The organism is Bremerella sp. JC817, from assembly GCF_040718835.1.
GTDB lineage: Bacteria > Planctomycetota > Planctomycetia > Pirellulales > Pirellulaceae > Bremerella.
On record NZ_JBFEFG010000281.1, the window covers coordinates 980,168 to 1,095,510 of the forward strand.

Below are 115,343 nucleotides of genomic sequence, written 5' to 3' on the forward strand. Positions count from 1 at the left end.
GAAAGACATTTTTTGCATGGGTAGAAAAACTCCTAAGGTGAAAGAGTCGATGGGGTTTTGGAGAGGGCTTGTCATTATCCTTGGCCCGGTTGGCTGCTTCAACCAAAGCGAAAGGCAAAAGCGCACAAAATTGCCCCTTTTCGCATCGAAACACGAAAAGGGGCCAGGTTTATCCGCATTCCACGACTGTCAGATCGTGATTATTCGCTACAACAGGCCTCGGCCGCTTCGCAGCAAGGCAAGCCAAGTTCGCAGCATGCCGAGAGACTTTCGTCACAGCAATCGGCACCTTCGATACAACAAGCTTGGGGAGGCGAACAGCAACTCGATGGGGAAGCTGGCGACGAAGCCGTGACCGACATGGCTCCTAAACCGAGACCCAACGTTGCCAACGAACCGAGCAGAATTTTGGTGATCATAAAACGATATCCTTGTTTCGATTGAATTTTGAAATTGCGTACAAGGGTCGGCACCGCGCAGAGCTTCCGCGCATGCTGACCAAAGTTTCCAGAGAATGCCGAGAGAGAGCTCGACTAACAGCGCCAGACGCAATTCAGAATGTGAACCGGAACCGGTCCTATGTACGGCGACCGCTGATGCGGCAAGCGAACGCCGCGATCGATTGCCGAAGAGTTCTGTGGCTCGAACGATGCCATCCAGGAAACGGCCGGCAAATCCCACTGCACCACGGGAGAGTTGTTCGTTTTGGGCGTTACGGAACAGGCACAATGCGTCTGCGAAGGAAGCTGCCCAGGAATCGGGCTTTCTACAGGTTCAGCGAGGCAACAGCTCGGATGATTGTCGCCAATTCGCTCACCAGCCATCGCGCGGCAATGGGCAAAACACCACGTCGGCCCCGCTGCCAAAACGACAGCGATCGCGAGTAAGAGCGGCATTTTCAGATAGCGTGACATGAACGAACCATTTCCCGAAGTAACGACGCCTAATTCTTCGAGTGTCCACCTTCAAAAGCAAGTCGCTGACGAGCGTCGATCAGAACATTCGGAGTTGCGACTTTCCATTTTGTCCTGGGCCACGAAACTGAGTTGTATCGAGCTTCACATTTCGATGCTCCAGGCCGTACTTTTGTCGAAAGATCTCGAAGGTTTTCGCGATCGTCGTGGCGATGCTTCCTTCCCCGCGCATTCGACTTCCCCAGCGAGCATCGGTCAGTTCGCCACCGCGACATGCTTCAATACGGGAACGGACGCGGTGGGCATGCTCTGGCAGATGTTCGTCGAGCCAGCTCACGAAGATATCTTTGACCGAGTGGGGGAGACGAAGCAGCGTGTAGCCGGCACTGATCGCACCATGGTCGGCGACCGCTTCCAGGATCGCCGGAATCTCGGCATCGTTCAGCCCTGGAATGATCGGGGCGACCATCACGTTGACCGGAATGCCTGCCTCGGTCAGTTGTTTCACCGCGGCGAGTCGTGCGGCAGGGCTCGATGTTCGAGGCTCCATCACCCGGGTCAGCTTTTGATCGAGCGAGGTAATGCTGAGATTCACGCATACTAGACGATGTCTGGCCATCGCTTGCAGCAGATCGAGATCCCGCAGCACCATCGCGTTTTTGGTGATCAGGCCGATCGGCTGCCTCGCTTCCAAGGCAACCTCCAGGCAGCCGCGAGTCACCTCGAATTCTCGTTCGCCCGGCTGGTAACAATCGGTGACGCCCGACATGGCAATCACCTCGCACTTCCAAGACGGCTTCCGCAGAAACTCGCGAAAGAGTCGCGGGGCTTCCTGCTTTACCATGATCTTGGTCTCGAAGTCGAGGCCGCTGCTGAAGCCCAGATACTCGTGATACGGCCGGGCATAGCAATAGCTACAGCCATGAGCACAGCCGCGATATGGATTCAGGCTGTACGTGAACGGGATATCAGGACTGTCGTTCTTGGTGATCAGCGACTGCGTGGCATCGGCGAAATAGTCGGTCGCCACCTTTCGATCCGCCAACGCTTCGGTATCGGTCGGATCGAGATGCTCCAGATCGTTGGCAACACTCAGCCGCTCGAATCGATTGGTGGGATTGTCGCTTGTCCCGCGTCCCACTGCCTTACGAAGCGCGTCCATGGCAAACCGTCAGCCGAATAGGAAGAAACTCTCACAGCCAACAGTATACACACGTACACATGCGTGCCAAGCCAAATTTAGCCAGCGAATGGCGTCGTCACTGCCCCGCTGACGCCAGGCTCGCATAGGAAAAGCCCGCCGGCATGGGGATATTTCGCCAACTGATCGGCATCGAGTCCCTTGCGCGGGGTCGTGATGTAGAGCTGATCGAGCTTTTCGCCACCAAAGCAGCACGAAGTGACGTTCGGGCAGGGCATCTCAATCTTACCGATCAATTCGCCAGTGGCCGGGTTCCAGCGGCAAACGGAAGCTCCGCCCCACATTCCGGTCCATAACATCCCCTCGGCATCAATGGTCATGCCATCTGGTTTACCAATCCCCATCGACTCGGGTATATCGACAACAGTTCGACGATTGCAGATTGCCCCGGTTTCGATGTCGTAGTCGAACGCGTCGACTTTCCGCGTTGCCGTATCGATGTAATAGAAAACGGTGTGATCAGGCGACCAGCAAAGGCCGTTGCTGTTCACGACGCCGGGAACGACTGTTTCGTAATGGAACTGGCTGTCGAAGCGGTAGCAATTGGCATCGCCAGGGGTTCGCGTGTCAGAAATCGTCCCGGCAAATAGCCTTCCACGCGGATCGCATTTAGCGTCGTTGAACCGGGTGGTGGCTCCGTTGGTCTCAGGATTTGCAACCTTCACGATCTCACCGGTGGCAGGATTAAGCCGCACGATCCCATCACGAGTACCGACGATAATGTCGCCGCTGGTCGAAGCAATCGCGAAACTGCACTCCTTTTCGACGGTCCACGACTCGTTTTTGCCGGTCGCAGGATCGAAGCGATTCACCTTGCTATTCTCGATATCGACCCACAAGAGGGAGTGGGTGGCGGCATCCCAGGAAGGTCCTTCCCCCAGAGTTGCCTGAATATCAAGTACGCACTTTGCCTGGTAGGTCTGCATTGGGCCAGCTATCCGTCGTTCAAGGGGTGTTGTGAGACTTTAGGAAGACCTTCTAAACTAGTTATTGGCTTGAACTTCAAGCATCACCGCCGATCGTAGGCCTCTTGGCTATGATCTGCAAGGATATCCCCCAGCCCCAGAGCCTTCCCCATGGCCGATAGCCAGTACTCCCAAGAACTTCGGGTCGCCATTCAGGCAGTTGTCGAAGCCAGCAAAATCTGCCGTCACATTCAATCGACGGAAGATTTTGCGGAACTGTCGAAGAATGACCGCAGTCCTGTGACCGTGGCCGACTTTGGCAGCCAAGCCGTGGTTTGTAAGGCAATTCATGAAGCCTTCCCGGAAGATCCGATGATCGCCGAAGAAGATTCGGCGGCGCTGCGTTTGCCCGATCAGATTTCGGTACTAAATAGGGTCGTCAAAGAAGTGGGTAAGGTCGTTCCAGACGCCACCCAAGAGCAGGTCCTTGGCTGGATCGATCAAGGGATCTCTCGCGATCCGGCTCCCCGGACCTGGACGCTCGATCCGATCGACGGCACGAAAGGCTTCCTTCGCAAGGAACAGTACGCGATCGCCCTGGCCCTGCTGGTCGACGGTCAGGTGAAAGTGGCGGCGCTGGCTTGCCCGAACTTGGGGACGATCGAAAGCGATGAGGTGGGCTTCCTCTTCACCGCGATCCGCGGCGAAGGGGCTTACGTTTCTCCACTTTCCGATCCGAACGATCGCACACGCATCTCGACCTCAGGCTGCATCTTTACGCGTGACGCTCGCTTCTGCGAATCGGTCGAGTCAGGCCATAGCGATCACAGCTGGTCGTCCGAAATCGCCCAGTCGCTCGGCATGACGCGAGATTCGGTTCGCCTCGACAGCCAGGCCAAGTATGCCGTAGTAGCACGTGGCGAAGCCGAGATCTATTTGCGTTTGCCCACCAAGCCAGGCTACGTTGAGAAGATCTGGGATCACGCGGCCGGCTGCCTGGTGATTGAAGAAGCAGGCGGCACGGTTACCGACGTGCATGGCTACCCGCTCGACTTCTCGCGGGGTGCGCTGCTTTCCGAGAACCAGGGAATCATCGCGACCAACGGCACGCTGCACGAAGCTGTCGTGACTGCCGTGAAGAAGTGCAACGAAAACAGCTAGATCAGCCGGATCGACTTCGGCTCGAAGCTAAGTTCTACAGAAACCGTGTCCTGCTCGACATGGACATGGTAAGTGCGGGCATTGAAGCGATCGATGTCCGCATCCAGATATTTGCCATCGGTCAGGCGAAATCGCCAGTGATGCACCGGACAGGCAACCGCTCCATCGCAGACGTTGCCCTTGGCAAGATTCGCTCCGGCATGAGGGCACATCGCGTCAATGGCGAAGATTCCCTCGTCAGTTTTAAAGAGGCCAATCCACGCTTCGTCGACGATCACGAGCTTTCCGCCATGTTCTGGCAGGTCGGAAAGCTTCGCCAAGGAAACGAATCGCGACACGGCTTCCGATGCCTTAAGCCGTGACGAGCGACTTCAAACGCTCGTGGGCTTCCAAAAGAAGCTGCTCGGTTTCTTCCCAACCGATACAAGCATCGGTAATTGAAACGCCGTATTCCAACTGACTGATGTCGTCGGTCAGCTTTTGATTGCCTGGTTTGATATTGCTTTCCAGCATCATGCCAGCAATGGCACGGCAACCTTCCGCACGCTGTTCCAGCACATCTCGCCACGCAGCTGCCTGACGCGTGTGGTCCTTCAGCGAGTTCCCATGGCTGCAGTCGACCAGCAAGCGAGGCTGCTGATTTCGCTTTTCCAACTGAGCAATCGCGTCGGCGATCTTCTCACGCGAGTAGTTCGGGCCTGAGCGGCCGCCACGAAGAATCAGGTGGCCCCAAGGATTCCCCTTCGAGTGGATCACGCAGGTGGCGCCTTCGCCGTCGATGCCCAGGAAACTGTGCGGAGCGTTCGAGGACGTCATCGCGTCCAAGGCAATCTGCAGATCGCCATCGGTACCATTCTTGAAACCGATCGGCATCGACAGGCCACTGGCCATCTGGCGATGGGTCGGCGACTCGGTCGTTCGAGCACCAATCGAAGCGAGCGAGATCAGGTCGGCGATGTATTGTGGCGTAACAGGTTCCAGAGCTTCGGTTGCCGCAGGGACGCCGGCTTCCGCCAGATGCACCAACAGCTTGCGAGCCAGACGATAGCCTTCCGCGATGTCGAAGGTATCGTCGAGGTGAGGATCGTTGATCAACCCCTTCCAGCCGACGGTCGTGCGAGGCTTCTCGAAGTAGACACGCATCACGACCAGCATCGTTTCCGATACCTGATCGGAAAGCTTCTTCAGTCGCGTCGCGTATTCGATTGCCATATCGACGTTGTGGATCGAACATGGGCCGACCACCGCGATCAAGCGATCTTCTTCGCCAGCGAGAATCTTTTGGATGTGCTGACGTGTCTCGAAGACGAAGTCCTGGGCAGCTTCCGAACTAGGAAACTCTTGCTTGATCTCGCTGGGTGGGGCCAGCTTTTCGATCCGATGAACGTTGATATTGTCGGTCTGGTGCATGATCCTGCCTACAATGGCCGCCTTATCGCTCGGGGGAAACCTCTATCATGTCTAAAGGCCTGCAATTCTCCTAGGCGGCTGCCCACACAGAGGGGCAAATTTGTGGGCTCGAGGTAGGATTTTGTCGATTTCAACCGAACTTCTATGGCTCCGATGGCACTTCAGGCTTGCTCGGGCGAGCTGGGGCTTTCTGTAAATCCTCCAGAAGCTTGTCCGACTTTACCTCGAACACACCGCGAGAATTGTTCGGCAACTTGGCATAAACACCGACCTCGGTCAGGATATGGTCATCCGGGCTAAACGGAATCCCACCCTTACGGGCGAAGTTTCGTAGGGCCACGGTCAGTTCTTTGCCCGGCTCCAATGCCGTTTTGTTGTAGAAGTGGAACGCATCGTTGAGCGAAATGCCGATATTTCGCAGCGGCTCGTCCGATTCGTTCGTCAAAATGAGGGCCGGCTGGTCGTCCGCGACGTTTTTAATCAGCAGAGAAACCTGCAATCCATTCTCTGCTTTGGCAGGTAGCGAAACCCACAAAAAGATCAGCATGGCGATCGGCAAGAGGACGATGACGGCCAGAAATATTGTCAGACCGAATCGCGAAAGGTGTAAAACGTTAGGATCTTGAGCGTTTTCGTCCATCAATTAACCTGTCCTGAGGCAGTGTCGATCGCTTGCACTGCCATATTCTTTGCCTTCAGCCTAGGGAATGGCTACCTGCTTTATGCCGCAATCCTCCCATTTTGATAACGGGCCCCATCTGCTGGAAGGGCGGAAGGCTCGATTAACGATCAATACCGCGTGGCTGATCAAGCTTCGCTGGGTTGCCGCGTTCGGGCAATGGATCACGATCGCATTCGTGATGTTCCTGCTGGGATTCGAGATTCGCTGGCAGCCACTGGCCACGATTATCTTTCTGACCGCCAGCAGCAATCTGGTGCTCAGCTATTTGTTTGAGTCGCTTCGTTCGCGAGAACTTAAGAGCCTGACCGCCTGGGAAACGCTCCTTTTTGGCGTGATGCTGATGGATATTGGCTTCCTCACGGCAATGCTCTACTTCACTGGTGGCATCTCGAATCCATTTGCCGTGTTCTACCTCGTGAACCTTGCCCTGGCCGCGATCGTACTGACGCCCCCCAACACGGGTATTTTGGCCATTGTCACCGTTGGCTGCATTGGGCTGTTGCTGCTGGCCGGCTATCCGCTCCGCTTTTTAGGTGGGTGGCAGATCGAAAACCTCGTGACCAGTGGCATTCCGGTCCACATCCTGCTGGCCGGTTCTTCGATGGCCCTGGTGACCTGTGCGATGGTGGTCGTTTACTTCACGACGAAGCTGAACGTCGAACTCCAACGCAAAGAGGCAAGCCTTCGTTTAAACGAGATAAAACAAGCCCGAAGCGAGAAACTAGAGGCCTTAGGCACCCTGGCTGCCGGCGCGGCCCATGAGCTCTCGACCCCGCTGGCCACAATCGCCGTTGTCGCCAAGGAAGTTCAGCGCGAGCTGGAACAAGGAGACGTATCGGCGGAAATCAAAGAAGACATCTCCCTCATCCGCAGTGAACTCGATCGCTGCCGTACGATTCTGGATCAGATGTCGACTGATGCTGGCCAGGCTACCGGCGAGCCCATTGTGCTTCTGTCGACTCAAACGCTGCTGGATGAAGTGGTGCAGCGTCTCGAGATCCAACATCAGCATCGCGTGAAGATCGTCGGAGAAATCCCAGCGGTAGAGATCCACGCTCCTCTTCATCTTCTGGCCCAAGCGATCCGCGGTCTGATTAAGAACGGGCTCGATGCGACGCCCCTATCGGAATCGGTCGACCTGCTATTAAGAACGACCTCGCACGACCTGGTGCTGACCATTCGTGACCATGGCACCGGCATGCCGCCGCACGTTCTTGCTCGCATTGGCGAGCCTTTTTTCACGACGAAGGAACCCGGATCTGGCACCGGCTTAGGCGTGTTCCTGGCGAAGAATGTGGTGGAGAAACTGAATGGGGAAGTCCGCATCCAATCGACCGCGGATATAGGGACAACCGTCGAAGTGCTGATCCCGCGCGCTGCCTCGAAAAATAAGACAAATTCTCCGAAGAACTCTCGCAGTGACACGTAGGCATCGTTTACGGTATTCCCTATAGTTAACCATCAGTCTGACCGCGTCATGACTTAGTCAGGTCTCTACCCAGCTACGCAATCCGGATTCGGCGGAACAATGTCCCGACCTACAATCCTCCTCGTCGATGATGACGACATCTTGCGAAACCGCCTGACCCGGGCGTTCACGTCCCGCGGTTACGATGTCTACTCGGCGAAGACGAAACAAGATGCCGTAGCTCAAGCGGAAGAGGCCCAGCCAGAACGGGCCGTCCTTGATCTCAAGTTGCCAGAGACTTCTGGCATCGAAATCCTGAAAGATCTTCTCAAGGTTTCCCCCCTTACGCAGACCGTAATTTTGACCGGATACGGCAGTATTACCAACGCGGTAGAAGCGGTACGCCTGGGGGCAATTAATTACTTGACCAAACCGGCCGATGCGGACGAGATTTTGGCGGCCTTTGAAAATAAAGGGCCTGCAGACCCCCAAACAGAGACCAAGGCTTACTGCCCGCAATCGCTCGCCGAAGCGGAGTGGGAGCATATCCATCGCGTCCTAAATGATTGTGGTGGAAACCTTTCCGAAGCAGCACGCTTGCTGGATATCCCTCGCCGGACCCTGCAACGCAAGCTGAAGAAACTTGCACCTTAAGGTGGACATTCACGACACCCCCCATCCTAGTGCGACCTATTGTCACGTCGTGTTCACCCACCGATTATTTTACGATTCACACGCTGATAGCTACGAGGGAGATGCCTTTGCAAGGCAATCACTTATCGCTGGCGAAATTGCACTTAACGACCACACGCTCCCTTCGGAGCTTTGTCGAAGCCCACGCTTCGAGCTGCTTCAAGACGAGCCCTTTTCCGTCGAAGCGTCTCCCCGCTGAGGCCATTAACGACTGAGAAAGTCATGGACCGCTTTCTATTTCCCAAATGGGTAAATAAGTTCGTTCCACTCGCAATTGGTGTTGCCCTTGTGGGCGCCGCCTATGGTGGAACGGTTCTATTCGTGACCTCCTCGCCCGAGATTCTCAATCGCGGCTACCGTCCCGAACAACCAGTTCCATTCAGCCACAAGCTGCATGCTGGTCGTCTGAAGATGGACTGCCGTTATTGTCATAACACGGTCGAGAAATCGAGCCATGCGGCTGTTCCTCCGACGGCAACTTGTGGTAACTGCCACAGTGGTGCCGACGCCTCGGGAGCCACGCCATACGCATCGGTTCGTGCTACTAGTGTCGCGTTGGCTCCAGTTCGCGAAAGCCTCGCCACCGGCGAGTCGATCGACTGGACTCGAGTCCATAATCTGCCGGACTTCGTTTTCTTCAACCATAGTGCTCACGTCACGCGTGGCGTCTCTTGCGTCGAATGCCATGGCCGCGTCGATAAGATGGACGTTGTCCAGGTCGTCGAGCCAATTTCGATGTCGTGGTGTCTTGAATGTCACCGCAACCCGGACTCGAGCATTCGTCCCGTTGACGAGGTCACCAACCTCGAATGGGGAACCGATATGAGCGAGGAAGAAAAGCGAGTTCTCGGTAAGCAATTACGCGACGAGTTGAACATCCATCCATCGACCAACTGCTCGACATGTCATCGATAAAGCCACAAAACGATAAACCGAAATACTGGCGTAGCCTCGATCAGCTCGAGGGAACCCCTGAGTTCGAGCAGTTCCTGAAGCGCGAATTTCCGGAAGCTGTCGAAGAAGCTCCAACGGGTCTTCCTCGCCGCCGCTGGATGCAGCTGATGGGTGCCTCGCTCGCACTGGCAACCGGTGCCGCTGGCTGCCGTTACCCAGAAGAAGAAGTGATCGGCTTCCGTTACCCGGAAGAAGAGATCGCTCCCTTCTCGCGACGCCCAGAAGGCCGTATTCCAGGCAAGCCTGAAAAGTTCGCCACCACGCTGACCGTTGCCGGCCAGGTTTGTCCGGTGGTCGCTACCAGCTACGATGGTCGCCCGATCAAGATCGACGGCAACCAGATGCATCCGCTGGTCTTCGGTGCCGATACCTACGCCCAGGCAATGCTGCTGCCGCTTTACGATCCCGATCGTAGCCAGCACCCTGTCTTCCGCGATGGCCAAGACCTTTCCCGCAACTGGGAAGAGTTCACCGCTTGGTGGAAGGAAGAATCGAAGAAGCTCGAAGGTGGCAACTCCTCGAAGCTGGCGATTCTGCACGAAACCAACAGCTCGCCAAGCGTCCTCGCTCAGATGAACGAAGTCGCTCGCAAGTTCCCACAAGCCAAGTGGTACAGCTACGATTCGATCTCCGGCAACACGACGCTTGGCACCGAAATGGCTTTCGGTAAGAAGCTGCGTCCGCTGTTGAACCTGGAATCGGCGGACATCATCGTCGACATCAGCTCCGATTTGCTCGGTAGCCATGCGACGCAAGGCAAGAACAGCAACGATTTCGCCAAGCGACGCACGCCTGAAAATGGCCCGATGAATCGCTTGTACGTCGTTGAAAGCCGCTTCTCGCCAACCGGCACCTCGGCCGACCATCGCCTGGCAGTTGCGGCTTCGCAAATGGCCAGCTTCGTCGCTGAACTGGAAGCCAAGATCGACGCTGCCCTGGAAGCAGGCGAAACCAAGGAAGCTCCGACCGAAAAGGCCGACATCCTGGTGACCGCCATGGTCAACGACCTGATCACGCACAAAGGCAAGAGCGTGGTGGTCGGTGGCGAAACGCTGGATGTTGAAACCCAGGTCCGTATCTGGCGAATCAACAGCAAGCTCGAAAACCTCGGCAAGACTGTCACGTTCGTCGAAGAGCCCCAACTGGCCCGCGACAACACTGGCAGCATTCAAGATCTGGTTGCAGAACTGAACACCGGCAACGCGCACACGTTGATCGTGATGGGCGGCAACCCAATCTACGATGCTCCGGTTGATATCGACTTCGCCGCCGCGTTCGACAAGACGCGTGCCCAGATCTTCTTCGGCGAATACGAAAACGAAACCTCCAAGCTGTCGACGTGGCACCTGCCAGCTTCGCACGGCCTGGAACAGTGGGGCGACGCCATCGCTTACGATGGTTCCTACTGCCTGACTCAGCCTTTGCTGGACCCGATCTTCAAGTCGAAAGACCCGATCCAGTTCCTCAGCATCCTGGCTGGCACTCCGATCACAGAAACCCTGGAAGCGGTCAAGCAAACCGTCGCCACGACGTTCACCAGCTCTGCCTCGGAAGCAGGCTGGATTAAGGTTCTGCATGACGGGTTCATTGCGGACTCGGCTGCCGACGCTGTCTCGGTTTCTATCTCCGATAGCCTCAACCTGGGCGACGTTTCGACGACCGCTTGGCGTGGTGGTCTCGAGAACGCCTTCGAGCTGATCTTCCACCCAGGCAGTGCCACCTACGATGGTCGCTATGCGAACAACGGCTGGTTGCAGGAACTGCCAGAACCGATCACCAAGGTGACCTGGGACAACGTCGTTACCCTCAGCCCGAAGACTGCCAAGGAAATTGGCGTCGGTCAGGGCGAGTTCCTGGCGATCACCGCCAACGGCAAGACGATCGAAATTCCTGCTTACATTCAGCCAGGTCAGGCACACGGCACATTGGCCGTCGGTCTTGGCTATGGTCGCAAGATGGCTGGCCACGTCGGTGGTTTTGAAGAGAACGGTGTCGACCCAGTCGGTGTTGACGTCGGTCCTCTACGAACCTCGCAGACCATGCTGCTGGCCACCGAAGTCGAAGCCAAGGGAACCGGTAAGCAGTTCACGCTGGCCACCACCCAAGATCACTTCGCCATCGACCTGTTGGGCATGCGTGAAATCGGTCGCCGAGTTGGCGAACTGGTTCGCGAAGGCACGCTGGAAGAATACGAAACGCACCCTGACTTCGCGAAGCACGTCGTTCATCACCCACCACTGACCAGCCTCTGGGAAGATCAGGAATGGATGAAGGAATCGTACGACGGCTACGCCTGGGGTATGTCGATCGACTTGAGCAAGTGCACCGGCTGTAATGCGTGCACCATCGCCTGCCAATCGGAAAACAACGTTCCGATCGTCGGTAAGGAAGCGGTCTCGGTTGGTCGTGAAATGCATTGGATTCGTGTCGACCGCTACTTCAGCGGCGACATGGAAGATCCCAAGGCCGTGACCCAACCGGTTACCTGCCAACAGTGTGAAACAGCTCCATGTGAAAGCGTTTGCCCCGTTGCTGCCACCGTGCATACCAACGAAGGCTTGAACGACATGGTTTACAACCGTTGTATCGGTACGCGTTACTGTGGTAACAACTGCCCTTACAAGGTTCGTCGCTTCAACTACCTGGACTGGCGTGCCAGCGACGATCGCTTCGATGCCGCGAACAAAGAGCTGGCCAAGCTGATCTTCAATCCAGAAGTCACCGTTCGTAACCGCGGCGTGATGGAAAAGTGCACCTACTGTGTGCAGCGAATCCAGAACACCAAGATCGAAGCTCGTGCCGAGCGTCGTGCGATTGGTGCAAACGAAATCAAGGTTGCCTGCCAGGAAGCTTGCTCTTCGCAAGCGATCGAGTTCGGCGACTTGAACAACCCAGAAAGCAACGTCGCCAAGGCCCACGCCAACCAGCGTGCCTATGCGATGCTGGCCGAACTGAACACCAAGCCACGTACCCGTTACCTGGCTCGTATCACTAACCCGCATCCGTGGCTTGCCCCGGAAGTGCCGGATCATGGGCATCATGGCCCCGGCGAAGAAGGTCATGGCGAACATGGCGATGACCACTCGCACGACCATGCCGAAGGCGAACACGCCGAGCACAAAGAAGAAGCGAAAGAAGAGAAGGACTAAGCCTTCCCCTCTGCGTTAATCCTCCCAGCAAGCAAACAGCCTAAGTTCATATTCAAGAGTACGAATGGCCACCGTAAACGAAGTCATAGACACCACGATCGACGATCCGGGCAACCGGACTCCCCTCGTGATTGGCGGGCACGACTACGGCTCGATTACCAAGTTGGTTTGCCGGATCAACGAAGACAAGACTCCGTTTGCGTGGTACGTCGCATTCGCGGCTTCGCTGACCGTGCTCGGCTTCTTCTTTTCGCTGATCGGTTACCTGATTTTCACCGGTGTGGGCGTCTGGGGTAACAATAATCCCGTGTACTGGGGTTTCCCGATCGTGAACTTTGTGTTCTGGGTCGGTATCGGTCACGCGGGAACCCTGATTTCCGCCATTCTGTTTATCTTCCGCCAAAACTGGCGAACGAGTATCAACCGTTTCGCGGAAGCCATGACGATCTTCGCCGTGTGCTGTGCTGGTATCTTCCCAGGTATCCACATCGGCCGCGTCTGGGTTTTCTATTGGTTGTTCCCGCTGCCTAGCTTGCAGCTTTCGATGTGGCCAAACTTCCGTAGCCCACTGCTGTGGGACGTGTTCGCCGTTTCGACGTACGCCACCGTGTCGTTGATCTTCTGGTACACCGGTATGATTCCGGACCTGGCAACGCTGCGAGATCGCACCACCAACCCAATCCTGCGAATCGTCTACTCGATTCTCTCGCTCGGTTGGACCGGTTCGGCTCGAAGCTGGTCGCGTTACGAAAAGGCTTACACGCTGTTTGCCGCTTTGGCTGCTCCGCTCGTGCTCTCAGTGCATACGATCGTGAGTTTCGACTTCGCGGTTTCGCAGTTGCCTGGTTGGCATACCACGATCTTCCCACCTTACTTCGTCGCTGGTGCTGTGTTCAGCGGTTTCGGTATGGTGCTGACGCTGATGGTTCCGGCTCGCCAGTTGTTCGGACTGAAAGACGTCGTGACGCTGCGTCACCTCGAGAACGTCTGTAAGATCTTGCTCGCGACTGGTTCGATGGTGGGTTATGCCTACGCCATGGAATTCTTCATCGCCTGGTACGGCGGTAACATGTACGAACAATTCGCGTTCATTAACCGTGCCTTCGGACCATACTGGTGGGCCTACTGGATCATGGTGTCCTGCAACGTGATCAGCCCGCAGTTGTTCTGGTTCCGAAAGTGCCGCACGACTCCTTGGTTGATGTTCGTGATCAGTATCTTCGTCAACATCGGTATGTGGTTCGAGCGATTCGTGATTACGGTCACGTCGTTGGCTCGCGACTTCCTGCCGTCCTCGTGGGGCATGTTCAATCCGACCTGGGTTGACTATGGCATGCTGTTCGGCAGCTTCGGCTTGTTCTTCACACTGTTTTTGATCTTCATTCGGTTTGGCCCAATCGTGGCCATGGCAGAAGTCAAATCGGTGATGCCACATCCGCACTCGCCGGTTCATGACGATCACCACGCAGCCGTTGAACACTCCTAATTAACCTTTCCCACTGGATCACCAGCAGGGCCTAAGATAGATGGCACAAGACCCGAACAATCCGGACCAAAAGCTGATTGGGCTGATGGCACAATTCGACGACCCCGACTCGTTGTTGGCGGCGTGTGAAAAAGTGCGGAAGGCAGGTTACACCAATACCGACGCCTACACCCCATTCCCGCTCCATGGAATCGACGATGCCCTGGGCATCAAGCCAACCATCCTCCCATGGATTGTGCTTGCTCTCGGTTTGATGGGTGGTAGTGCTGGTCTGGCACTGCAGTACATCACGAACGTGGAGTTCTACCCGTTCATCATTTCGGCGAAGCCGCTGTTCAGCTTGCCAGCGAACATTCCGGTGATCTTCGAACTGACGATTCTGCACGCAGCCATCGCCGTGTTCCTGGGCATGCTGCTGCTCAACCGGATGCCAACCTTCTCGAACCCACTGTTCCGGGTTCCTGAATTTGCCCGAGCCACCGACGACAAGTTCTTCTTGACCGTGGGTGTCGCCGACGAAAAGTTCAAGCCAAAGAAGACCCGCGAGCTGTTCGACAGCTTCATCGGTCAGACGGCCGTGATCGAAATCTTCGAAGATCCATCGAGCAACGAGATCCCTAAGGTCTTCAAGTTTGTGGGGATCGGCGTCTCGGTCCTGGCTCTGATTCCACCACTGTTGCTGTGGCGAGCCTACAACGACACCGCGACCGTTCCGCGTATCAACCCGATTCGCGACATGGACGTTCAGCTTCGTGGTGACACACAAACCGTCAGCCATGTCTTCGCCGATGGTCGTACCATGCGTCCTCGGATCGCAGGCACCGTTGCTCGTGGCGAATATGTCGATCCGATCTTGCTGACCGGTATCGTTCCAGAAACGGACCAGCAAAACGTTGCCTTCCTGCAGGAAGAAGAACCTCCGAAGGAAGAAGGCGAGAAGCCAGCAGAAGAAGCCAACGCCGAGGAAGACAAACCTGCCGAAGAGCCTGCGGCTGAAGAAAAGCCAATGGAAGAGCAGCCTGCTGAGGACAAGCCAGCTGAAGAAGCAGCTGCCCCAGCTCAGCCTGAAGAACCAGAACCCAACTGGGTGAAGATCGCACCGATCGAAGTCAATATGGCAACGCTCGAACGTGGTCGCAATCGCTACAACATCTACTGCTCGGTCTGCCACGGCCTGGCAGGCGACGGCGACGGCTTGGTTTCTCAGCGTGCTCTGCAGTTGCAGCAGCCAACCTGGGTTCCACCAACCAACTTGCACACCGACTACCTGCTGACGCAGCCTGACGGAAAGATCTACAACACCATCACGAACGGTATCCGCAAGATGAAGGGATACGCCGATCAGATTCCAACGGAAGATCGTTGGGCGATCGTGACGTACGTCCGAGCTCTGCAGAAGACGCGGACCGGGACACCAGCCGAGATTCCGGCTGTCGAGATGAAAGAATTGGAAATTAAGGGTCAGTAAGCAACATGGGCGGTCATCACAAACCCACAATCACGGTGACGGACGACGAATCGATCCGCATCAGCCCGGCTTGGCAGTCGTTGCGTGTCCTCGGACTGTTCGGCGGTGCCGGACTGCTGATCGTGGCGTGGTTGATCGGGAAGTTCTCCGACAGTTCGTCGTACTTCTACTTCTCGTACCTCACCAGCTTCGTTTACTTCCTCAGCATTTCGCTGGGTGCCTTGTTCTTCGTGCCGATCCATCACCTGACTCGCGCAGGCTGGAGTGTGGTCGTCCGTCGAATTTGCGAACTAATCACGCAAAACCTCATTCCAATGGCTGCGTTGTTCCTCATCATCCTGCTGCCTGTCGTGTTCGGCAGTCACTCGCTGTTTGAGTGGAACAACCCAGAACTGTGGAACAAGGATTCCTCGCACTACGATCAATTGATTGCCCACAAGTCGCCTTACTTGAACCCAACGTTCTTCGCGATTCGTGCGATCATCTACTTCAGTGCCTGGATCTGCATTGCCCGCTATTTCTTCTTGAACTCGCTGGCTCAAGATTCCAACGGCGACAAGCAGATCACGCTGAAGATGCAGAAGTGGAGTTCGTTGGCGGTTGTCACGTTCGCCCTGACGGTCACGTTCGCCTCGTTCGACTGGTTGATGTCGCTCGATCCTCACTGGTTCAGCACGATTTTCGGCGTCTACTTCTTTGCCGGTTGTGCCCTGAGCTTCTTCGCTTTCCTGACGCTGACGGTATTCCTGCTGCAGCAGAGTGGCAAGCTGGAAGGGATCATCACCAAAGAACATTACCACGACTTGGGTAAGTACACCTTCGGGTTCACCCTCTTCTGGGCCTACATCGCTTTCAGTCAGTTCCTGCTGATCTGGTACGCGAACATTCCAGAAGAAACCGGTTGGTACCTCCGTCGTCAGGAAAATGGCTGGGCCTACGTCGCCATCGCCCTGATCTTCGGTCACTTCTTCATCCCATTTTTCGGGGTCATGTCCCGCCACATCCGCCGCAACAAGTATGCGTTGGTGTGCTGGGCCTTGTTGATCCTGGTCATGCACTACGTCGACCTCTACTACGTCGTGATGCCGCAGGTTGCCCACGGCACCGCCGCTCCGAGTTTTGGTCTGATCGATGTGTGCTGCATCGTCGGTATTGGCGGTGTTTATATTAGCTTCCTGATTTGGTTTGCCACCGATAAGCCGCTGGTTCCGCTGAAGGATCCACGCCTGCAAGAATCGTTGGCCCTTCAGAATCATTAATTAGGGTGATTTGATGTCGGAAGTCACTGAAGACTCGCACGAACAAGAACCGGTTGATAACACCGCAGAAGTCTCGGTTGAAGAGATGGGCGCGGAACAATCCGGTCCCCAGTACGACGACCTGAACACCCCGATGATTGCTCTGGTCGGTTTCGTCAGTGCCGCTGTTACGCTGATCTGCATCCTCGGATTGCAGGCTGCTTACTTGCAGTACGAACAGATGGAATTCAAAACCAAGGTGGTCGACGTTCGTTTGAACGAGGTAGATAGCGTCCTGAGTGCCCAGAAAGAGCAGCTTAACAGCGGTTATGCCTGGGTTAACAAGAAGGACCAGGTGATCAGTATGCCGATTGAGCAGGCCATGAAAGTGGTCGCTGAGCAATACGAATCGAAATAACCGTTCGCGGTAACCAAGGATAGAATGCGAGGTTGTGCGACAATCCGGCCGATTTGGACAGTAGTTTTCTGCCTGTCGATCTGTACGTCCGCCTTCGCCCAGTTGAACGAAACCCCGAAGGAAGTTGACGGGCTTGGTGTTGAAGAACACCTCAACGAGCAGCTTCCTCTCGATACCAAGTTCACGGACGATCGAGGGCAAGTAATCCGCCTCGGCGATTACTTTGACGGGAAGAGACCGGTCATCTTGTCGCTCAACTACTCGAATTGCCCGATGCTGTGCCAACAGCAGCTCAACGGGTTAGTGATGACGTTGAGCGGCATGGAAGAAAGCGTTGGCAAAGACTTCCAGGTCGTTTCGATCAGCATCGATCCTCGAGAACCGCATCAACGAGCCGCCCAGACACGGCTCCGTTACTACCAGGATTACGACCGCCCCGGCACCGCCGATGGCTGGCACTTCCTGGTCGGAACCGACAAATCGATCCTGAAGGTCGCCAAGGCAACCGGGTTTCAGTTTCGATACGTGCCTGAGCGAAAAGAGTATGCCCACAACGCCGTGTTGATGCTTTGCACACCGGATGGGCGGATCTCTCGATACATTTACGGCGTTCAATTCGACGAGCCCACCTTACGGTTGTCATTGGTCGAAGCGAGCGAAGGCAAAATTGGCACGACGATGGATCAAATCATCCTCACGTGCTTCATGTACGATGAAACGGCTGGTCGTTATGGACCACAAGCCGTGAAGATAATGCAGTTGGGCGCGTTTACCACGATCGTCTGCCTGGCTGTGGGACTGTTTCCGTTTTGGGTGCTACGTCGCCGAACCAGCAGTCCTCGTAGTGACAATTCCAACCAGGCCGGTCGGCATGCTCCGACGCAGGCAACCTAGCAAGTAGGTAAGACAGTACGAGATGGTCCAAGTACTAGGCTCAACCATGCAATCCATCTTGGCGGATACCATGTTCTTCCCGCCCGAGCGATCCTCGGTGGCGGGCAGCGTGGATGGTCTGTTCGACTTCATCTACTACCTTTCGGCGATCTTCTTCGTCGGCATCGTGTTCGCGATGGTGTACTTCGTGCTGAGGTACTACCAGCGTCCTGGTCACAAGGAAGAACCGTCGCCGTCGCATCATGAAGTGCTGGAAATCACCTGGAGCGTGATTCCTTCGCTGCTGGTCGGGGTGATCTTCTTCTATGGCTTCACCGGCTATCTCAATATGCGAGAAGCTCCGGAAAATGCCTATGAAATTAACGTCAGAGCATCGAAATGGAACTGGCTTTTCGTCTACCCAAATGGGGCTGAATCGGACGAACTGCACATCCCGGTCGATCGTCCGGTGAAGTTCCTCCTTCAGTCGGGCGACGTGTTGCACAGCTTCTACATCCCAGCGTTCCGGATCAAAATGGATTGCGTTCCGGGTCGTTATACTTCGACCTGGGTCATCGCCACCGACACCACCGAAGCTCCTGATCCCAATGACGAAAACGCCAAAGACGGTCATCTGCCGATGAACCTGTTCTGCGCGGAATATTGCGGTGAAAAGCACTCCGCGATGCGTGCGAAGGTTTTCGTTCACGAGCCAGGCGAGTTTGATGTCTGGGTTGAAAAAGCCGCCAATATCCTGGAAGGACGCTCGCCAGCGGAAGCTGGTGAGATTCTCTTCAAGCGAAAGGGCTGTGCTCAGTGCCACTCGATTGAAGGTGACATGTCCGCCAAGTACGCTGGTCCGCCACTCAATGGTCAGTGGGGAACGGAACGCAAAGTCACTGCTCGCGGCACGACCGAAACTGTTGTCATGGACGAAAACTACGTTCGTGAATCGATCCGACAACCCAATGCCAAGATCGTTGAAGGCCGCAAGCCTGGCATGACGGTCTTCACCCCTCAGTTGCTCAAAGACGACGAGATCACAGCGATCATCGCTTACCTCAAGTCGCTTAAGTAAGAATTTTCCATAGGGCAGCCAAGCCATGTCCACGATTACTCCAGACACTAAACTCGACATCGGCCATAACGACGATCCGAGCTCGAACTACCTGACCTGTTCGAGCGGGTTCCTCTCGTGGGCCTTCACGCTCGATCACAAACGAATCGGCGTGATGTACCTGGTCGGCATCTTCACCTCGTTCTTCCTGGGCGGGTTGTTTGCCCTGCTGTTGCGTATCCACTTGTTGATGCCAAACGGCTTGTTCCCCGAAACCTGGGTGAACATGAACACCTACAACCAGCTGTTCACGCTGCACGGGGCGGTGATGACCTTTTTGTTCATCATCCCGAGCGTGCCAGCCGCCCTTGGCAACTTTGTGTTGCCATTGATGGTGGGTGCCAAGGACGTGGCTTTTCCCCGCATGAACCTCGCCAGTTTCCACCTGTGGGTGATTGGTGCGATCTTCTTCCTGATCGCGCTGTTCACGACCGGTCTGGATACTGGCTGGACGTTCTACACGCCCTACAGTATTGAAACGCAGACCAACGTGATCGCCGCCACCATTGGTGCGTTCATCCTTGGTTTCAGTTCGATCTTCACCGGTCTGAACTTTATTGTGACCGTGAACACCATGCGTCCTCCAGGCATGTCCTGGTTCAAGATGCCTTTGTTCATGTGGGCCATCTACGCCACGGCGATCATCCAGATTCTGGCCACGCCAGTTCTCGGTATCACGCTGCTGCTGCTGATGGCTGAACGCCTGCTCGGAATCGGCGTGTTCGATCCTTCGATGGGTGGCGACCCGGTTTTGTACCAGCACTTCTTCTGGTTCTACTCGCATCCAGCCGTGTACATCATGATTCTGCCCGCGATGGGTATCATGAGCGAACTGATGTCGGTTTACAGCCGTAAGCCAATCTTCGGTTACACGTTCATCGCTTACAGCTCGATCGCGATCGCATTGCTCGGCTTCCTGGTCTGGGGTCACCACATGTTTGTGAGTGGTCAAAGCCCAATGGCTGCGGTGATCTTCAGCGGTTTGACCTTCAGCGTGTCGATTCCGTCGGCCATTAAGGTCTTCAACTGGCTGGCCACGATGTACAAGGGGAATATCAACCTGGCGACGCCGATGTGCTACGCTTTGTCGTTCATCTTCCTGTTCGCCATCGGCGGTCTTACCGGTCTGTTCCTGGGTGCCCTGGCAACCGACATTCACCTGCACGATACCTACTTCGTCGTGGCTCACTTTCACTATGTGATGATGGGCGGTACCGTCATCGCCTTCGTCGGTGGCTTGTACCACTGGTGGCCGAAGATGTTCGGCGTGATGTACAACGAAGCTTGGGGACGGTTCTTCTGCCTGGTAGTCTTCATCGGGTTTAACCTGACCTTCTTCCCGCAGTTCATCATGGGCTCGCGTGGTATGCCTCGTCGCTATGCGACTTACGATCCTGAATACCAGATCTTCCACCAGCTTTCGACGCTCGGGGCAATTGTCCTGGGGCTGGGCATGGTGGGTGCCGTTGCCGTGTTGGTTTGGTCGCTGTTCAACGGCCGTAAGGCTCCTGCAAACCCTTGGGGTGCCGCGACGTTGGAATGGACCTGCACTAGCCCACCACCTTTCTACAACTTCGAGCACGCTCCGCACGTGGGTTCGCCCTACGATTACAGCCAATTGAAGTACGATCCTCAGGTGGGTGGCTACGTTAAAGATCCGAACGCCAAACCGGCTTCCGACCACCACTAGAGATCGCAGCAGACACTTCCCTCATTCCGTATTGAGACGACGTTTAGAAACGAAATAGCCCTATGAGCGCCGCCGTCGACCACCAAGACCAAGCCCATCATGCGGGAGATGACCATCACGGTCATAGCCCGTTTCAGGCTCACCACTTCGAGACGATGCAGCAGCAATTCGACTCGGGGAAACTTGGCATCTGGCTTTTCCTGTTCACGGAAATCCTGATGTTCAGCGGGTTGTTTTGTGCCTACATCATCTACCGCTACAACCATCCAGAGATCTTCCTCTACGCTCACAAGCAGCTCAACACGACGCTGGGTGCGACCAATACGGTCGTGCTGATCGTCAGTAGCTTGACGATGGCCTGGGCTGTCCGTGCTGCCCAGTTGAACCAGAAGAAGTTACTGGTCTGGTTGCTGAGTGCCACGCTCGCCCTGGCAGGCGTGTTCCTCGTAATCAAATACTTCGAGTACACCCACAAGTTCGACCTCGGTTTGTATACCGGTCGCGAAAACGTGATGTACCAGCTGCAGCATCCTGCCGACTTCCAGGAACTGCACGAGGAAGTGGAAGAAAACCTCGCCAAGCAGGCCGAGGAAAAGAAAGAGGCAGAAGCCCACGCGGTTTCGGAAGCGGAAGCAATCGACGCTCATCCTTCGGAAGAGCACGGTGACGAGCACGCTGCCGCCCACGACTCGCACGGTCACGATGGCCACGGCGGTCCCGAGCAGTTCCTCGATGCCCCTCGCAATACGCAGATATTCTTCGGCATCTATTACATGATGACCGGATTGCATGGTTTCCATATCGTCGCTGGTATGATCGCCATTGGTTGGTTGCTGTGTCGCTCGATTCGTGGCGACTTCAGCTCCGAGTACTTCGGTCCGGTTGACTATGTCGGTTTGTACTGGCACTTGGTCGACTTGATCTGGATTTACTTGTTCCCGCTTCTGTACCTGATCCGTTCCTAAGCCACTGGTAAGCCTGCAATGTCTGACCATACCACCCATCATTCCGACGATCACGATCACGGCCTGGCTCACGTCATGCCGATTCCGATCATGATTGGAACGTTTCTGGCCCTGCTGTTTTTCACAGGCCTAACCGTCTTCATCGCAGATCAAGATCTCGGCGAAATCGATATCTTCATCGCGTTGGCGATCGCCACCCTGAAGGCAGGCCTGGTCGCGACTTATTTCATGCACCTTCGCTGGGATAAGCCGTTCAATATCCTGATGTTCCTGTTCTGTTTTGGCTTCGTGGCGCTGTTTATCGGCATCGCGTTGCTGGACTCGAACGAGTACCAACCAGCGATCGAAGCGTACTACAACGCCACGACCGAGATCGTTGAAACTCCTTAATCACCTGATCAAGGCCGATGGGCGTCATCGTTTCCATCGGCCTCGACTCTGGTCCCTGCGATGCTCAGGAATTCTTTCTCCCCGATTGTCATGCGCCGCGATGAATATCAGGCTAAATTCGGGTTCTACCTGTTCACGGCATCGCTAACAGCATTCTTTCTGTCAGGCATGGTGGCCTACGGAATCATCCGGATCGCCTCGAAGGCTCCGGCGATTCCGCTGAAGTCGTTCCCCCCTAGCCTCCTGCTAAGCACGCTTTGCATGTTCCTGGTCAGCTTTGCGATGCATAAGGCAGTCGTGAATGTTCGACGCGAACGCCAGGGTCCCTTCCGCCGCTGGCTGTATTCCGCTGCGGCATTATCGCTGGTGTTCCTCGGCTTCCAGACGGTTGGCCTACATGCCCTGCTCGAGCTGCACATGGAAGCGTTAGAAGATGGAACGACCAAGCAGTTCGCTTTGATGTTCTTTCTGGTGCTGGTGCATGCCTTGCACGTGGTAGGCGGCATGTCGTTCTTGAGTGGCGTCGTCATGCGAGCGCGCCGCCACTACTACGATCACGAGAAGCACTGGGGCGTCGACATCTGTGCCATGTATTGGCACTTCCTGGATGTCGTATGGATCGTGATGCTCGGCATCTTTCTGCTGAGCCGTTAGCTGCCTTCCTGAATGGTGGCAAGCTCTTCCCAGCGTTCCAGTGCCATCAGAAGTTCGTCGCCAATCGATTCGAGCCGCTGGGTGACTTGCTTGATCTCGTCCTGGGGCTTTTGATAGAAGCCAGGGTCAGCCATCTTGGCCTGAATTTTTTCCTGCTCCGCTTCCAGCGATTCGATTTTCTCTGGCAAGCTGTCGAGTTCACGTTGCTCTTTGTAGCTCAGTTTGCGGCCCCGCGGCTTATCGGCCGGTTTCTTCTCGGGAGCAGGCTTCTCGGCAACCACGACCGCTGGCTTGGCTTCGGTCTTCGGCGGCTCGAACGGTGGCGTGCTATCCTTCTTGTGCTGAATCAGATAGTCGTCGTAGCCACCGGCGTATTCCAGCACGATACCATTCCCCTCGAACGAGATCGTACTGGTCACCACGTTGTTCAAGAACTCGCGATCGTGGCTCACCACCAGCATCGTACCTGGGTAATTGACCACCAGATCTTCCAGCAGTTCCATTGTGTCGGAATCAAGATCGTTCGTAGGTTCGTCGAGGACCAACACGTTAGATGGCTTGGCAAACAATTGCGCCAGCAGAAGCCGGTTGCGTTCGCCACCGCTTAAGAACTTGATTGCCCGATTGGCTTGTTCAGGCGTAAACAGAAACTCCTGAAGGTAGCCCACGACGTGTTTCGACTTGCCGTTTACCTGGACAAATTCGTTTCCTTCGCCGATGTTCTCGCGAAGCGTTTGGTCCGGGTCGAGTCGGGCTTGAAGCTGATCGAAGTAAGCGATCTGCACATTGGTGCCGACCTTAACTTCGCCTCCGTCTGGCTTCAATTGCCCCAGCAAGATCCGCAGCAGCGTCGACTTGCCAATCCCGTTGCGGCCAATCACGCCGACTTTGTCTCCCCGCATGATCGCAGTCGAGAAGTCGTTCACGATTCGCAAATCGCCAAACCGATGGGACAGACTGTCGGCCTTGAAAACGAGTTGCCCGGAACGATCCCCAACGTGGGCTTCCATCTTGACGCTGCCGACGTGCTTTCGGCGATCGCGGTACTCTTCGCGCATCGCTTTTAACGCGCGGACGCGACCTTCGTTGCGGGTTCGCCTAGCTTTAATTCCCTGACGAATCCAGGTTTCCTCGATTGCCAGTTTCTTGTCGAACAGGGCCTGTTCTTTTTCTTCGGCATCGAGTGCCGCCGCTTTGCGTTTCAAGTATTCGTCGTAACCACAAGCCCAACTGGTAACGCGACCTCGATCGACATCAACGACACGAGTTGCCAGCTTCCGCGCGAACGCCCGGTCGTGCGTTACGAAGATGATCGACGATGAAATTCCCATCAGCAGCTTTTCGAGCCAGATGATCGAGTCGATGTCTAAATGGTTCGTCGGTTCGTCGAGCAGCAACAAGTCTGGTTCATTGACCAGCGCCCGCGCCAGAAGAACGCGACGTTTCATCCCGGCCGACAGCTTTTGAAAAATCAAATCACCGTCGAGCCCGGTCCGAGTCAAGGTTTGCTCGATCTGGTTTTGCAGATTCCAGCCATCCTGGGTATCGATCTCGTGCTGCAGTTCATCGATTCGGCGAGCCACGTCATCGCTGGCGTTCTCGGCTAGTTGATGGGTCAGGGCATGGTATTCGCGCAGGATCGCTGCCATTTCCCCGACGCCGTCAGCCACCACGTCAAAGACGGTTCCTCGATCGTCGGTTGGCACGGTCTGGGCCATCTGAGCCCGCGTCAGACCGGTGGCCAAGGCAACTTCACCCTCGTCCGGTGTGACTTCGCCCGCCAGAATCTTCAGCAGGGTCGACTTCCCGGCACCGTTTCGCCCCATCAAACAGACACGCTGACCTGGTTCCAGCACCAGGTTCACATCGGTGAAGAGAGGACGATCGTGGTACGAATGACGTACGTTTTTCAGCGTAATCAGCGGCATTGCAGTGGATGGCCTGAATCAGGCAGCCTGGCACGAGGAGGAACGAATTCGACGGGAAACGAAAGTGATTCCCAGGTATTCCCCCTATCGTCGCGAATCTTGTCGATTCGCAAAAGGCCTAGCAAGGCTCTCTTCACGGCAATTTCCCCCGCATAACAAGATTCTCGAGCTGTTCATCTCGGCTCACGGCACCTCGCATCCCAAGGATTTCCAGATCGAATTTTCCGCCCAAGGTGAACCACGCTGGTGGGGAGGTGTCCACTCTTTCTACGCGATTCCGAAACCTCGGGGTGCAAGTCACCTTCCTTTGGATGGTGACCAGTCAGGTTCGACTCCTGTGGAATCGCCTTAATAAGGTTCGACCGAGTTCACGTCCGGCGGTCCTGGTGCCCATGCAAACACAGGTTGGCAACCAGGATTCCGTGTTACGGTTTCTGAATCGTGAACTCGTTTGATGGTAGCTCAACGGTAAGAGCATCAGTTTAGAAAACTGATTGTTGCAGGTTCGACTCCTGTCCATCCAACCAGCTAGCTGGTTTGAAGCCACCAGCTTCCACCGGGGGCGAAAGCCTCCACCATTGATCGCCAGCGGTAAGCGGGCGGTCGCCAGGTCCGCTTCGGCGAACCGGTGTTGGCGGAAGTTCGATCGATTTCGTTTCGGCGACGTCGATCAGACCGATGCTGCCCGTGTTGTCCGAAGCACCAGCATCGTAGCGCCTTGCAGCGTTTCGATGAACCGTCACCAGACCTGGTGCCGAACGACGGCGAATTTCGTCAGGCAAGGCAGGCATCGCAGATGTCTGCCTCCCGACGATTGCAACCCAAGTTCGCCCAGGACGATGGCCGTTCATGACTCGCTCCGCGTGATTTGTTGGGACCTAAGCGAACGTCCGTTTGCCAAAGGTGTCATTTTTAAAACTCAACATTGTGCGCGTGGCATCACCCACGCCTTATTTCAATCCGATATTTTTCGTTCGGTTGTACCGCGAGGAGGTGCAACATGTTGTTCTTCAAGCAAATTAAGATTCACCGCCACGAACTGGGACTGCTATTCCGCGACGGAGACTTCGCGCAGATCCTTGATCCAGGCAAGCACTTCTTAATGGATCCCCTGGGCAAGATTCGCCTCGATGTCTGTTCGCAGCGTGATCCCTACATCACCCATAACCAGTTGGACCTCATCGTTCAGTCGGGTGCATTGCAAGACCGCGCGATTGTCGTTGACTTGAAGCAACACGAACGTGCCATTGTATGGATCGACGGTCGTTTCAGCCGCGTGCTCGGCCCAGGCCTGTACGCGCTGTGGACGAAGATTCGCAACGTGAATGTCGAAACGTTCGATGCCCGCGACGTTCGTTTCGTGCATGCCGACTTGAAGACGATCGCTCGCGATGCGACGGCTCGTGTTCAATTGGATATCTGTGACGTCGAGCGTGAATGCGTCGGCGTCCTGTTCCTCAACGGTCGCTTTGTGGAAACGCTGAGCCCAGGCACCTACGCGTTCTGGCGTGGTCCAGCAGATGCTCGGATCGTCGAAGTCGACCTGCGGGAAACCATGGTCGACATCGTTGGCCAGGACATCATGACGTTCGACAAGGTTTCGCTGCGTATGAACGCGGTCGTGACGTACAAGGTGGTCGATGCCGTGAAGGCGGTAACGACGACCAGTGACGTCCGACAATCGCTATACCGCGATGCCCAGCTGGCGCTGCGAAGCGTGGTTGGCGCACGCGAACTCGATAACTTTCTGACCGACAAGGATGCGGTCGCGGAAGAACTCGAAGCTGCCGTGCGACGTCACGCCGGAGAACTCGGCCTGGAGATCCTCAGCGTAGGTATCCGCGACGTGATTCTGCCAGGCGAGATGAAGAACCTGATGAACAAGGTAACGGAAGCCAAGAAGGCGGCCGAAGCCAACCTGATCGCGCGTCGTGAGGAGACGGCGGCGATCCGGAGTCAGGCCAACACTGCCAAGCTGCTGGCTGATAGCCCAACGCTGATGCGTCTGCGAGAACTGGAGGTTCTCGAAAAGATCGCTGTGGCGGGCAAGATGAACATTGTGCTCGGCGAAAAGGGCCTGGCCGACCGAGTCATCAACCTGTTGTAGTTTTAAGCCTGCTGTTTCGCTGGAAGCAGCAGGCTTCTTTCAGGCGCGGAGAGAACTGGCGACCGGGCCCCCAACGGTGGTAGCATGAAACGGTTCTTCCCCATGCTTACCCCAAACGTCGCAATCTACCATGCTCTCTCGTTATACGATCTATCGACGTCGCCCCGCTGATGCTGGTCCGCTTCCGGAAGGTGTGCGGCAAGACACTCGCTATCGTACGCGGCATATTTTGCGGCCGACGCAGGAAATGGTCGAGGCGTATCTCGGTCAGACTGGTGACGATCACTTCGCGCGGTTTCGTCGTGACTATCTCGTTCTGCTAGATCAACGATTCACGGACGATCGGGCAGGCTTCGATCAACTTGCCGAGCTGGCCCTGCAGGAAGACGTTTATCTGGGGTGTAGTTGCCCGACGCAAAAGAACCCTGATGTGCGGCACTGCCATACCTGGCTAGCACTCCAGTTCATGCAGACCCATTACCCGGAACTGGAAGTCTGGTTTCCTGAGAAATAAATCTTACGGACAAGCCTACGCAATCTTCCTTTTCCGCGTAGTATCTCTAAGCAACTGAGCACCGATTGCTCAGGGGTTTCTTATCCATTCGTTATGACTTCTCGTCGAATAGAACGCGACTTTTGCGATATTCGGTCTTACATCCCTAGAGTGAGTAGGCCGTTGAGCGCAAAGCTCGCGAGGCTGCTGCCTCCTTCAGCAGCGGCGCCGCGCAGCGCTTTAGCAATGGCGACAACTAAGTTATTTGGCAAAGAGTAGTTTTTTCGCAGCGGGGTATTCTCTTCCACTATTATCTACTGCGACGCCGTTTCTCCGCATTCTGTTGAATTGGCCAGAAATGAATCTTCCCTTAACAGAACTTGGCACGGACCTTGCCAACGCTTCATGTGGAACTGAATTGAGTTTTATCGATTGCTGCCTTCCCTCGGGAGCGGACAGCAACATCGAGACGTTTACCTTCGAGAGGCAAGAGATGAGCAAGGGATTTTTGATCGACATGGATGGCGTCATGTATCGCGGCAGCCAGCTGATCCCTGGGGCGGACCAGTTTATCCGTCAACTCCGCGACGACGACACTCCGTTTCTGTTTTTGACCAACAACAGTCAGCGCACGCGACGCGATGTGGTGACCAAATTGTCTCGGATGGGCATCGATGTGGAAGAACGCCACGTCTTTACCTGTGCGATGGCAACGGCTCGATTCCTGGCCAGCCAGAAACCTAACGGTACCGCTTACGTCTTGGGCGAAGGTGGTCTGCTGAACGCACTGCATCAAAACGGCTTCTCGGTGGTCGACCACGATCCCGATTTCGTCGTCGTGGGTGAAGGGCGAACGCTGAACTGGGACATGGTCGAAACGGCTACCCAGATGATCCTCGACGGTGCCAAGCTGATCGCCACCAACGATGATCCCAACTGCCCGACTTCGCGGGGCACCCGTCCTGGTGCAGGGGCAACGATTGCTTTCCTCGAGAAGGCAACCGGACGCAAAGCTTTAAGCATCGGCAAGCCAAGCCCATTGATGATGCGAATGGCTCGCAAAGAGATCGGCTTGGAAACTTCCGAGACCGTGATGATTGGCGACACCATGGAGACCGACATCCTGGGTGGCGTTCAGATGGGTTACCAGACCATTCTGGTTCTCTCCGGCGGGACGAAGCTGGAAGATATTCCCAAGCATCCTTACCAGCCTGACCTGATTATTGAATCGGTCGCCGAGTTGGTGCGAAAGCCTGAGGATGAGGCGGTCTCGCTGCGAACTCCGGTCATGGTGCCGGATGATGCAGCCCACGAATTCGTCGCTTCGCTGCGACGATAGAAGAATCGTTCGTCGCTTCGTTTCAAACCAACGGCGATGCCATCCTGGTGATCGCCCTGATTGCCTTCCCCGGCGTGATCGATCTGCGGCAAATCGACACGCTTCGACGGTCTTTCGAGATTCCCACGAGGGTCCGTTCCGCCAGTCCACCTTTTCTGCCGCATCGCCCAACACATTACGGGCGTCATGTCTTTGTCTTGGAAGGCGTGACGCTCGTTACTCTTCTCTCAGCTTGGGATGGCTGAGGAGTTGGCGAAGGTCTTCAATGCCCACAGGCTTCACCATGTGGAGATCGAAACCTGCGGCCTCCGAATGCAACCGGTCTTCGTCTTGACCATAGCCTGTCACGGCAACCAGCAAGATGGTTCGCTCTGGGTCGCTCTCGCGAATACGGCGAGCCACTTCGTACCCATCCATCATGGGCAGTCCGATATCGAGCATGACAATCCGCGGTTGAAACGCGGGGACGCTTTCTAACGCTTCCATGCCACTGCCTGCCGTTTCGATTTCATGGTTCCCCAAAGCGGCGACCAGACGCGACAACAGGTGACGGGCACTCTTGTTGTCGTCGACAATTAAGATTTTGTGGCTTCCATGCAGTTCCAATTTCGGCATCTCGATAATTTCCCCGGGGCCTTCCGGCAATATGGGTAGCGATACAGTGAATTCGCTTCCCTTGTGCTGACCATCACTGGTCACGGCGACAGAACCATGATGCAACTCAATCAAGCTCTTCACGATCGTCAACCCAATCCCAAGCCCGCCCGGAGCCCGGTCCGACGATCGAGACGACTGTGCGAACAACTCGAAAACGCGTGGCATCAGGTCTTCGTCGATACCGATGCCGTTATCACGGAACGAGATCGATACGGATTCTTCTTCCCGAGTGACGGTGACTTCGATCGAGCCACCTTCCTGCGTGTACTTCACGCCGTTGATCACCAGGTTTTCAAAAACCTGGGCCAGTCGTACTGGATCGGCTTCCAACCAGACGGGGTCTTCCGCCATTCTTACCGATATCGAAATATTCTTTTGTTCAGCCATCGGCTGAATCGTTCCGATCGCCATCTTCAAAATCTGTTGCAGTGGAACAACTTCCAAACGCAAATCAACCTTGCCACGCGTGATTCGCGAAACATCCAGCAGGTCGTCGACCAGGCGAACGAGATGACGGACTTGCTCTTCCATCACGTTCAACGGTTCTTGAGGTACCTGGGAGTCCATCAACAGAAGATCGATACCGCTTCGGATCGGTGCCAAAGGATTACGAAGCTCGTGAGCCAGCATGGCGAGGAACTCGTCTTTGCGACGGTCGGCGTCTTTGAGTGCCTGTTCCAGTTCCATCTGTTCGGTGATGTCGGTGTTGGTACCAAACCAGCGAACAACTTTCTCATCTTTATCTCGAATCGGGACTGCTCGCGACAGGAACCACCGATAAACACCATCGTGGCGTCGCAGCGGGAACGTATCTTCCCAAACGGTTTCATTGCGGGCTGCTTCCGCGAGCTTCGCGAAGACCCGTTCGATATGGTCTGGATGATGTGATTCGGCCCAACCGGTGTCTTGGGCACTCTCGAAATCGGCACCAGTGAATTCATACCAGCGGCGGTTATACCACGTCACATTGGGCAGCTCGTCACAGGTCCAAGCCAATTGCACGATATTGTCGGCCAGATCACGGAAACGTGTCTCACTAATCTGCAACGCTCTCTCGGCTTGATAGCGTTCCGAAATATCTTGGATCAGGGCGTAGTAACCAATAACGGTCGACTCGCTATCGAGGTGAGGAATATATTCGACATGAACGAATCGTGCGGGACCATGCCGAAAAGGTAGTTCTCCCTCCCACGAAACCCGTTCGCCACTCATCACCATTTCGATCTTCTCGCGGGCTACCTCATACGCTTGCTGACCAACGACGTCCCAAACTGGTTTGCCAAGGACATCGTCGATCGAGATGCCAAACCACCTTTCATAGCTGGCATTGGCAAACTGATAACGCAAATCTTTGTCGATATAAGCAATCAACACCGGCATCGCGTCCGCAACCAGCGAGAGTTGCTCGCGCTGTAGCGACAGTTGATCCTGGATATCCTTGAGTTGGGTAATGTCCTGGAACGTCGCCACGACCCCCTCGATCCGGTTGTCGTGCGTTCGATACGGCAGCAACCGTCGCAGGAACCGGCGATTTCCCTCAGCGATCACTTCGCGTTCGACCGGAGCAAGCAGCTTTAAGACTTCGCGGGCATCGTTTAAGAACGAACCATCGGAGAACTTATGAACCAAGTCACTGATCGGGCGACCAATGTCGGTGCGAATCAAACTGAAAAGCTCGATCGCTTCCGGAGTGAAGTTTCGCACGCGGAATTCGGTATCGAGAAACACCACGGCGATGCGCGTGCTCGAAATCAGGTTATCGAGATCGTTGTTAGTCGACTCTAACTCCGATAGTTTGTCTTCCAGCTGAACGTTGAGCGTCGTCAACTCTTCGTTAAGCGACTGCAGCTCTTCTCGTGAGGCCTCCAGTTCTTCGGTGCCTGACTGTAGTTCCTCGTTAACGCTCATCGCTTCTTCGTGCGATGCGCGAAGTTCTTCGTTGGCTTGTTCGAGTTGTTCGATCGTATGGCTAAGCTCTTCTCGTGTCTCAAGCAACTCACGCTCAAGATTAGTAACCAATTCCTCTTGAGAATCGCCGTTGACCAACCCCGAACTTTCACCTCGCTCAGCCGGCAATTGACTCGTCTCGAAGTCGCGCGGCACGCGATCTTCTTCCAGGTGAATGTACATCAGCCGTTGATGACTCTCGGGGTCGGCCATCGTCCGTACGACACCCCGGACATCAATTAACGATCCGTCCGACTGGGTCACCTTCGCTCGATCGAAACGTGCCTCGCTGGCGTTATCGAGGCGTCCGATCGCGGCCCTCAGTTTCAAATGCAGCCCTGGTCGAACCAGTTCATAGACCGTGTACCGCTGCTCGCCTTCAGGAATCTTCAGGAACCGTTCGCCACTTCCGCCAACGTAAATTGGCTGAAGCTTGTCGTTCAGAACCAGTACGACCGACTGGGTCGTCTTCCAGAACATCTCCGCCGCAATCTCTCGCAAACTGGGAGGTGCCGGACGGGGAAATCGCTGCCGAGAAAACGAAACACGCTGCGGCTTAGGCGTGGTGTGCACAACGGGACTGACAACGCCGGCCTCGTTGACGCGGCGATAGATTCGTACCCGCGAGTCGACCGGATCAAACCCTTCTTCAAATCGCCCGGCGGTCTCGGAGTTACCCAGCATCAGGTACGCGCTCGGATTCAGTGCGAAGTGAAACTTTCGCAAAATCTGAGTCTGGGCTTCTGGCTCGAGGTAGATCAACAGGTTTCGACAACTAATTAGATCGAGTCGGAAGAAAGAAGGGTCTCCCTTCAAATCGTGCGACGCGAAGACGACCATTTCCCGAATCGCCTTGGTAACGCGGTAACCGTCGGCATCGATCGTGAAATACTTGCGTCCCCATTCCGGCTTGATATCGGCAGCGATGGTCTCGGGGTACCAACCAGCGCGGGCCGTCTTTAACGCATGGTTGCTGATATCCGTTGCGAAAATCTGCGTGCGAATATCGCGTCGGTCGCCGATCGCATCGCACAGAAGCATCGCCATCGTGTAGGCTTCTTCACCCGTCGCGCAGCCTGGGATCCAGATGCGAATCGGGTTTTCCGGACGCCGATCGTTAATCAACTTCGGCAGGACTTCTTCGGCCAGAACATCCCATACTTCCTGGTTCCGCAAGAACTGCGTGACGCAGATCAACAGGTCCTGGGCGAGCGCTTCGATTTCGTGCGGACGGTCTTTGAGCCGATGAACATATTCTTTCAAGTTCGCAACGCCAGCCAAACCCATGCGTCGTTGTACACGACGTAGCAAGGTGGTGTGTTTGTAGTTGCGAAAGTCGTACTCGGCATGGAATTGAAGGAGGTACTGGATCTCAGAGAGTTCTTCGTGGAACCGAAGTGGATCGACGGAGGAATCGTCGAAGAGCGAATTGTGATCGACGTAACTTTCCAGCGATTTGACGAGCTCTTGAACCGGCTGAACATAGTCTGCCTGACCGGTCTCCATCGCGTTGAGTGGCATCGAGTCATGGCCCGCTTCGTGCGGATGCTGAACCATGACCATGCCGCCACATTCTTTGATCTCGCGAATACCGAGCGTGCCGTCGCTTCCATTCCCCGATAACACAACCGCAACGGCGTTTTGTCGCTGGTCGCGAGCCAGGCTCCGAAAGAAGTAGTCGATTGGATGACGCCATCCACGCGACTCGGACGACGGAGTGACGAACAACACCCCATCACGCAAAGAAACATCCTGGCCAGGCGGCGCCACGTAGACGGTATCTGCCTCAACCAGCATACCGTTAGTCACCGTGGTAACGGGCAATTCGGTATGTTTGGTTAAAATCTCGGGCAGCAAACTATCGTGATCGGGCATCAGATGCTGAACGATCACAAAGGCCATCCCTCGATGGTCAGTTACCGCAGCGAAGAACTTCTTCAGAGCTTCCAGCCCACCAGAAGATGCACCGATCCCCACAACAGAAAGTGGATGTTTCGGGTTGTTATGTCCTCGACCGCCAGGATTGTTTTCGGTCGATTCAGCTTGTCCCATAGGTGTTCAGTCGTTTCCGGATGGGTAAAAGACTTACGCGGAAAATCCCCACGGACGCCCTGCAGGGGTAAGCAGATTTGCATCGAACCGCAATAAAATGCCGCCGTCTACAACAAAGCCGAACCTAATCCCCCGATTAAAGATGCTCGGGCTTTAGGTGCTTCATTGTCGCAGACCCCCGCGAGCACTGCAAGTTGCCTCCTATTCCTTTGTGATTACAAGACTTAGGATCATTTCTGCACCCACCAACCTTATTCGAGGCGGCAGGAATCGCAAAGTCTCTCAATCCGACCAATATTCCGCAAATTTTCTCGAGGAAAGATCTCTCAAATTCCTGGGCAACTAGACCGCGCGATTGGCTATTGAATTGGCTCGCCTATACTCAAATTGAGTCCATCCTTTCCCCATCTAATCTTGCCCCTCTCGGAGAGCCGCCCATGCTACGCTTCTGGTCGCTTTTATTCCTGCTGACGTTGATCACGATTCCCTCGTTGGCGATCGCCGGTCCCTTTCGCCTCGTGATTCAAGGAAATAACAAGCTGGCGATTGTCGACACCGACGGCAAGATCGAGTGGGAGATGCCATGGGGAGGCATCCACGATATCCATGTGCTCGACAACGGTCACATCATGGTGCAGCAAGGTGGCGCCAAAATCGCCGAGATCGATCCGGAAACTAAGAAGGTGGTCTGGTCGTACGACTCGGCGAAGATGAATGGCAACGAAGGAAAACGGATCGAAGTCCACGCCTTCCAACCGCTGGAAAATGGCAACGTGATGATTGCCGAGTCAGGTGCAGGCCGGCTCATCGAGATCACTCGCGGCGGCAAGATTGTTAAAGAGATGCCATTGAAGCTGAACAATCCGCACCCTCACTCCGATACCCGTCTGGTTCGGAAGCTTGAAAACGGTAACTACCTGGTCGCTCACGAGAACGACGGCTTCATTCGTGAATACGACGGCAAAAGCGGCAAGGTGGTGTGGGAATACGAAGTGCCGATGTTCGATCAGGAAGCTCGCAACGGACACGGTCCTGAAGCCTTCGGCAACAAGGCCTTCGCGGCGATTCGCTTGAAGAATGGCAACACGCTGATTGCAACCGGCAACGGGCACAGTGTGATCGAAGTGACGCCAGAGAAGGAAATGGTCTGGAAGATCGCCCAGAACGATCTGCCCGGTATCACGCTCGCTTGGGTAACCACCTTGGAAGTGTTGCCAAATGGTCACTACGTGATTGGCAACTGCCATGCTGGTCCCGGCAACCCTCTGCTGGTCGAAGTCGATCCGAAGACCAAGAAGGTTGTCTGGCAGTTCGACCAATACGACGTGTTCGGCAACTCGGCACCAAACTCGCAACTGCTGAGCGTCGAAGGAGACGTTCTTCGCTAACGGCGATCACGGATCGCATCGATCAACTGCGGCTTGGACATCTTGCTCCGGCCGCGGATACTCATCTTCTGGGCAATGTTATAAAGCTCGTCCTTCGTACGACTTTCGAGCGAAGAATGGGGATTGCCGGTTCCTTGCGTCCGCTTGTTCGGCGTTTCCCCTTTTTCGCGTCGCTGCTTGTTGACCGTTCTCGCGGCAACTTCTTTCGCACGCTCTTTCTTCATTCCACGTTCAAGATTGCTGTCGCGGATCGCTTCGTATTGCCGATCGTCTTTGTCGGTCCAGCCTGGCATGGGATTGCTCCTTGGAATGGGGCTTGCAATGTCTAAATCTTTCTACAGCGAATCGCGTGCCTATCATCCCCCCGGCCGCTTACTTGCCCAATTTCACGGTGCGTTTGAATTGGCAACGGCCAGGTTGCCTTCTGCGGCGACAATTCGCGAATACTGCTCGTGGAATCCCCTTTTTGCGCAAGCTTGCCACGGGCTCATCAAAATTTAAAGCTTCGTGGGAAGCAGTGTTTCCGCGGGAAGTGTAGGATGAAGCGACGTTTCTTGGCATCCGGCAATTCTTCCAGCACGTTCCGATCGCGATGGATACCTCGGTCAGTTTTCTCGATTCGCTTCAATGCACCTCGGACGAGGAAGCATGGGGGCGACTCGTCGGCATGTATTCGCCGCTGATCCGTGGCTGGCTGAAACGTCATGGAGCCATGGTCGAAGACCTGGACGATGTGACTCAAGAAGTGCTGGCGGTAGTCTTTCGCCGCTTCCCCGATTTCCGGCGAGAGCCGCGCGCGGGTGCCTTTCGAGCCTGGCTGCGAACAATCACCGCGAACTGTTTGCGTGACCATTGGCGGAAAAAGAATCGGCAGCCAACCGGCGTCGGCGGAAGTGACTTTGGCGCCGTGATTGCCGAACTGGAAGATCCCAACAGCGGTCTCAGCGCCCAATGGAATCGAGACCACGACCGGCACGTGATACAATATTTGCTCGACGAAGTCCGTCCCGCATTCACCGATAAGACATGGCAGGCGTTCCAACGATTCGCCCTGGATGGCTTGACTGCGGACGTCGTGAGCCAAGAGCTCGGCATTTCCGTCAACGCCGTCTTCGTTGCCAAGTCGCGCGTGCTGAGTCGGCTCCGCCAGCGCGGCCTTGGCTTGATCGAGTAAGTGGTCATATCGATTCTTTGGTAGCACACGATTGATGAACCAACGCAGTTCCACGCACCCGACGAAAGAAGAACTGGAATCGTTCTTTCATGGAACGTTGGAAGAAACGCGTCGTCAATTGGTCGAAGACCATATCTCGAAATGTGATCAGTGCTGCGATGAGCTGAGAACGATTCCTCACGACGGCTTGATCGAACGGATCCATGCCGCCACCAGCAGCATCGACGATGGCCAAACGCCATGGGCCACCGCCTCGACAATCGCGGAATCGGAACCGGCCGATTCGATTCCGGCGGCATTGCTCGATCATCCGCGCTATCGAATCATTCGCCGACTTGGCCAAGGGGGCATGGGGGTCGTCTACCAGGCCGAACATCGATTGATGGAACGGCCGGTCGCGTTGAAGGTGATCAACCCACGTCTGGTGAGCAACGAGCTCGCGGTTGATCGTTTCCATCAGGAAGTCAAAGCGGCAGCCAAGCTTTCGCACCGCAACATTGTCGCCGCTTACGATGCCGAACAAGCAGGCGACCTGCACTTTCTGGTGATGGAATTTATCGACGGGATTAGCCTCGATCAACTCGTCGCCCGCCGCAAACCTCTACCGGTGTTGCATGCGTGCAATTACGTTCTTCAGGCCGCCCAGGGGCTGCAGCACGCCCATGCCCGAGGCACCGTTCATCGCGACATCAAACCGCATAACCTCATGCGGACAGATCGAGGAACGGTGAAGATCCTCGACTTCGGCCTGGCTCGTTTTGCGACCCAAACGGATCACGCTGCCGACGATCCAGGGCTGACAGCTGACTTCACGGCGCTTGGCACGCCCGACTATCTGGCCCCAGAGCAAGCCCGAGATTCGAAGCGGGCCGACATCAGAGCCGACCTCTACAGTCTCGGTTGCACCCTCTATTTCCTGCTGGCTGGACATGCTCCTTTTCCCAATGAGTCCGCATTCGAAAAAGTCTTGGCCCACTGCGAACGGCAACCGACCTCGCTGGGTGAACTTCGTGACGATGTTCCGAGCGAAGTCATTGCGATCGTCGAACAATTGATGGCGAAGAACCCTGACGACCGCTTCCAGACCCCTGCGGAATTGATCGAAGCATTGAAACCGTTCGGTCGACCTGACTCGGTGGCGGCAAATGACCAGCCCACTAGCGACAGCGGAAAGACGCTCGTCGCGATGCCGATGCCGCAGCTTCACGTGAGCACCGAAAGCACCGCAACGCGTACTCGGACCAAGGTCAGTAATCAAGCAACCAGCACTTGGGTTCGACGGAATCGTTGGCCATTGTTCGCGGTCAGTGGCGTCCTTGGTGTCGCCCTCGGTTGGTATGTGCTCGCGGATCGTGGCGAGCAGCCCCCTGCTCTGCCGGAAGACAATTCGTTCGTGGGGCGGCCTTCCGAAACCATTCCCCCTTCCACCTCGGACGCGGAATGGATCGACTTGATCGCTCGCGTCGATTTGTCGTCGGATGTCGTCGCAGGAAACTGGACGGTCACGCCAACGGGCGAGTTACGCGTCGATCATACGCCGTCTGCCCGGGTCATGCTTCCCTTCACTCCGCCGCGAGAATACGACTTCGAGGTCGAATTTACGCGCGTCGAAGGAGATCAATCGATCGCCTTGCACTTCGTCGATGGCGATGGAATTGCGAGCTTTGATATCGACGGCTGGAGCGAGAACCTCGGCGGAATTCAAAACATCGATCAGATCGACATCCGGCGAAATCCGACACGGATCGATAACATTCAACTGATCAACGGACGCCGATACCAAGCGGCCGTGCATGTGCGTCGAGATCATGTCGACGCCTTTTTCGATGGCGAAAAACGAACTACTTACCACGGCGATGGTTCCGATCTATCGCTGCTGCCGCTCTGGTCGCTTCCGGAAAATACGTTGGGCCTGGGTGCCTACGACAGCGACACCGTTTTTCATAGCGTGCGAATCCGCCCCATTTCCAACTGATATCCGCCGCTTAACGGGGACCGGAGAAAAACTCTCCAAAAATCTGCTTCCGCGTGAAAGGTTTTCTGCTCCGCGTCCATTTATTCAGTACGCCAGCAGAAACAGGTCCACTTTTCGGAACAGTCTTGGAGAAACTTACATGTCTCGCTTCCCTCTCTTCTCGTCGCGTAAGCGTCCATCCAAACCCAATCGCCAGCGTCGCGTCGGACGTTCGATGCAGAACCTGGAAGATCGCTGCCTGATGGCTGGCGACCTGGCCATTGCCTCGATGCCGATCGAATCGGAATATGTGGAGACCTCGTCCTTCACTGCGAACACCACCAGTGACTGGGACTTCGAACCGGTCGGAGATCTGGAAATCGAAAGTGGTGAAGCCTTTGAAACGCGGCTGACGATCAGCGGTGACTTGGATCCTAGTGCCGTGATCTTCACCGCGACGATCGTCCCGACGCTGGAACAGGAACTCGATGCTCGGTACGACCTGGTCGAGTCAGACGACTATCACACGAACTGCCTCGGGCAGAACGCACGTTGGATGCGATCCGCCAACGGTGGCTGGTTCTACATCATGCCGGAAGGAGACTTCTTCCAATGGCGTGGCTCATTCGAGAACAGTCGTCTGCTCGGTTCGTTCGACTCCGATCATTACGACAACCCTGACCTGCTGACGGAACCGGAAGCGGTTCCGGCCGACGTCGCCATTGAAGGGGATACGCTGATCGTCCGAACCGATGCCGACTACACCGGCAGTTTCCAGATTGAGGTCGGTGCCACGGATGGATCGCGTTCGATTTATCAAACGATTAACTCGTTCGTATTGAAGACAACGCCTGACGATCCCGGTCCTGACGACGACAATCCAGGGGATGATCCAACGACGCCGCAGGAACCGATGCCGGTGCTGATGGTGATCGCCAACCAGGACTTCTATTTCCAGGAATACGCCGACACGCGAGCCTCGCTCGAAGCGCAAGGCCTGGAAGTTGTGGTGGCTGCCGCCACGACCGAAACCGCTACGCCACATGCCAACTCCGGCCAAGGCAATAGTAGCGGCCAGGTCGTGCCTGACTTGACGCTATTTGAAGTCGACGCGGACGACTATTCGGCGATCGTGTTTGTCGGTGGCTGGGGCTCGTCTCAGTACCAATACGCCTTTGAGGGAACCTATAACAATGGTTCGTACAACGGCGAAGAAGTCTTGAAGCAGACCGTGAACGACCTGATCAACGACTTCGTCGAACAGGATAAATATGTCACCGCCATCTGCCACGGGGTGTCCGTTTTGGCCTGGGCTCGAGTCGATGGCGCGAGTCTCTTGGAAGGCCGCACGGTGTCGTCCTATTCCGGCAACGCTCCGAATTCCAATCAATCGTTCTACACGACGCGGGATCAGATTGAATATAACGGCGCGACGATGGTTGCCTCAGGTTCCCTCGGCGATCCAACCACAGCGACGGACGATGTCTATGTTGATGGGCGAATCATCACGGCAGAGAACTGGGACTCGGCCACCATGTTTGGGGAAGTGATCGCGGACCTGGTGAGCGATCCTGACTACATCGATCAGGTCTTTGCTGACTGGGATTAATCTCCAAGGGCTAGAGGCAGTCGGTTCCATTCAGGCCGCTCGATCCTTCGTGATCGCAGCGGCCTGAACGACTGCGCAGTTCGGTGTTATTTGGTTTCGCCATGGGAGTGAGCATGCTTCAGGTGCTCTGGCATTTCATAGCCACCTGCTTCGAGGTAAGCATGCAGGTCGTAAATTTCGTCCTTCGTCAGAATGTTGAGCAAGCCGGTCGGCATCGGCGACATTTTGGAAGGTGCCATCTGCTCGACGTCGTCTTTCAGAATCTTCGTCAGGCTGTTTGGGGTCAGCAGGTTCGTGGCGACCTGGTACGAGGTTTTATCTTCTCCGACGACGACACCGGTGATGACTCGGCCGCCGATCGTCAGAAACTGCACGTTCTGAAACTTCTCGTTGATCTGGCTCGAAGGATCCACCATCTGCTGAAGCAGTTCTTTGCCACGCAGTTTCTCAACAGACTTGGTCAGATCAGGGCCCAGGTTCGTGCCATGTCCGGCGACGACATGGCACTGATTGCAGCGAGCCTTCACGAAGGCCGTCATTCCACGAGCCAACGTCGCGTCGTCTTTCGCACGATTCGCAGGCTGAAAGTCCGCGAAGTCAGCCATCTTCCACTGCTGAATGACCTGCGGAACACTCGAGTCCATCAGGGCCTGGGCGCTGGCATCATCTTTCGCGACCACCATTACGCCATTCATCACCACCCAGTGACCTGGGAAAGTGCACACATACGGGTACAAGCCTTCCTGTTGCGGCGCCTCGAAACGCAAGACAGCGATTTGGGAGGCCCGATTGGGACCGATCATCGGCGTATTTTGGAGGATCAATTCACCCTTTTCACGCGGGATGAAATCGGAGTCGGCGTTCGTGGGATCTTTTGCCATTTCGTTAGCGGCCATCCCCACTTCCGAAAGAGAATCCGGCTTCACGATTACAAAATTGTGGTCGGTGGCATCGGGGTTGGTGAACACAATCTTCAGCGGTTGCCCTGGCTTCACCATGAAGTGCTTCACGTCGAAGAGCATCCGCTCCGGCAAACAGGTCACCTTTACGGTCTGAAGGTCAGCCCTGGCGTCGAAGCGGGCCTGAGCGACGGTTGGCTTCGGCTCTTTAATTTCGGCGTCCTTAGCCGACTGCTTCAAGATGCGGGCAATATCGTAGCGAGGGTTTCCTTCCCAATGGGCACGCAGCGGCTTCGACATCAACGCACACGTGACGGCATACGCCAAATGGCCATCGCGAGGATGTTTCAGCACGTCGAGCATCGCCTGGAAAGCAGGCTTCGTGCCGATATAGGTCGCGGCGATCGCAGCCTGCATTCGCACGATCCCATGTTCGTCGTTGGCCGAAGCTTGCAGATACTGCGGCCAGTTCTCCAAATGCGGATACCAGTAACGTAGTTGCTTGGTCGCCGCGGCTCGGGCCATCGGTTCTTCGCACGCGAGTAGTTGCTTGAGCGTATTCACCGCGACGCTCAGCTCTTGATCGGATGTCGTTGCCGAGCTAGGAACCATGTCGACACAATCAATCCAGCGATACGTCCAGATCGCCTCGACCTGGTGATGTCGGAATCGAGGATCGGTCGTATCGAGCTTTTGAACCCATGCATCGAGCAGTGGCTTGATCTCGGTCGAATCGCGTTCGCCAAGTTCTCGTTTGGCGAGAAAGCGGATCGAATACTCCGGGCGTTTCAACAGGTCTAGCAGTTCTTCGTTCGAGGCATCCGCGATCTTCGGCAGGTCTTGGAGCGGTTTGCCCTTGGCCGTAATTCGCCAGATTCGGCCAGAATGGCGATCGCGGCGTTCATCCCGCAGCGAGTACTGGGCGTGGCCTTTGATCGGGTTGTACCAGTCGCAAACATACAAATCGCCGCGCGGTCCCCACTGTAGATCGACAGGAATAAAACTGAGGTTTCGCGAGAACAACAGGTCGCCGACGTACTCTTCGGTGAAGCCATACGGACCCTGTTTCCACTTTAAGATCTCGACCCGGTTGGTCGGCTTGTAGCGAACCTTGATGAACGTTCCTTCCAGTTCTTCAGGGAAAGTCGCGAAGTCGACGATTTGGTGGCCGCAAACACCGGAGTAAGCCTGCAGTCCGCGCGGGGCCGCATTTTGCAGCGGGTAAGGCGGATCGACCGCATGGTGGGCTTCGGCATAGACCGGATGGCTGGCCATGTGCTGGCCCCACTCATCGAAACTAACGCCCCAGGGATTGGTACTTGGGTAGGAACCGAAGCTGATCAATCGCTGCGTATTGGGATCAAAGCGAAACCAGCCACTGTTTTGCTGACGAACCGGACCGTAAGGCGTTTCGACCTGGGAGTGATGAAAGATTGATTCACGAAAGATTAAATCCCCGTCAGGCGTCCACGTAAAATCGTGCAGCGAGTGATGCGAGTCTTCCGTTCCGAAACCACGTAGAACCGTCGTCTTCGTGTCAGCTCGATCGTCGCCATCGGTATCTTTAAGGAACGACAGACAGGGCTGTTCGGAAACGTAAACCCCGCCGTCACCGAACTCGAACGAGAGAGGAATGTGCAAGTTATCGGCGAAGACGGTCGACTTATCCGCCTTACCATCGCCATCGGTGTCTTCCAGGATCACCAGTTTGTCGTTTGGCTGATTGCCGGGATAAACGTGCGGGTAGGTCGTCGAGCAACTCACCCACAAACGTCCCTTGCCATCCCAACGCATCTGAATCGGATTCACGATATCGGGAAATTCCTCTTCACCAGCGAAGAGATTCACCTCGAACCGAGGATCCATGTCGAATGCCTTTTGCTCATCCGCAGCCGACATCCATTGATTCGCGCCGCGACTTTGCTTGGTCATTGGCAGGGGCTGGACGTTCGAGTCGTCGACCTGGGCCGAGACTTCTTTCCCTTGAGCCAGATCCCAGATCCGTTGATCGCGATTGGCAACCATAAGGTCGAAGTTCCGCATCGCAGGCAGGAAGTCGAGATAGCCATACTCTTTGCTGCGGCCGCCGGTGTAATAGAACGTATTGAGGGGCCGAAAACGGCGAAAGAACTGCTGGTTCTTGTCGACGATCGTGGCGAGCATCTGCGGCTGGATCTCAGGCGGCTTCACTTGAAACAGTTGCTCGAACAATGCCGCCGAGAAAAGCTTGTCGCCTGCCTGATTCAAATGCACGCCGTTGATCGTCAGATCGGTACCGGGACTTTCCATCGCCGACTTCGTCGCGTTGAAGACATCCGCAAAGGCAACCTGCTGCTCGGCGGCCACGTCCCGCATCACGTCGAGGTAAAGCTGAATGTTGGCATTGTTGAGGTCAGCGGCCGGGATATTCTCGATGTTTTCACTCGCGATCGGCGAAACGAGAACGATCCGGGCCGATGCCTCACCGTTGAATGCCTTCGTCTTCAGATCCGCTAAGTAATCCGTCAGTTGCTGCCGAAAGTCGGCCAGGCCAGCGGGACCGGCAAACGATTCGTTGAAACCGAATGCCGCCAGAATGATGTCTGCTTTTTCATGCACAAGGTGCTGCTGCGTGTCGGCGAAGTTATCGGGACGCGGCTGAATACCGATCGCGTCCGCCGACCACGCCAGGTGCCGCACGACCAGGTTATGCTGCGGCAAATGCTGCTGAAGCATCGCTTCGAAATGACCGAAATCCTGCGAACGCTCCAGAAGTGTGTTCCCGATCAAAGCGATCCGGTCCCCCGGCTCGACCTTCAGGGGAAGCGACGTCGGCGTCGCCTTGGCCGTCTTCGCCCGAGGTGCCGTCTTCTCGTAAATGGCGAAGCCTGAGAAGTCCTCATCCGTTGTCTTCGGTGGATTCTTGGCCGTCGTGTTCCGGGCATCTTTTTCATTTTGAAGACGTGGGTCTCGCCCCTCGTCACGACGTGGCGCTTTCATTTGCGACGTCTGTTTTCCATCTTGGCTGTGATCAGGCAGGATGGGCGATTGCCAGCCTTGCAGCTCGCTCGGTTTGACACCTTTGTGATGTCCGCCAAAGCTGAACGTGACCGGCTGATATGGTCCGACAAAGTCGACGTCCAGGCCTGGCGTGATCTTGCTTTCCATCCCTGCTGCCCACAGACAACCGTTGATCATCATCCGGCGGAAGTCTTCGTTGAGCAGGTCTTCTGAAGCACCGTAAGTCGTGGTGAAGACGCGTCCCTTCTGGCCACTGGGGGAAGTGTATTCGCGAGTCCAGACGCCTGGGCAGGGTTTCTTTTCCTTGGCGACGGGCGAATCAATCTTCATGCCGTCGAGCGGCTGAGCCATCGCCAGCACCGTGCTGTCTTCCATCGGCTCGGTCCAATAGCCGCCTGCTTGAACCCACGGAGCTTTCACGCCGCGGAGTGCCGGATGATCTTTCTGCGCGGTAACCAGATCGAGACGGGTACTCATCGCATGATTCTTGCCGTAGTGCCCTGCCCAGGTTTCGCCAAGGATCTGTCGACCAAATCCGAGCTTGAAGTCCTCTCCTGCGTAGCGATAGTCGAAGCGAGCGAAGGGTGAATCTTTCGGAATCTTGAAAGCATGGGTCGACGTTCGCATGCCAACCACGGGGCCGCCGCGCTGTAAATAATCAGCGATCGGCTGCATCTGCTCTTTCGGAAAATCTTGGAAGCGCAGGAAGATGACCATCAAATTGGCATCGTTCAGGGCCTCGGTCCCCGGCATATGGCTCGAGCCTGGCAAGATCTCGCCGTCCTTCGGATCGAGCGAGAACAGAACGGTGCACTTGAAGCCATGTCGTTTCGCCAGAATGCGAGCCATCGCCGGAAGCGATTCTTCCGATCGATACTCGTGGTCACCGGCGAGAAAGACGATGTGCTTCCCTTTCCCGATGCCAGAATCCCCTTCGTAAACGAGCGGATTGGCATGACAGAGGGGCGGCAGGCAAAGTAAGAGCGCAGCGGCAGACAGAAAGAGTCGAATCATGGTTTTGAGGTGGGCAGCAAAAGGGAGGATTCGTTGAACAACGGAAGAGGAGTCGCGTTCCAATGGTTGGAACGCAACTACAGTCTACTACACCCCAATACCGCGCGTCGAACGAATCACCTGCCGTAAATTCCGGGAACTTTGCCAAAACTTCCGATTCGACGGAATTCGATTCGTTTTCTCCGTTAAACCATCTGAAGTCCGGTCAGGGTGCCTGTGGCCGAAGAGAACTCGTCCGTCTCAAGGCCCAGGTGCTGCAGATAGTTCACCAGCAGATTGCACAGCGGCGGTGCTTTGCCATCCTCGAACGCCAGATGTTGTCCATGACGGAAATGTCCACCCGCCGACAGGATCGGCAGGTTCGTGTTGTTGTGACTCGAGGCGTTGCCGAGGTTCGATCCGAACAAGATCGCCGTTTGATCGAGCAGCGAATGATCGCCTTCCTGGGCATTGTCCAGCTTCTGGAGAAGCTCGGCCAGCAAACGCATCTCTTCCAGTTCGATGATCGAAAGCATCTCGATCTTGCCAGGGTCGCGGCCGTGATGGCTCAGGTTATGCCAACCATCTTCGACACCATCGAGCGAGACCACTTCGTTGCCGCCAGGACCAATTAAGGTGATCAGCCGCGTCGAGTCGGTTTGAATCGCCAGGAAGATCATCTCGTACATCAAGCGCAGGCGTTCGGTCAAATTCCCGCGATCGGTGATATCTTCCGGCTGCTTCCGATCGACTTCTGGCTTGGGATGCTTCGCCCAGGCCTCAGCTTGTACCAAGCGTTGCTCCAGTTCACGCACGCTGGTGAAGTACTGATCGAGCGTCTGGTTGTCTTCGCGACCGACCTGTCTGGTGACCTTCTTCGTTTGGTCTTGAACCAGGTCCATGATGCTCTGGCCATCTTCGATCCGCCGCATCTGCTCCGCTTTCTCTTGCGGCGTTCCTTCGAGGAATAAGCGAGCGAACAACTTGGAAGGACGGTTCTCGGCTGGGATCTGAACACCACTGCGCGTGTACGAAAGGCTGTTGTTGTCGACTGCCAACGTCAACGAACCGAAGCGGGTCTTGTAGCCGATCTGCTCGGCGGCTAACTGATCGACCGAAATTGTGTTCTGAAAACTAGGCTGCCCAGGATGCGCGGCCCCTGTCAGAAAGCTTTTCTCCGCCGCGTGTCCGCCGTCGACGTTGGGATGCATGATCCCCGAGACGACCGTAATCTTGTCACGCACTGGCTGCATTGGCTTCAAGTACGGACTCAGCTCGAAGTCGCGGCCTGACTTCTCAGGAAAGAGATTCGGCGTGTGGATTCCCAGCGGGGCACAGATCGCCAGCATGCGGCGGACATCGCCTGACTCGTCGGCGTTATCCTTCGCCAACAGACGAGTCGTGCCCATGCTTCCCAACAGCGGCAATCCCATCGCAATCCCGGAAGCCCGGAGAAACATTCGGCGGTTCCATCGTGAACGCATGATAATTCCTTAGGTATGGAGCAAGGCGAAGGGATTACGGGGTCAAGAACAATTCGCTTTCAACCACGGCATGAATCATCGATTTCAGGCCATGGTCGTTGGCATCGGTCGTGGCGACGATCTGGTCGACCGCCTCTCGCTGCGCCAAACCGATGCGGCGACCGGTCGCATAGACCAAAAGCTTTTCGGCGATCGCTCGCGCCACCAGCGGTTCATCTTCCAGCAACCGCTGACGAAACTCGATGAAACCAGCGAAATCGCGACCATCTGGCATCTCGGAAGCGGAATCGACATCGGGACCTTTGCGGAACGACTTGTTGCCTGGGATCTTCTCCCCTTCGCCAATCGAGCGATAAAAATCACGATGGCCACCAATGGCGTCGAATTCTTCCAGGGCGAACCCTGGCGGATCGATTCGCTTGTGGCAACTGGCGCACGCCGCAATGCTTCGATGCTTATCGAGCTGTTCACGGATGGTCGTCGCTCCACGGATGTCTGGTTCGACGGCGGGGACGCCAGGTGGCGGCGGAGGCGAAGGCCGACCGAGCAAGTTATCGAGCACCCACACGCCACGAATAACCGGAGAGGTTGTCGTTCCGTTGGCCGTTACTTTCAGGACGCTCGCCTGGGTCAGCACGCCACCTCGAATCGAATCGGCAGGGAGTTGGACGCGCTGAAAGCTCTCGTGCCCTTCGACCGGTGGCAGCCCGTAGTGATCGGCCAGCCGCTGATTCAGATAGGTCCAATCGGAATCGACGAAGGTCATCACGCTCTTGTCTTCGCGCAAGACATGCTCGAAGAAATGACGCGTTTCACCCAACATCGCTTCCAGCAGCAGCGGATCGTACTCTGGGTAAAGCTTCATGTCGGGCGTGTTGAACTCAATATTACGCAGGTCGAGCCACTGTCCGGTGAAGTCGTTCACGAAGTTCTCGATCTTCGGGTCGGCGATCATCCGTTCGACTTGGGCACTGCGAACCGCTGGATCGCGAAGCTTGCCGGCGGCTGCCAGGTCGAGAAGTACCTGATCGGGCATCGTCGACCACAAAAAGTACGACATCCGGGAAGCGATCGCGTAGTCATCCACCGCAGGCTCGCGGTTGATCAGCAGAAACTGCGGGGCACAAAGGATCGCCGTGATTCCGGTTCGTACGGCCTGTTCGAAGGTGCGCCCGCTTTCCAGACGATTAACCGCCAGATCGATAAACGGCTGCATCTCGGCTTCCGAGGCTGGTCGACGGAACGCGCGTGGAATGAATTCACGAAGAACTCGCTCCAGGTCCTCTTTGGGCTGAGTCGATTCAACGACGTGATTCTTCACATTCTTTCGGTGCCGCATCCATACCGGCCATTCTTCTTTCATGAAGATCGACTCAGCATCGCCGAACAGGCGAACGGTCGATTCAGAAGGAAAATCCTGATCGATCGGTCCGTAGGTCTCGACCCAAGCAATCCCAACGCCGGGACGCTGTTCGTGCTTGTCGCGCCAGATGACATGTTCTGGCCAAATTCGCGGGACAATATGGATTGTGTCGCCTGCCTTCATCCGGCGAGTGAACTCGACGACGCGTGGCTTCTCAGGGGTGCCTGCGGCATCAAACACGCCGACAAAGTCTTGCGTGTCAGGGCCAAACAATGCACCGACATAGAGTGCAACCGAGATCGTGCGGGCATTAGGTTCATGCGGCCAGATTGCTACGCGGCAGCGATAGATACCATCTTCGATCGGATGGGCCGAGTCGATTCGAGCCGGCGGCCAGCCAGGGGTAAACTTCACCAGCGAGCCATCGACTTCGATGACGCCCCCTTTCTTTTTGTCGACCGAATCGATGTTCTCTTTGATCTGCATCAGCTCGGCCCGACGCGTTTCCGGTGGCAATGGTTTAATGCGTCGAATAGCCGAATCGAAGGCAACGTTAGCGGCTTTCAGATATTCTTCCATCAGGACCGAAGAGAAGCTGAGGCCATCGGCCCCTTTGTCGAACCCTTGAACGCTACCATCTTCTGGCAGAAGATCGACCAGCGGTTCGTCGATTCCTAGCAGATCATGGATTGTGTTTTCGTATTCCTGCCGATTCATTCGCCGCAGCGAGATCGGTCTTTGTACCGAACTCGAAACGGTCTGCACGATCTGACCGATGATCTGCTTCTTTTCCTCTGCCGAGGGCTGGTCCTGATAGTCGGGTGGCATTTCGCCCCGTTCAATTGCATTGACGACCCGTGACCACACATGGGCGTTATCGAGTTGCGGCGAAGGGAACGCCAGATTGTCGAGACGGATGCCTGCTTCCTGGGTATCGGCTCCGTGGCATTCGATGCAATGCGTACGGAACATGGCCCGAACTTCGGCATTTTCCGCCGCGATTGCCGAAGTATCACAGAAGGCAAGGGTGAGGTAACCGACCAGACAAGATGAGAGAAGAAAGACTGTTTTCATACCGCAAGTATAGCAAAGAAACGGAAAATTCTCGCAAGATTTGAACAACAGATACGGATGCGTCCCAAGCATATGAGCGCATCGGCCAGTTGGTTACATCAGAATCAAGGGAGATTTCACGTTTTAAGAACGTGCGGTTTTCAAATGATATCGCGAGGATTGCCTAGCATTCGCTGATATTAACCGCCAAACCGCCGCGAGAAGTTTCTTTGTATCGCGACGACATATCAGCTCCGGTCCGCTTCATGACACGAATGACACGGTCGAGCGAGACAAAGTGGCTTCCGTCTCCGCGAAGCGCCAAACGGCAGGCATTGATCGCCTTGACCGCCCCCATCGCGTTGCGTTCGATGCAGGGAACCTGAACCAGGCCTTTGATCGGATCGCAGGTCAGGCCCAAGTTGTGTTCCATACCGATCTCGGCCGCTTCTTCGACCTGGCGAGGCGATCCGCCGCGAACTTCAGTCAACGCTCCGGCAGCCATGCTGCAGGCCACGCCCACTTCTCCCTGGCAGCCAACTTCAGCTCCTGAGATCGACGCGTTCTTCTTATACAGGGCACCGATCGCCGATGCCGTCAGCAGAAACTGCTGGATCTTCTCTGGTGAAGACTCGGGGCAGAAACGATCGAAGTAGCAAAGCACCGCCGGAATGATCCCGGCGGCACCGTTGGTCGGCGCCGTCACGACCCGGCCGCCAGCCGCGTTCTCTTCGTTAACGGCAATGGCGTAAAGGTCGACCCAATCCAAAATGTTGAGCGGATCGCGCATGTTGGCTTCCGGGCGACCGGTCAGCGTTTGATAGAGCGAAGGGGCTCGACGGCGTACATTCAGCCCGCCCGGCAAGATCCCTTCGTTGCGGCAGCCACGTTCGACGCAGCTCTGCATCGTCTCCCAGATTTTCATCAGGCCGTCGCGAATCTCGTCTTCGCTACGGAACGCCTTTTCGTTCTCCAAAGCGATATGACTGATCCCGCAGGCATGTGTTTCAGCCAGTTTCAACAGCTCGGCAGCCGAGTTAAACGGATAGGGCACCGCCGACATCGGATGCTTGATCCCCTCTCCTTCGGCTCCTTCACGAATAACAAAGCCGCCACCTATCGAGAAATACGTTTCGCTCGCCAGCGGCTCGTTGCTCTCGCGCGAAGCGAATGCTCGGAAGCGGAGTGCGTTGGGATGTCCTTCCAGGAATGTCTTGCGGTGGAAGAGGAGGTCTTCTTTCTCGACGTAGGAAATCGTACGCTCGCCAGCGAGCAACAATTGATTTTGCCCGCGGATGACTTCCAGTTTGGCAGCGACTGTCTCGGGATCGATCTGATCGGGAACTTCCCCTTGCAGCCCCATCAAGATGGCAATATCGGTCGCGTGTCCGATACCGGTCAGGGCCAACGAACCGTAAAGGTCGACTTCAACCCGCTGCACGGCATCTAGCGTGCCAGCAGCACGGAGCGTCGCCAGAAACATCTCGGCGGCCCGCATTGGACCGACGCTATGCGAACTGGACGGACCGATACCGATCTTGAAGAGGTCGAAAACCCCAACAAAGGCTTGCTCGGCAAGGGGGGCCGAAGTTGGTTCGGGGCTGACGACTTTTGAAGACACGGCTGAATCCCTGGAGAATGCAAAACGACACGCCTCCATGGAATTGTGGTCAAACGCGCAGAGTTCGTGAAGGGGAAACGTTCGCCGATTTGCCTGACTTTCTCAGAGAATGCCAGGAAATCGCACGCTTATCCCTTTACTGGATGTCACCAGACACCAAGGCGTTAAGAAAGAATGTCTTGCACGACGTGCCCATGTACGTCGGTCAGCCGGAAATATCGTCCCTGGAATCGATAGGTCAGCCGTTCGTGATCGATGCCCAGCAGGTGTAGCATTGTGGCATGCAAATCGTGAACATGAACCGGGTTCTCGACCACGTTGTAGCAAACGTCGTCCGTCTTGCCGTACGTTACGCCACGTTTGATACCAGCCCCGGTCATCCATAACGAGAAACATCGCGGATGATGGTCGCGACCGTAGGTATCTGCGTTGAGCGTTCCTTGACAGTACGAAGTTCGCCCGAACTCGCCTCCCCAGACGACCAACGTATCTTCCAACAGGCCGCGTTGCTTCAGGTCGTTCACTAATGCTGCCGTTGGCTGATCGGTGTCCTGGCACTGACCGGGCAACTGACGCTGCAGCGTGAAGTGCTGGTCCCAGCCCATATGGAAGAGCTGCACGAAGCGGACGTCACGTTCCGCCAATCGTCGGGCCAGCAGGCAGTTGTACGCGTAAGTCCCTCGCTTCATCACGTTCGGGCCATAGGCATCCAGCACATGCTGCGGTTCGTCCGAAAAGTCGGTCAACTCTGGGACCGACGTCTGCATACGATAGGCCAGCTCGTATTGCTGGATCCGGGTATGAATCTCAGGATCGCCAAACTCGTCCAGCTTCTTTTGATTCAATCGCGCCAGATCGTCCAGCATCCGGCGACGAGCCTTCGGATCGAGACCGTCCGGGTTGCTGAGGTACAACACCGGATCGCCGACACTCATCAGCTTGACGCCTGCATAGGTCGATGGCAGAAAGCCACTTCCCCACAGGCGATCGTACAGCGGCTGACAGTTGGGACGGCCAGTTCCCCGAGAGACCATGGTGATGAACGTCGGCAGGTTCTGGTTGATCGTCCCTAGGCCATAGTGCAACCACGATCCGAAGCTAGGCCGACCGGGCAGTTGATGGCCAGACTGAAAGAACGTCATGGCCGGATCATGATTGATCGCTTCGGTTTGCATCGAACGGATCAGGCACATATCGTCGGCCAGCGTCGAAATGTGAGGGAGCAGTTCGCTCCCGAGTTCCATTCCGGACTGACCACAACGCGTGAACTTGAAACGTGAGCCTGCCAGTGGAAACGACTTCTGCCCGGCCGTCATTCCGGTCACACGCTGATTCATCTCGACGTAGTCGGCCAGCTCTTTCCCTTCGTTCTCTTGAAGCAGCGGCTTGTGATCGAACAGCTCTTGCTGGGAAGGGGCTCCACTTTGAAAGAGGTAGATCACCCGCTTTGCTTTGGGTGGCGTGTGATACGCCTTCAGCACACCGGTCGGCTCACTGGGCCCAAGGTCGCCAGTTTCTGCCTTGGCTTCACTTCCTATCAGCGAGGCCAACGCCGCCATCCCAACGCCGGACGCCGTTCGCCCGAAAAAGTGACGACGGGTCAACATCATGCGGTTTTCGTTGGCTTGATCCAAAGGCTTCATGGTAGGTGCCCTCTTTGACAGTCGATTCAATCGGGGAAACAGGAAACGCGGACACTACTCGACGGTGATGAACTCATCGAGGTTCAAGACCAGGTGAGCCACCGCGGTCCATGCCGCATGCTCGCCAGGTTCGATCGACGCATCGCGCGGCGAAGAGCCAACCGCCACCAACTGCTGGGCAGCATCGGGGTTTTCCTGATAGTGTTGCCGATAGTAGTTCAAGCTTTCGGTCAACACGTTCATCGTTTCATCATCCGGAACATGGGCGAGTGCTTGCTGATACAAACTGAAGAGCCTGGCCCGGTCTTCTTGCACGTCCAACTTCAGCGACCGCTGCGCCAAGGTTCGAGCCGCTTCGATAAACGTCTTGTCGTTCATCAAGACCAACGCCTGAAGGGGCGTGTTCGTGCGGCGAGCCCCAACGGTACACACTTCCCGTCCACCGGCATCGAAGATCGTTTGCCGCGGCGGATTCACGGCCCGCTTCCAATAGGTGTACATGCTCTTGCGATAGAGGTTGTTGCCTTGGTCTTCCCGGTAACGGGTCCCAGCGTTTGCCGCAACCGACTCCCACAGCCCTGGCGGCTGATATGGTTTGACCGAAGGGCCACCGATCTGCAGGTGCAACAATCCACTGGCCTGCAATGCGATGTCTCGGATCGAGTAACCATCGAGGCGGAAGCGAGGGCCGTGCAACAACAAACGGTTCTCGGGATCTTTTTCCCGTTGGGCGATCGTCTGCACGGACGACTGCTGGTAGGCCGCACTGGTCACCATCAATCGATGCAAGGCTTGCAGGTCCCAGCCTGATTCGATGAACTCGACCGCCAGCCAGTCGAGCAGTTCAGGATGGCTCGGCACTTCCCCTTGCAGACCGAAGTCTTCCGAGGTCTTGACCAGGCCCACGCCGAAATGATCTTGCCAGATCCGATTCACAATAACTCGGGCCGTCAGCGGGTTTTCACGCGAGACCAGCCATTTGGCGAGGTCCAATCGGCTGCCAGGCTGCGGAGCCTCTTTGTCGGCCAGCAGTGCTACCGGAATGCCACGCGACAGTGGTTCGTCTTTACGAGGTTCGTTGTACTGACCACGATCGAGAAGATAGATCGGCGTCGCCGGCCCTTCTTTTTCCCGCATGACCATCACTTTGACTTCGGGACCGACTTCGGCTCGCCGCTTCTGATCGGCTTGTTTGAATTCGAGCTCGGCTTTGGCCAAGACAGGGTCGATCGTCACGTAGTGATCGCGTATCGCTTTCCAATCTTGATCGGATCGCTTTGCTTCGTCGATCGCCAACGCGCTGCGGGCCGCTTCTGGCAAACCACCTTCGTTCGCCTTGCCAGCGTCGGGGTGGGCAGAGCCTTGCACACGAAGCTTGCCAATCGCGTGGTTCGCATACTGGCTCTCGAACCGCATTTGGAGCGTTAGGCTTTCCCCGTCGCTCACTTCCAGGGGCGTCTGGAACTTCAATGTCGCAGAAACAGGTTCGGCTTTTACATTCGGCCCGAAAACGGCCCAGCCAGTGGCAGGATTGTTGTCAAGAATGTTTTTGACGGGGTAACTATCCTGCTCATAAGAAGCCAGGGCCAGTTCGACCGGAATCGACTTCCCTTGGTAGAGCACCGCCAGACGCGTCATCACGAAGTTGCCGTTGACGCTGGGGGCAAGTTGCCGCGGCTTGTTGAATGCGTCGTCAGGCAACGCTTCCAACCTCAAGGCGGTCACAGTGTTGCCTTGCGGATCTACCCTCACGTCGTAAACGATATCGGTCGCATTACTGCCGCCTGAATACCTGACGGCATTCTCTTCGGCGATCTCAAGCGAACCTTCGCCGGTCAACTTCACTTGATCCACGCGGCAGACCAGCCATTCGACGGGCGGCTTTGTGGCTGGGCCTTCGCTGCTGACCAGCCATTGCCGCATTCGCTCGTCGATGCCTTGCTTCGCGACTTCGACGTTCTTCTGGGCAGCTTCCCACTGGGCGATTGTTTCCGGTTGGACTTTGGCCAGGGGCGAACCAGCTTTGAGCATCGGATTGGCGTCGCGGCCTGCCCCGATGCCACGTTCGCCGATGTTATTGAAGTAGCCGAAGAACTGGTAGAACTCGCGTTGGCTCAGTGGATCGTACTTATGATCGTGGCACCGGGCACATCCCATCGTCAGTCCCAGCCAGACGGTCGACGTAGTCTCGACGCGATCAATCACGTTCTCGACAAAGAACTCTTCCGCCAACGCACCACCTTCCGCATTCTGGCGGTGGTTTCGATTGAAGGCGGTTGCCAGTCGCTGGGCAGGCGTCGGATTGGGAAGCATGTCGCCAGCCAACTGTTCGATCGTGAACTGATCGAACGGCATGTTGTTGTGCATCGATTGGATCACCCAATCTCGCCAAGGCCAGTTGGTGCGTTCGAAGTCGTTCTGGTAACCATCGGTATCGGCATAGCGTGCCGCATCGAGCCAGCGCAGCGTCTGGCGTTCGGCGTAGTTCATCGAACCCAGTAACTGATCGACAGCCTGGCGATATGCCTCGTCGGTTGGGTTCGCCAGAAATTGTTTCTGCAGCGACTCCGGCGGAAGCTGACCGGTCAACGTTAGCGCCGCGCGTCGAAGACGCCACGCAGGCTCGGCCATGGGAGATGGCTGCCAACCTTCTTGCATCAGGCGTTTTCCGATGAAGACGTCAATCGGATTCTTCGACCAACGCTGCTTGAGATCTTCCGGCCAGCCTGACTGCGCGATCACTTCGGTCGGAACCTCAGGTCGCTGAGGAACCTCGAAGGCCCAATGCTTCTGGTACTCGGCCCCTTGTTGAATCCATAGATCGAGGATCCGCTTTTCTTCCGCCGAGAGACTTCGATTGCTGTCGGGCGGGGGCATGGCCGACGACTCGTCTTCGCTATGGATCCGAACGTGGAGCTCGCTTTTCTCGAGGTTCCCAGGCACGACCCCGGCATATCCTCCCAAATCGGCCAGCAGGTTCTCTTGGCTATCGAGCCGGAAGCTGGAGTCCTGGTTCTGGGAATCGGGACCATGGCAATGGAAGCAGCGATCGGCCAAAATCGGCTGTACCTGCCGCCGAAAGTCGATTTTCTCCTGAGCGGCACCCGTCGATGCCATACCAGCCATTGGCACTGCCAAGAGAAGAATTAAGGCTTTTTGCCCAAAATGGAGTACACTCAAGGTGGGGTTCCCATTCGAGAATTCTGAGCGAATTGAGGTGAGCTCTGCCATTCTACTCCCGATCTGCCAAGAACCTGCCAACTTATTTTTCAGATCAAAAATGTTCCGATTTCGCGGCAGGTTCCGGGACCGCTGGGAGTATGCTCCTGGATAGCTACGTAATTTAGGTACGACTGTCGTGGACAAAGATCGATTCCTCACCCTATTCCTGAAGCATGAACGCGAGCTGGCTGGCATCGCCCGGGCAGCGTTGCCGGATTGGAACGCCGTGGACGACGTGATTCAGGAAGCCAGCCTCGTGATGTGGCGGAAGATCGATCAGCTTCAGGCAGACGACGAATTCATTCCCTGGGCCCGCATGATCCTTCGATTCGAGGTGCTGAAGTACCGCCGCAGTTGTAGCCGTGATCGGTTGCTGTTGGACGACGACCTGGTGTCGTTGATCGCGGTGGAATCGAAAGATGATCCGGCCGAGTTCGTGCATCAACAGCGCTCGGCCGTGCGAGAGTGCCTGAAACGCTTTTCCCCAGACCACCAGCGATTGTTGCTGGCCCCCTACACTCGGGACGACGCCGTGAAGGAAATTGCGGAAGCCGCTGGCAAAACAGCCAACAGCCTTTACAAACGCCTGGGCCGCTTGCGGTCGAAGCTGCATGACTGCGTCCGCCTTCAGGTAGGAGCCGCCACGTGAGCGAGAACCAGCCTGACCCGATCTCGGAATTGATCGAGCGTTATTTCCTCGATCCCAATTCGCTATCCGATACCGAACAAGCCACCCTGATCGACGCCTTGAAGGCCGATCCTGCGGTTCGTCGTCGTTTCCGTATGGCTGCCCATATTGAAACAGAGCTTCGTTACGAAGCGAGCGGCGAAGAACCGGTCGCGACGACTCCTTCCCCATCCACCGGCACCAGTTGGCCGAAACTGGTTTTCGCCATCGCAGCGACCCTGTTAATTGGAATCGCAATTGGCTATTCGATCTGGCCCGGCGATAGCAACGCTCCGCCTGAGATCGCCGTGGAAACGCCCCATCCACCAGAACCGGTTCAGCCCGAAGCGGTGGAACCGGAAGTCATCACCCCACCGAATGTGATCGCCCGCTTGGCTGTCGGTCATGCCTACCGATTTGAAGAAGGCTTCGCACCGAAGGAAGGGGAGTTCCTGCCAGGCGACTATCATCTGGCCGAAGGAGAAATCACGCTCGGCTTCGATAATGGCGTGGCGGTTTCCGTGGAAAGCCCTGCCCGCTTCAAGGTAGTCGATCCTCTGCATATGCATCTGGAACATGGCCGGGCCCGAGCGATCGTGCCGGAAACGGGTCATGGGTTCGTTATCCAAACATCGAAACTTGTCGTCGAAGATCTTGGCACCGAGTTTGGAGTTGTGGTCGACGACCAACAAAACCAGGAACTGCACGTCTTCGCCGGTGAAGTCCGCCTGCATGAACAAGACCTGCCGCCGGAACTGTTGACGGAAAACTCGGCCTTGGCCTGGAATGCCCAGGACCAGCGTCGCACGATCGCTGCTGATGACCACGCGTTCGCGACCAGCATGTCGATCGGCTATAAGCGTTGGCTCGACTATAGCGAACGTCTGCGAGATGATCCGGCCGCTCTGTTTTACTTCGACTTTGAAACCGACTCGCGCGAAAGCAATAACGTCACCAATCGCGCCGAACATAGCGTAGTTCAAGACGGCCATTTGAACAGCGGCATCTGGGCGACCGGGCGTTGGCCTGAAAAGGGGGCAATGCTCTTCGAGAACCCTGGCGACCGGATCGAGCTCGACATTCCTGGCGAGTACGACCAGATCACAATGATGGCCTGGGTGCAGATGAACCGCTACGACCTGGCCCTGCAAACGGTGTTCAACACGATCGGCTTCGAGCGTGGCGAACATCACTGGAACTTGCTTCGAAGTGGTTCGCTGCGGATGGGCCTGGGTGGCATGTACGACTTCACTTCCCGCGCCGCCTTGCCCCGTAATCGCTGGACGCACGTCGCGGCCCAGCTCGATTCGATCGCGAAAGAGTCCATTTACTACATCGACGGAAAAGAGGTCGGCCGGGTGGCTTGGGACTCGACGATTCCGCTGCGTTATGGCCCATGCTCGATCGGGGCGTGGGGCTTTGTGAATAACCAAGGCGAAGTCGTTTATGGCCGCGAGCTACGAGGCCGCATCGACGAGATCGCCCTGTTCAGCCGAATCCTTTCGGCGGACGAGATTGCCGAGGCCTATGAAGCTGGAAGCAACTTCCAGTAACCAATTCCCTCCAACCCATCATGTGCTCTGCCGGCGATTCGAATCACTGGCACCGGGCAACTGCCCCGTTCAATTCCATTCCCCACAACCTTCCCCCCAGTTCCCCTTCTAGAACCTTAGGATCCCATGCGTAAAACGATTTTGTCGCTCTCGGTCTGCCTAAGCCTTGCTTGGGTCGCCCTGGCGAACGCTCAGGCCCTCAAGCTCGAAAAAGACGACCACATTTCCATCATCGGCAATACGACCGCCGATCGTATGCAACATCATGGCTGGTTGGAAACCTACATCCAGGCGATGCATCCGGAACTGAATCTGACGTTCCGCAATCTGGCCTTCTCGGGCGACGAACTGAAACTTCGCCCTCGTGAAGATAACTTCGGTAGCCCTGATCAATGGCTGACGAAAAATGAAACCGATGTTGTGTTCGCCTTCTTCGGTTACAACGAAGCCTTCAAAGGTCCGCAAGGTGTTGCCGGCTTTAAGAAGGACCTGGCCGAAGTCATCTCAGGCATGAAGGGACAGAAGTACAACGGAGAGTCAGCGCCGAAGATCGTGATGTTCTCGCCGATCGCTCACGAGAATCTCTACAGTCGCCACCTGCCAGATGGTTCCCAAAACAATCCGAACCTGAAGCTTTACACTGAAGCGATGAAGGAAGTATGCGACGAACAAGGAGTTCTGTTCGTCGACTTATTCTCCCCTTCGCAGAAGCTTTATGCCGACGCGGAAAAACCGCTCACCATGAACGGCATCCACCTGCTGGATCACGGCAACAAGGCGATCGCGGAAGTCATCGTGCCGCAACTCTTTGGCCAGGCAGCCCCGGCCAGTGACACGCCTGAAGTCGCCAAGCTGCGCGACGCCGTGCTGGAAAAGAACTATTACTGGTTCAGCCGCTACCGCGTGGTCGACGGCTACAACGTTTACGGTGGACGCTCGAAGCTGGCCTGGTTCGGTCAGTCGAACGCCGACGTGATGCTGCGTGAAATGGAAATCTTCGACGTCATGACTGCCAACCGCGATGCTCGCGTGTGGGCGATTGCCCAAGGGGGTGATCTCGAAGTCAAAGACGACAACATTCCTGAAGAGTTGGTCGTCAAGTCGAACCGCGAAGGGGACATGGCCGACGGTAGTTTTTCGTACCGCACTGCCGAAGAAGGCTTGAAGAAACTGGAACTGTACAAAGGGCTCGAAGCCAACGTCTTCGCTTCCGAAGAGATGTTCCCGGAACTGATCAACCCAGTTCAATTGGCCGTCGATCCGAATGGCCACATGTACGCCTCGGTCTGGCCGAGCTATCCACACTGGAATCCAACCGAACCACGCACCGACCGTATCGTCTGCTTGCCCGACGATAACGGCGACGGTGTCGCCGATCGCTGCGTTATCTTTGCCGATGGCTTGAACAGCGTTACTGGGTTCGAGTTCTGGGGTGGTGGCATGCTGGTCGCAGCCCTGCCGGAATTATGGTTCCTGAAAGATACCGACGGCGACCTGAAAGCCGACGTTAAGATTCGCGTTCTGCAAGGTCTCTCGAGCGCGGACTCGCATCACTCGGCCAACGCCATGGTGCTGGGTCCCGACGGTTGGATCTATTGGTCGCGTGGCGTGTTCAACGTGGCGACCATGGAAACGCCAACGCAAACCTATCGTTCGACGCAGACGGGCGTGCACCGTTTCAATCCGCGCACGTTTGAAATGGAATTCCACTATCCCATCGGCCCGAATCCACACGGCGACGTGTTCGATCGTTGGGGTTATCAGTTCGCAAACGACGGCACCACCGGAACCGGTTCGTACGTGAACATTGGCAAAGGCATCGGCAACAAGCAGTGGTTCGACAAACGCGTGCGTCCTGTCGCCGCCACCGGTCTGCTGGCCAGTAGCCACTTCCCCGAAGAGATCCAGGACAACTTCCTGATCTGTAACTGCATCGGTTTCCTCGGCGTGCTGAATCACGACATCGAATACAACGGTGCCGATATTCGTGCGAAGGAAGTCGATCCGATCCTCGTGTCGTCCGACCCGAACTTCCGTCCCAGTGACGTCGAAATCGGTGCCGATGGTGCCTTGTACGTTGCCGACTGGGCGAATGCTTTGATCGGGCACATGCAGCACAACATGCGTGACCCGAACCGAGATCATCAGCATGGACGCATCTTCCGCGTGACGGCCAAAGATCGTCCGCTGATCACGCCAGTCCGGCTGAAGGACAAGCCGCTGTCGGAAGTTCTCGCAGCGTTCTACGCCAAAGAAAACGCGACCCGTTACCGTGCTCGTATCGAGCTCAGCGGTCGTGATTCGGAAGAAGTGCAAGCGGCCGTTGAAGCCTTCGTCGCCTCTAAGGACATCCACAATCCTGAAGACGCTCAAGCAATGCTCGAGTGCCTTTGGGTCTTGGAAGAACATCGCCTGCCGAACATGAACCTGGTGAAGCTGGTCGCCCAGGCCGACGAACCTCGCGTCCGTGCCGCGGCGATTCGTACGCTCGGTCACTGGGCCGGTTCGGTCGATGGGTGGGAAGCCACCATGCAGGCTGCCGCCAGCGACAAGTCGCCACTGGTTCGTGCCGAAGCGATCAAGTCCGCAGTCGAGTTCCCAGGTGCCACCTCGGCCGAAGTCATCTTCGAAGCCGCCACGCACGAGATGGATCCGGAACTAACCTCGGTCTTGAAGTACGCTCAAAGCCGAATCGATGTCGACAGGATGATTGCCGAGGCGATCAAGTCTGGCCGCAAGCTTTCGCCTGCCGCGACGAGCTACGCCTTGGAAAAGGCCAGCTCCGACTTGCTGTTGAAGCTTGATCGTACGGACGAGGTTTACGCTGCGATCCTCAGCCGAGCTGGCATTCCAGCTCAATACCGCCAGGAAGCTCTGGCCACGCTGGCTCCGAAGAACAATCGCTCGCAGATCGACGAGCTGGTGGCCTGGATTTCGACTGCCGAAAGCCAGAACCTGCCAAGCTTGAACGAACTGGCTCGCATGCTTCCCGCCAGCAAAAAGGAAGACCTGACCAAATCGCAGCAGTTGCTGGCTAAGCTCGCCTCGACAACCGCCTCGCCTGTCGTTCGTCGAGCTGTCTATCGAAGCTGGATCGCCAGCGGCGGTGCCGAAGCGGCCTGGGATCATGCGTTGCAGTCCCCTGCCCTGATGGCCGATCTGCTACAGGTTGCTGCCAACGTCGGCACTACGGCCGAGGCTGCTCCGCTGTATGCGAAGATTCGTCCGTTGATGTTCGAGCTGCCAAGCGGTCTGCGTCCTGAAAACGCGGGCTCGATGGGAAGTGGCCCAGCGGTTGCGTTCGACTACTATCAGCCGAACCCAGCTCAGAACGTGGCGATCGAAACCTTGAACGCGGTCAAGCCAACGTTCTCGGGTCACATGGATAACTTTAATAAGTACGTGCCAAAGGGCCGCAAAGATCAGTTTGCCACCAAGCAAACGGCAGCGATCATTGCCCCGGTACCAGGTGAGTACAAGTTCTATATCGTCTCGGACGACGGTTCGCGTCTCTATCTGAACGGTTCATTGTTGGTCAACAACGACGGTCTGCATGGCATGGTCGAAAAGGGTGGCACGGTCACCCTGACGCCAGGTCCGCACGAACTGGTTGTCACCTACTTCGACAACGGTGGCGACGATGGCCTGCGAGTGTCGTGGGAAGGTCCCGGTTTCAAGAAACAGGTCATTCCAACTTCGTCGCTGCAAGCCGCTGGTCAGCCAGACCTGCAAGTTGCCGCCATCCGCGCGATTACCGCATGGCCAGGTCACCAAGACGAAAAGATCGCCGACTTCGCCAAGTTGGCCACGTCCGATGGTCCACAGGCCGTCGGTCTGGAAGCGTTGGCAACGCTGCCTGCGGGTGAAGTCGCGAAGCAACTTGATCCAAGTGCCCAAGCAGCCGTGCTTTCGGCCCTGCTAACCACCGCCAGCGAAGCTTCGCCGGTCGAAAAGCAGGCCCCACAGTATGCTCAGCTTTTGACTTTGGGTGAAGCATTGCTGGTCAGCAACATGGCCACCGATCGTGGTTCGATAAAAAAGCAGTTGGTGAACCTGCGGAACAGCATTCCTGTGAAAGCCGATCCGGAAGTGATGGCCATGGGTAAGGAGATCTTCCTTCGCGAAAGCCACTGTGCGACTTGCCATCAGCCGCATGGCCAGGGGATGCCCAACCTTTACCCACCGATCGATGGCAGCCTGTGGGCGACCGGTTCGGAAGATCGTTTGATTGCTCTCGTTCTGGACGGGATGCATGGCACGATCGAGGTGAAGGGGAAGGTTTACAGCTCGCCGCCACTGCCGCCGATGACCGGTTTCCGTCAGCTTCTGAACGATGAAGAAGTTGCCGCGGTGCTGACCTACGTGCGGAACTCGTGGTCGAACCGGGCCAAGCCAGTCGAAGCTGCCCAGGTCAAAAAGATCCGCGCGATCGATCGTGGCGACGCCACTTTCTGGGCGGTCAACGACCTGATGGCGAAGTACCCACTGGAAGATGGTCGCAAACCATTGGAATCGACCGGGGATGGTTGGGTGCCGAAGTTCGTTAAAGAATGGAAAGCTGCCGATCTCGATCCAAAGAAGGTGGCTGCTGCTCCGCGTAACTTCGCGGTCGGTCAGGTCTACTTCAATCGACTTGGTTGTGCCCAGTGTCACCAGATCGGTGAAAGTGGTGGTAACTTCGGACCGAACCTGGCCGAACTTCCTTCCAAGAAGAAGACCGCCGAACATGTGATCGAATCGATCGTTGACCCTGCCAGGGTGATCGATCAGAAGTATCGCATGCAGACGATCCTGACGATCGATGGCAAGGTGATCTCTGGGATGATTGTTGCCAATCGCCCTGACGAGATCCACCTGATCACCGATCCACAGAATCCGAAGAAGCCAACCATCATCAAGAAGGATGATATCGAAGAGCAATCGGACACGGCGACCACGATCATGCCGGGTGGTATGATGAACTGGCTGACCGAAGAAGAGATCTACGATCTGGCGGCCTTCGTCCTGGCAGGCGGCGATGAAAAGGACAAACTGTTCGAGAAGAACTAGTCCTTGCCCATCCTTTCGTTTGAAAACCAAAGTCCCTGTCAGATTCCTTCTGGCAGGGACTTTTTTTATCCGACCACCAAGTGAGCCTGGCGTTTCGAGACGCTGAACGTCGCGATGTTGCCGCTGTTGAACTCCAAATAATCGCTCTCGACCCCATCCGAAAAGATCACCCCTTCGGTCGGCATCTGCGACGCGATCACCAGTTCCTCTTCGCGGGAAAGAATTCCCATCACATGGTCGGCCCTTGAATGACGGCTGATGAAAGGCTCGCGAACCGCCCACATCAATTGCGGATCGCAGCGATCGAACTTGCTCGGCCGGAGTTCTCCCTGGTTCAGGTAGCAACTTACGCCGGACGCCATATTGAAAACGGACGACATCCACCCGGTCAGCCCTGCCCCGGTCGAAACCAACACACCGCTGGAAGATTGCGGCTCGCGTTGATGATCGACATCGAGCGTATACCGAGCCGACGTATGCGAACGGCAACCAATATAGAAATCGTTGAAGGCCAGCATTTTCTGACCAGTTACTGTGTTAACCTCGGCCAGCGTGACCTTGTCGACCCGATGTCGTTTGGTCAGCACGCGCTGCACGATTGACCGAGCCTGACCGACTTGAAACGGAAGCAAGACGCCATCGTAGATCGACGGATCCGGGTTCACGCCGATCACCGGCAAATCGCCAACATACTTGGCCGTGTTTGCCACCAGGCCATCTTGCCCGACCACCACAACCAACACGCAGCGCCCGAAATCGAAGTTGGCCAGGTACGAACGATCGATTTCCCGAACCGGAAAACCGAGATCACGCAGTTGATGCATCAGTTCCCGCACGGCTGCTTGATACTGGGTATCTTCCCGCTGATAAGCGGTGTTATCCGCCAAAGCGGCGACGTCCCCTGCCATCAGGTCGAACTCTTCCTGCTTGACCGAACCGCCCTTCGTCTTGCGTTTCCGATAGCGTCGTTCCACTTCGTGTTCGACGGCGGCCTCCATCAGGAAGTCGGCCTGGCGTGAAGTTCCCCACCGCTGCTTCAAGCCTTCCATCCGCGTTTCTCGCGTGACGACTACGATCCACTGGGCACCAATTCCCATGGCATGCTCCCTACTTCGAGCGTCGTGGAGATTGCTGCTGTTCCAGCAGCGTGCTGAGCAGGTCTGGCGAGATGTTCAAGTTGCCAACCTTCTCGGCGTTGTCGGCCAGGTCACGGAAGGCCATTGCAATCATCTGATTGGCATCGAGTCCGCCAGGCGATGCTGCCAATAGCGTTCGCCAGTCGATATCCTTCAGCGGTTCGAGAATCGCCTTCAATGCGTCAGCCTTGGCCTGCGATTCTTTCCGTTCGTTGTCGATCTTGCGGTCGACGAGTGTCGTACGTTCCTGTTCGATGGCGATGTCGGCCGCCAGCTTCGTTTCGCGAACCTGACGTTGCTTTTGCTGGACGGCAATCTCGGTGTTCAGCTCGTTTTCTTTGATCTGACGTTCGAGCTCGACGGCCGTATTACGGCGGGCATAAATCGCTTCGTCCGCTTCCAGCAGCAGCTTTTCGCGAGCCTCGGCTTGCAGGGCCTTCGCCATCTCCGGGGTTGCCTTGATCGACAAGACCGATAGCGACAAGACCTCGGCACCCAACATCGCAACCGCCGAAGATTCCGCCAACTCTGCGAATACCTGGGCGACCAACTCGTCGCTGCTGACCAGCAGCTGGCGTAGGGTCTTCTTCAATGTGAAAGCCCGGGCAAGAGTCTGGGCAGTGTGGATCAAGCGATCGTTCAGCTTCGACGGATCGTCCGATCGATAACGTCCCCAGGCATCGGTGCTGAAGTCGAGCAGCCCTGCCAGCTTGCTGGGGTTGTTGATTCTGAAGGTCATCTCGCCCTGGATGGTGGCGTCTTGAAAATCAGACGTCACCTCGTTGAACACGAACGGCACATCGATACTGGCGATCGGTACCTGAACCAGGGTGGAATTAGGCGAGAAATAGAAGAACGAGAGCCCTGCCCCTTCGCATACCACCTTGCCACCACGGAAGAGCATGACATGCGTGGATGGCGGCGCCTTGATGAAGCTAATCCCCAACATAACCTGGTTCCTTCGACGGTGTGATGTTGCGGCATTTCTTTCTGCCGCCACCCTTAGTGTAGAACTCACACCATCGAAAGCAAGCAAATTGTCACGATTTTTGACTCTGTGAATTTCCGCACAAAATCAGGCCCTGGGCCTGGCCGATTTATTTCCAGGCTGAGCCAAGCTGATGCACTTCCAACTTGGAAATCGCAGTCTTTTCAGAACCGCCTAGGTGTACCGACAGATTCTGCGGATCGATCTCGGCGTTGAACGTTGCGACAAACTCGCCGCTGTTCACAAACAGTTCCACCGAAGCGCGATCGACCAGCACGCGTACTTGCACTTGGCCGTCGATCACTGGGGCTGGCATCGTCGCGTTCTGGTAGTGCAGCATGCCGTTGCGATACGTGATCGTCTGCCCGCGAACATCGAGCGTCAACGTCGTATCAGCCTTCGCCTCGAACGCGATCGAGATATCCAGCAGATCGGCCGAGAAATCCTTCAGTGCCTCGTTGGCCTGAGCGACGGTTGTGTTGTCAAGCGTGACTTGTTTCTGGTAAAGCTCTTTGATTTCTTCAATCGGCCAGCGAAACAGTTTCACGCCGTCGGCCGTTGTCTTCAGCTGCATCGTCTGCGGAAAACTCATCTGCTGGTGGAACGGCATTCGCTCGCGGCGGAAAGGAACGTTCTCGCCCCGCATCCACCCCACGATGACCGTTCGATCGTCCGGGCTATCGTTGAACGTCTGGGCGGCATAGAAGTTCGGTCCATAGTCGCCCCGCAAGACCTTTTCATCCGTCAGGAAACACTTTCCATCGAACTTGCCAATCTCGTATTCAAAACTGGCGTCGTACAACACCCAGCGTTTGTCGTTGGGATTGCCATCGACCGGCAACTCCACCAGGTCCATGCACTCGAACACCCAGTCGCGATCGAACTGGCTGACTTCCTTCCACGACTTCAAATCGTCCGATTGAAAGAAGAGCACGCGTCCCGGTTTCCCCTGTTGCACCCACAGCACCATCACCCATTTCTGACTCGGCTCGTGCCAGAAGATCTTGGGATCACGTTCTCCAGCGTCGTAGCCTTGGTTTTCCACGACTGCTTTCCCTTCGTTCCAAAGCTGAAACGTCCGGCCACGATCGGTACTGTAAGCAATCGCTTGATAGAACGGACTGCGGGCAAACGTGAATGCCGCGACCAGCGTCTTGGTATCGCCTTGTTGAACGCCCAGGCTGTTGTTGTGATCGACCACCGCCGTGCCAGAGAAGATCGTGCCTTCGTCGTACGGCAAGATCGCATGGGGAAGCTGCTTCCAGTGGACCATGTCAGGGCTCACCGCGTGCCCCCAGGTCATGTTGCCCCAAACGGTGTCGTGCGGATTGTGCTGGAAGAACAAATGGTACTCGCCATCGAAGTAAACCATGCCGTTCGGATCGTTCAGCCAGTTCTTCTGCGAAGTGAAATGAAACTGCGGCCGATAGGTTTGGTCGTAGCCAACGTCGCCATACGAGGGAAACGTCTGCATGTTCGGCTGCTGGTAGATCTCGTCGGATGGAATCCCGCGACTTGTTTCGCTCTGCCAAATGTCGTCGACATTGATATGCCCCCAGCCACCAGTTCGGTTGTCGACTATCTGTAGCGTGGCCTGTTTGCCTTGCAACGATTCAACATTCCAGTGCACCGGCTGCAGACGCTCCGTCCCGCCAGGTCGCCGATTGGGACCGGTCGCGGTTCGGACAGCCTTGCCATCGACGATTAAGTTCATGCAGGTCTCGTCTTGGTAGCCGCCACCCCCAATCAAGAAGTTGAGAAACGGTCGTTCGATCGTGAAGCTTGGCGACGTCAACGTGCCGGTGGTCTTGTCGCCACCACGGAACGAATTGACGAGCCCCTTTCCTGCGAAACCGCTCACGTCCATTTGCGCTGGCAGCGTGCCAGCAGCAGGCTCGGTTCCGAAGGCATCGCCAGTGATTTGCCAATCGCCGTAAGTGGTGCCTTCGAAGTCCGCGATCAGCGTTTCGTTCTTCTCTGGTGCGGCGGCCTGCAAACCTGGCAGTCCCAAAGTCAAAGCGACAGAGGTCACAGCAAACCAACGGACTAGCGAACGTTTCATCAGAGATCTCAATCGATAGGGTCTATTAAAACAACAGACGCCGAAGGAGTGCTTCGGCGCCTGCCTGTTGGTTTGCATTGTAAGTCGATCGCGATCGGTTTACACCTTGGCAATTTCGGGGATCTCAAATCCCTTGCGATTCTTATCCTTCAGCAACGAATTGGCCGCTTCGGAGTGGTCTCCGACGTGCTTTTCCGTTTCAGGATCGAAGGTCAACGTCGGGCCGACGGTGTAGTTTTCGTTGTCCTTCACCCCGACACCCTTGTCCATGATCTCGTGCAGACGGCCGAAGTGCTCGGCCGCCTCGGCATTGTCGCCGAACTTGCCTGCCTTGGCGTTGAACGGAACTTGTTCCCCCAGGCGATACGAGTTGTTCATCAAGTGACCCAACACACACGCGTAGTGGGCATCGTTCACGTTGCCATTGGCCATGCTTGGATCGTTTGCCCGCACAGCCGAGATGAAGCTCCCCCAGTTGCCGCCCGGCGTGACGTTGCCTCGGGCGACTTTGACCTTTTCCCCTTTGTCGCTTCCCTTCGGATAATAGACGCCACGAATGATACGCCCGCCGTCCTCGAAATAGTACTCGTTCTCGACCTGGTGTTCGTAACCTTTGTAGTTAACGTTACGAACGTTGAAGAAGACGTACTGACCGTTCGGGTACTCGGCCATGGCAAACATGGTGTTCGGGGTTTCACCCTGATCGTCCCACTGGAAGCGACCACCGATCGCCATCGCGCGAACCGGATGCGTCTGGTCGGTATCGATCGCCCAGCGAGCGACATCAAGTTGATGCGTTCCCTGGTTGTTCAAGTCGCCGTTGCCAGTCTGCCAGAACCAATGCCAATTGTATGGATGGTAGTTGCCGTGATACTCGGCGACTTCCGCTGGTCCACGCCACAAGTTCCAGTCGAGTTGTTCCGGCGACTGCGAAACCGACTTGTTGCCGATGCCGCCACGTGGCTTGCAGCAGTAACCATACGAAATCTTAAGGCGACCAAACTTACCGGCCTGGATCGCTTCGTGCAGGCCCGCGATTCCAGCGTCGCTACGACGCTGCGTACCATGCTGGATCACGACGCCATATTTCTTTTGAGCTTCAACTGCAACGCGACCTTCTTGCACGTCGTGGCTCATTGGCTTTTCGACATAGACATGCTTACCGGCCTGGGCGGCCCAGATGGTCATCAGCGAATGCCAGTGGTTTGGCGTGGCGATCGAGATGGCATCGAGATTCGGATCGTCGAGGGCTTCGCGAACATCGCGAACGCCCTTCACCTTGAACTTGCCATCGACTTTGTCTTGAACCGCTTTCACCGTTCGCGCGAGCACCTTCTCGTCGGGATCGATCAGGTAAGCGATTTCGACATTGTCTTGGCCGAGCCAGCCATCGATGTGGTTCTTACCGCGACCATTCAGACCTGCGACCGCAATGCGAACGCGATCGTTGGCACCTTGCACCGCACCTGAGGCGGCCGTGCCGGTGAGAATCAGGCCCGCACCAGCGGCCGAGGTTTGCAAAAAGTGACGACGATTCAATGGCGACATGACAAGCTCCGTGGTTTTGGGATTGGGAGGAGGGACTGCTGTGGTAAGCGATTTCAATGCAGGTGAGATGCATTCTGACGAGTGAGTAACCCCGCGTCAAACTTTGTGTTGCGCCAAATCACACCCAGACAGAAAGATTTATGGGGACAATTATGTTTTTCAATTGACCCACCCAAAGGATTGGGTCTAAGATGAGGCAGCCTACCCCGAGGAAGAAATTGTCCTATCCCGCCCCCTTCCTTCCCACCTTTCAGCCGCTGCCCAATATGATGAGTCGACCACTCTCGCGCGTCATGCTTTCGGTTGCCATTTTGGGAACCATTGCGTGTTCTCAATCGCAAGCCGCCGATCAGGCCGTACCATTCCAGGATGTTGTTGGAACGTTCATGCAGTCGCACTGTGTTCGGTGCCATGGCCCTGAATCGCAGGAAGGTGATTTCCGCGTTGATACCCTGTCAAAAGATGTCGGTGGCGGCACCACGGTCAATCGCTGGTTGGAAGTGATCGAGAAGATCAACAGTGGCGAGATGCCCCCGGAAGACGAACCGGAGCGGCCCACCGCGGAACAAGGTGCCAAGGTGGTCGAATGGCTGGCGGCACGTATTGAAGAAGGTCGCTCGGCCCGACTCGCTGAACGACAGCCAGTTTCGTTTCATCGCCTTTCGCGATCGGAATATGCCAACACGGTCGAAGATCTTCTCGGCGTGCGTTACGGCGTCGCCGACCCTGGCGGATTGAATGAAGATTCCGAGTACCACGGTTTCGAACGCATCGGCACGGTCCTTTCATTGTCGGCCTCGCACATCGAGAAGTACTACAACGCGGCTGAACAGATTCTGGACGAGGCATATCCAGAAAAGCCGATCGAAAGCACCATTGTTCGTAAGCGAGCCCTCGATCTGCGAGGCGGCCCTTCGCGCGAGCAGATCGAAGAGTTGGAAGCCCAAGGCCTGGCCGACAAAGTTCGTGTCGACATGTGGCCAGGGCACCATATCCAAGGGGGAAGACCTGGCCCAGGCAACGATATGCTGAAGAATGGGGGCTTCTTCAAAGTCCGCATTCAAGTCAGCGGCATGAAACCGCCCGGCGGACGTGCACCTCACCTTACCTTCTATGCCGACAAGATCGATCGCCTGCTGTTCGAGCAAGATATTCTCGCTCCCGAAGACAAGCCTGAGATCGTCGAATTCACTTGTCACCTGCCACCCGGTGCGAACTCGTTTGAATTGACCAACGACGTTCCAGGCCCCTCGAACTTGCCTCGCTCTGGCCGGTCGGGCAATCGTCCCTTCTTCAGCCTGAAAGAAGGCCGCATTCCGTGGCAAATCAAGCTGACCGATGAAGAAGGCGTGCCACTCTATCCGTTCCTGATCGTCGACTGGGTGGAATGGGAAGGCCCTATTATCACCGACGAAGTCGCGGCGAAGCGGGCACGCTACATGCCAGCCGATGGCGCCAAGCCGGACGAGATTCGCGAATGCCTGACACGCTTTTGCGAAGATGCCTTCCGACGTCCGGTTACCGCGGCTGAAGTCGACCGCTACATGACAATCGTCAACGAAGAACTGGCCGCCGGAGCGAAGACGCAGCCCGCCATGAAAACGGCAATGCTGGGCGTCCTTTGCTCGAAAGACTTCCTGTTTCTGGTCGAAGGCAATCTGGCGCAGCCAACCGACACGCTCGACGATTTCGAGATCGCCAATCGGCTGGCCTACATGCTGTGGAGCACGATGCCCGACGAAGAGCTGCTGAAGCTCGCTCATGAAGGCAAACTGCACGACAAGCAGATCTTGAAAGAACAGTTCGACCGCATGCTGGCCGATCCACGGGCCGCCCGATTCAGTCAAGACTTCCCACGGCAATGGCTGCAACTGCACAAGCTCGGGATGTTCCCGCCGAACAAAGAACTGTACCCCAACTACGATCCGCACCTGGAACGAAGCATGCGTGGCGAAACGTCCGCCTTCTTTCAGGAAGTGCTCGACCAGAATTTGAGTCTCCGCGAGTTCCTTGATTCCGACTGGACGATGGTGAACCCTCGTCTGGCGATGCACTACGAAATGCCGGGAATCGAAGCGGATCGCTTCCAGCGAGTCCCCCTTTCAGACGAAGCCCATCGTGGTGGTCTGTTGACCCAGGCCGCGATCTTGTCGCTCACTTCCGATGGCACCCGACATCGCCCGGTACATCGTGGTGTGTGGGTAATGGAATCGATCTTTGGCAAGTCGCCACCACCACCTCCGGCGAATGTCGACCCGATCGAACCGAACCCGGTCGATTCGCCCAAGGCAACCATCCGCATGAAGCTGGAAGCCCACAAGCATGACGCTAACTGCGCGGCATGCCATCGCAAGATCGATCCACTTGGCTTGGCGTTCGACAACTTCGATGCCATCGGTCGCTGGCGAACCGAAGAAGTAGTACCTAACGGCACCGGTGCGAATCCGAAAGTCGACGCCAGTGGCGTGCTGCCGGATGGTCGCGAGTTCGCCGGTCCGGCCGAGTTCCGCCAGTTGCTTTTGGCGAATGTCGATGACTTCAACGACACCTTCCTGAAGAAGCTGGCAACCTATTCCCTTCGTCGAACCATGACGGTTGACGATCGCCAGTCCCTCGAGGCAATCGCGGCGCAAAGCCGAGATACCGATTACCGCGTGCGTGATCTGGTCGAAGCCTTTGTCCTTTCCGACTTGTTCCAGAAACGGTGAACCATGAGCTATTTCAATTCACGACGATGGAAAGTTAGCCGCCGACACGTGCTGCGAGGCATGGGGGCAAGTCTTGCTCTTCCATTGCTCCATTGCATGGATCCCGCTTCACTGCTGGCGGAAGAGAAGGCCGAGGCTGACAAGGGCAAAGCCAAGCCGAAACGGGCCGTCTTCATCTACGTGCCTAATGGGGTGAACACCCTGACCTGGCAAATCCAACAAGCGGGTGCCGACTATGAACTGAGCGGCCCGATGAAGTCGCTCGAGGCGCATCGTCAACAAATCACGCCGATCAGTGGTCTGTACCATCCCAACGGCATCGGTCAGGCACATGAGTGCGACAAAATCTGGCTCACCGCCGCCAAGATCAGTCAGGAAGGGGGCGCCTTCCGTAACTCGGTTTCTGCCGACCAGATGATGGCTCAGGTCACCTCGCAGCACACTCGCTTTCCGTCGCTCGAACTGGCGATCACCGGCGGTACGCTCGCCTGGTCTCCCGACGGTATTCCTCTGCCAGCCGAACGTCGCCCACGAGCGATCTTCGACCGCTTGTTCGGTGTCGAAAAGGGTGGCGTCGAAGGTGCCAAACGAAACCTCAATCGCCGTGGCAGCGTGCTCGACGCGATCCTGGAAGATGCCAACTCTTTCCGAGGTCAGATCGGCACTGAAGACCGCAACAAGCTCGACGAGTACCTGCATGCGGTCCGCGACGTCGAAATCCGGACGCAGCGTTCGTATGACTGGCTCGACATCCCGAAGCCAGAGGTCGCCGAGGCAACCAAGGCCAAGCTGACCCGCGACATTCCGAACACCGATGCTGGCGATTTGTATCGGACGATCTACGATCTGATGGTGTTGGCCCTGCGAACCGACATGACACGGGTCATTACCTGCATGAGCGGGAGCGAAAGCAATGGCCTGGCGATTCCGGAAATTGGTGTCGCTCAAACACGCCACGAACTATCGCACCACAACGGCGATCCAGAACAACTTCGCCGCTTGACCGAAACCGATACGTTCCTTGTTCAGCAGTTCTCGTACTTCCTCGAACGATTGAAGTCGTACCAGGAAGAAGAAAACGAAACGCTGCTCGACCGGACGATGGTCTTGTTTGGCAGTGGTATGGCGTATGGTCATAGTCACGGCAACGCCAACTTGCCAATGATCCTGGCAGGTGGTTCCGGCTTGGGCTTGAAGCATGGTAACCATGTCGACTTCAACCTGCCATCGCTGGGCAACTACACCATGGACGACTCGCAGAAGCACTATCGTGTTTGCTCGCGGCCGATCGACAGCGATGCGCACCTAAGCAATCTTCTGTTGACGATGATGCAGAAAATGGATGTCCCAGCCGAACAGTTTGGCGACAGTAATCGAGTCATGTCGGAAATTTTGGGGTAGTCCTCTCGTGCGATTGAATCTTGCCTACCTGATGTTGTTTGTTGTCGGTTTCGCCTCACCGCTTGCGGCCCAGGAAGCGTACCGCACCGACGCCAATCCGGACGAAAAGCTTCCCTGGTACCAGACGGTGCCGGGGCAATTTCCACCGGAAGGATCGGCGCACTACTTCTCTGGCGAGTTGGTAGGTGTCGATCACATTCGCCGCACCGGCGTGCTTCGTGTTTCGCGAACCGACGCTCAGCGGCGAAGTCACTGGGACTTGCCGATCGACTTCCGCATGCTCCCATATGGATCGGTCGCCCATCACGGTGCTCCGGCGGCACTCAAAGACATCCCGCTCGGGACGCATCTGCATGGTTGGTTCTACTACAAGGATAAAGACGAAGAGACCCATTCGATCTTCCTGAACCGGAAGAGTATCGAAGATGGCTTCAACAAGGCGTTCCGCCTGGAAGATGACTTCACCTACTACCAGAATAAGAAACAGTTGTGGCTGGTCGATTCGGTCGACCTGAAAGAGATGCAAATCTATCTGGTCAGTCAGGCTGCAGGGGTAAAAGAACCGACGAAGATCAAGCTCGACCTGACTTCGGCCACAAGGGTCTACCAGGGAGAGAAGATCGGCACGCTCGAGGACATCGAGCCAGGGCAGACGGTGTTGTTCAACTTGACTTGGGCCACGCTCTATGGAATCGGACGCTGTACCGATCTATGGCTGGATGAACAGTCGCGAGCGATCGCTACGGCTCAGCAGCTTGAGCAGCATCGTCTCTACCAGAAAGATCGTGGGCTGGCCGGCATCATCGAAGCAGTCGACAACCCAAACCGCGTGTTGACGGTCACGCTGTTTGGCGGCGTTGATCCCCAGTTGATCGAAGACTTTAAGGTCTCTGGTCCGGTGCACGTAGTCGTGGCAGAACCGACGCTGCAAATCTACGATCAGGTGAACGATCGCAAAGCCGGACCGATCCTGGAGAAGACGGAGATCGACAAGCAGCCCGGCAGCAGCGGTATTCAAATCCGCGTCCAGCCCCAGATGCTTCTGGAAGGCTACCGACCAGGACGGATCGTTCGAATCTTCCCAATGAACTGGCCGGTTGTCACGTTGCCCACCGAAGAAACGCTGTGGCCGGAACGAAACTAGTTCTGCGTTCAAAGAATTTGAGGCAGGGCAAACAACAAAGCCTCGTTCCAGGAACGAGGCTTCTCTTTTGAGTGAATCGTGAAGATCAAGCTTAGTTGCTCAGCTTCTCGATCAGGTACTCGGTTGCGTTGCGGTACTGTGGCTTTTCGACGCCTGGGTGAACAAGCACGACATCGACGCCAGCTTCTTCGAGACGTTCCTTCAGCTTCAGCCCCATCACGCCGGAGTGCGTAGGATCTTTGGGGGACGAACCAAGGACTGGCTTCTCGCCACCGTAGAACATCGCGATCGGCGGATCGTCTTTGGTGACATGTTCGATCGGTGAGTATTCCTTGACCCAAGGCATCACCGACTCACGCTTTTCCATCACGACGTCCAAATTCGGCAGACCGAAAGCATGGGCACCGTAGCGATAGTTGGGCATCCATTCGCGCAACTCTTTCGGATCGAGTGAAACCTGGGCACCATTCACGGCAGCACAGTAGAGACGAGTCGATTCGCGAGCGATCGGATCTTCGCTATTGGGATCGGCCATGTCGTCATGGAACGAAAGCCACAGCGACGAGCAGCCACCAGCGGAGCCGCCGGTGGCACCGATCTTTTCTTTATCGAGATTCCATTCGCCAGCCTTCGACCGCACGAACTGCAGTGCCCGGGCCGCGTCTTCCAGCGGAGCTTTCACCGGTGGAGTCACGCCTTCTTCGACGGCGTTCTTTACGTAGCGATAATTGATCGCTACGACCGAGATACCCTTGTCGAGATAGGCCTTCGGATTGGTCTTTTTATCGCCACCTTGCCAGCCACCACCATGGATGTAAAACACCACCGGCGTCGGCTTGTCCGATTCGGCCTGATAGAAGTCGAGAACCTGCCGTGGATGATCTCCGTACGGTACGTCTTTCATTTCCTTGGTATCCGCAGCGAACGCTTGCTGCGTGAAGCCCAGCAGGGCGAGAAACAGAAACAGTTTCTTCATAAGGCGGGTTCCTTCGAGAGTGCAAAATGGGACAGGAAGCCCTTATTCTCGCAAATCCGCGACAGGCACGCCAACGAAATTAGCGGCCTCAATTCGATTCTGCTGGCTTAGCGGAAGATTCAATAACCTTCGCACCGATCGTATTCAAGGTCGTATCGGTGAAGCGACAATCATCGATCACCAGCTCCCCTCCGTTGACGCGAACCAACGCAGGCGTGCTTTTTTCTTTGGTACTGACCTCGACTCGCGTCAGTTTCAACTCGAAACCCTCGACATCGGCTCGCGGACCAGCCACCAAAGCCGAAGCGGTCGTCGTGTTGATGATCTGGCAATCGATCAGTTCATGCCGCTGCCCGATCAAATAGACATCGTTATTCACATTGCCGAAGAACTGGCAATTTCGATAAACCGTCTCGGCCTGATTCACGTCAGCGATTCCGTTCTCATTGCCGAAAAACTTCCCACCGTCGATCACGCATTCGCACGTTTCGTGAGCCGAGAACCCTTCATCGAAGCAGTCGTACCCCTCGATATTCTCGAAACGCATCTCGCGGCCATCCCCATGAGCATTGAAGCCGTCATTCAGGAAGTTACGGGTCTTCAAGTTTCGCACGACAATTCGGCGACAAGTTCCACTGGTTGCCAGGCCATTGACTCGGGTAGCCCACTGCAGATTGGCCGTGCTGCCTCGGACGTAGAGCCAACCCTTCTTCTCGTCGATGTTCTCGAAGCGGAACTGCCCTGGTTTCAGTTCTTCCAGCGGTGGGAACGGTGGCGAGTTCGAACTTTGCGTACGATTCATCCGCTCCATCTTGCCATCAACAATCAGCAAATGGCGGTTGTAGGCGGTCACCGGCAGTTGCTTCCGAAACAGATCAGCCTCGACCTTTTCCCAACCTTCATTCGGCAGCGGATCAGCGCCGTCGAGCGTCACGCCGTTGCCCTCAATGGTAATGCCAGAACGAGCTCGCAAACTGGCCGATTGGCGATAGATCGCCCCGGCCGGATGCAATTGAATCACATCACCGTCTTGGGCAGCGTTGATCGCTTTCTGCAGCGTGGCGAAAGGCTTCTCGGCCGAACCGACGTGGGAATCGCGACCGCTTTGATTATTGACGTGCCACTCGGCACCATAGCACCAATTTGTCATCACGGCACAAAGCAGCAAACCAATCAGGCGAGTCGTTGTCGAGGGCATGGCAAGATTGCAGAGGAAGGTAGGGTCGAGGTGGGAATCGCCCCATTGTAATCGCTCGGCCGCAGCGTCACAAAAAAAGCCTTCCGAACAGGAAGGCTTTTGGCGAATACCGGTCGTTGCGATCGGTACGACTTAGTTCTTCATCTCGACATCAAACGCATTCTCGCCCGCCTCGACCTGGCAAGTCAGCGGCGTCGTCTTGGGGGCCCGGTACTGCTTGGGGATGTTGTCCATGGTCTTCAGCACAAGCCCTGGCTCTGAAGTCCCCGACGGGTTCGGATCTGGAATCTCTGGTGGGAAGACGATGACTTTGTACTCGGTCAGCGGCAAGCCACCTTTGTGGGTCGTTGCCGTGTATGTTCCATCAGGCTGGATCTCGGCATCCACGCGAACGCCTTGATCGTAGTTGATGAACGAAACGATCCCGTCGTCGAGCGGTGTTCCTTCGTAGCTAACCGTACCAGTCACACTACCCACCGGCTCGATTGGCTTCAGAAAGCAACCAATGGTCAGCAGCAATGCCAAGATACCTGCCAGTCCCCAGCCGTGGCGAATCGATATGCTCATTTCCCAATTCCTTGTTTGGTTTTCGATGGTTCGTTAAGGGATCGTCACGACATTGCCGTCATCACGATTGGCCAGGTTTTTCAGCAAAGCCAACTGCGTGGTCTCTGGCAGGAAGTGAACGCTTCCATCGAGGAACAAAAACTGAGCGCCACCAGGATGCTCGGAATTGAGAGGCGCATTGCAGCGATCGTTGCCTTGGGTGGTTCCGTTGTAGGTGTTGTGACCAATCGGATAGACAACGGTCGTGAAGTTGTAGCAGCGTCGGCTATGGATGTGGCTGATGTACCAGCTATCAGGCCCCTTGGGGATCGTGTTGTAGTTCTTCCCCATTTGAAACCCACTGTTCCGACTGTTTCGTGGATCGACGATCGCTCCGCTGCTGTTGAAACTGCGGCCTGAACTTTCCCCAACCACCATCGTATTGGAAGTCCCGTCGGTGGCATCGCGGAAACCATGCACGATGTTCGGCACCAGCATCCCACCACCACAGACCAAGCCCATGTCCTGATTATTCGGATCGCACGTCTGATGCCCTTCAGCGCCGGCGATCGCAATGTAGTCAGCGATGGCGACTTCAGTTCCCTGCTGATTGGTCGTATCTGGTAAGGAACTCGACGGGCAGTTCAACCAAACAGGATTGAAGTTGGCGAACGCCGCACGGGTCGCCGCCGAACTCGACGAAGTGCTTCCCAACCAGAACCACTGCATCGCGGGGATCTTGTCGTATACGTTGCCCGCCTCCAGATGGGGAAGAATGTGAACCCAGAACGAGTTGCCGTGCCCCGTCAGCCGCAACGAACCTGGTGGCAACGTTCGCACCACGTCGTGATAGTTGTGCAGAGCAATGCCGACCTGTTTCAGGTTGTTCGAACATTGCATCCGACGGGCTGCTTCCCGTGCTTGTTGAACAGCAGGAAGCAACAAAGCAATCAATACTCCGATGATGGCGATTACGACGAGCAGCTCTACGAGCGTAAAACCGCTGCCGCGACATCGACGCTTAGAAAAAGACATGGACCGCGCTCCAAGAGAAGAATCAGACAGATTAGATCATGATTTCTGAATTTTTATCTTACACTTCGACGGGAATCCACTCAACCTTAATGCACAACCCTGAGGTGCTTTCTTGCCCTTTCTTTGTTTCTCGCCAACCTTCCTAGTAACCCTAAACCAACAATCAACAACGATCGCTTTACTGGTACGATCACCGTTGCTGTAACGACTTCGCTTTCCGACCATCTAATTCCTTGGGTCCACTGGCTTTATGAGTATTCACGCTTCGGCCCTCGCCAATTGTCACCTCCCATATGAACGCTTTGCTGAAACTACTTTCGATCCAGCTTCCCATTCTCCAGGCTCCGATGGCGGGCGTGTCGACACCGGAGTTGGTGGCTGCGGTCTCTTCGGCTGGTGGGCTGGGCTCGATAGGTATTGGCAACTTAGATGTCGACGCATCGCGAATGATGATCCGTTCCGTTCGCAAACTGACCGACCGACCGTTCAACGTGAATTTGTTTTGCCATCGTCCCGCCACTGAAGATCCGGTCCGCCAAGCAGCCTGGGTCGAACGGCTCCGTCCCCATTTCGCCAACTTCGATTGCGAACCACCACAAACACTTCGCGAGATCTACACCAGCTTCGTGCAGAACGAACCGATGCTGGAGATGCTGCTGGAAGAACGCCCGCCGATCGTGAGCTTTCACTTTGGCCTGCCGTCCCCTTCCGCGATCGCAGAATTGAAACAAGCAGGAACGACGCTTCTGGCCACGGCGACCAACATTGAAGAGGCTCAGGCGATTGCCGCCGCTGGGATCGATGCCGTTGTGGCGCAAGGCTACGAAGCAGGCGGGCATCGCGGGATGTTCGATACGTCGGTCCTCGATTCGCGACTTGGCACTTTGCCCCTGACCCGCCAACTTGCCTCGCAGCTTTCGATACCGGTGATCGCGGCAGGTGGCATTATGGACGGAAACGACATTGCCGAGGCGATGCAAGCTGGAGCTTCCGCAGCACAACTCGGAACTGCCTTCCTGCTATGCCCGGAAGCCGCGACCGATGCGGGCTATCGTCAGCGTTTGCAGTCGAACGCCGCCCACGAAACGGTGATGACTAACACGATTTCTGGTCGGCCTGCTCGAAGTTTGCCGAATGTTCTGGCCAACCTCTGCCACGAGGTCGAAGCGAGCCAGGTCCCAGACTATCCCATCGCCTACGATGCCGGAAAAGCGTTGCATGCCGCGGCGAAGCCGCAGGGCAACTTCGACTACGGTGCCCACTGGGCCGGGCAAGGGGCACCACGACTGCGAAGCTTGTCTGCGGCTGAGTTAGTGCGGCAACTTCATCAAGAGATGACCAGCGGCAGTTAGACTTGCGAATGTTCGCCGAGGTTTAGAACGCTTTCTGCACTACGCTTCGCGTGGTTTCACTTTCAGCAGCACGAACGCGATCAACACCATCGCATTCGGGGCGGCGCCGCTCATCAGCGAAGCAAGCGTTACGCACCCACGAAAGATCCGTTGGCGAAAGTTGAAAATCGTGACCTATCTTAGGCAGGCCAGCGATGACGATCATCAAGCTAAAGTGTTCAGGGCAATAGCCAAAATCCACATTCTATTGGCTGGAGACAATTCTTCCTTGGCTGGCTCAGACGTGCGGATGGACGTTTGCGAAGTTGCGGTCACTCGACTTGTTCATAGGGGATCGTTCTGCTGGCAAACGGCTCTCGCCCCGGACTTTCATTTCCGGACGAGAGCCATGGTGGGAATGCGGAAGCTGATCATCGATTAATCAACTTCTGCCCCGCTTCCGAGTAGCGATCGCCGACCACCTTCAGTTTCGATAAGGCGGCATCGATGTCTGCCAGTTCTACTCGGGAAAGCTCAATCGAAGCGGCTGCCAGGTTTTCTTCCAGGCGATGCAGCTTGGTTGTGCCAGGAATCGGCACGATCCAAGGCTTTTGGGCTAGCAACCAGGCCAAGGCGATCTGGGCTGGCGTGACCTGCTTCGATTCCGCAACCTCTTGAACCAGATTTACGAAGTCTTGGTTCGCTTTACGATTTTCAGCCGAGAAGCGAGGGACCGCGCTGCGGAAGTCGCTGCTATCGAATTGGGTCGTCTCGTTTAATGTTCCCGTCAGAAATCCTCTCCCGAGCGGACTGAACGGAACAAACCCGATCCCGAGTTCTTCTAGCGTCGGCAGCACTTCCTCCTCGGGCTCGCGCCACCACATCGAGTACTCGCTTTGCAAAGCGGTGACTGGCTGCACGGCGTGGGCGCGTCGAATCACATCGACGCCTGCTTCCGATAGACCGAAGTGCCCCACCTTGCCTGCCTCGATCAATTCCTTAACCGTGCCGGCGACCTCTTCGATCGGGACGTTCGGGTCGACGCGATGCTGATAAAGAAGATCGATGTGATCGGTCTGCAAACGAACGAGGCTTGCCTCCACCACTTCCTTGATATGTTCTGGCCGACTATCGAGCCCCGCCTGTTTGCCATTCTCGTCAATGGCGAAACCAAACTTCGTGGCGATCTTCACCTGGTCCCGTTTCGTAACCAAGGCCTTACCGACCAGCACTTCATTGGTGTAAGCACCGTAGACCTCGGCCGTGTCAAAAAAGGTCACGCCCATATCGATGGCAGCGTGAATTAAATTGATTCCGACCGATTCTTCCACCGGTTGGCCATAGGCAAAGCTCATTCCCATGCAGCCTAGACCAAGGGCCGAGACTTCCAACTTCTTCGAGCCCAACGTTCGCGTTTTCATCCTTTGGCTCCCGACGATGTGTTGTTGAGGTTCTCGAGCAGAAACACCTGGGAAAGATGCCGCGATCCTCGTAAGCGATTTTGCCACCAACCAAGTGTCCTGCGTCTTCAAGGGGGTGTGGTTTCCAGCAACGGTGGACCTTCTTGGAATGAACTTCCGACAGTCTTATCGGTCGAAGGACGACCAGGAAAACCGATCGCATCTTAGATAAAACTCCGCGACATTCGTGATCGCAAACCACGGCTCCCCCTTTCGATGTCGAATTCTAGGGGACCCGGTGCCGGACAGATATGACGATCCTACAGGGTGATTGTCTGATTCTCTAAACGCCCTGTTTTTTTGTTCTGCCACTGCGACTGATTGATAGAATCGACTCTGCGCACACTAGCTTTAAAGAGAAAGCATGAAAATGAGTACCGAGCAGTTTCATCGCGATCACCAAGAATTGGCACACCGCATCGGCAAGGCGATGCCGAACGACGGTCGGCTTGAAGTGCAGCCAGGCATCTTCCTCAATCGGGCTTCCCATCCTGGAGATCTGCTACACGCGGTCGCAGAGCCTTGCTTGTGCATCATCTCGCAAGGGAGCAAAGAGGTTCTGCTAGGTGAACAACGATTCCGTTACGACCTGGCCCATTACTTGATTACCACGATGGCGTTGCCCGTGAGTGGTCAGGTTGTGGAGGCGACGACCAAAGAACCGTACCTCAGTTTGCGGTTGAATCTCGACACACCAGACGTGACTTCGATCCTTTCTGAATCCGGCTTCGCTGCTCTGAACGTCGGTGAACAAAACCCCGTCGGGATCAACGTCAGCACGCTAAGCGAACCGCTCCTCAACGCAGTGCTGCGATTGATTCGCATGCTGGACGATCCGCTCGAGTATCAAGTTCTCGCCCCGATGGCCAAGCGTGAGATCATCTTTCGTTTACTAGTTGGCGATCAAGGAGCCCGACTCCGGCACCTGGCAAAGTTCGGCGGCAAATCGCATCGAATGGTTCGCGCCGTGAACTCGATTCGCAGCAATTTCGATCAACCAATGCGAATCGAGGATCTGGCGAGCGATGTGAACATGAGCGTCTCCAGCTTTCACGCCCACTTTAAAGCGGCGACCGCGATGAGCCCACTCCAATTCCAAAAGAAGCTGCGTTTGCAGGAAGCACGGCGTTTGATGCTGGACGAAAACAGCGATGCCGCCGAAGCCGCCTTCAAAGTCGGTTACGAAGATGCCGCTCAGTTTAATCGCGAATACAAACGCCAGTTCGGCCTACCACCCAAACGCGATATCGAACGCATCCGTGAGGCAACGTTTGCCTAATCTTCCGCCTTCGTTTTTCTGGATTGCTCGGAGGATTGATCAAGAATTCGCGAGCATCATTTGACTGACCCGATTGGTTACGCTTCCAGCATCAGTGAATTCGCGTGCACATCCCAACGAACGCGTTTCGCCAATCTCTAATTCGATAGTCACGTCGATTATCTTGCTCGAACCGCGAGGCCTACGACCGACTGCTGGAGTCAGACTTGAAATACGGCTTCTGCAGTGACATGGTTTCGCAAGAGGAACTGACGGCCAGCGACTGGCACCGATTCGATCAACATCGGTGCTTCTCGACCAACGACGAGAAGCACGGTTTGTTTTCTTGACGAGCGAAGTTACTACTTGTCGCGCGGACGAAGATTTTCGGGCAAAGCAACTTCCACCTCGACCAGTTTGTTCGCCTTGCCTGGCTGTTTGTGCAGCTCGAATGCGTCGTACAACTGTCCGATCGCCGTGCGTGATTCGTACCGCAGTTGATCGCCATCGATATGGATGATCTGGTAAAGCTGCGTGTCTTCGCCCAGACGTTTCATGAAAGGCCAGCGGGTGTTGTCGTACATCTTCGGACCACTGACCGAAACGACGTAGACCGTACCGTTTTCGCGATCGATATTTTGCACGCCGGTCGGTACGTTCGTCATGCCAACCTTCACGTTGCGATTGTCTTCGTCGGCTTGAAAATCGGCGAATTCGTCGTCGGAAGCATTGGCCGCCGGCACACTGAAACCTGTTCGGCCGTACGTGTGATCGTGCCCTTGCAGCACGAGGTCAACGCGATACTTGTCGAAGACTGGCTTCCACAGCTCACGAAGTTCTGGGTTATCGCGACCTTTGCCCGTCGAGTAAATCGGATGATGGAAGGTGCAAACGACCCATTCCGATTGGTTCTCCGCCAGCACTTGTTCAAGCCACACCGTTTGCTCTTTCTGCAGTTCATTGCTATTCAAGGCGATGATCCGCAGGTTCTGATAAACAAGTGTGTAGCAAGTCTCTTCCAGGCCGCGTGGTCCATTCTCTGGGAAGGTGAACGAAGCTTTCCAGTGGTCGGTCAGGCGGCGATCGCCTTGTTCGTTCTTCACGTGTTCGTGATTCCCTGGCACCGCAACGCTTGGCGTCATTGCGTTTAACCAGGCACCAGCTCCAAACCATTCGCCCCACTCGGCATCCGAACCGCCACGATTCACCAGGTCGCCGGCATGCAGCAGAAAGGCTGCCTTCGGAGCATCTCGATACGCCTCGCGAATCACCCGCGACCACATCGAACGCAGGTTGTTCTGCGCGTCGCCAAAGTAAACGAACGAGAACGGTCCGTCCTCTTTCGCTGGCGTCGAGAACTGAAACCATTCGCTCCAGTTCACGCCATCACCGACGCGGTACGCATAGCGTGTTCCTGGCTCTAGTTCGCGGAACGTGACGCTATGAAAGTGAGCAGTGCTGATGTCGGTCTTCAGTGCTTCCGACTTCGCTTCGATTCGCGTGGCTTTCTCAGGAAAACCAGGACCTGCCTCGGCGATCGCAATCTCGGCATACGCCTTCGGCACATCGACGGAAGTCCGCCAGGTGACCGCTTGGGTGGTCTGCGGATCATCGCTCCAAGTCAACACAATCCGATCCGGCATCGCGGTAGGCGCGTACATTTCGGCCGGCTGTACGGGGATCAGTTCATGCACATGGTCGTGTTCATGATCATGCTCTCCGTCATGCGCCAGAGCACCGTTGGCCGCAGCCAAACAAAGAAGCAATCCGCTAAGCGGCAATCGACAATTCATCGTAAACCTTGTTTCTGTAAACGTGAAACGTTAGAGATCTCTCTCGGAACGTGGCAAATCGCCCGTTCGGGTAACTAGTCTTCAATTGGGTAATCAGCCGTGAAATTGACTTCGGGGACGGCTTGGGTTAGCTCGCGATAGGCATCTCGGCTGATCTTCGTGTAGCGAATATCGACCAGGGCCAGCTCCGGTAATTCCTTCAAACGTTTGAGGGAAGCCACCGAAGCGTCGGTCAACGGAACGTCTGGAAGTGCTATGCCGCGAACTTTCGAGTTATGGCGAATAAGCGTATCGACCAGCGAGGCAATCAAGTCGTCGCCTAGGGCACTCTGCCCGAGGTAAAGCCGGTCTAGCTCCGGAAAGCTGGCCAGTGTGTCGATCGTGTCTTGATTGACCGGAATGCCTGATAAGTCGATCAGGGTAAGTCGGGTCAGCGGCTTCAGCGTGGCGATCCCCTGCCCCGTCAGCGTTGTTTGCTTCAGGTAAAGGGCTTCTAATCCAGCCAGCGAAGCCAGTCCCGGCAATGCTTGGTCGGTGATCTTCGTCTTGCTCAGGTCCAACAACCGTAGTGTCACCAGTTGGCCAATTGCCGCGGCAGTCCCGTCAGTGACGGGGCATCCGATCAGAGTCAACTCCTGCAGATCTTCACACGCGGAGAGTTGCGAAAGCCCTTCACCGGTCACTGCGGTTTCATCGAGGAACAGCGACTTCAAATAGCGAAGCGTCGCAATATGTTTCAACGCGTTGTCCGTAACACCTGATTGACGAAGATTCAAACGTCGTAATTCTGTTAGTCCAGCCAGGTGCTCAGCCGCTTGATCGTTCATTTGGGTTGAGTTGAACTGGAGGCCGATCACATTCTCCTGCTCATCCAGGTCGACCTGAGCCGGCCCGAGTGATTCCAAAGCCTGGACGGCCCTGCCCTGCTCTCCTGAAGGCCCTTCGGCACAGCCGATCGCTGTTGCCAGCATGGCAACCAGGCCAAACAACACTACGCGCGAAGACATACGCATAACACGATTCCTATCACGACTTGTTTATAACGCACGATGAATACAAAGGATCGTAAGAGTGGCAATCCACGGCATGCTGCGAACGGCGATTGATCGACCGCTCGCAGCATGGATCTCCTCAGCGATCACCCGCTGGGATACCAGTACAGGACCGACCCCAACGAGCCCCGCTCCCCCATTCCATGAGGGGGAATCAATTGCCACTAGTACCAGCATTCTCGCAAATACAGCCGCAGAAGAACCCTTTGAGCCGACTGAATCTTCAAATCTTACGTCAGTCTTCATCCGTGATTAACAACTCCGGAGCGTGTACTCGATAGACTAGGATCCCAGTGAGACAACCACTTTTCCTGTCTCGCCGACAAGCTTTTCAGCAGAGGTCACGTTGTGACCACTCTCAGTAGTATCTACCTATTGTACCTATAGACCTTACCTTCGGGGGAATGTAATGCTGTGTAGCAGTATGCGCACGTTGCGACGTGGATTTACGCTGGTCGAATTGTTGGTGGTGATCGCCATCATTGGTGTTCTGGTTTCTCTCTTGTTGCCAGCCGTACAGCAGGCTCGAGAATCGGCTCGCCGGATCCAATGTGCCAACAATCTCAAGCAGATCGGCCTGGCACTGCACAACTATCACGACACCGTCCGTATGTTTCCGCCAGGAAGCTTGTTTGGTGACGACGAATACGGCTGGGCCTGCATGATCCTGCCGCAGATGGAACAGAAGAATCTGTACGATCAAATCGACTTCACCAATCAGGCCGAAGACCGATCGATCGAACTGCAAGTCGGTGTGACCGACCAGATCGTCAACGGTTATCTCTGTCCAAGTAACTCGATGACGTTGACGCACGCTCCAATTCGCGCTGGCGGACACGATGGCGTGAACCTGGGTGGTCATGCTCGCAACGACTACAGCGGCAGCCTCGGCTCCGGTGGTGGTTCGATCACCGGCATGTTCGGCAAAGTTGGCACCCTCTATCGTCCAACGAAGATTCGCGACGTGCTGGACGGTACCAGCAACACGATCGCCATCGGCGAAGCTTACACCGCGGATATGCGAGCGATCGACGGCCCAACCCACGGCAATGTGGGCGACTTTAAAGTTTGGATCGGCACCAACAATCAACACCAGAACGTGGTGGCTGAAGGTGCGTTGGAGCACGTTCCCAATGGTACTCGCGACGACTCCTTTGCCAGCCAACACCCAGGCGGCGTGCAGTTTAACTTCGCGGATGGGTCGATCTCGTTTATCTCGGAAAACATCGACATGGTTACCTTTGGCAAACTGGTCGACAAAGCAGACGGCGGCGTGGTCGAACGTCCGTAGTCTGGCTTGAATCAGGGGTCGCGATCGACGCCTGATTGTTTCTGGCAGAGTCCCACACGATGCAAAAACGCGGCCGGCATCGTGTGGTGGAAGACCAAATCTGGATGGTCCGCGATCTGTTGGGAATCTCTGAGCAAAGGTTGAGCAGTGAAGCTGAATTGGATGTATCTGGCGATTCTGTCACTGGTTTTCGTACCAGTCGCCAGCGGATGTGGTCGGGCAAGCTACATGAAAGACGTTGCCCCGGTCACCGGTTATGTCGAACTGGATGGCAAACCAGTCACCGAAGGCTATGTCACCTTCACCCCGAAAGTGACGAGCAATGCCGATCCACTCTCTTCTGGCAAAGCAGCCAGCGGAACGATCGGAAGCGACGGCAAGTTTATGCTGTCGACCTATGGCAACAACGACGGTGCGATCATTGGCGAGCACACAGTCACGTTCTTTCGGCCCGATCCGGAAGATGACGAGCAATTGGTGATGCGAAATCGATTTATCCCTGGCGGAAAGCAAGTCGATGTCGAAATCCTGCCGGACGACAACGATCTGCAGATCCACCTTCATCGCAAAGGTCCGGCCGAAGTTACACGCGGTTCGTAACCACAGCGATGAAACGGAACTTTTGCCTTGGCTTGCCTGAAATAGTTTGGGCGGCCAAGGCAATTTGCGATTCTGACCGGCGACCATTTCGCACTTGATAGAGCAATCTTTTCGCATGCTTAGTCCCGCGACCTCTTCGACAGAATCCTCACACGACACGCGTCCCTTGTTGTCGCGATACCAACAGTTGGAACAGTTTTTGTTCCAACCGCTGTCGATTGCACCTCTCGTGTTCTTTCGCGTCTTTTTCGGCGTGATGATGCTGTATCACTTGTACAGCATGACGGTCGACCACTGGATTCATTTCTTCTACGTACTGCCTGACTTTCATTTCACCTATCCAGGCTTTGGTTGGGTGAAGCCTTGGCCAGGCGAAGGTATGTACTTCCATGTGGCGTTGATGTGCGTTGCCGCGACGGGAATTACGCTTGGGTGTTGCTTTCGTTTGTTGTCGCTGTTGTTTTTCCTGGGATACACGCATCTGTTTCTGATCGAGAAGGCCCTTTATCAGAACCATTGCTACCTGATCTGCTTGCTCAGCGGCATCTTGTTTTTGCTGCCAGCGAATCGAGCTTGTTCCGTCGATGCCTATTTTCGCTGGGTGAAACCAAGTACTCAGGTCCCAGCGTGGACGCTTTGGCTTCTGCGGCTTCAACTCGGGATACCCTATTTCTACGGGGGCCTGGCGAAACTGAACTACGACTGGCTCAACTCGCAGCCGCTGAAGTTATGGCTGGCACGCCGTGAAAACATTCCGTTCATTGGCGAGCTACTTTCGTCTGAGTGGTCCCCATTCGCCTTCGCTTACCTGGGAACGCTGTTCGATCTGTTGATTGTTCCGGCACTCATGTGGCGGCGGACTCGTTGGATCGCCTATGCGCTTGCGTTGAGCTTTCATCTGACGAACTCGATCCTGTGGGAGATCGGCATCTTTCCGTGGTTCATGATCGGGGCGACGCTATTGTTCTTTCCTTCGGACCTGTTTCGCCGTTGGATGCGTTTTCCGGAAGTCACCGCAGACGAAGCGATCGCTATACCGCAAGCCGCTGTTTGGAGGAAGCTTCAAGTTGCGTGCCTACTGGCGTTTTGTGCCTGGCAACTGATCCTACCTTTCCGACACTTCCTGTATCCTGGCGATGTCAGTTGGACTGAAGAAGGACATCACTTTGCCTGGCACATGATGCTGCGTGAGAAAGATGTCGGCATTCGTTTTTATGTTGTCGACCCGGCGACCGGCACGCGCGGGCTGGTGAAGGTCAGCGACTTTCTCAACGAGCGCCAGATCAGCCGCATGGGCAAAGATCCGGACATGGTGATCGAGTTCGTCCATCATGTCCGCGATCACTATCGAAAGCACCTGGGCAAAGATCTGCAGATCTATGTTCTCAATATCGCGGCGCTCAATGGCCGCAAGCCGCAACTGCTGATGGATCCGACCGTCGACTACTGCGCGGTGCAGCGAAGTTGGCTTCCGCAACCTTGGATCGTCCCGCTTGAAGAGCCTTTGCGGGCCGAAGGGTGGTCGGCACCACTCGATCAGTGGGAACACATTCTTGACCTCGATGTTCCCCCGATGATGCGACCAGCCCAGCTCAGCACGGCGTCACCCTAGCAGCTCTCTGCGGGTACGCGCAGCTTGCGCGGGCCAAATCAGCACCTCTGAGGGGAAGCCAAGTCATGGGACTTTCTTGATGAGAGAATTTGCTAAAGATCTTGGACCTTTACCCTCTCGACCCGAGAGAACAAGTGTCTAAGATTAGTCCAATGACTCGAATTGGTAGACATATCAATAATTCGCGTCCCTAACTCACCCCCCAACAATCTGCCCCCACCTTCGACGTAGCAGTGTGCTTGTTGCGTCAGCTTTGCAGTCGATGTTTTGGTCGTTGCGAAGTCCGGAAAAAGCCAGCATTCTATCCGAACAGTTCTTTACAAAAACATCTGACACTATGCCTTTGCTTCGAGCTCTTACGCTGCCGAACTCGGTAATTTCGTGTAGCGTTCTTCTGATCGGGCTACTGGGATGCAACCAGTCAGCTCGCGAAATGCCCAAGCCTCCTGCGCCCACCATGACCGTAGCGCAGCCTGTTCGAGAAGAAATCGTCGAATGGGATGCCTACACCGGCCGCATGGAACCCATCGAGTTTGTTGAAGTCCGATCCCGCGTAAGTGGGTATCTACAGTCCATTCATTTCGACGAAGGTCAGATGGTGAAGCAAGGCGACCTCTTGTTCATCATCGACCCGCGTCCCTTTGAAGCCGCGCTCAACGGGGCGAAGGCTCAGCTGGCCCAGGCCAAATCCCAACTGTCCCAGGCCCATGCCCAGATGGAAGAGGCAAAAGCTCAGCAAAAACAGGCTGACGCTCAAGTCCAGTTGGCCGATGCCCGCGTGAAGCGTACACGTACCCTTCGTGTGAGTAGTGCGGTCGCCCAGGACGAACTGGATCAGCGAGAAGCCGAATTTACCCAAGCCCAGGCCAATGTTGCGTCTGCGTTGGCAAGCATCAGTTCGGCCGAAGCGGCCCAGGGAACGGCTGCCGCGGCAATCGAAGCGGCACAAGCGGCCATCGAGTCGGCTCAGCTCGATTTGAATTACACCCGGATCTACGCTCCGGTTACTGGTCGGATCAGTCGCGAATACATCACCGAGGGCAACCTGGTCAGTGGCGGGACGGCGACTTCCAGCTTGTTGACGACGATCGCTTCGGTGCAGCCGATCTATTGCACTTTCGACGTCAACGAACACCAGGCTCTCAAATACATTCGTCTTGCGATCCAGGGGAAACGGAAGAGTTCGCGAGAAGCGAAGAACCCGGTCTACCTGGGGCTGTCTGACGAAGATCAGTTCCCGCACAAGGGGCATATGGAATTCGTCGACAACCGCTTCGATACCGATACCGCGAGCATGCGAGTCCGCTGCATATTCCGGAATGAAGATGAGGTGCTTGTCCCTGGCATGTTCGGCAAAGTTCGCTTGCCAGGCAGTGCCGCTTACGAAGCGATCCTGATCCCCGATTCTTCCATCGGAACCGATCAGTCTTCGCAATACGTTTACGTGGTCGAGGACAACAAGATCGAACGCCGTCAGGTCACGCTGGGCCCGATCGTCGATGGCTTGCGTGTCGTGCGTGAAGGTTTGACCGGCGACGAGCAACTGGTCATCCAAGGCCTTCTGCTGGGGCGTCCTGGGATGGAAGTCAAAACGGAAGCAGGTGAAATCAACGTGATTGAAGATGGCCTGCCGAATACCTATGAACCGCTTCCGGCGGAAGAATGGATCTCGCCAGGCCTGACGTCGATCATCACACCGACCGAAACCGTCCAGGCGACACCGAAGAAAGCAGAGGTCGTTCAATGAAGTTTTCCCACTTCTTTATCGAACGTCCGATCTTTGCCGCGGTGCTCTCTTTCATCGTGGTCTTGGTGGGCGGCATCACCTACTTTGCCCTGCCTGTTTCGCAGTACCCCGACGTCGTTCCTCCGACGATCGTGGTGCGTGCCAGTTACCCTGGTGCCACGCCACAAGTGATCGCCGATACGGTGGCGACGCCGATCGAGCAGGAAATGAACGGCGTGGACGACATGCTGTACATGGAATCGTCGTCGAGTGCCGACGGTACCATGCAGTTGACCGTGACCTTCAAATTGGGGACCGACCTCGACGATGCCCAGGTGCTGGTGCAAAACCGCGTGGCGATCGCCGAACCTCGCCTGCCTGAATCGGTCCGGCAGATCGGTGTGACCACGAGTAAGCAGATTCCCGACATGCTGATGGTGGTTCACTTGAATTCGCCAGACAGTACTCGCGATCAGCTCTATATCAGTAACTACGCGTTCCTTCGCGTTCGCGACGCGCTCATGCGTTTGGACGGCGTCGGCGACGTGCGTATCGCCGGTGGTAACGAGTACGCCATGCGAGTCTGGCTCGATATCGAGCGGATGACTCACTTGGGTCTGATGCCTGGTGACGTCATCTCGGCAATTCGAGGGCAAAACGTTCAAGTCGCCGCCGGTGTGATCGGCCAGCCACCGACGAGCGACGTCGGTGCATTCCAGTTGAACGTGACCACCCAAGGTCGTTTGAAAGATACCGAAGAGTTCGGCCAAATTATCATCAAGCGTGGTGAAGATGGTCGGGTGACTCGCCTGAGCGATGTGGCCCGCGTCGAACTGGGTGCCCAGGACTATTCGCGACTCAGCTACCTCGATGGCAAGCCAGCCGTCGCGGTGCTCGTCTATCAGCGGCCTGGTACGAATGCCGTGGACACGGCGGACCAGGTCAAGCAGGTCATGGGCGACTTGAGCCGCGACTTCCCCGTCGGTATCGGTTACGAAATCGCTTACAACCCGACCGACTTCGTCAAAGAGTCGATCGACGAAGTGTTCGATACGCTTTACATCACGACGGCATTCGTGATTTTCACCGTGTTCATCTTCCTGCATGGCTGGCGGCCGACCATTATTCCGGTCATTGCCATTCCGATCTCGCTGATCGGAACGTTTGCCCTGATGCAGGTCATGGGTGTGTCGCTGAATACCTTATCGCTGTTCGGTCTCGTGCTGGCGATCGGGATCGTGGTGGACGACGCGATTGTGGTCGTCGAGAACGTCGAACGGTTAATTGCCGAGGGGATGAATCCACGGGCCGCCACGCACAAGGCCATGGACGAAGTTGGTTCCGCCCTGATTGCTACCACGCTGGTGCTGATCGCGGTGTTTGTTCCGACCGTCTTCATCCCGAGCATCAGTGGTAAGTTCTATCAACAGTTCGCCATCACGATCGCCATCTCGACGGCATTCTCGACCTTTGTCTCGCTGACACTCAGCCCGGCCATGTGTGCGATCTTGCTTCGTCCGAAGAACGAAGAAAAGAAGGGCCTCGCGAAGCTGGGGGACAAACTGTTTGGTTGGTTCTTCCGCTTGTTCAACAAGACGTTCGATATTACGAGCGACGCGTACGCCTGGATCATTTCGCGAATCGTGCGAGTCTCGGCATTCGTGCTGCTGCTGTATGTCGCAATGCTGGTTTGTACGTGGAAGAGTTTCGACCTGGTTCCGACCGGATTCGTTCCGGCCATGGACCAAGGTTACTTGATCGTCGCGATTCGATTGCCTGATGGTTCGGCTTTGTCGCGAACCGACATCGTCACCCAGAAGGTGGCCGAAATCGGCGGCAAGATCGATGGCGTAGCTCACTCGGTTGGTATCGCTGGTCTGTCCGGTTCGACCTTCACGATCAGTCCGAACGCGGCGGTTTCGTTCCTTCCGCTGGAAGACTCGAAAGAACGTGGTGCTCGCGGGCGAACCGCCAACGCGATTGTTGCCGACCTGCGTCAGGCCGTTTCTTCGATCAACGAGGCCGAGATCTTCGTTATTCCACCTCCGCCGGTCCGTGGTATCGGTCGTGGTGGCGGTTACAAGATGTACCTCCAAGATCAGAGTGGTGCCGGGATCGATGCGTTGGACCTGGTGACGCAGCGTATGGTTGCCGAAGCCAATCAGCAGCCTGGCCTGGTTCAGGTTTACTCGAACTATCGCTTGAGTGTTCCGCAGATCTACGCCGACGTCGATCGTACCAAGGCAGAAATGCTGGACGTGCCGGTCGCGAATGTCTTCGAGGCATTACAGGTTTACCTTGGTTCGCTCTATGTGAACGACTTCAACTTCCTGGGACGAACCTATCGCGTGACCGCTCAGGCCGAGCCAGAGTTCCGTGATGAAGCGAGCGACATCATGCAGCTTCGCACGCGGAGTGCTCGTGGTGCGAGTGTTTCGCTCGGTTCGCTGGTGAACGTGAAGACCGTTACCGGCCCAGACCGCCTGGTGCGATTCAACCTCTTCCCTGCCGCCGACCTCAATGGCGACACGGTCGCAGGCTTCAGTACCGGTCAGTCGCTGGACACCATGGAGCAGTTGGCTCAGGCGAACCTGCCCCCAGGTTTTGGTTATGCCTGGACCGATATCGCTTACCAGGAACGTCAGGCAGGCAACACGATTGTCTACTTGTTCCCACTGGCGGTGTTGTTCGTGTTCCTGACGCTGGCTGCCCAGTACGAAAGCTGGTTGCTGCCGCTGGCGATCATCTTGATCGTTCCGCTGTGTTTGCTGTTCGCCTTGATTGGGATTTGGTTCCGAGGGATGGACAACAACATTCTGACGCAGATCGGTTTTATCGTGCTCGTGGGTTTGGCTTGTAAGAATGCGATTCTGATCGTTGAGTTCGCAAAAGCGGAAGAAGATGCTGGCAAGAATCGCTTCGATGCCGCCGTCGAAGCATGCCGTCTGCGTCTGCGTCCGATTCTGATGACCGCGTTCTCGTTTATCCTCGGTGTGATTCCGCTGCTGATTGCTACGGGTGCCGGGTTCGAGATGCGTCGCGTGCTCGGAACCGCCGTGTTCGCAGGCATGTTAGGCGTGACCTTGTTCGGTCTGTTCCTGACGCCGGTGTTCTACGTGGTGCTTCGCCGCTTCGCCAAGAAGAAGACTCCGGAAACCGAAACAGCAGCTACCCCAGCACCGGCAGTTGCCGAAGCGAAGTAGCGCATTCGCTCAGACCATCGTCTAACGGATGCATTAACAATTAGAGGAGGTCCCAAGATCGCTTGGGGCCTCCCTTTTTTGTTTGGAAAACGCGTGAACCTAGCGTGCGTCTTCCAGCGTTTGTTCGAGATCGGTTTTCAGCGAACGCATGTAGGCTCGCCACTGACCGTCGAGGGCCTGTTTGTCTTTACCGAATACCTTGTCGAAGACCTTCTGCAGCTCTTCCGGTGTGGTGTGCGTCGCTTTCGGCATCTTGCCCAATTCCCGGTAGTATTCGATCAGCTTGTCGAAGTGCTTATCCATCAGGAAGTGGGTCAACGCCCAGGCCTGACCATAACCATGCAGTGTCGAGAAGTTGTTCGCCGCACGCGTGAAGATCTGATCCGAGGCAATGAAATCAATGTTCGAGATATTGCGTATCGGTGCCAGTTCGCGATACCATCCCAATCGCTCCGCATTGACCGCACCAATACCGCTCCACGCGGCTTGCTTGGGTGACTCAAAGTACGTCGCCAGGCCTTCGGCGGCCCAAACCGGCACCGGGGCATTGCCTGGCATCAGTCCCGTATTGGCAGCAAGCTGGTGCGTCGCCTCGTGGCTGACCACTTCGATGTCCAGGTTCTCGCGTTTCACTTCAATCAGCAAACTAAGCGTATCGGCAAAGCGAATCACGTCGGCCAGGCCGCCGATTTTTCGACGCACGATCTCGTCGCGTTGGCTCTGAATTCGCTTATTCAGCATGTTCAGCACCTCGAACGATTGATCCGTGCCTTGATCATAGAAGACAGCGACATTATCAATGCGATGGAAGAAGCCCGCCGCCGAAGCGAGGTCTGGCCCCAGCAAATTGACGAATTGGAGATACTCGCTATGCTCGGCGAACAGCACCACCATCAGCAGTTTGTCTGGCACGTCCAGTTCGACCCCTTCCAGGCAGAACTTCATCATGAAGCTCTCGTAGACGGTCTCGAGCAGTTCGAGGCGTTCCTCGGCTCGGGTCTTACCAGTGCGGCGATCTTTTTTGTCGCCGGTGTCGTGCAGCAGCAGGAAGTGCTTGCTTCTTAGAAAGCTCATATCAGCGCGGTTCTTGGTGAAGTCGCGCATGATCTTTTCCTGAGCCGGATCAATTGGAACCGGCTTGGTGATCTTCATCTTCAGATCGACCAGTTTCTTCACACGGTCATCATTCGGATCGATCTCCCACGCTGCTTTGCACGCCTGATAGAAAATGTCGAGCTTACCCACACGCAACGCATGACGGGCCGCATCCAGACAACCAGAAAGATCGCCGGCCGCCTTGGCCGAGTTCAATTGGTTGACCGCTTGCGATTGCACCGACGGGACTTTGAAGATCTTCACGTCCGATGCGTTCATGTACAAGTTGCCGAATGTCGAATGACGGAACGTCACCGTCGCGCCTGGATTCACCGACGCACGGCCTTGCAGAATGAAGACCAGATCGGTGCCAGGAACGTTGTACAGAACCAGGTCAGCAAAGGCAGAAGAGACGCATACCAGCCCCAGAATCAGGCTGAAGATCGAGCGAGCAATCATAAAAACTCTGCCGGGGAAAAGTGAGTCCGGGTGAGTAGATACCACCCGGATTATGCCCGTTGAACGGAGGGTTCGCAAAACAAAGTTCGCGACTTTCATTTGATTGCGCCAGGATCGCTCGCCGAACGTTCCGATTCTTTCGATCACACCGATCACCGTCAATGGGCGAGAAAATACAACTTTTTAATCTCCCGGACTTTCACTTGAATCATTCGACTTTCGTCGAGCGAAATCAATCGTGCAACAAGAAATGACGCCGGGCAGCGTCGCATAGTGCCAACGCTGCCCGGCTTGATTCCCTCAATCAACGCGATGTGCAAACGCGTTATGCGCTGTACTTCGGATTGTAGACCATCGATTCGATCCAGGCCCGGATATCTTCGGGGCGTTCGACGGTGGCATCCCCTTGGTCGAAGATAAACTCAGCAACGCGAGCCGCCGTGGTGATTTCGGTCTCGAGGATCGAATCTTGGCGTGGAAACAGCATGCCATGTTTGCGATCGGACTGGCTGACCTGATCGGCACTTCCGTGGGCTGCGGCGATAAAGGTCGCGTCGGTGATCCGCTTGGGCCGGGTCGCGTAAACCGCCATACCGACCGCTGGGAAGATATAGAAGTTGTTGGCCTGACCTGGGTGGAACTTCTTGGCATTCATCATCACATCGTCAAACTGCACACCAGCGGCGACCAAGGCCGCTCCATTGGTCCACTTATAGATCTGCTCGGCGGTCGCTTCGGCATGATCGGTCGGATTGCTGAGCGGGAAGATGATTGGACGATCGCACTTGGCGTACATCGCCTTCACGACCCCTTCAGTAAACAGTCCGCCAACCGTGCTGACACCAATCAAGATGGTTGGTTTGACGTGCTTCACCGCGTCTTCCAGGCGACGCATCGGCTTATCTTGACGGGCGTAAACCTTTTGCGATTCGCTCAGGTCTTTTCGGCTCGTGATTAACAGGCCATTCTCGTCGAACATGGTGATCTTGGTGCGAGCTTCCGCTTCCCCCAGACCTTGCTGAACCATCGCTTCGACCATCATGTTGGCGATCCCGATCCCGGCCGAGCCGGCACCCGCGAACAAGATACGCTGGTCGCTCAGTGCTTCCTTCTTGATCTGCAGAGCCGTAATCAGCCCGGCCAGGGCGACGCTGGCGGTGCCCTGAATGTCGTCGTTATAGACGAGATACTTGTCTTGATAGCGATGCAGCAGGCGGATCGCGTCGGAACCTTTCCAGTCCTCGAAGTGAACGCACACGCCAGGGAAGACTTCGTTAGCCGCTTCCATGAAGGCATCGACGATCGAGTCAACTTCATCTGGCGTCGGTGGTGCTTCGCGGAGTCCCAAGTACAGCGGATCGGCTCGCAAGGCGGCGTTCGAGGTACCGATGTCGAGGTGAATTGGCAGTAAAACCTCTGGAGGAACGCCAGCACAGGCGGTGTAAAGCTGCAGTTTGCCAATTGGAATCGGGGCACCGTTCACCCCGATATCGCCCAAACCCAGAATTCGCCCGCCACTGGTCACGCAAATGAAGCGGACCTCTTTGTTCGGCCAGTTCTTCAGCACGGTGGCGAAGTGATTTTTCATTCGCTTGTTCAAGTACATCCCTTGCGGGCGACGGAACAAATGGCCATAGCCCAGACAGGCATCCGCGATCGTCGGATCATAGACAATCGGAATGAAGCGGGCCGGATCGCTCATCAGCGTGGCATAGAACAACGTCTGATTCCGCTCGACCAGGTCTTGCAGATAGACATAGCGTTCCAGGTCGTTCGGCTTGGCTTCCAGTTGACCCAGTACGCGTTCGATTTGCCGCTCGAGCGTGTCGACACCCGATGGCAATAACCCTTCCAGTCCAAACGAGTAACGTTGTTCTTCAGTAAAGGCGGTCCCCTGATTGCTGAGAGGATCGTTCAAAACGGCAAACTGGCTGGCGCTGTCCATGATCGGTTCCGGATGATTAGCGAAGACATTAGTCAACGCGCAAGACTAGCCCAGGCAATCGGGCAGGCAAGTTTCCTCACGGACATCTCGACTTGGGTTAGGGTTATAGCGGTTGCAGGCCTGGACGAGCTCGCCGGTAGTGAGCCCTCCTTTTTGGGCCAACCACCCCCGCTGGGCAGCCGCTTTGGGGCAAATTCTTGTGCTGAATCCAGTGGGCAACTGGCCTATCGGAGTGGGCATCGCCCAAAATCGAGCCTGCCCGAATCGCAAATTTATATTGGCGGGCCGATTCGATTGCTTTAGACTGGACGGTACCTGCCCCAAAGCCCCCCTTCGGTTCGTCTGCTCTTCCCTGCAGATACCTCGTGAACCTGCCTGCCTTTCGTGGTCTGTTGCCATATGTCGATCTACTCGAAGACAACTTGCCCAATCCTTTGCATGGTCTTGCTGTGCGCTGGCCTCAATGTCGCGTCCGCGGCGGAAGTGGAGCCAGCCGCCCCCGCCGAGCTTCCGAGCCTCGAACAGTTGAAGCAAACAGGCCTGACGCGGTCCAGATTTCACGCCACCGCGAATGGCCCGAAGGCCTTGCCGAGCGATGGCAAGCCTCCGGGAGCCGACCTGAAAACCTTTCAGGACAAAATTAAACCGCTGCTGACCCAATACTGCTACGACTGTCACAGCGCCGAAGTCATGGAAGGCAACTTCCAGGTTTCAAGCCTCGACCCCAACATCTTGAAGGGCAAAGACACTGAGTGGTGGGCCGAAGTCTTCTCGGTGGTGACCAAAGGGGAGATGCCTCCGCCAGACGATATGGACATGGACGAAGCCGACCGACGCGTGGTGGTCCACTGGCTGTCGCGGGAGCTCGAAGCGGCCTCGATCGTTCGTCGGCAATCAGGTTCCCACTCGGCGTTTCGGCGACTAACGCGATACGAATACAACTACGCCCTGCAAGACTTGCTGGGGCTGCCGTGGGACTTCGCCAAAGACCTGCCGCCGGAACCTCATTCCGAAGAAGGTTTCGAGAACAGTTCGGTTCTGCTGCATGTCTCGGTCTCGCAGTTTGAAACCTATCATCGCCTGGCCCGCGAAGCGCTCGACAAAGCGACCGTCTCGGGTCCACGCCCTGAGCCGATTTATTGGGGCATCTCGATGAAGCAAGCGGCTGAACGCGAGTTCAAGCAGCAAGATCAGCAAGTTGCCAAGGCCAAGAAAGAACACAAAGACAATCCGGAGAAGCTAGCGGAAGAGCTCGCGAAGCTGGAAAAGAACGCCAAGCAAACCTTCCGCACGCCTTACTATCAGCAGTTGTCGACGGGACGCACCGCCGAGGCCGAATGGGCTTATTACGGTGCCAGGTACGCGTTCGCTCCGATCAAAACGAAAGCAGAGTTCCCGGAAGACTACGACCATGTCGCGATCTTGCCTGGAGGCCAACGCCGCAACATCGTGGTCGAACTAGGCAATCAGATTCCGGACGAAGGGACGATGCGTGTCACCGTGAGAGCGTCGCGTGCCGGGAAAGACGACAAAAACTTCCCCAGCCTGCAACTATTGTTCGGCTGGCAGGCAAGCAACGAAGGCCGTGCCCTGCAAAGGGTCAGCGAAGCCGACGTTCCAATCACTGCTACGCCCGACACACCACAGATCGTGCAGTGGGAGTTCCCCCTCAGCGAGATCTATCCGCGAAACTCGGTTCGTAAGACTTCGCCGATGGGGCACACGCCGAGTCCATCTGAGTACATTCGCATCGCCAACAGTGCGGCGTCGGCCAGTGATATTCAAATCGACTATGTTTGCGTCGAAGCCCCCGTCTACGAGCAGTGGCCACCCAAATCGCATCAGCAGATCTTTTTCGAGAGCGAGAACTCTGGTGACGAAACGGCTTATGCCCGCGAGATCATCACGCGATTCATGACTCGGGCATGGCGTCGTCCTCCGAGCCCGGCGGAAGTCGATCGGAAGCTCAAGCTGTTTGCCGTGATGCGACCACAGTGCGAACGCTTCGAGGACGCAGTTCTGGAAGTGCTGGCGACCGTTTTGTCTTCGCCCCAGTTCCTGTATGTTGCTCAGGCCAGTCAGCACGAGGCTGCCCCAATCGATGAAGCCACTGCGCAGCAAAACGCCAGTCTGGCAACTCGGCTGGCCCTGTTTTTGTGGTGCAGTTTGCCCGACGATGAACTGATAGAAGTCGCCTCGACTGGCAAGCTGACCGACCCGGACATTCTTACCGCTCAGGTCGATCGCATGTTGGCCGACCCTCGCAGCAAGCGATTTTCGGAGCACTTCGTCAATCAATGGCTCAATTTGGAACTGCTCGGGTTCGTCAATTTCAAAGGGCTCGATCCGCTGCTGAAAGAAGCGATGCAGCACGAACCGGTCGCGTTGTTTGAGGAAGTGATGGCCAACGACGCGAGCATTCTCGACTTCTTGCATGCTGACTATGCGGTCGTCAACGAAAGACTCGCCCGGCACTACGGCTTGAAGAATGTCTACGGAAACGAATTTCGCCGAGTCGATCTCGAAGCGAGTGTTCCCCGTGGCGGTCTGCTCACCCAGTCAGGCGTGCTGGCGATGAACTCCGACTTCCCCGATTCGCATCCGCTGAAACGCGCGATCTGGTTGTTGGAATGTATCCTGGCCGATCCCCCTCCCCCGCCTCCACCCGCGGTTCCGCAGATCGACCTGGCAAATCCGGAGATCGCGAAGATGACGCTGCGGGAACGAATGGAAGATCACCGCAGTCAGGCCGCTTGCAAATCGTGCCATGTGAAGATCGATCCTTGGGGACTCGCCTTCGAGAACTTCGATGCCCTTGGCAAATGGCGAGACAACATCCGTGGCAAACCAGTCGATGCATCGAGCGAACTGTTCAACGGCGAGACGCTGGAGGGCATGGAAGGACTGAAACGCTTTCTGCTGGACAATCGCCAAGATCAGTTCGTCGAAGCAACCGTCCGCAAAATGGCGACGTTTGGTCTCGGGCGTCCACTTGGTTTCGAGGATCGGGCCGAGATCGATACCATCACTGCCCAGGTACGCCAGCAAGGTGATGGCCTGCGGACCGTTGTCCAGACGATCGTTCACAGCGACCTGTTTTTGTCGGAATAACTTATCCCCGAAGCATGCACTAGCGTGCAGCCATCGCGAAGCAAGAGAAGCAAATCATGGGATTGAATTTGAACAAGCTTGATCGACGACGTTTCCTGCGGGGTAGTGGTTTCGCCTTGGCTTTGCCGCTGTTTGGCTCGCTGCTTCCACAGAACCTGCTGGCCGATCCGGCGGTTAATAATCCGAAACGCCTGGGATGCTTCTACTTTCCCGATGGCGTTCCAATGCCGTTGCCGGAAGATCCTTCCTACCAAGAGTGGGCTTGGTTTCCGCATGGTGGCGGTACTGAATTCACGTTCACCAACTGCATGACGCCGCTCGAATCGCTGAAGAGGGACCTGACCATCTTCTCAGGCTTTTCGCACCCGCAGTCGAGAACCGTGCATGGGCACAACAATGCGGACCAGTTCCTGACGGGCGCTTACATTGGTGGTGGCGACAAGGAATACAAAAACACGATCTCGCTCGATCAGGAATACGTTAAGTATGTCGGCGATAAGACCCGTGTCGCTTCGCTGGTGATGTCGACCGACGGCGGGACCGGCACGGCCCGTGGTACACACACGATTTCCTTCGATCGCAACGGTCGCCCGATTCCGGCAGAGCATCGCCCGAAGCAAATCTTCGACATGCTTTTCGTGAAGAAGAACAACGACTCGGCTCGGCGGCTTGCCTTGAGCGACAGTGCCCTCGACGAAATGCTGGCCGATGCCCAGTCGCTGCGAAAGACACTCAGCAAAGAAGACCAGCACAGCCTCGACGAGTACCTCGACTCAGTCCGTCAGGCCGAACTGAAAGTCGACAAGGCGAAGCAGTGGCTGAGTGTTCCACTGCCAACGGTCGATCGCGATCAACTCAATCTGGAACTTACGACGGAGCATCCACGGGAATACCTGCAAACGATGTTCGAGCTGATTTACCTCGCTTATAAGACTGACACCACGCGCGTGGCAACCTATCAAATCGGTCGCGAAAATGGCGTCGGTCGCAGCGATCATCTGGCCCGGGCCATCGGTTTCAATCTGGCCCATCAGCTTTCGCACGAAACGAAGAACCCCGATGGCTGGAAGAACTTCGGCCTTTATTGCCAGTTCCTCAATGAAGAGTTCGGGCGATTCGTCGGCAAGTTGAAAGAGACCCCAGAGCCAGCCGGCACCGGCTGCATGCTCGACAACACGCTGCTGCTGATGGGGTCGGCTTCGAGTGCCTTCCACTTGTCGCGGAACTATCCGATCATCCTGGCCGGCGGTAAGCAGATGGGCCTGAAGCATGGTCAGTACATCAACAACGCCGGCATGAACTTCCAGGGTGGTCCTTGGCTGGGCAAACGCGAGCCATGGCAAGATCAAGCGAAGGGGAATGACCTGCCGCTGTCGAACTTGTATGTCACCATGCTCCAGCGATTGGGCGTCTCGGCCGAGTCGTTCGCCGACAGCACCGGCGTGATCGAAGGCATCTAACTTCCGCCTTCGTTTTGCTATCGTTGATGGCACTAGCAACCAGGGTCGCATGGCACGCAGCTAGCGACCTTATCTACCGATAGGCTTGCCCAAAATAAGCCTTGAAAACGTTGCCGGAGGCTGGCAAGATCGCCTCCTCGAAATCGGCTTAATGCTGACAATCCGCAATGTCGATAGTCATTCGGGGGCAACAGACAACACAGATTAGCGGCACGCAAGGGTTGCGGAGTTGGCTATCTGCGGTGGAGACCAGAATGCAGCGTCGTCTATTTCTTTCTTACCTGACCGGATCGCTTTGCATCGGCCCGGCAGCGTGCCTTTTAAGTGGATGCGGAACGCTGATTCATACCGAGCGTGTCGGTCAACCTCACACGCACCAGATCGATTGGAAGATCGTGGCCCTCGATGGTTTGGGCATGCTGCTCTTCTTCGTTCCCGGCGTGATCGCATTCGCGGTCGACTTCTATACCGGGGCGATCTACATTCCTTACGAAGAATACCACGGGCCCTATCCGGCACCTGGCTCGGCCAGCACTCCGCAGCCGACCTGGGGGCCACCTCCGAGCGTGCCCGTCACGACGCAGCAGACCACTGCCGCACCGACTCCGGCCTCCGTCGCTCCGGCTAACGGCCCATCGCTGCAATCGGCTGGGAATTCGGTTTCGACCACTTGGAGCCCGGAACTTGGCCTCCGCCGAATGGAAGTCCCTCGTGATCAGCTCGATCCGCAGTCGCTGGAACAGGTCGTCTCGATGCAGATCGGTCGCCCCGTTTCACTGCAAGATCCGAGCGTGCGAATGAGCGATCTGGCTCAGATCGAATCGTTCCAGGATCAGCGTCGCACGCACGAAGAAGATCGTTCGTTCGGCTCGAACATCCGGCGTTTCTTCGATCGCTTCCAGCAGGCGTAACGCTTCGATTGGCCAGCACCTCGGGGGCACACTTCCCTGCAAAAGTTGCCCCGATTCATGGCGGCGTCCTAGAACTTTCTTCGCATACCCCCAAATCTGACGTAAATTTGGTCGCTGGGAGTCGGGCGCGACGGGCGTTTGACCGAGCATCGGTACTTACCGGAACGCACAAGCTTTTGGCCTCCGTTCTGGCAACCTTTCGTGGTGGAAAGCTCGCTCATGAATCGCCTGACAACGTACCTGCTTTGCTCGCTCGCCTTGCTAGTAGTGGGTGGAATCGGCCTCGCTTGGGCGCATGAAGATGGCGTCTTGAAGGTGACCGTCGTTGCAAAGTCGATTGACTCATGGGACGGCAAGCCGCTGCCTCCGTACCCGGAAGGTCAGCCAGAGATCACGATCCTGCGGATCGTTATTCCAGCCGGTGAACGAACGCCACTGCACACCCATAGCGTGATCAACGCCGGCGTCATGCTTCGCGGCGAACTGGTGGTCCATATGGAAGGTGGCGGCACCAAGACGCTGAAGGAAGGGGACTCGCTGATCGAACTGGTCAACAAACCACACTGGGGTCAGAACGACACCAAAACCGACGCCGAGATCCTGGTCTTCTACGCCGGCATCCAAGGCAAGTCGAACACGCACACCGTGGAAGAGCACGCCCATCCATAGCGGGAACGGCCCGTGACTGTCACCGACCGCCTTGCGTTCTTCGTCCTCGAAAGACACATTACCCAGGTTAGTGCCTTTACGGGTGATGTTTTCGCCTGGCGGTGGCTCCGCTTGTGGATCTTTGCCTTCCCATACGGTCTCTCCAAGTCGGAAAGAACGCGTGATCAAAGCTCGGTGGCCCCAAGTACTGCGACAATCTGTGGAGACGTCACAGCCGGTAACAACCTCGCCCGTGGTGGTTCGTGTGAGTCGTATCAGTTGTAGCGAGCGTCAGCTACCTGAAAGCCCCAATTACCGAACCAAAGTCACGGGTCCATGCAATTTGGCGGCTTTCCGCTGCGCGGCCTCAAACCATGTGCCAGACTTCAGCCAGTAAACAGGCCGATTTTCAATCAGCCTGCGTGCATCGAATTCCGAAGGCTGACTTGAAGTTTGGGGATTGCTGGTGACTTGTTCGTGCCGAACTGAAGAACGTCGTTTCTGCTTGCGATTTAATCCGAGTGTGAACTGGGGGACTCACCTGGTGCAGTTTGCGGAACTACGCGACTGGGAACTCGGTAGCGAGGCCACCGACTTTGTCGTGCTGGTCGGAGGCCGCTCGCGTTATTTGATTGTGAACGACGTGGTCAACTTCCTGCGCGCGATTCTCGAGCCGTCGCAGCTGGCTGCCATCGAAGCCCGCTGGGAAGCCGCTTCGCCGGAACCAGGCTGCTGCATGCGTCAATCCGCCATGACAACCCACGTGGCCGACGCCTTTATGAAGCTTGAACAATTTGCCCCACTCAACGCGACGCCGCTGGTCGAACTGCTACGAAGTGGCCGCATCACTAGCCACTTCCAACCGGTCTTTCGCGCCGATGGTCAAACCGTGTGGGGCTACGAATGCTTAATGCGGGGCGTGACGGACGAAGGCAAGATCATCTATCCAGGGGAACTCCTGGCTTGGGCCTCGCAAGAACGTTTGACCTTCATGCTGGATCGCATTTGCCGCGAGACCCACATTCGCAACGCGAAGAAGACCCTGCCAGACAACGTTTCGATCTTGATTAACTTCCTGCCAACGGCAATTTATGAACCATCGTACTGCTTGAAGTCGACCATCGCCGCGGCGAAATCTGCCGGGATCGAGCCAGATCGGATCGTGTTCGAGGTGGTCGAGACCGAAGCGGTCGATCAGCGTGAACACCTGACCGATGTGTTGATGTACTACCGCGAAAAAGGTTTCCGGATCGCATTGGATGACGTCGGTGAAGGCTTCGCAGGCCTGAACATGCTTGCCGACTTGAACCCTGATGTGATCAAGATCGATATGAGCCTCGTCCGCACGGCAGTCAGTTCGCCGATCCATACAGCGATCTGCGGTGCACTCGCTTCGATTGCCAAGCAGTGCAACCGACTCTGCCTGGCCGAAGGGATCGAGACGGCCGAGCAGTTCGAGTTGATGAAGTCGCTTGGTGTCGATTTGTTTCAGGGCTTCTACCTGGCCCGCCCCGCCGCCACCGCCTTTCAGCCAGTGAAGAGTTCGACGATCGTCGAAGCAGAAGCGGTCGCCGCCAGCTAGTTTGCTGTCAGCACCACGGCCCGGGCATCGACATTCAGTACCTGGGTTCCGTTGGCCAGCTCGGCCAGTGGCGTGTCCCAGTGAGCATGGCCACGGACAACGAGCGTCGGGTTAAACTGCTCAAACATCTCACGTACGAGAGCCAAACCACGGCAGCCGGGCACTGGGGCATCGGGGCCGTCGTGCATGATCACGATCTCAGGCGATTCACATAGAAGAGAGCCGACACCGTCGACGAAGTCATCGATATGCCTTCGCCAAAGACGCCTCGGATCGCCAGGGATGCCGCTGAGTCCCGCGATTCTCAGGCCATCGACCGTCACCACGTCGCCGTCGAGAAAGTGCATCGGGTCCGAGAATCTCGGTGGCCCTGCTTTGTCGCCGAAGAGGTCGTGGTTGCCGGCGACTCCGACCACCCAATCCATTTGGTCGGCGAACGCCCGCCAAACCGAGCGCACATCGCCACTCCCTCCGCGACGATCCAGTGTCGGAACCGTATAGAAATCGCCTGCCAGCAGGACGCCGATGCGTTGATTGCCCACGTTCAACGAAGGCAGGATGTCGTCAAGTAGCATTGCTGGAAGAACTTCGCCCAGCAGGCGTAACGGCTGACCACGCGCCGACTCGAAGGTTTCGCGACCTTGCAAGTCTGCGGTTACCACCAGCGCCGAAATCCCCTCAGGCAGTGCGTCAACAACGCCATGCAGCACCGGCAGCGAATCGGAATAGAAGTCGCCGGGCCGCTTGCCAGCGTTCAGGAATCGAATTTCCCGAACCGGTTCGTCGCTGAGGGATGTGATTCTCATCCCGCCGAAGACACACCTTCACCGAAAGAGGTTCGCTAACGGGCAGCGAGTTTCTGGCGTGCCTTGATCTTGGTCTAGCTTAAGAGGTCCAAGATCGGGTGATGCTCTTCAACGCCGGTTAGCTTGAAGTTCAAACCACGATGGCGGAAGGTTAGCTTCGTATGATCGATCCCCAGAGCGTGCAAGATCGTCGCTTGAACGTCATGCACGTGGACTTTGTTTTCGACGACGTTGAAACCAACTTCGTCCGTCTTGCCATAGGTCAGCCCGGGCTTCATCCCACCACCGGAGAACCACATGGTGAACGCTTGCGGATGATGATCACGTCCCTGACTTCGTCCCAGGGCGGCACTCGATTCGACCATCGGCGTTCGACCAAACTCACCCCCCCAAACGATCAGCGTATCGTCGAGCATGCCCCGCCGACGCAGATCTTCAACCAGGGCAGCACACGCTTGATCGGTTTCTTTGGCCTGAGCTCGAATCCCGCCTTCGACGTTACTATGATGATCCCAGCCAGCGTGATAAACCTGAACGAAACGGACGCCTCGCTCAGCGAGCCTTCGTGCGAGAAGACAATTGTTGGCGAACGCTTGTTTCGGATCACTCGGGTTCGCTCCGTAAAGATCCATCGTTTCCTGGGTCTCTTGCGAGAACTCCATGAGCTCTGGGGCCCGCGACTGCATGCGGAAGGCCATTTCGTACGCTTCCATTCGCGTACGGATTTCAGGATCGCCAACCGCGTCGAAGCGTTGTTGATTCAACTGGCGAATCAAATCGAGCGACTCGCGCTGAGCTTTCGTATCGAAGCCAGGCGGATTCGATACGTGCAGAATCGGATCGCCTTGCCCGCGGAATGGGACACCTTGATGCACCGATGGCAGGAAACCAGCGTTCCACATCGCCGCCCCCCCGCTCAAGCTGCCACCACTCTTCAGCACGACGAACGACGGCAAGTCGTGGGCTTCGCTTCCCAGGCCGTAACTCAGCCAAGAGCCCATGCTAGGTCGACCTGGCACACCATTGCCAGTGTTGCAAAAGAGCTGGGCTGGCGAATGGTTGAAGTGATCGGTGTGGACCGAACGCAGGATTGTGATATCGTCGACCACCTTCGACAAGCCTGGCAGCATTTCGGAAATCTCGGCACCACATTGGCCATGCTTCGCGAACTTGAATCGTGGACCAAGGACTGCCGCGTCAGGCTGAATGAACGCGTAGCGTTGCCCAGCGATCACCGACGGAGGAATCGGCTTGCCTTCCATTTCGGCAAGCTTCGGCTTGTAGTCGAACAACTCGAGCTGACTAGGGGCACCTGCCATGAACAGGTAGATGACCCGCTTCGCCTTGCCCGGAAAGTGCGTCGACTTCGGCGCGAATGGATTGGCGTTGTCGGCGTGGACGACTTCGTTCGCCATGCCTGATTCGGCCAAGAGCGAAGCCAGGGCGATCTTGCCAATTCCCACACCACAATTGCGAAAGAAGTGTCGTCGAGTTTGTTCTTGAAGCCAATGCATTGGTTCGCTCACTTCCGTTTATGGTTTGGTGATGAATTCGTCGAGGTTCATCAAGGCACGAGCCACCATCACCCAGGCCGCGTCGTCCGCCGAACTGTTCTGCTTACCAGCGATTGCTGCTGGATCGAGTTCGCCACTTTGCAGTCGCTGTAATTGCTCGTTCCGATATTGCAGCACCGCTTTGACTTCGCCCGATTCTGGCGGCCGAGTCAAAAGACGTCGGAAGATGTTCTCGGCGATCGTTTCTTTCGTCGCACCATCGGTCTTCGCCGCAAAGGCCAGGGCCTGGGCAAGTTCCAGGTACATTGCATCGTTTAACAACGTCAAAGCTTGAAGTGGCGTGTTGCTACGATCTCGCTTCGCAATACAAACTTCACCGCTCGGTGCGTCGAACACCGTGAATGCCGCGAAAGGTGCCGTCCGCTTGCTGAAGGTGTAGATCGACCGGCGAAAGCGATCTTCGCCCGTTGAAGGATTCCACTTCATGCTGTCGTAAGCTAGGGCGGTCACACTGCTGGGCTGAGGTGGAAAGACGCCGTGTCCGAACATTTTGTCCGATAACTGCCCACTCGCCTTCAGCATCGAATCCCGAACCATTTCGGCATCGACACGAAAACGAGGGCCACGAGCCAAAAGCCGATTTTGCGGGTCCAGTGATTGCAGTTCTGACGTCGCCACCGAGTCTTGTCGATAGGTCGCACTCAAGACAATTTCGCGATGCAGCGATTTCATCGACCAGCCATTTTCAACCAGCGACGAAGCAAGATGATCGAGAAGCTGCGGATGCGATGGAGGTTCCGACTGAGTGCCGAAGTCGCCAGCACTCTCGACCAGGCCACGTCCGAAGAATGCCTGCCAGGCACGATTCGCCACGACCCGTGACGTCAAAGGATTGTTGCGACTGACCAGCCACCGGGCGAGTTCCAATCGATTCGTAGGCCCTGGACTCGACTCGTCCGCCAGAAACTGCGGCACATTCGGTTGCACCAATTCCTTCGGACTGAGGTACTCGCCACGATGATGGCGATGCGTCGGACGAGGGTTGTCTTCAGGACGCTCCTGCATGACCAAGGTAGTCGAATAGCGAGGCATCGACTTTCGAAGCGCATCGATCGGCTTGCGAGCCTCGGCTAGTTCTGGAGCAACTTCCAGGTAGTAGCGTTCGATCTGTGTTTGCTCTTGGGGAGAAAGCTCGTCCGGAGTTTGTGTCAGCAGAGCCTCTACCTCAACCGGCAACTGCTTTGCTTTGACTTTGCCATCTGCGGAAGCGGCCGAGATCCGAAAACGACCGAGGCTGGCAGCGAAGTGGCGTTCGAAGAGCAATTCGATCGTTAGCTCGCCTGCCGAGGTGATCGTCTGTTCGAGGTTCAACACCAGTTGGTTCGATTTCCCTTCCCGTTCGGCCGTGGACCAGCCGGTCGAGCCGTTGCCGTCCAGCACGTTGGCTGCGTCGGCATTGCCACTGCCAATCCCAATCTTGCCGTAACTGTGCGACGCTTCATGGAGCTTGACCGGCTGACCGTTAAACTTCGAGGTGAACTCGCTGAGGAAGAAGTCACCTTGTCGCCCTTCGTAATACGCTCGGCCTGGGCCACCCGCTGGCAAGCGTTCGTCCGGCATCACTTCCAATCGCAACGCCGTCAACGGAAGCTGGGCCGGATCGATCGTGTAGGTCAGTGTGAAAACATCTCGCTTGGTGATATCGCCACTCGAGAAGATCGAGCCATCTTCCAGCGTTTCTAGCTTCGGTAAGTTGCTCTCCAAGGCCGAGGGACGGAGCGTCTGCCAGTTCACGGCTCGCTGCCGAGCCTCGGCAAGCCATTCCGCCTTCTTCGTTTGGAAGTGTGCTTCGCGTCGCTGAGGCAACTCCCCTTCCCCATCGGCAGGCGGGAATTGACCGGGCAACTGCGATTCGAGTTCTGCGATCTTGGCGAGCGTCGCTTCCCGACGCTTGATATCCTCGGGCGTTTTTAGCAGCAACGAAGGTTCGTCGGCGTTGTTCAACAAAGCCATGAACGCAAAGTAGTCCGTATGCGTAATCGGGTCGTACTTGTGCGTATGGCACTGGGCACAGCCGATCGTCAGGCCAAGCCACACGGTGCCGGTCGTTGCGAGTCGGTCGACCATCGCGTAGTAACGATACTCGAGCGGATCGATACCCCCCTCTTCGTTCAACATCGTGTTACGGTGAAAGCCGGTCGCGATCATCTGGCTTTGCGTCGCATCCGGAAGCATGTCACCGGCAAGTTGCTCGATCGTAAACTGATCGAACGGCATGTCATCGTTGATCGCTTGAATGACCCAGTCGCGATAGGGCCAGATCGAACGTTCGCGATCTTTCTCGTAGCCGTTCGTATCGGAATAGCGTGCGAGGTCTAACCATTCACGAGCCCAGCGTTCGCCATAGCGAGGCGAGGCCAACAAGCGATCGACTAACTTCTCGTAAGCTTGCAGCTCTTGATCGTTTACGAACGCATCGGCCTCGGCAGGGGTCGGAGGCAGGCCGATCAAGTCGAGATAAACGCGTCGCACCAAGGCATATCGATCTGCTTCGAGAGAAGGAGCGAGACCTTCTTTCTCAAGCCTCGCGAGCACAAAACGGTCGATCGGTCGCTTAGGCCACCCCTCGTTGGCGACCGCTGGCAGTTCCGGCCTGGTCACCGGAACAAAAGCCCAATGCCTGGCGTAGGGTGCTCCCTCTTCAATCCACTTTTGAAACAGCTTTTTCTGTTCGGCCGTCAACGTGTCGTTGGTATGGGGTGGTGGCATCTGCAGATCGTGATCGTCTGTCAGGATGCGTTCCATCAGCAGGCTCTCGGTCGCCGAGCCCGGCACCAGGGCTCCGTAATCGATGGCCGCCTCCCGATCGTCCAATCGCAAATTGGCTTCGCGATGTTCTTCGTCCGGACCGTGACACGCAAAGCACTTGGAGGCGAAGATCGGGCGAATGTCGCGATTGAAATCGACAGCGTCCTCGGTCAGGCCGGGCCGAGCTAGAAGGTGAATTCCCCCCAACACTGCCATCAGGGAAAGAGCTTTCCAAACAGGTCGCATTAACTGCTCTCACTTATTCTGAACGGGTTCGGAATAACGACTTCGCACACCGATATTACACCCAGAGGCCCGATTTGCAAAACACCACGTGAAGGTTTGAACGAGATTTCCAAATCAGGCGAAACATCGCCAACGCTTGCCGCGACCGGGCTAAACGCGAGCATTACCGAAGATTTAGACGTGTTTCGCTATGGCCCTGTTACATTTTTATAACGAACGTGGATCGTTTTTATAATTTGACAGCAATAAGCCCATCTTTTACAAATATTTACGTTCCACCCCTACTTCTGGCTTATCGTTTTTTGGGGTGCTCTAACGGTCCCTGCGGCAAGATCCGAATCGGCTCGTTTTGCCCGAAGGAGTTGCTATGTCGGTTTCGCAGAACACCATGTTCGCGTTTCTATCGATCGGTCTTATTTCGGGCTTGGGTTGCAGTAGCGAGTTGCCCCCGCCTGAGAACATGCCCGAATTGCATCCCGTCACGCTAACGATCGTCCAAGAGGGAACTCCGCTGGAACTGGCGTCGATTCGGTTGATTCCCGATGCGGCCCCTTCTCCGTGGTACTCCGGCGGCAGTACCAATGCCAGTGGCGTCTCCAAAATTAGAACGCATGGCAAATTCAACGGGGTGCCTGCGGGGACCTATCGCGTGACCGTGACGAAGATTGAAATGCCTCAAGCTGGATCCGGTTCGCTGGCTGAGATGAATCAGACGTCCGCACAGGATGCGACCTATGACCTGGTCGATCCGCAGTATTCGAACCCTGCCAAGACGCCATTGCGACTGGAAGTAGTCGCTGGTAGCAACACAAAAGAGTTCGATCTGGGGGTACCTGTTCGCGTCAAACGGAAAGGCCCCCCTCGCTAAGCCAATGCATTGGTCCTGAACCGAATCGTCAACATTCTGTCGCTCTTATTTCTCTTCTTTCATTCTGAGGTGTCCCGATGCGTTCTTTAAGCTCCCGAGGTTTTACGCTGGTTGAACTGCTGGTCGTGATCGCGATCATCGGCGTATTGATCGCCTTGCTCCTTCCAGCCGTCCAGCAAGCTCGCGAGGCGGCTCGCCGAATGCAGTGCAGCAACCAGATCAAACAAATCTCGCTCGCCCTTCACAACCATCACGATTCCTATGGAGAGTTCCCCGCCGGTGGCGATGGCTTCGCTGGCCGATTCGATAACCCGGACGGAGGAAGTGGCGGCCGCTGCGGAACGATTGTTTACTTGCTGCCTTACCTGGAACAATCGCCGCTGTACGAAGCGATCTCGAGTGTTGCCCCGCTTTCGTTGGGGGCCCCCTGGAACGTGGACGAAGTGTATGCATCCGACCTCAGCAATCTGAAATGCCCTTCGAACGACGGCAACGTCCGCCATACCGATCCAACGTTCAATGGAAACACAGCTCCGCTGAATAGCTATGTGTTCTCGCTGGGCGACGGCCTTTGGACGCAAGGACATTTGCCCGGGGCCGATCAGCATCGTCGCACGGTCTCGCGCGGCATGTTTTATCGTGAACGAAAGAGCTTTCGTGACTGCACCGACGGCACCAGTAACACTGCGGCAGTGAGCGAATGCCTTTCGCCTGCGACCCGCGACGGGACCGACGTCCGCTCGAACGTCGCCCGCTACGATGGGATCTGGGACGGAACGGCGCACGGCCGACCTTTCAATTGCACCAACGGCCTGCCGATGGCCCCAGGCAGCGTTCGTAACTTTGCCGATGCTCACCGGTCGCCCACCTGGCGAGGTGCCTTGTTCACCAGCGGATGGACCGCCGTGAATGGTTTCACCACGATGACGCCCCCCAACTCGCCCATGTGCCATTACGGCAGCAACGCCAACAACGACTGGGCCGTGCTTCCGCCTGCCAGCAATCACCCCGGCGGCGTCATGCTTGGCATGCTGGATGGTTCGGTGACCTTCATTCCCGATACGATCGACTGCGGAGACACGAACGCCGCCGCCGTCGGCTCAGGCGCGAGTCCCTTCGGTGTCTGGGGAGCGATGGGCTCGCCGCAAGGTGGTGAAGTGGTTTCGTCCAGCTAAGCCGAAACCAGGTCCATCAAGGCTTGCCGAAACGTGGCAAGCCTTCGGGGCAAATCGCTGCGATAACATCCCTCGGTCTCAGGCACCGAGTCACCCATCCGCCTCCTGCTGGCGGTTACAAGAGGCTTCCTTGGCAACCAAAGCGAATGGGTTGAAGTCGAAGAGGCCGTAAACAACCATGGCAGGCAACGTAATACTCGATGCGAGATGCACGCGCCGGTCCGAACGATTTTCAAAAGGCTATGGAGGAATGCTTGGAGGCTTATAGAGCGCCCCCCATAGCGAGAATGCGATCGCGAGCATTGCCACGCATACGAAGAGGTCGAGCAAGCGGAGTTTTCGCTGCCGAAGGCTTGGAATGAACAAGGCTACAGAAAGGAACAGTTGCCCCAACCCGGCCCAAAGCGAGGCGTGCGCCAAGGGATCTGCTCGAAACCGAATCTCAAGCTCTGTCGTTTCGTCCGGATACAGACTGTATCCGGCGATGTCCATTTCAGGCAATCTCCCACTGAATCGATGGGGAGAGTAAGGATGAAAGACCGTGGCGATAAAACACAACCAAAATAGCCCAGCAAACACGAGAGATGTTGTTGCGAATCGTGTTTGCAATTGCGTTTCAGCATTACTGAGAAGTGCTCCCATTGCGAAACCCGAAGACACGAGCAATAGCATTGTCTGCTCATAATCATAGACGGCGCATCTCTGATACATGGCATTTTCCGAGGTAAAAACGACGACTGGATCAAAGGTAGTCCAATACAATTGTTCCAGAACGATCAGCAACGCAAGGAACACTTGCCATACCGCGACCACGCCGACCAGGCAATTCAGTTTAGTCACCCAGGTCATCATTGCTCCGCAGTAATTGCCAGTGCCCTTCATAGGCCTCAACTCTTCAATTCATTCCCGTCTATTTCACTCGAATCTGCCACGTGCTGGCCAGTCAACTAGCCCCCCGGCCAACTTACTAAGCCATTCTTATTCGAGCGCCGAAATGGCTACTGAATCACGTTTTGCTGGCGGCATCGTTAATAACGTGAGATAACAACGCTAGGCACATGGAGTCTCTGACAACGTGTGCCTGGCTTCTCTTTTTTATATGGCGGTCATCTATGATACACGTTATCGATCACATCTTCGTGGGTTGGACTCGACCTGCGACGTGCCCGTCCGTATTACCGCTAAGCTTAAAGAGGTGCGTCGATGAGCGATGAGGCTCCCCAACGCCACCCACGGTTTCAATTCCGAATAAGTATGCTCCTTGCTGCGATCTTAGTTGTCAGCCTGCTATTGTCGTGGTGCATCTGGAACATTGAGCAGTCGAAGCGACAGGAAGAGATCGGACGTATCCTGGAAGGTGCCGGGAGCATCGTCGCTTACGAGGATGTCGAGCTTACGTTCCCGCAGAAGATCCGAGCGTTTCTCGGAGAACGCATCGCTCACCGAGTCCTGACTTCGGTGCTTGTCAACGAACAGCTTGTCAACGCGGACGGGGAAGTAGTTGACTCAGGCTGGCGCAACTTCGGCGATGACGAGGCCGCCTACCTGGAAGAACTGCCGAATCTCAAGGTCCTGTCCCTCAGCAATACGCGAATCGGCGACGCCGGGCTAACGCATCTTAAAGAACTGACCAGCATTGAAACCCTCTACCTCAACAACACAAAACTGAGTGATGCCGGGCTCGAGCATCTCAACGGCCTGACCGGCCTGAAGGTCCTCCATCTCAAAAACACCCAGGTCACTTCCGAAGGCGTCAAGAAATTACAAACCGCACAGCCTAACTGCAGCCACGTCGAGTACTGAGCAGAGGCCTTCGGCCACTAGCAGTGCCGCCGAGACGAAGATCGTAATAAACAATGGGAGAGTCGCGGGGTCAATCCATTGGCCTGAGTCTCGTGTCAGCCCCAAGCCTCACGACTAGCAGGCGGAACCGTCTAAGCTGCCCCTGGGCCAGGCGGACGCGTTCAACTTCGAGCGGTCTTCTCTGGGAAGTTGAAGCCAAACGGCAATGCTTCCGATTCGCCCATTAGACCGGTTTGTGTATTCGCCTCCCATACTGCGGCAAAGTACCTGCTTCCCAAAGCTCGTCCAGGCGATCAATCCATGAAGGCTGCTGAAGACACTCATATTGGCTTATTTCAGCATTGCTGAATGGATCGTCGAATTCGCCCCAAAGTTTCATGTTGGAAGCGACAGTCCATAGCTTGCAATGTTGACACCACGACCAAATTGCTGAACTATCGCTGCTGAAATGATGGGCGTAGAACCTGACCGATTGCTTTTCGCACAATGGGCAGATCGAATTTTTCCTATCGAATAACCCAACGGCACCAGCTTGCCAAAATTTAATTGCATCTTGACGATTGCCAATTTCCTTCCAGGCCATGCTTGGCTCGTTCTGAATAACGTAGTTTGTTCACACGACTCTTCAGGCATCGACCTCCTCTGCAGAATGGCACTCCCTCGCCTGAAGCCGGCTTCTCATCGAACGTATGCCGCCCAGTCCGCAATGATGTACGGCTTACGGATCGCACGACGAGAACGATTCGATCTGCCTTCGCGTTTTAACAACCACCTGCCTGCGAATACGGTCACAGTCAGACCTGTAGCCGGTGGCATCGACTGCCGCTGGAGCTTCGTCGGGTAGGTAGCGCTCGATATTGTCAAAAAGTAGAAAATCCTGTCGAATTGACCGCAACGTTGGGAAGCTGAGTTTCCAAACGTTCGTAATCTTTGCCAGACCAATCGTTTGCGAATATTTCAAGTCGTTTTAGTTGTTCAAATCGTTTCAACATTGGAATGACGTCTGGCTTGAGGCCTGTCCCATTCAACGAAAGATGCGTCAATCCCTTTGGAAGCTTCTCGATCACAGAATTATCTAATTGGACTTCATCCAAACGCAAATGCGTCAAGGTACTAGGCAAGTCAATGCCTTGTTCAAAAAAACGTGAATCAATTCCTGTCTCTTCCAAATCCAAATACTTTAGATGCTCCAATTTGCCGATCGCAAAAATGGCTTGATTTGTCATCTTACTGCCTGCCACTGACAGGTGCTCCAGACCCTTCACACGTCCAATGACCTTCATTACGTCATCGACATGGGAAACCCCCTTGTAATCAATCCTCTTCAGATGTGGCAACTTAAGGATTATCTCGATTTCTGGTCCGCTGACTTGCGAACCCAATATCCATAACTCTTCAAGTTCTTTGGCATGACGGATCGGAGCTATGTCGTCGTCTGATATCCATATCCACCGCTCAGTAAGCGTGTCATTGTCTTTTATGAAAACGGGTATTGCGTCGACATGAATTCGAGTTGCTTCTTTGATCCATTCGACTGGCACCTTTTTGCCCGCCTCAATCATTATGAAGCGGTTGTCAATGATTGGCTGATAGCCCTCCTCCTGCGCCCAGGCCGATCGAACCATAAATGGAGGAGCAACGCATATGACTAAGAATAAGAGGAATACATCAACACGAAGTATTCGGCTTTTAGAATAGAATGAACTTCGACACTGATGGATTGGGCTCATTGACTTCCTCCCGTCCGTTACCGCTTTAAAAGCTTCCGTCCTACTCACCAACGCAAGCGGACCACATGGGATAGGGTCCTGTCCATTTCACGGCCAGCGCATAGTAGTGACTACGTTTCACTTAATCGGCTGGGTGGCGATGGCCTCTGCCCATTGAGAATCAGGTCGCAGGATCCTTCGCGTCCGAGCCCCCGTGCGATCCAGGATTCCATATAGGGAAACCAATGGTTGAAGACTCGGTCACGCCAACAGAGATCGAAATGGAGCTACCCGAGATCCTATCCCAGACCAAACCGCATTCAAACATATGGGATCAAGAAACGAAAAAACGCTCAGAGCATTCGCTCTCGGCGTTTGTCGTCAACGGGTTTGTCAGTGGAAAATCCGCTTCCAAGAAAGGCCCCGGGCTGAGCCATCTTCGTGAATCTTCTTTGTTTACAAAGTCGACCTATCCGACAGTGAGAAAAGGACTTAGCGTTTCCGAGTCGGTTTGTCTATCTGTACCCAATTCGCACAGGCCAGACGCCAGTGACATCCGGTAAGGTCAACCGCTCGCCAATACCAAGCTGCCGAAACAGACCCAAGCTGGGCTAAGTTCCATCTTCGCCATCTCTGACCGATCTTGCTTTGAAGCCAATTCGCAAACATTTTTGCATTTCGTCAGTTTTTTTCGTTATTAGACAGAAGCTTCGTCAATAGCTGAGCAGGAGAGAATCCTCTGCAAGCGAGATTAGGCGAATTTGAACTCTCTTTGCAGGACCCGATAACGGACAAAAGATCCTATGCGTGGTAGCAGAACCGACATTATTACCTCTGAGGTTAGCGTGAGGAGTGAATCCCCAGGCGAACGCTCCTCACAGGAAGCCACCGATGAATGGTTTCGTGGGGAAATCGACTCCATTCAGCGTATTTTAATCAGTTTTGTCGCCTCGTTGGTTCGGGACCCCCACCTGGTAAACGATGTGGTACAGGAGACCAATTTGGTTATCTGGAAGAAAAGAGACTCGTTTACGCCGGGTACCAACTTTCGGTCCTGGTCACTTCGGATCGCTTACTTTCAATCTCTCGCAGCTCTCAAATCGGCACAGAGCAGCCGGTTGATGTTTAGCCAAGCCCTCGTCGATCGTTTTACCCATGATGCGG

General features: G+C 55.9%; 79 protein-coding genes and 1 tRNA gene (2 of these 80 running past the window's edge). 45 read left to right on the forward strand and 35 right to left on the reverse strand.

Going from position 1 to position 115,343, the window contains the following annotated elements; translation table 11 throughout:
* The 4 genes from AB1L30_RS27020 to AB1L30_RS27035 form a co-directional block, all read right to left on the reverse strand.
* Positions 1–18 carry the 5' end (the start) of a DUF1080 domain-containing protein gene (locus AB1L30_RS27020; protein ID WP_367017707.1) on the reverse strand. 633 nt of this gene lie to the left of the window's left edge, so the window shows 18 of its 651 coding nt (coding positions 1–18); the start codon lies at positions 16–18; the stop codon falls past the left edge of the window.
* A 182-nt stretch (positions 19–200) separates the two neighbouring features.
* The gene (locus AB1L30_RS27025; RefSeq protein ID WP_367017708.1) at positions 201–419 is read right to left on the reverse strand and encodes a hypothetical protein; all 219 of its coding nucleotides are present in this window, start codon (positions 417–419) and stop codon (positions 201–203) included.
* A 574-nt stretch (positions 420–993) separates the two neighbouring features.
* Positions 994–2,076 carry a PA0069 family radical SAM protein gene (locus tag AB1L30_RS27030; protein WP_367017709.1) on the reverse strand — a complete coding sequence of 361 codons (1,083 nt, stop codon included), beginning with the start codon at positions 2,074–2,076 and terminating at the stop codon, positions 994–996.
* Positions 2,077–2,153: 77 nt separating this feature from the next.
* Entirely contained in the window at positions 2,154–3,041 is an 888-nt protein-coding gene (locus tag AB1L30_RS27035; RefSeq protein WP_367017710.1) for an SMP-30/gluconolactonase/LRE family protein, read from the reverse strand.
* Positions 3,042–3,191: 150 nt separating this feature from the next.
* Here AB1L30_RS27035 and AB1L30_RS27040 point away from each other — a divergent pair, with 150 nt between their 5' ends.
* The gene (locus AB1L30_RS27040; RefSeq protein WP_367017711.1) at positions 3,192–4,181 is read left to right on the forward strand and encodes a 3'(2'),5'-bisphosphate nucleotidase; all 990 of its coding nucleotides are present in this window, start codon (positions 3,192–3,194) and stop codon (positions 4,179–4,181) included.
* Here AB1L30_RS27040 and AB1L30_RS27045 read toward each other — a convergent pair.
* From AB1L30_RS27045 to AB1L30_RS27055, 3 genes are all read right to left on the reverse strand, one after another.
* Entirely contained in the window at positions 4,178–4,519 is a 342-nt protein-coding gene (locus AB1L30_RS27045; RefSeq protein WP_367017712.1) for a Rieske (2Fe-2S) protein, read from the reverse strand. The genes AB1L30_RS27040 and AB1L30_RS27045 overlap by 4 nt on opposite strands.
* Before the next feature lie 13 nt (positions 4,520–4,532).
* Positions 4,533–5,591 carry a 3-deoxy-7-phosphoheptulonate synthase gene (locus AB1L30_RS27050; protein WP_367017713.1) on the reverse strand — a complete coding sequence of 353 codons (1,059 nt, stop codon included), beginning with the start codon at positions 5,589–5,591 and terminating at the stop codon, positions 4,533–4,535.
* Between the two features lie 142 nt (positions 5,592–5,733).
* Positions 5,734–6,231 carry a hypothetical protein gene (locus AB1L30_RS27055; RefSeq protein WP_367017715.1) on the reverse strand — a complete coding sequence of 166 codons (498 nt, stop codon included), beginning with the start codon at positions 6,229–6,231 and terminating at the stop codon, positions 5,734–5,736.
* An 82-nt stretch (positions 6,232–6,313) separates the two neighbouring features.
* Between AB1L30_RS27055 and AB1L30_RS27060 the strand changes: the two genes are divergently transcribed.
* From AB1L30_RS27060 to AB1L30_RS27125, 14 genes are all read left to right on the forward strand, one after another.
* Positions 6,314–7,702, forward strand: coding sequence for an ATP-binding protein (locus tag AB1L30_RS27060; RefSeq protein WP_367017717.1), 1,389 nt, complete (start codon positions 6,314–6,316; stop codon positions 7,700–7,702).
* Positions 7,703–7,801: 99 nt separating this feature from the next.
* On the forward strand, positions 7,802–8,335 hold the full coding sequence (locus tag AB1L30_RS27065; protein WP_345094561.1) for a response regulator: 534 nt from the start codon (positions 7,802–7,804) through the stop codon (positions 8,333–8,335).
* Positions 8,336–8,695: 360 nt separating this feature from the next.
* Positions 8,696–9,289, forward strand: coding sequence for a cytochrome c3 family protein (locus AB1L30_RS27070; RefSeq protein WP_367017719.1), 594 nt, complete (start codon positions 8,696–8,698; stop codon positions 9,287–9,289).
* Positions 9,277–12,477, forward strand: a complete 3,201-nt coding sequence (locus AB1L30_RS27075) for a TAT-variant-translocated molybdopterin oxidoreductase (protein ID WP_367017721.1) — start codon at positions 9,277–9,279, stop codon at positions 12,475–12,477. The genes AB1L30_RS27070 and AB1L30_RS27075 overlap by 13 nt, the downstream gene beginning before the upstream one ends.
* Positions 12,478–12,541: 64 nt before the next feature.
* Positions 12,542–13,963 (forward strand): NrfD/PsrC family molybdoenzyme membrane anchor subunit, encoded by a 1,422-nt coding sequence (gene nrfD, locus AB1L30_RS27080; RefSeq protein ID WP_345094566.1) that lies wholly within the window; start codon positions 12,542–12,544, stop codon positions 13,961–13,963.
* 40 nt (positions 13,964–14,003) lie between these two features.
* On the forward strand, positions 14,004–15,431 hold the full coding sequence (locus AB1L30_RS27085; RefSeq protein ID WP_367017723.1) for a quinol:electron acceptor oxidoreductase subunit ActD: 1,428 nt from the start codon (positions 14,004–14,006) through the stop codon (positions 15,429–15,431).
* Positions 15,432–15,436: 5 nt separating this feature from the next.
* Positions 15,437–16,690 (forward strand): quinol:cytochrome C oxidoreductase, encoded by a 1,254-nt coding sequence (locus AB1L30_RS27090; protein WP_367017725.1) that lies wholly within the window; start codon positions 15,437–15,439, stop codon positions 16,688–16,690.
* Between the two features lie 13 nt (positions 16,691–16,703).
* Positions 16,704–17,087, forward strand: a complete 384-nt coding sequence (locus AB1L30_RS27095) for a hypothetical protein (RefSeq protein ID WP_367017726.1) — start codon at positions 16,704–16,706, stop codon at positions 17,085–17,087.
* A gap of 24 nt (positions 17,088–17,111) precedes the next feature.
* Positions 17,112–17,981, forward strand: coding sequence for an SCO family protein (locus AB1L30_RS27100; protein ID WP_367017728.1), 870 nt, complete (start codon positions 17,112–17,114; stop codon positions 17,979–17,981).
* 46 nt (positions 17,982–18,027) lie between these two features.
* A complete protein-coding gene (coxB, locus tag AB1L30_RS27105) occupies positions 18,028–19,038 on the forward strand; it encodes a cytochrome c oxidase subunit II (RefSeq protein ID WP_367017729.1) in 1,011 nt (336 codons plus the stop codon).
* A gap of 25 nt (positions 19,039–19,063) precedes the next feature.
* A complete protein-coding gene (locus tag AB1L30_RS27110) occupies positions 19,064–20,767 on the forward strand; it encodes a cbb3-type cytochrome c oxidase subunit I (RefSeq protein WP_345094577.1) in 1,704 nt (567 codons plus the stop codon).
* 62 nt (positions 20,768–20,829) lie between these two features.
* Complete coding sequence (locus tag AB1L30_RS27115) at positions 20,830–21,732, forward strand: cytochrome c oxidase subunit 3 family protein (RefSeq protein ID WP_367017731.1); 903 nt, start codon at positions 20,830–20,832, stop codon at positions 21,730–21,732.
* 18 nt (positions 21,733–21,750) lie between these two features.
* On the forward strand, positions 21,751–22,122 hold the full coding sequence (locus AB1L30_RS27120; RefSeq protein WP_367017733.1) for a cytochrome C oxidase subunit IV family protein: 372 nt from the start codon (positions 21,751–21,753) through the stop codon (positions 22,120–22,122).
* A 90-nt stretch (positions 22,123–22,212) separates the two neighbouring features.
* Positions 22,213–22,776 (forward strand): cytochrome c oxidase subunit 3, encoded by a 564-nt coding sequence (locus AB1L30_RS27125; RefSeq protein WP_367017735.1) that lies wholly within the window; start codon positions 22,213–22,215, stop codon positions 22,774–22,776.
* Here the strand turns inward: AB1L30_RS27125 and AB1L30_RS27130 are convergent.
* The gene (locus AB1L30_RS27130; protein WP_367017737.1) at positions 22,773–24,704 is read right to left on the reverse strand and encodes an ATP-binding cassette domain-containing protein; all 1,932 of its coding nucleotides are present in this window, start codon (positions 24,702–24,704) and stop codon (positions 22,773–22,775) included. The two genes, AB1L30_RS27125 and AB1L30_RS27130, sit on opposite strands and share 4 nt — an antisense overlap.
* A 451-nt stretch (positions 24,705–25,155) precedes the next feature.
* On the opposite strand from AB1L30_RS27130, the gene AB1L30_RS27135 reads away from it, so the two are divergent.
* From AB1L30_RS27135 to AB1L30_RS27150, 4 genes are all read left to right on the forward strand, one after another.
* Positions 25,156–25,231 (forward strand) — tRNA-Ser (locus AB1L30_RS27135).
* Positions 25,232–25,704: 473 nt separating this feature from the next.
* Positions 25,705–26,811 (forward strand): slipin family protein, encoded by a 1,107-nt coding sequence (locus AB1L30_RS27140; RefSeq protein WP_367017739.1) that lies wholly within the window; start codon positions 25,705–25,707, stop codon positions 26,809–26,811.
* Between the two features lie 130 nt (positions 26,812–26,941).
* Entirely contained in the window at positions 26,942–27,325 is a 384-nt protein-coding gene (locus AB1L30_RS27145) for a hypothetical protein (RefSeq protein ID WP_367017741.1), read from the forward strand.
* 472 nt (positions 27,326–27,797) lie between these two features.
* Positions 27,798–28,643, forward strand: coding sequence for a TIGR01457 family HAD-type hydrolase (locus AB1L30_RS27150; RefSeq protein ID WP_367017743.1), 846 nt, complete (start codon positions 27,798–27,800; stop codon positions 28,641–28,643).
* A 216-nt stretch (positions 28,644–28,859) separates the two neighbouring features.
* On the opposite strand, the gene AB1L30_RS27155 is transcribed toward AB1L30_RS27150, so the two are convergent.
* A complete protein-coding gene (locus tag AB1L30_RS27155) occupies positions 28,860–33,299 on the reverse strand; it encodes a chemotaxis protein CheB (protein WP_367017745.1) in 4,440 nt (1,479 codons plus the stop codon).
* 437 nt (positions 33,300–33,736) lie between these two features.
* Here AB1L30_RS27155 and AB1L30_RS27160 point away from each other — a divergent pair, with 437 nt between their 5' ends.
* Positions 33,737–34,687, forward strand: a complete 951-nt coding sequence (locus AB1L30_RS27160) for a PQQ-binding-like beta-propeller repeat protein (protein WP_367017746.1) — start codon at positions 33,737–33,739, stop codon at positions 34,685–34,687.
* On the opposite strand, the gene AB1L30_RS27165 is transcribed toward AB1L30_RS27160, so the two are convergent.
* Positions 34,684–34,980 (reverse strand): Rho termination factor N-terminal domain-containing protein, encoded by a 297-nt coding sequence (locus AB1L30_RS27165; RefSeq protein ID WP_367017748.1) that lies wholly within the window; start codon positions 34,978–34,980, stop codon positions 34,684–34,686. The genes AB1L30_RS27160 and AB1L30_RS27165 overlap by 4 nt on opposite strands.
* Positions 34,981–35,279: 299 nt before the next feature.
* Here AB1L30_RS27165 and AB1L30_RS27170 point away from each other — a divergent pair, with 299 nt between their 5' ends.
* The 3 genes from AB1L30_RS27170 to AB1L30_RS27180 all read left to right on the forward strand — a co-directional run bounded on the left by AB1L30_RS27170 (position 35,280) and on the right by AB1L30_RS27180 (position 39,424).
* Positions 35,280–35,861, forward strand: coding sequence for a sigma-70 family RNA polymerase sigma factor (locus tag AB1L30_RS27170; RefSeq protein ID WP_367017750.1), 582 nt, complete (start codon positions 35,280–35,282; stop codon positions 35,859–35,861).
* A 34-nt stretch (positions 35,862–35,895) separates the two neighbouring features.
* Entirely contained in the window at positions 35,896–37,836 is a 1,941-nt protein-coding gene (locus AB1L30_RS27175; RefSeq protein ID WP_367017751.1) for a serine/threonine-protein kinase, read from the forward strand.
* A gap of 139 nt (positions 37,837–37,975) precedes the next feature.
* Positions 37,976–39,424 carry a DJ-1/PfpI family protein gene (locus AB1L30_RS27180; RefSeq protein WP_367017753.1) on the forward strand — a complete coding sequence of 483 codons (1,449 nt, stop codon included), beginning with the start codon at positions 37,976–37,978 and terminating at the stop codon, positions 39,422–39,424.
* An 86-nt stretch (positions 39,425–39,510) separates the two neighbouring features.
* Here AB1L30_RS27180 and AB1L30_RS27185 read toward each other — a convergent pair whose 3' ends face one another.
* The 6 genes from AB1L30_RS27185 to AB1L30_RS27210 all read right to left on the reverse strand — a co-directional run bounded on the left by AB1L30_RS27185 (position 39,511) and on the right by AB1L30_RS27210 (position 54,606).
* A complete protein-coding gene (locus tag AB1L30_RS27185) occupies positions 39,511–44,337 on the reverse strand; it encodes a PVC-type heme-binding CxxCH protein (protein WP_367017755.1) in 4,827 nt (1,608 codons plus the stop codon).
* 185 nt (positions 44,338–44,522) lie between these two features.
* On the reverse strand, positions 44,523–45,800 hold the full coding sequence (locus tag AB1L30_RS27190; RefSeq protein ID WP_367017757.1) for a DUF1552 domain-containing protein: 1,278 nt from the start codon (positions 45,798–45,800) through the stop codon (positions 44,523–44,525).
* Between the two features lie 34 nt (positions 45,801–45,834).
* Positions 45,835–48,135 (reverse strand): DUF1592 domain-containing protein, encoded by a 2,301-nt coding sequence (locus AB1L30_RS27195; protein ID WP_367017759.1) that lies wholly within the window; start codon positions 48,133–48,135, stop codon positions 45,835–45,837.
* A 265-nt stretch (positions 48,136–48,400) separates the two neighbouring features.
* On the reverse strand, positions 48,401–49,837 hold the full coding sequence (locus tag AB1L30_RS27200; RefSeq protein ID WP_367017761.1) for an L-serine ammonia-lyase: 1,437 nt from the start codon (positions 49,835–49,837) through the stop codon (positions 48,401–48,403).
* A 164-nt stretch (positions 49,838–50,001) separates the two neighbouring features.
* Positions 50,002–51,480: a DUF1501 domain-containing protein gene (locus AB1L30_RS27205; RefSeq protein WP_367017763.1), complete on the reverse strand. Its 1,479-nt coding sequence runs from the start codon at positions 51,478–51,480 to the stop codon at positions 50,002–50,004.
* 54 nt (positions 51,481–51,534) lie between these two features.
* Positions 51,535–54,606, reverse strand: coding sequence for a PSD1 and planctomycete cytochrome C domain-containing protein (locus tag AB1L30_RS27210; RefSeq protein ID WP_367017765.1), 3,072 nt, complete (start codon positions 54,604–54,606; stop codon positions 51,535–51,537).
* A 232-nt stretch (positions 54,607–54,838) separates the two neighbouring features.
* On the opposite strand from AB1L30_RS27210, the gene AB1L30_RS27215 reads away from it, so the two are divergent.
* The 3 genes from AB1L30_RS27215 to AB1L30_RS27225 all read left to right on the forward strand — a co-directional run bounded on the left by AB1L30_RS27215 (position 54,839) and on the right by AB1L30_RS27225 (position 61,971).
* Entirely contained in the window at positions 54,839–55,351 is a 513-nt protein-coding gene (locus tag AB1L30_RS27215) for a sigma-70 family RNA polymerase sigma factor (RefSeq protein WP_367017767.1), read from the forward strand.
* A complete protein-coding gene (locus tag AB1L30_RS27220) occupies positions 55,348–56,922 on the forward strand; it encodes a LamG-like jellyroll fold domain-containing protein (protein ID WP_367017769.1) in 1,575 nt (524 codons plus the stop codon). The genes AB1L30_RS27215 and AB1L30_RS27220 overlap by 4 nt, the downstream gene beginning before the upstream one ends.
* A gap of 126 nt (positions 56,923–57,048) precedes the next feature.
* On the forward strand, positions 57,049–61,971 hold the full coding sequence (locus tag AB1L30_RS27225; protein WP_367017771.1) for a c-type cytochrome: 4,923 nt from the start codon (positions 57,049–57,051) through the stop codon (positions 61,969–61,971).
* Positions 61,972–62,036: 65 nt separating this feature from the next.
* Here the strand turns inward: AB1L30_RS27225 and AB1L30_RS27230 are convergent, their stop codons facing one another.
* The 4 genes from AB1L30_RS27230 to AB1L30_RS27245 form a co-directional block, all read right to left on the reverse strand.
* Complete coding sequence (locus tag AB1L30_RS27230) at positions 62,037–63,068, reverse strand: hypothetical protein (protein ID WP_367017773.1); 1,032 nt, start codon at positions 63,066–63,068, stop codon at positions 62,037–62,039.
* A gap of 10 nt (positions 63,069–63,078) precedes the next feature.
* Positions 63,079–64,056, reverse strand: coding sequence for an SPFH domain-containing protein (locus tag AB1L30_RS27235; protein ID WP_367017775.1), 978 nt, complete (start codon positions 64,054–64,056; stop codon positions 63,079–63,081).
* Positions 64,057–64,204: 148 nt separating this feature from the next.
* Positions 64,205–66,157, reverse strand: a complete 1,953-nt coding sequence (locus AB1L30_RS27240; protein WP_367017777.1) for a glycoside hydrolase family 32 protein — start codon at positions 66,155–66,157, stop codon at positions 64,205–64,207.
* Between the two features lie 99 nt (positions 66,158–66,256).
* Entirely contained in the window at positions 66,257–67,705 is a 1,449-nt protein-coding gene (locus AB1L30_RS27245) for a Gfo/Idh/MocA family oxidoreductase (RefSeq protein ID WP_367017779.1), read from the reverse strand.
* Positions 67,706–67,923: 218 nt separating this feature from the next.
* On the opposite strand from AB1L30_RS27245, the gene AB1L30_RS27250 reads away from it, so the two are divergent.
* The 3 genes from AB1L30_RS27250 to AB1L30_RS27260 are packed head-to-tail and all read left to right on the forward strand — an operon-like array spanning position 67,924 to position 72,958.
* Positions 67,924–70,413, forward strand: a complete 2,490-nt coding sequence (locus AB1L30_RS27250) for a DUF1592 domain-containing protein (RefSeq protein WP_367017781.1) — start codon at positions 67,924–67,926, stop codon at positions 70,411–70,413.
* Between the two features lie 3 nt (positions 70,414–70,416).
* On the forward strand, positions 70,417–71,814 hold the full coding sequence (locus AB1L30_RS27255; RefSeq protein ID WP_367017783.1) for a DUF1552 domain-containing protein: 1,398 nt from the start codon (positions 70,417–70,419) through the stop codon (positions 71,812–71,814).
* Positions 71,815–71,821: 7 nt separating this feature from the next.
* Positions 71,822–72,958, forward strand: a complete 1,137-nt coding sequence (locus AB1L30_RS27260) for a hypothetical protein (protein WP_367017785.1) — start codon at positions 71,822–71,824, stop codon at positions 72,956–72,958.
* A 91-nt stretch (positions 72,959–73,049) separates the two neighbouring features.
* Here AB1L30_RS27260 and AB1L30_RS27265 read toward each other — a convergent pair whose 3' ends face one another.
* The 4 genes from AB1L30_RS27265 to AB1L30_RS27280 form a co-directional block, all read right to left on the reverse strand.
* Positions 73,050–73,934 carry an alpha/beta hydrolase gene (locus tag AB1L30_RS27265; protein ID WP_367017787.1) on the reverse strand — a complete coding sequence of 295 codons (885 nt, stop codon included), beginning with the start codon at positions 73,932–73,934 and terminating at the stop codon, positions 73,050–73,052.
* 88 nt (positions 73,935–74,022) lie between these two features.
* Complete coding sequence (locus AB1L30_RS27270) at positions 74,023–75,132, reverse strand: hypothetical protein (protein WP_367017789.1); 1,110 nt, start codon at positions 75,130–75,132, stop codon at positions 74,023–74,025.
* Positions 75,133–75,264: 132 nt separating this feature from the next.
* Positions 75,265–75,699 (reverse strand): hypothetical protein, encoded by a 435-nt coding sequence (locus AB1L30_RS27275; RefSeq protein ID WP_367017791.1) that lies wholly within the window; start codon positions 75,697–75,699, stop codon positions 75,265–75,267.
* A 33-nt stretch (positions 75,700–75,732) separates the two neighbouring features.
* Positions 75,733–76,713 carry a DUF1559 domain-containing protein gene (locus tag AB1L30_RS27280; RefSeq protein ID WP_367017793.1) on the reverse strand — a complete coding sequence of 327 codons (981 nt, stop codon included), beginning with the start codon at positions 76,711–76,713 and terminating at the stop codon, positions 75,733–75,735.
* Between the two features lie 293 nt (positions 76,714–77,006).
* On the opposite strand from AB1L30_RS27280, the gene AB1L30_RS27285 reads away from it, so the two are divergent.
* Positions 77,007–78,065, forward strand: coding sequence for a nitronate monooxygenase (locus tag AB1L30_RS27285; RefSeq protein ID WP_367017795.1), 1,059 nt, complete (start codon positions 77,007–77,009; stop codon positions 78,063–78,065).
* Positions 78,066–78,475: 410 nt separating this feature from the next.
* Here AB1L30_RS27285 and AB1L30_RS27290 read toward each other — a convergent pair whose 3' ends face one another.
* On the reverse strand, positions 78,476–79,465 hold the full coding sequence (locus AB1L30_RS27290) for an aldo/keto reductase (protein WP_367017797.1): 990 nt from the start codon (positions 79,463–79,465) through the stop codon (positions 78,476–78,478).
* Between the two features lie 403 nt (positions 79,466–79,868).
* On the opposite strand from AB1L30_RS27290, the gene AB1L30_RS27295 reads away from it, so the two are divergent.
* A complete protein-coding gene (locus AB1L30_RS27295) occupies positions 79,869–80,783 on the forward strand; it encodes an AraC family transcriptional regulator (protein WP_367017799.1) in 915 nt (304 codons plus the stop codon).
* Positions 80,784–81,124: 341 nt separating this feature from the next.
* On the opposite strand, the gene AB1L30_RS27300 is transcribed toward AB1L30_RS27295, so the two are convergent.
* Positions 81,125–82,555: a metallophosphoesterase family protein gene (locus tag AB1L30_RS27300; RefSeq protein ID WP_367017801.1), complete on the reverse strand. Its 1,431-nt coding sequence runs from the start codon at positions 82,553–82,555 to the stop codon at positions 81,125–81,127.
* 74 nt (positions 82,556–82,629) lie between these two features.
* Positions 82,630–83,568, reverse strand: a complete 939-nt coding sequence (locus tag AB1L30_RS27305) for a hypothetical protein (RefSeq protein WP_367017803.1) — start codon at positions 83,566–83,568, stop codon at positions 82,630–82,632.
* 448 nt (positions 83,569–84,016) lie between these two features.
* Here AB1L30_RS27305 and AB1L30_RS27310 point away from each other — a divergent pair, with 448 nt between their 5' ends.
* The 5 genes from AB1L30_RS27310 (at position 84,017) to AB1L30_RS27330 (ending at position 92,039) form a co-directional block, all read left to right on the forward strand.
* The gene (locus tag AB1L30_RS27310) at positions 84,017–84,898 is read left to right on the forward strand and encodes a DUF1559 domain-containing protein (RefSeq protein ID WP_367017805.1); all 882 of its coding nucleotides are present in this window, start codon (positions 84,017–84,019) and stop codon (positions 84,896–84,898) included.
* A 147-nt stretch (positions 84,899–85,045) separates the two neighbouring features.
* Complete coding sequence (locus AB1L30_RS27315; RefSeq protein ID WP_367017807.1) at positions 85,046–85,498, forward strand: hypothetical protein; 453 nt, start codon at positions 85,046–85,048, stop codon at positions 85,496–85,498.
* Positions 85,499–85,664: 166 nt separating this feature from the next.
* Complete coding sequence (locus AB1L30_RS27320; protein WP_367017809.1) at positions 85,665–87,110, forward strand: HTTM domain-containing protein; 1,446 nt, start codon at positions 85,665–85,667, stop codon at positions 87,108–87,110.
* 433 nt (positions 87,111–87,543) lie between these two features.
* On the forward strand, positions 87,544–88,857 hold the full coding sequence (locus AB1L30_RS27325) for an efflux RND transporter periplasmic adaptor subunit (RefSeq protein WP_367017810.1): 1,314 nt from the start codon (positions 87,544–87,546) through the stop codon (positions 88,855–88,857).
* Positions 88,854–92,039 (forward strand): multidrug efflux RND transporter permease subunit, encoded by a 3,186-nt coding sequence (locus AB1L30_RS27330; protein ID WP_367017812.1) that lies wholly within the window; start codon positions 88,854–88,856, stop codon positions 92,037–92,039. The genes AB1L30_RS27325 and AB1L30_RS27330 overlap by 4 nt, the downstream gene beginning before the upstream one ends.
* A gap of 99 nt (positions 92,040–92,138) precedes the next feature.
* Here the strand turns inward: AB1L30_RS27330 and AB1L30_RS27335 are convergent, their stop codons facing one another.
* Positions 92,139–93,593: a DUF1570 domain-containing protein gene (locus AB1L30_RS27335; RefSeq protein WP_367017814.1), complete on the reverse strand. Its 1,455-nt coding sequence runs from the start codon at positions 93,591–93,593 to the stop codon at positions 92,139–92,141.
* 325 nt (positions 93,594–93,918) lie between these two features.
* Positions 93,919–95,538, reverse strand: a complete 1,620-nt coding sequence (locus tag AB1L30_RS27340; protein ID WP_367017816.1) for an NAD-dependent malic enzyme — start codon at positions 95,536–95,538, stop codon at positions 93,919–93,921.
* 399 nt (positions 95,539–95,937) lie between these two features.
* Between AB1L30_RS27340 and AB1L30_RS27345 the strand changes: the two genes are divergently transcribed.
* The 5 genes from AB1L30_RS27345 to AB1L30_RS27365 all read left to right on the forward strand — a co-directional run bounded on the left by AB1L30_RS27345 (position 95,938) and on the right by AB1L30_RS27365 (position 103,250).
* A complete protein-coding gene (locus tag AB1L30_RS27345) occupies positions 95,938–98,649 on the forward strand; it encodes a DUF1592 domain-containing protein (RefSeq protein WP_367017818.1) in 2,712 nt (903 codons plus the stop codon).
* Positions 98,650–98,705: 56 nt separating this feature from the next.
* The gene (locus AB1L30_RS27350; RefSeq protein WP_367017820.1) at positions 98,706–100,109 is read left to right on the forward strand and encodes a DUF1552 domain-containing protein; all 1,404 of its coding nucleotides are present in this window, start codon (positions 98,706–98,708) and stop codon (positions 100,107–100,109) included.
* Between the two features lie 254 nt (positions 100,110–100,363).
* Positions 100,364–101,020 (forward strand): hypothetical protein, encoded by a 657-nt coding sequence (locus tag AB1L30_RS27355; RefSeq protein ID WP_367017822.1) that lies wholly within the window; start codon positions 100,364–100,366, stop codon positions 101,018–101,020.
* Positions 101,021–101,239: 219 nt separating this feature from the next.
* Entirely contained in the window at positions 101,240–101,689 is a 450-nt protein-coding gene (locus AB1L30_RS27360; protein ID WP_367017824.1) for a cupin domain-containing protein, read from the forward strand.
* Between the two features lie 445 nt (positions 101,690–102,134).
* Positions 102,135–103,250 carry an EAL domain-containing protein gene (locus tag AB1L30_RS27365; protein WP_367017826.1) on the forward strand — a complete coding sequence of 372 codons (1,116 nt, stop codon included), beginning with the start codon at positions 102,135–102,137 and terminating at the stop codon, positions 103,248–103,250.
* On the opposite strand, the gene AB1L30_RS27370 is transcribed toward AB1L30_RS27365, so the two are convergent.
* From AB1L30_RS27370 to AB1L30_RS27380, 3 genes are all read right to left on the reverse strand, one after another.
* Complete coding sequence (locus AB1L30_RS27370; RefSeq protein ID WP_367017828.1) at positions 103,247–104,056, reverse strand: metallophosphoesterase; 810 nt, start codon at positions 104,054–104,056, stop codon at positions 103,247–103,249. The two genes, AB1L30_RS27365 and AB1L30_RS27370, sit on opposite strands and share 4 nt — an antisense overlap.
* A gap of 74 nt (positions 104,057–104,130) precedes the next feature.
* The gene (locus AB1L30_RS27375; RefSeq protein ID WP_367017830.1) at positions 104,131–105,570 is read right to left on the reverse strand and encodes a DUF1501 domain-containing protein; all 1,440 of its coding nucleotides are present in this window, start codon (positions 105,568–105,570) and stop codon (positions 104,131–104,133) included.
* An 18-nt stretch (positions 105,571–105,588) separates the two neighbouring features.
* A complete protein-coding gene (locus tag AB1L30_RS27380) occupies positions 105,589–108,624 on the reverse strand; it encodes a PSD1 and planctomycete cytochrome C domain-containing protein (RefSeq protein ID WP_367017832.1) in 3,036 nt (1,011 codons plus the stop codon).
* Between the two features lie 367 nt (positions 108,625–108,991).
* Here AB1L30_RS27380 and AB1L30_RS27385 point away from each other — a divergent pair, with 367 nt between their 5' ends.
* Both AB1L30_RS27385 and AB1L30_RS27390 read left to right on the forward strand, forming a co-directional pair.
* Complete coding sequence (locus AB1L30_RS27385) at positions 108,992–109,492, forward strand: carboxypeptidase regulatory-like domain-containing protein (RefSeq protein WP_367017833.1); 501 nt, start codon at positions 108,992–108,994, stop codon at positions 109,490–109,492.
* Between the two features lie 77 nt (positions 109,493–109,569).
* A complete protein-coding gene (locus tag AB1L30_RS27390; protein ID WP_367017835.1) occupies positions 109,570–110,667 on the forward strand; it encodes a DUF1559 domain-containing protein in 1,098 nt (365 codons plus the stop codon).
* A gap of 240 nt (positions 110,668–110,907) precedes the next feature.
* Here the strand turns inward: AB1L30_RS27390 and AB1L30_RS27395 are convergent, their stop codons facing one another.
* Positions 110,908–111,549 (reverse strand): hypothetical protein, encoded by a 642-nt coding sequence (locus AB1L30_RS27395; RefSeq protein WP_367017836.1) that lies wholly within the window; start codon positions 111,547–111,549, stop codon positions 110,908–110,910.
* 372 nt (positions 111,550–111,921) lie between these two features.
* Here AB1L30_RS27395 and AB1L30_RS27400 point away from each other — a divergent pair, with 372 nt between their 5' ends.
* Positions 111,922–112,470: a leucine-rich repeat domain-containing protein gene (locus AB1L30_RS27400; RefSeq protein ID WP_367017838.1), complete on the forward strand. Its 549-nt coding sequence runs from the start codon at positions 111,922–111,924 to the stop codon at positions 112,468–112,470.
* Positions 112,471–112,693: 223 nt separating this feature from the next.
* Here the strand turns inward: AB1L30_RS27400 and AB1L30_RS27405 are convergent, their stop codons facing one another.
* Positions 112,694–113,053: a hypothetical protein gene (locus AB1L30_RS27405; RefSeq protein ID WP_367017840.1), complete on the reverse strand. Its 360-nt coding sequence runs from the start codon at positions 113,051–113,053 to the stop codon at positions 112,694–112,696.
* A 277-nt stretch (positions 113,054–113,330) separates the two neighbouring features.
* Entirely contained in the window at positions 113,331–114,200 is an 870-nt protein-coding gene (locus AB1L30_RS27410) for a hypothetical protein (protein WP_367017842.1), read from the reverse strand.
* A gap of 782 nt (positions 114,201–114,982) precedes the next feature.
* Here AB1L30_RS27410 and AB1L30_RS27415 point away from each other — a divergent pair.
* Positions 114,983–115,343 carry the 5' portion of a sigma-70 family RNA polymerase sigma factor gene (locus tag AB1L30_RS27415; RefSeq protein WP_367017844.1) on the forward strand. The gene runs 227 nt beyond the window's last position, so only the first 361 of its 588 coding nucleotides appear in the window; it begins with the start codon at positions 114,983–114,985; its stop codon lies beyond the right edge, outside the window.

Bases quoted from the DNA above. Each gene is read 5' to 3' on its own strand.
- AB1L30_RS27225 (WP_367017771.1), top strand. From the start codon at position 57,049: ATGCGTAAAACGATTTTGTCGCTCTCGGTCTGCCTAAGCCTTGCTTGG.
- AB1L30_RS27030 (WP_367017709.1), bottom strand. From the start codon at position 2,076: ATGGACGCGCTTCGTAAGGCAGTGGGACGCGGGACAAGCGACAATCCC.
- AB1L30_RS27095 (WP_367017726.1), top strand. From the start codon at position 16,704: ATGTCGGAAGTCACTGAAGACTCGCACGAACAAGAACCGGTTGATAAC.
- AB1L30_RS27275 (WP_367017791.1), bottom strand. From the start codon at position 75,699: ATGAGCATATCGATTCGCCACGGCTGGGGACTGGCAGGTATCTTGGCA.
- AB1L30_RS27335 (WP_367017814.1), bottom strand. From the start codon at position 93,593: ATGATTGCTCGCTCGATCTTCAGCCTGATTCTGGGGCTGGTATGCGTC.
- AB1L30_RS27265 (WP_367017787.1), bottom strand. From the start codon at position 73,934: ATGAAGAAACTGTTTCTGTTTCTCGCCCTGCTGGGCTTCACGCAGCAA.
- AB1L30_RS27185 (WP_367017755.1), bottom strand. From the start codon at position 44,337: ATGATTCGACTCTTTCTGTCTGCCGCTGCGCTCTTACTTTGCCTGCCG.
- AB1L30_RS27255 (WP_367017783.1), top strand. From the start codon at position 70,417: ATGAGCTATTTCAATTCACGACGATGGAAAGTTAGCCGCCGACACGTG.
- AB1L30_RS27245 (WP_367017779.1), bottom strand. From the start codon at position 67,705: ATGTCGCCATTGAATCGTCGTCACTTTTTGCAAACCTCGGCCGCTGGT.
- AB1L30_RS27410 (WP_367017842.1), bottom strand. From the start codon at position 114,200: ATGAGCCCAATCCATCAGTGTCGAAGTTCATTCTATTCTAAAAGCCGA.
- AB1L30_RS27210 (WP_367017765.1), bottom strand. From the start codon at position 54,606: ATGGCTGGTATGGCATCGACGGGTGCCGCTCAGGAGAAAATCGACTTT.
- AB1L30_RS27295 (WP_367017799.1), top strand. From the start codon at position 79,869: ATGAAAATGAGTACCGAGCAGTTTCATCGCGATCACCAAGAATTGGCA.
- AB1L30_RS27235 (WP_367017775.1), bottom strand. From the start codon at position 64,056: ATGTTGGGGATTAGCTTCATCAAGGCGCCGCCATCCACGCATGTCATG.
- AB1L30_RS27345 (WP_367017818.1), top strand. From the start codon at position 95,938: ATGTCGATCTACTCGAAGACAACTTGCCCAATCCTTTGCATGGTCTTG.
- AB1L30_RS27120 (WP_367017733.1), top strand. From the start codon at position 21,751: ATGTCTGACCATACCACCCATCATTCCGACGATCACGATCACGGCCTG.
- AB1L30_RS27390 (WP_367017835.1), top strand. From the start codon at position 109,570: ATGCGTTCTTTAAGCTCCCGAGGTTTTACGCTGGTTGAACTGCTGGTC.
- AB1L30_RS27310 (WP_367017805.1), top strand. From the start codon at position 84,017: ATGCTGTGTAGCAGTATGCGCACGTTGCGACGTGGATTTACGCTGGTC.
- AB1L30_RS27125 (WP_367017735.1), top strand. From the start codon at position 22,213: ATGCGCCGCGATGAATATCAGGCTAAATTCGGGTTCTACCTGTTCACG.
- AB1L30_RS27205 (WP_367017763.1), bottom strand. From the start codon at position 51,480: ATGAAGCCTTTGGATCAAGCCAACGAAAACCGCATGATGTTGACCCGT.
- AB1L30_RS27190 (WP_367017757.1), bottom strand. From the start codon at position 45,800: ATGCGTTCACGATGGAACCGCCGAATGTTTCTCCGGGCTTCCGGGATT.
- AB1L30_RS27145 (WP_367017741.1), top strand. From the start codon at position 26,942: ATGCTCTCTCGTTATACGATCTATCGACGTCGCCCCGCTGATGCTGGT.
- AB1L30_RS27395 (WP_367017836.1), bottom strand. From the start codon at position 111,549: ATGAAGGGCACTGGCAATTACTGCGGAGCAATGATGACCTGGGTGACT.
- AB1L30_RS27085 (WP_367017723.1), top strand. From the start codon at position 14,004: ATGGCACAAGACCCGAACAATCCGGACCAAAAGCTGATTGGGCTGATG.
- AB1L30_RS27090 (WP_367017725.1), top strand. From the start codon at position 15,437: ATGGGCGGTCATCACAAACCCACAATCACGGTGACGGACGACGAATCG.
- AB1L30_RS27380 (WP_367017832.1), bottom strand. From the start codon at position 108,624: ATGCGACCTGTTTGGAAAGCTCTTTCCCTGATGGCAGTGTTGGGGGGA.
- AB1L30_RS27170 (WP_367017750.1), top strand. From the start codon at position 35,280: ATGGATACCTCGGTCAGTTTTCTCGATTCGCTTCAATGCACCTCGGAC.
- AB1L30_RS27155 (WP_367017745.1), bottom strand. From the start codon at position 33,299: ATGGGACAAGCTGAATCGACCGAAAACAATCCTGGCGGTCGAGGACAT.
- AB1L30_RS27150 (WP_367017743.1), top strand. From the start codon at position 27,798: ATGAGCAAGGGATTTTTGATCGACATGGATGGCGTCATGTATCGCGGC.
- AB1L30_RS27110 (WP_345094577.1), top strand. From the start codon at position 19,064: ATGTCCACGATTACTCCAGACACTAAACTCGACATCGGCCATAACGAC.
- AB1L30_RS27050 (WP_367017713.1), bottom strand. From the start codon at position 5,591: ATGCACCAGACCGACAATATCAACGTTCATCGGATCGAAAAGCTGGCC.
- AB1L30_RS27240 (WP_367017777.1), bottom strand. From the start codon at position 66,157: ATGAAACGTTCGCTAGTCCGTTGGTTTGCTGTGACCTCTGTCGCTTTG.
- AB1L30_RS27100 (WP_367017728.1), top strand. From the start codon at position 17,112: ATGCGAGGTTGTGCGACAATCCGGCCGATTTGGACAGTAGTTTTCTGC.
- AB1L30_RS27350 (WP_367017820.1), top strand. From the start codon at position 98,706: ATGGGATTGAATTTGAACAAGCTTGATCGACGACGTTTCCTGCGGGGT.
- AB1L30_RS27325 (WP_367017810.1), top strand. From the start codon at position 87,544: ATGCCCAAGCCTCCTGCGCCCACCATGACCGTAGCGCAGCCTGTTCGA.
- AB1L30_RS27160 (WP_367017746.1), top strand. From the start codon at position 33,737: ATGCTACGCTTCTGGTCGCTTTTATTCCTGCTGACGTTGATCACGATT.
- AB1L30_RS27300 (WP_367017801.1), bottom strand. From the start codon at position 82,555: ATGAATTGTCGATTGCCGCTTAGCGGATTGCTTCTTTGTTTGGCTGCG.
- AB1L30_RS27330 (WP_367017812.1), top strand. From the start codon at position 88,854: ATGAAGTTTTCCCACTTCTTTATCGAACGTCCGATCTTTGCCGCGGTG.
- AB1L30_RS27270 (WP_367017789.1), bottom strand. From the start codon at position 75,132: ATGCCCTCGACAACGACTCGCCTGATTGGTTTGCTGCTTTGTGCCGTG.
- AB1L30_RS27055 (WP_367017715.1), bottom strand. From the start codon at position 6,231: ATGGACGAAAACGCTCAAGATCCTAACGTTTTACACCTTTCGCGATTC.
- AB1L30_RS27025 (WP_367017708.1), bottom strand. From the start codon at position 419: ATGATCACCAAAATTCTGCTCGGTTCGTTGGCAACGTTGGGTCTCGGT.
- AB1L30_RS27165 (WP_367017748.1), bottom strand. From the start codon at position 34,980: ATGCCAGGCTGGACCGACAAAGACGATCGGCAATACGAAGCGATCCGC.
- AB1L30_RS27375 (WP_367017830.1), bottom strand. From the start codon at position 105,570: ATGCATTGGCTTCAAGAACAAACTCGACGACACTTCTTTCGCAATTGT.
- AB1L30_RS27290 (WP_367017797.1), bottom strand. From the start codon at position 79,465: ATGAAAACGCGAACGTTGGGCTCGAAGAAGTTGGAAGTCTCGGCCCTT.
- AB1L30_RS27370 (WP_367017828.1), bottom strand. From the start codon at position 104,056: ATGAGAATCACATCCCTCAGCGACGAACCGGTTCGGGAAATTCGATTC.
- AB1L30_RS27035 (WP_367017710.1), bottom strand. From the start codon at position 3,041: ATGCAGACCTACCAGGCAAAGTGCGTACTTGATATTCAGGCAACTCTG.
- AB1L30_RS27355 (WP_367017822.1), top strand. From the start codon at position 100,364: ATGCAGCGTCGTCTATTTCTTTCTTACCTGACCGGATCGCTTTGCATC.
- AB1L30_RS27065 (WP_345094561.1), top strand. From the start codon at position 7,802: ATGTCCCGACCTACAATCCTCCTCGTCGATGATGACGACATCTTGCGA.
- AB1L30_RS27130 (WP_367017737.1), bottom strand. From the start codon at position 24,704: ATGCCGCTGATTACGCTGAAAAACGTACGTCATTCGTACCACGATCGT.
- AB1L30_RS27280 (WP_367017793.1), bottom strand. From the start codon at position 76,713: ATGTCTTTTTCTAAGCGTCGATGTCGCGGCAGCGGTTTTACGCTCGTA.
- AB1L30_RS27175 (WP_367017751.1), top strand. From the start codon at position 35,896: ATGAACCAACGCAGTTCCACGCACCCGACGAAAGAAGAACTGGAATCG.
- AB1L30_RS27140 (WP_367017739.1), top strand. From the start codon at position 25,705: ATGTTGTTCTTCAAGCAAATTAAGATTCACCGCCACGAACTGGGACTG.
- AB1L30_RS27195 (WP_367017759.1), bottom strand. From the start codon at position 48,135: ATGTTCCGTACGCATTGCATCGAATGCCACGGAGCCGATACCCAGGAA.
- AB1L30_RS27285 (WP_367017795.1), top strand. From the start codon at position 77,007: ATGAACGCTTTGCTGAAACTACTTTCGATCCAGCTTCCCATTCTCCAG.
- AB1L30_RS27405 (WP_367017840.1), bottom strand. From the start codon at position 113,053: ATGGCCTGGAAGGAAATTGGCAATCGTCAAGATGCAATTAAATTTTGG.
- AB1L30_RS27040 (WP_367017711.1), top strand. From the start codon at position 3,192: ATGGCCGATAGCCAGTACTCCCAAGAACTTCGGGTCGCCATTCAGGCA.
- coxB (WP_367017729.1), top strand. From the start codon at position 18,028: ATGCAATCCATCTTGGCGGATACCATGTTCTTCCCGCCCGAGCGATCC.
- nrfD (WP_345094566.1), top strand. From the start codon at position 12,542: ATGGCCACCGTAAACGAAGTCATAGACACCACGATCGACGATCCGGGC.
- AB1L30_RS27230 (WP_367017773.1), bottom strand. From the start codon at position 63,068: ATGGGAATTGGTGCCCAGTGGATCGTAGTCGTCACGCGAGAAACGCGG.
- AB1L30_RS27115 (WP_367017731.1), top strand. From the start codon at position 20,830: ATGAGCGCCGCCGTCGACCACCAAGACCAAGCCCATCATGCGGGAGAT.
- AB1L30_RS27305 (WP_367017803.1), bottom strand. From the start codon at position 83,568: ATGCGTATGTCTTCGCGCGTAGTGTTGTTTGGCCTGGTTGCCATGCTG.
- AB1L30_RS27385 (WP_367017833.1), top strand. From the start codon at position 108,992: ATGTCGGTTTCGCAGAACACCATGTTCGCGTTTCTATCGATCGGTCTT.
- AB1L30_RS27060 (WP_367017717.1), top strand. From the start codon at position 6,314: ATGCCGCAATCCTCCCATTTTGATAACGGGCCCCATCTGCTGGAAGGG.
- AB1L30_RS27075 (WP_367017721.1), top strand. From the start codon at position 9,277: ATGTCATCGATAAAGCCACAAAACGATAAACCGAAATACTGGCGTAGC.
- AB1L30_RS27180 (WP_367017753.1), top strand. From the start codon at position 37,976: ATGTCTCGCTTCCCTCTCTTCTCGTCGCGTAAGCGTCCATCCAAACCC.
- AB1L30_RS27360 (WP_367017824.1), top strand. From the start codon at position 101,240: ATGAATCGCCTGACAACGTACCTGCTTTGCTCGCTCGCCTTGCTAGTA.
- AB1L30_RS27340 (WP_367017816.1), bottom strand. From the start codon at position 95,538: ATGGACAGCGCCAGCCAGTTTGCCGTTTTGAACGATCCTCTCAGCAAT.
- AB1L30_RS27400 (WP_367017838.1), top strand. From the start codon at position 111,922: ATGCTCCTTGCTGCGATCTTAGTTGTCAGCCTGCTATTGTCGTGGTGC.